Source organism: Cryptosporangium aurantiacum, from assembly GCF_900143005.1.
GTDB classification, from domain to species: domain Bacteria; phylum Actinomycetota; class Actinomycetes; order Mycobacteriales; family Cryptosporangiaceae; genus Cryptosporangium; species Cryptosporangium aurantiacum.
In genome coordinates, this window is the sequence record NZ_FRCS01000022.1 from 1 (window position 1) to 101000 (window position 101000).

General features: G+C 72.1%; 91 protein-coding genes and 1 pseudogene. 55 read left to right on the forward strand and 37 right to left on the reverse strand.

Annotation, left to right across the window (positions count from 1 at the left end):
• Window positions 1-267 precede the first annotated feature (267 nt).
• Window positions 268-840 carry a hypothetical protein gene (locus BUB75_RS45835; RefSeq protein WP_143175701.1) on the forward strand — a complete coding sequence of 191 codons (573 nt, stop codon included), beginning with the start codon at window positions 268-270 and terminating at the stop codon, window positions 838-840.
• Between the two features lie 77 nt (window positions 841-917).
• Here the strand turns inward: BUB75_RS45835 and BUB75_RS39040 are convergent, their stop codons facing one another.
• The 5 genes from BUB75_RS39040 to BUB75_RS39060 all read right to left on the reverse strand — a co-directional run bounded on the left by BUB75_RS39040 (window position 918) and on the right by BUB75_RS39060 (window position 7046).
• On the reverse strand, window positions 918-1637 hold the full coding sequence (locus BUB75_RS39040; protein WP_073264955.1) for a GNAT family N-acetyltransferase: 720 nt from the start codon (window positions 1635-1637) through the stop codon (window positions 918-920).
• Window positions 1638-1743: 106 nt separating this feature from the next.
• Window positions 1744-3087, reverse strand: a complete 1344-nt coding sequence (locus tag BUB75_RS39045) for an NtaA/DmoA family FMN-dependent monooxygenase (protein WP_073264957.1) — start codon at window positions 3085-3087, stop codon at window positions 1744-1746.
• A complete protein-coding gene (locus BUB75_RS39050; protein ID WP_073264959.1) occupies window positions 3084-4313 on the reverse strand; it encodes an LLM class flavin-dependent oxidoreductase in 1230 nt (409 codons plus the stop codon). Before BUB75_RS39050 ends, BUB75_RS39045 begins: the two co-directional genes overlap by 4 nt.
• A gap of 130 nt (window positions 4314-4443) precedes the next feature.
• Entirely contained in the window at window positions 4444-5862 is a 1419-nt protein-coding gene (locus BUB75_RS39055) for an MFS transporter (RefSeq protein WP_073264961.1), read from the reverse strand.
• On the reverse strand, window positions 5859-7046 hold the full coding sequence (locus BUB75_RS39060) for a M20 metallopeptidase family protein (protein WP_073264963.1): 1188 nt from the start codon (window positions 7044-7046) through the stop codon (window positions 5859-5861). The genes BUB75_RS39055 and BUB75_RS39060 overlap by 4 nt, the downstream gene beginning before the upstream one ends.
• 99 nt (window positions 7047-7145) lie before the next feature.
• On the opposite strand from BUB75_RS39060, the gene BUB75_RS39065 reads away from it, so the two are divergent.
• Entirely contained in the window at window positions 7146-8234 is a 1089-nt protein-coding gene (locus BUB75_RS39065; protein WP_073264965.1) for an Lrp/AsnC family transcriptional regulator, read from the forward strand.
• Here BUB75_RS39065 and BUB75_RS39070 read toward each other — a convergent pair.
• Window positions 8212-9414, reverse strand: coding sequence for a monooxygenase (locus tag BUB75_RS39070; RefSeq protein WP_073264967.1), 1203 nt, complete (start codon window positions 9412-9414; stop codon window positions 8212-8214). The genes BUB75_RS39065 and BUB75_RS39070 overlap by 23 nt on opposite strands.
• A gap of 123 nt (window positions 9415-9537) precedes the next feature.
• On the opposite strand from BUB75_RS39070, the gene BUB75_RS39075 reads away from it, so the two are divergent.
• Together BUB75_RS39075 and BUB75_RS39080 are read left to right on the forward strand one after the other, a co-directional pair.
• On the forward strand, window positions 9538-9960 hold the full coding sequence (locus BUB75_RS39075; protein WP_073264975.1) for a hypothetical protein: 423 nt from the start codon (window positions 9538-9540) through the stop codon (window positions 9958-9960).
• 55 nt (window positions 9961-10015) lie between these two features.
• A complete protein-coding gene (locus BUB75_RS39080; RefSeq protein ID WP_073264977.1) occupies window positions 10016-10987 on the forward strand; it encodes a zinc-binding dehydrogenase in 972 nt (323 codons plus the stop codon).
• Window positions 10988-11380: 393 nt separating this feature from the next.
• On the opposite strand, the gene BUB75_RS39085 is transcribed toward BUB75_RS39080, so the two are convergent.
• Window positions 11381-12400 (reverse strand): medium chain dehydrogenase/reductase family protein, encoded by a 1020-nt coding sequence (locus BUB75_RS39085; protein ID WP_073264978.1) that lies wholly within the window; start codon window positions 12398-12400, stop codon window positions 11381-11383.
• Between the two features lie 462 nt (window positions 12401-12862).
• Between BUB75_RS39085 and BUB75_RS39090 the strand changes: the two genes are divergently transcribed.
• A complete protein-coding gene (locus BUB75_RS39090) occupies window positions 12863-14110 on the forward strand; it encodes a serine hydrolase domain-containing protein (RefSeq protein WP_073264980.1) in 1248 nt (415 codons plus the stop codon).
• Here the strand turns inward: BUB75_RS39090 and BUB75_RS39095 are convergent.
• The 3 genes from BUB75_RS39095 to BUB75_RS47430 are packed head-to-tail and all read right to left on the reverse strand — an operon-like array spanning window position 14091 to window position 17154.
• A complete protein-coding gene (locus tag BUB75_RS39095; protein ID WP_073264982.1) occupies window positions 14091-15131 on the reverse strand; it encodes a LacI family DNA-binding transcriptional regulator in 1041 nt (346 codons plus the stop codon). The genes BUB75_RS39090 and BUB75_RS39095 overlap by 20 nt on opposite strands.
• The gene (locus BUB75_RS47425; protein ID WP_073264984.1) at window positions 15128-16303 is read right to left on the reverse strand and encodes an MFS transporter; all 1176 of its coding nucleotides are present in this window, start codon (window positions 16301-16303) and stop codon (window positions 15128-15130) included. The genes BUB75_RS39095 and BUB75_RS47425 overlap by 4 nt, the downstream gene beginning before the upstream one ends.
• Entirely contained in the window at window positions 16300-17154 is an 855-nt protein-coding gene (locus BUB75_RS47430; RefSeq protein ID WP_073264986.1) for a hypothetical protein, read from the reverse strand. Before BUB75_RS47430 ends, BUB75_RS47425 begins: the two co-directional genes overlap by 4 nt.
• A gap of 159 nt (window positions 17155-17313) precedes the next feature.
• Between BUB75_RS47430 and BUB75_RS39110 the strand changes: the two genes are divergently transcribed.
• From BUB75_RS39110 to BUB75_RS39140, 7 genes are all read left to right on the forward strand, one after another.
• Window positions 17314-18528 carry an amino acid ABC transporter substrate-binding protein gene (locus BUB75_RS39110; protein ID WP_084742252.1) on the forward strand — a complete coding sequence of 405 codons (1215 nt, stop codon included), beginning with the start codon at window positions 17314-17316 and terminating at the stop codon, window positions 18526-18528.
• A complete protein-coding gene (locus BUB75_RS39115; protein ID WP_073264988.1) occupies window positions 18525-19403 on the forward strand; it encodes a branched-chain amino acid ABC transporter permease in 879 nt (292 codons plus the stop codon). The genes BUB75_RS39110 and BUB75_RS39115 overlap by 4 nt, the downstream gene beginning before the upstream one ends.
• Entirely contained in the window at window positions 19400-21208 is a 1809-nt protein-coding gene (locus BUB75_RS39120) for a branched-chain amino acid ABC transporter ATP-binding protein/permease (RefSeq protein WP_073264990.1), read from the forward strand. Before BUB75_RS39115 ends, BUB75_RS39120 begins: the two co-directional genes overlap by 4 nt.
• A gap of 1 nt (window position 21209) precedes the next feature.
• Window positions 21210-21968, forward strand: coding sequence for an ABC transporter ATP-binding protein (locus BUB75_RS39125; RefSeq protein ID WP_073264992.1), 759 nt, complete (start codon window positions 21210-21212; stop codon window positions 21966-21968).
• A gap of 94 nt (window positions 21969-22062) precedes the next feature.
• Window positions 22063-23139, forward strand: coding sequence for an alpha/beta hydrolase family protein (locus BUB75_RS39130; RefSeq protein ID WP_218618044.1), 1077 nt, complete (start codon window positions 22063-22065; stop codon window positions 23137-23139).
• Window positions 23132-24097: an NAD(P)-dependent oxidoreductase gene (locus BUB75_RS39135; protein ID WP_073264994.1), complete on the forward strand. Its 966-nt coding sequence runs from the start codon at window positions 23132-23134 to the stop codon at window positions 24095-24097. Before BUB75_RS39130 ends, BUB75_RS39135 begins: the two co-directional genes overlap by 8 nt.
• Window positions 24098-24120: 23 nt before the next feature.
• Window positions 24121-25329, forward strand: coding sequence for a M24 family metallopeptidase (locus BUB75_RS39140; RefSeq protein WP_073264996.1), 1209 nt, complete (start codon window positions 24121-24123; stop codon window positions 25327-25329).
• An 82-nt stretch (window positions 25330-25411) separates the two neighbouring features.
• Here BUB75_RS39140 and BUB75_RS39145 read toward each other — a convergent pair whose 3' ends face one another.
• Window positions 25412-26191, reverse strand: a complete 780-nt coding sequence (locus BUB75_RS39145; RefSeq protein ID WP_073264998.1) for an LLM class F420-dependent oxidoreductase — start codon at window positions 26189-26191, stop codon at window positions 25412-25414.
• 91 nt (window positions 26192-26282) lie between these two features.
• On the opposite strand from BUB75_RS39145, the gene BUB75_RS39150 reads away from it, so the two are divergent.
• Both BUB75_RS39150 and BUB75_RS39155 read left to right on the forward strand, forming a co-directional pair.
• On the forward strand, window positions 26283-26888 hold the full coding sequence (locus BUB75_RS39150) for a hypothetical protein (RefSeq protein WP_218618046.1): 606 nt from the start codon (window positions 26283-26285) through the stop codon (window positions 26886-26888).
• An 11-nt stretch (window positions 26889-26899) separates the two neighbouring features.
• On the forward strand, window positions 26900-27760 hold the full coding sequence (locus BUB75_RS39155) for a DUF4352 domain-containing protein (protein ID WP_073265000.1): 861 nt from the start codon (window positions 26900-26902) through the stop codon (window positions 27758-27760).
• Here BUB75_RS39155 and BUB75_RS39160 read toward each other — a convergent pair.
• Window positions 27747-29261: a carboxylesterase/lipase family protein gene (locus BUB75_RS39160; RefSeq protein WP_218618047.1), complete on the reverse strand. Its 1515-nt coding sequence runs from the start codon at window positions 29259-29261 to the stop codon at window positions 27747-27749. The two genes, BUB75_RS39155 and BUB75_RS39160, sit on opposite strands and share 14 nt — an antisense overlap.
• A gap of 122 nt (window positions 29262-29383) precedes the next feature.
• On the opposite strand from BUB75_RS39160, the gene BUB75_RS39165 reads away from it, so the two are divergent.
• A complete protein-coding gene (locus BUB75_RS39165) occupies window positions 29384-29773 on the forward strand; it encodes a nuclear transport factor 2 family protein (RefSeq protein WP_084742258.1) in 390 nt (129 codons plus the stop codon).
• Between the two features lie 3 nt (window positions 29774-29776).
• Here BUB75_RS39165 and BUB75_RS39170 read toward each other — a convergent pair whose 3' ends face one another.
• From BUB75_RS39170 to BUB75_RS39180, 3 genes are all read right to left on the reverse strand, one after another.
• The gene (locus tag BUB75_RS39170; RefSeq protein WP_073265004.1) at window positions 29777-30532 is read right to left on the reverse strand and encodes an enoyl-CoA hydratase/isomerase family protein; all 756 of its coding nucleotides are present in this window, start codon (window positions 30530-30532) and stop codon (window positions 29777-29779) included.
• 10 nt (window positions 30533-30542) lie between these two features.
• On the reverse strand, window positions 30543-31436 hold the full coding sequence (locus BUB75_RS39175) for an RNA polymerase sigma-70 factor (protein WP_073265006.1): 894 nt from the start codon (window positions 31434-31436) through the stop codon (window positions 30543-30545).
• Between the two features lie 124 nt (window positions 31437-31560).
• Entirely contained in the window at window positions 31561-32736 is a 1176-nt protein-coding gene (locus BUB75_RS39180) for a cytochrome P450 (RefSeq protein WP_073265008.1), read from the reverse strand.
• A 297-nt stretch (window positions 32737-33033) separates the two neighbouring features.
• On the opposite strand from BUB75_RS39180, the gene BUB75_RS39185 reads away from it, so the two are divergent.
• Window positions 33034-33804 carry a substrate-binding periplasmic protein gene (locus tag BUB75_RS39185; RefSeq protein ID WP_143175702.1) on the forward strand — a complete coding sequence of 257 codons (771 nt, stop codon included), beginning with the start codon at window positions 33034-33036 and terminating at the stop codon, window positions 33802-33804.
• Between the two features lie 28 nt (window positions 33805-33832).
• Here BUB75_RS39185 and fabG read toward each other — a convergent pair whose 3' ends face one another.
• A complete protein-coding gene (gene fabG / locus BUB75_RS39190) occupies window positions 33833-34552 on the reverse strand; it encodes a 3-oxoacyl-ACP reductase FabG (protein ID WP_073265013.1) in 720 nt (239 codons plus the stop codon).
• A 99-nt stretch (window positions 34553-34651) separates the two neighbouring features.
• Between fabG and BUB75_RS39195 the strand changes: the two genes are divergently transcribed.
• Genes BUB75_RS39195 through BUB75_RS39215 form a run of 5 tightly spaced genes read left to right on the forward strand, consistent with a single transcriptional unit; the run spans window position 34652 to window position 39801 of the window.
• Window positions 34652-35581 (forward strand): MBL fold metallo-hydrolase, encoded by a 930-nt coding sequence (locus BUB75_RS39195; RefSeq protein WP_084742260.1) that lies wholly within the window; start codon window positions 34652-34654, stop codon window positions 35579-35581.
• On the forward strand, window positions 35578-36897 hold the full coding sequence (locus tag BUB75_RS39200) for an ABC transporter substrate-binding protein (protein ID WP_073265015.1): 1320 nt from the start codon (window positions 35578-35580) through the stop codon (window positions 36895-36897). The genes BUB75_RS39195 and BUB75_RS39200 overlap by 4 nt, the downstream gene beginning before the upstream one ends.
• Window positions 36894-37838 carry a carbohydrate ABC transporter permease gene (locus tag BUB75_RS39205; RefSeq protein WP_073265017.1) on the forward strand — a complete coding sequence of 315 codons (945 nt, stop codon included), beginning with the start codon at window positions 36894-36896 and terminating at the stop codon, window positions 37836-37838. The genes BUB75_RS39200 and BUB75_RS39205 overlap by 4 nt, the downstream gene beginning before the upstream one ends.
• Window positions 37835-38653 carry a carbohydrate ABC transporter permease gene (locus BUB75_RS39210; protein WP_073265019.1) on the forward strand — a complete coding sequence of 273 codons (819 nt, stop codon included), beginning with the start codon at window positions 37835-37837 and terminating at the stop codon, window positions 38651-38653. The genes BUB75_RS39205 and BUB75_RS39210 overlap by 4 nt, the downstream gene beginning before the upstream one ends.
• Entirely contained in the window at window positions 38650-39801 is a 1152-nt protein-coding gene (locus BUB75_RS39215; RefSeq protein WP_073265021.1) for an ABC transporter ATP-binding protein, read from the forward strand. Before BUB75_RS39210 ends, BUB75_RS39215 begins: the two co-directional genes overlap by 4 nt.
• 4 nt (window positions 39802-39805) lie before the next feature.
• On the opposite strand, the gene BUB75_RS39220 is transcribed toward BUB75_RS39215, so the two are convergent.
• Window positions 39806-40576: an alpha/beta fold hydrolase gene (locus BUB75_RS39220; protein ID WP_073265023.1), complete on the reverse strand. Its 771-nt coding sequence runs from the start codon at window positions 40574-40576 to the stop codon at window positions 39806-39808.
• Between the two features lie 213 nt (window positions 40577-40789).
• Between BUB75_RS39220 and BUB75_RS39225 the strand changes: the two genes are divergently transcribed.
• From BUB75_RS39225 to fabI, 7 genes and pseudogenes are all read left to right on the forward strand, one after another.
• Window positions 40790-42109, forward strand: coding sequence for an NAD(P)/FAD-dependent oxidoreductase (locus tag BUB75_RS39225; protein WP_073265025.1), 1320 nt, complete (start codon window positions 40790-40792; stop codon window positions 42107-42109).
• Window positions 42102-43442 (forward strand): phenylacetate--CoA ligase family protein, encoded by a 1341-nt coding sequence (locus BUB75_RS39230; RefSeq protein WP_084742264.1) that lies wholly within the window; start codon window positions 42102-42104, stop codon window positions 43440-43442. Before BUB75_RS39225 ends, BUB75_RS39230 begins: the two co-directional genes overlap by 8 nt.
• Entirely contained in the window at window positions 43439-44446 is a 1008-nt protein-coding gene (locus BUB75_RS39235; RefSeq protein ID WP_073265029.1) for a TIGR03619 family F420-dependent LLM class oxidoreductase, read from the forward strand. The genes BUB75_RS39230 and BUB75_RS39235 overlap by 4 nt, the downstream gene beginning before the upstream one ends.
• Window positions 44443-45192, forward strand: coding sequence for an SDR family NAD(P)-dependent oxidoreductase (locus BUB75_RS39240; RefSeq protein ID WP_073265031.1), 750 nt, complete (start codon window positions 44443-44445; stop codon window positions 45190-45192). Before BUB75_RS39235 ends, BUB75_RS39240 begins: the two co-directional genes overlap by 4 nt.
• Complete coding sequence (locus BUB75_RS39245; RefSeq protein WP_073265033.1) at window positions 45182-45706, forward strand: nuclear transport factor 2 family protein; 525 nt, start codon at window positions 45182-45184, stop codon at window positions 45704-45706. The genes BUB75_RS39240 and BUB75_RS39245 overlap by 11 nt, the downstream gene beginning before the upstream one ends.
• Window positions 45703-47253 (forward strand): class I adenylate-forming enzyme family protein, encoded by a 1551-nt coding sequence (locus BUB75_RS39250; protein ID WP_218618048.1) that lies wholly within the window; start codon window positions 45703-45705, stop codon window positions 47251-47253. The genes BUB75_RS39245 and BUB75_RS39250 overlap by 4 nt, the downstream gene beginning before the upstream one ends.
• Window positions 47254-47302: 49 nt before the next feature.
• A pseudogene (fabI, locus tag BUB75_RS39255) lies at window positions 47303-48070 on the forward strand (enoyl-ACP reductase FabI); the annotation flags it as partial.
• Between the two features lie 22 nt (window positions 48071-48092).
• On the opposite strand, the gene BUB75_RS39260 reads toward fabI, so the two are convergent.
• Window positions 48093-48989 (reverse strand): LysR family transcriptional regulator, encoded by an 897-nt coding sequence (locus BUB75_RS39260; protein ID WP_073265035.1) that lies wholly within the window; start codon window positions 48987-48989, stop codon window positions 48093-48095.
• 14 nt (window positions 48990-49003) lie between these two features.
• A complete protein-coding gene (locus BUB75_RS39265; RefSeq protein WP_073265037.1) occupies window positions 49004-49918 on the reverse strand; it encodes a LysR substrate-binding domain-containing protein in 915 nt (304 codons plus the stop codon).
• A gap of 325 nt (window positions 49919-50243) precedes the next feature.
• On the opposite strand from BUB75_RS39265, the gene BUB75_RS39270 reads away from it, so the two are divergent.
• From BUB75_RS39270 to BUB75_RS39300, 7 genes are read left to right on the forward strand one after another with little or no spacing between them, the layout of a single operon-like run.
• Window positions 50244-51044, forward strand: a complete 801-nt coding sequence (locus BUB75_RS39270) for an SDR family NAD(P)-dependent oxidoreductase (protein ID WP_073265039.1) — start codon at window positions 50244-50246, stop codon at window positions 51042-51044.
• Complete coding sequence (gene fabF, locus BUB75_RS39275) at window positions 51037-52317, forward strand: beta-ketoacyl-ACP synthase II (RefSeq protein WP_073265041.1); 1281 nt, start codon at window positions 51037-51039, stop codon at window positions 52315-52317. Before BUB75_RS39270 ends, fabF begins: the two co-directional genes overlap by 8 nt.
• Entirely contained in the window at window positions 52317-53441 is a 1125-nt protein-coding gene (locus BUB75_RS39280; RefSeq protein WP_073265043.1) for an FAD-dependent oxidoreductase, read from the forward strand. The genes fabF and BUB75_RS39280 overlap by 1 nt, the downstream gene beginning before the upstream one ends.
• A gap of 15 nt (window positions 53442-53456) precedes the next feature.
• Window positions 53457-55085, forward strand: coding sequence for an HAL/PAL/TAL family ammonia-lyase (locus BUB75_RS39285; RefSeq protein ID WP_073265045.1), 1629 nt, complete (start codon window positions 53457-53459; stop codon window positions 55083-55085).
• A 10-nt stretch (window positions 55086-55095) separates the two neighbouring features.
• Window positions 55096-55344: an acyl carrier protein gene (locus BUB75_RS39290; RefSeq protein WP_073265047.1), complete on the forward strand. Its 249-nt coding sequence runs from the start codon at window positions 55096-55098 to the stop codon at window positions 55342-55344.
• Window positions 55341-56696, forward strand: a complete 1356-nt coding sequence (locus BUB75_RS39295) for a carboxylesterase family protein (protein ID WP_084742269.1) — start codon at window positions 55341-55343, stop codon at window positions 56694-56696. The genes BUB75_RS39290 and BUB75_RS39295 overlap by 4 nt, the downstream gene beginning before the upstream one ends.
• A gap of 5 nt (window positions 56697-56701) precedes the next feature.
• The gene (locus tag BUB75_RS39300) at window positions 56702-57952 is read left to right on the forward strand and encodes a cation:proton antiporter (protein ID WP_178380093.1); all 1251 of its coding nucleotides are present in this window, start codon (window positions 56702-56704) and stop codon (window positions 57950-57952) included.
• A 43-nt stretch (window positions 57953-57995) separates the two neighbouring features.
• Here the strand turns inward: BUB75_RS39300 and BUB75_RS39305 are convergent, their stop codons facing one another.
• From BUB75_RS39305 to BUB75_RS39320, 4 genes are read right to left on the reverse strand one after another with little or no spacing between them, the layout of a single operon-like run.
• The gene (locus tag BUB75_RS39305; protein ID WP_073265051.1) at window positions 57996-60161 is read right to left on the reverse strand and encodes a molybdopterin cofactor-binding domain-containing protein; all 2166 of its coding nucleotides are present in this window, start codon (window positions 60159-60161) and stop codon (window positions 57996-57998) included.
• Window positions 60154-60615: a (2Fe-2S)-binding protein gene (locus BUB75_RS39310; protein ID WP_073265053.1), complete on the reverse strand. Its 462-nt coding sequence runs from the start codon at window positions 60613-60615 to the stop codon at window positions 60154-60156. The genes BUB75_RS39305 and BUB75_RS39310 overlap by 8 nt, the downstream gene beginning before the upstream one ends.
• Window positions 60608-61258, reverse strand: a complete 651-nt coding sequence (locus tag BUB75_RS39315) for a GntR family transcriptional regulator (protein ID WP_073265055.1) — start codon at window positions 61256-61258, stop codon at window positions 60608-60610. The genes BUB75_RS39310 and BUB75_RS39315 overlap by 8 nt, the downstream gene beginning before the upstream one ends.
• The gene (locus tag BUB75_RS39320; RefSeq protein WP_073265056.1) at window positions 61255-61737 is read right to left on the reverse strand and encodes a VOC family protein; all 483 of its coding nucleotides are present in this window, start codon (window positions 61735-61737) and stop codon (window positions 61255-61257) included. The genes BUB75_RS39315 and BUB75_RS39320 overlap by 4 nt, the downstream gene beginning before the upstream one ends.
• Window positions 61738-61841: 104 nt before the next feature.
• Here BUB75_RS39320 and BUB75_RS39325 point away from each other — a divergent pair, with 104 nt between their 5' ends.
• Both BUB75_RS39325 and BUB75_RS39330 read left to right on the forward strand, forming a co-directional pair.
• Window positions 61842-63986 (forward strand): alpha-ketoacid dehydrogenase subunit alpha/beta, encoded by a 2145-nt coding sequence (locus BUB75_RS39325; RefSeq protein ID WP_073265058.1) that lies wholly within the window; start codon window positions 61842-61844, stop codon window positions 63984-63986.
• 1 nt (window position 63987) lies between these two features.
• Complete coding sequence (locus BUB75_RS39330; RefSeq protein ID WP_073265060.1) at window positions 63988-65361, forward strand: dihydrolipoamide acetyltransferase family protein; 1374 nt, start codon at window positions 63988-63990, stop codon at window positions 65359-65361.
• Between the two features lie 38 nt (window positions 65362-65399).
• On the opposite strand, the gene BUB75_RS39335 is transcribed toward BUB75_RS39330, so the two are convergent.
• Window positions 65400-66467, reverse strand: a complete 1068-nt coding sequence (locus BUB75_RS39335; protein WP_084742276.1) for a lysylphosphatidylglycerol synthase transmembrane domain-containing protein — start codon at window positions 66465-66467, stop codon at window positions 65400-65402.
• Between the two features lie 226 nt (window positions 66468-66693).
• On the opposite strand from BUB75_RS39335, the gene BUB75_RS39340 reads away from it, so the two are divergent.
• The 5 genes from BUB75_RS39340 to BUB75_RS46775 all read left to right on the forward strand — a co-directional run bounded on the left by BUB75_RS39340 (window position 66694) and on the right by BUB75_RS46775 (window position 72236).
• A complete protein-coding gene (locus BUB75_RS39340; protein ID WP_073265062.1) occupies window positions 66694-67854 on the forward strand; it encodes a hypothetical protein in 1161 nt (386 codons plus the stop codon).
• A 110-nt stretch (window positions 67855-67964) separates the two neighbouring features.
• The gene (locus tag BUB75_RS39345; protein ID WP_073265136.1) at window positions 67965-68630 is read left to right on the forward strand and encodes a TetR/AcrR family transcriptional regulator; all 666 of its coding nucleotides are present in this window, start codon (window positions 67965-67967) and stop codon (window positions 68628-68630) included.
• Between the two features lie 116 nt (window positions 68631-68746).
• Window positions 68747-69838 (forward strand): WD40/YVTN/BNR-like repeat-containing protein, encoded by a 1092-nt coding sequence (locus tag BUB75_RS39350; RefSeq protein ID WP_073265064.1) that lies wholly within the window; start codon window positions 68747-68749, stop codon window positions 69836-69838.
• Window positions 69839-69840: 2 nt separating this feature from the next.
• The gene (locus tag BUB75_RS39355) at window positions 69841-70125 is read left to right on the forward strand and encodes a ubiquitin-like small modifier protein 1 (RefSeq protein ID WP_073265066.1); all 285 of its coding nucleotides are present in this window, start codon (window positions 69841-69843) and stop codon (window positions 70123-70125) included.
• 1334 nt (window positions 70126-71459) lie between these two features.
• On the forward strand, window positions 71460-72236 hold the full coding sequence (locus BUB75_RS46775) for a hypothetical protein (protein ID WP_178380094.1): 777 nt from the start codon (window positions 71460-71462) through the stop codon (window positions 72234-72236).
• Between the two features lie 265 nt (window positions 72237-72501).
• Here BUB75_RS46775 and BUB75_RS39370 read toward each other — a convergent pair whose 3' ends face one another.
• The 6 genes from BUB75_RS39370 to BUB75_RS39395 all read right to left on the reverse strand — a co-directional run bounded on the left by BUB75_RS39370 (window position 72502) and on the right by BUB75_RS39395 (window position 78875).
• Complete coding sequence (locus BUB75_RS39370) at window positions 72502-72852, reverse strand: histone-like nucleoid-structuring protein Lsr2 (protein ID WP_073265072.1); 351 nt, start codon at window positions 72850-72852, stop codon at window positions 72502-72504.
• 186 nt (window positions 72853-73038) lie between these two features.
• A complete protein-coding gene (locus BUB75_RS39375; protein ID WP_073265074.1) occupies window positions 73039-74250 on the reverse strand; it encodes an MFS transporter in 1212 nt (403 codons plus the stop codon).
• Window positions 74251-74344: 94 nt separating this feature from the next.
• Complete coding sequence (locus BUB75_RS39380; RefSeq protein ID WP_073265076.1) at window positions 74345-75694, reverse strand: GH1 family beta-glucosidase; 1350 nt, start codon at window positions 75692-75694, stop codon at window positions 74345-74347.
• Between the two features lie 17 nt (window positions 75695-75711).
• Complete coding sequence (locus BUB75_RS39385) at window positions 75712-76551, reverse strand: carbohydrate ABC transporter permease (RefSeq protein ID WP_073265078.1); 840 nt, start codon at window positions 76549-76551, stop codon at window positions 75712-75714.
• A complete protein-coding gene (locus BUB75_RS39390; RefSeq protein WP_073265080.1) occupies window positions 76544-77512 on the reverse strand; it encodes a carbohydrate ABC transporter permease in 969 nt (322 codons plus the stop codon). The genes BUB75_RS39385 and BUB75_RS39390 overlap by 8 nt, the downstream gene beginning before the upstream one ends.
• A 67-nt stretch (window positions 77513-77579) precedes the next feature.
• Window positions 77580-78875 (reverse strand): ABC transporter substrate-binding protein, encoded by a 1296-nt coding sequence (locus BUB75_RS39395; RefSeq protein ID WP_073265082.1) that lies wholly within the window; start codon window positions 78873-78875, stop codon window positions 77580-77582.
• 230 nt (window positions 78876-79105) lie between these two features.
• Between BUB75_RS39395 and BUB75_RS39400 the strand changes: the two genes are divergently transcribed.
• Window positions 79106-80296, forward strand: a complete 1191-nt coding sequence (locus BUB75_RS39400) for an ROK family transcriptional regulator (protein ID WP_073265084.1) — start codon at window positions 79106-79108, stop codon at window positions 80294-80296.
• A 91-nt stretch (window positions 80297-80387) separates the two neighbouring features.
• Here BUB75_RS39400 and BUB75_RS39405 read toward each other — a convergent pair whose 3' ends face one another.
• From BUB75_RS39405 to BUB75_RS39415, 3 genes are read right to left on the reverse strand one after another with little or no spacing between them, the layout of a single operon-like run.
• Entirely contained in the window at window positions 80388-81764 is a 1377-nt protein-coding gene (locus tag BUB75_RS39405; protein WP_073265085.1) for an NAD(P)/FAD-dependent oxidoreductase, read from the reverse strand.
• A 2-nt stretch (window positions 81765-81766) separates the two neighbouring features.
• Complete coding sequence (locus BUB75_RS39410; protein WP_073265087.1) at window positions 81767-83413, reverse strand: amidohydrolase; 1647 nt, start codon at window positions 83411-83413, stop codon at window positions 81767-81769.
• A 5-nt stretch (window positions 83414-83418) separates the two neighbouring features.
• Window positions 83419-84873: an APC family permease gene (locus tag BUB75_RS39415; protein WP_073265089.1), complete on the reverse strand. Its 1455-nt coding sequence runs from the start codon at window positions 84871-84873 to the stop codon at window positions 83419-83421.
• Between the two features lie 77 nt (window positions 84874-84950).
• On the opposite strand from BUB75_RS39415, the gene BUB75_RS39420 reads away from it, so the two are divergent.
• The gene (locus tag BUB75_RS39420; protein ID WP_073265091.1) at window positions 84951-85649 is read left to right on the forward strand and encodes a TetR/AcrR family transcriptional regulator; all 699 of its coding nucleotides are present in this window, start codon (window positions 84951-84953) and stop codon (window positions 85647-85649) included.
• The gene (locus BUB75_RS39425) at window positions 85646-86353 is read left to right on the forward strand and encodes a carbon-nitrogen hydrolase family protein (RefSeq protein WP_073265093.1); all 708 of its coding nucleotides are present in this window, start codon (window positions 85646-85648) and stop codon (window positions 86351-86353) included. Before BUB75_RS39420 ends, BUB75_RS39425 begins: the two co-directional genes overlap by 4 nt.
• Here the strand turns inward: BUB75_RS39425 and yidC are convergent.
• The 3 genes from yidC to BUB75_RS39440 all read right to left on the reverse strand — a co-directional run bounded on the left by yidC (window position 86334) and on the right by BUB75_RS39440 (window position 88124).
• Window positions 86334-87017: a membrane protein insertase YidC gene (gene yidC, locus BUB75_RS39430; protein ID WP_073265095.1), complete on the reverse strand. Its 684-nt coding sequence runs from the start codon at window positions 87015-87017 to the stop codon at window positions 86334-86336. The genes BUB75_RS39425 and yidC overlap by 20 nt on opposite strands.
• A 105-nt stretch (window positions 87018-87122) precedes the next feature.
• On the reverse strand, window positions 87123-87416 hold the full coding sequence (locus BUB75_RS39435; protein ID WP_143175704.1) for a hypothetical protein: 294 nt from the start codon (window positions 87414-87416) through the stop codon (window positions 87123-87125).
• 63 nt (window positions 87417-87479) lie between these two features.
• Window positions 87480-88124 carry a winged helix-turn-helix transcriptional regulator gene (locus tag BUB75_RS39440; protein WP_073265097.1) on the reverse strand — a complete coding sequence of 215 codons (645 nt, stop codon included), beginning with the start codon at window positions 88122-88124 and terminating at the stop codon, window positions 87480-87482.
• 130 nt (window positions 88125-88254) lie between these two features.
• Here BUB75_RS39440 and BUB75_RS39445 point away from each other — a divergent pair, with 130 nt between their 5' ends.
• The 4 genes from BUB75_RS39445 to BUB75_RS39465 all read left to right on the forward strand — a co-directional run bounded on the left by BUB75_RS39445 (window position 88255) and on the right by BUB75_RS39465 (window position 92172).
• Entirely contained in the window at window positions 88255-88671 is a 417-nt protein-coding gene (locus BUB75_RS39445; protein WP_073265099.1) for a DoxX family protein, read from the forward strand.
• A 103-nt stretch (window positions 88672-88774) separates the two neighbouring features.
• On the forward strand, window positions 88775-89209 hold the full coding sequence (locus BUB75_RS39450) for a PPOX class F420-dependent oxidoreductase (protein ID WP_073265101.1): 435 nt from the start codon (window positions 88775-88777) through the stop codon (window positions 89207-89209).
• Window positions 89210-89284: 75 nt separating this feature from the next.
• Window positions 89285-91348 carry a sensor histidine kinase gene (locus BUB75_RS39460; RefSeq protein ID WP_178380095.1) on the forward strand — a complete coding sequence of 688 codons (2064 nt, stop codon included), beginning with the start codon at window positions 89285-89287 and terminating at the stop codon, window positions 91346-91348.
• 68 nt (window positions 91349-91416) lie between these two features.
• Window positions 91417-92172 carry a dienelactone hydrolase family protein gene (locus BUB75_RS39465; RefSeq protein ID WP_073265103.1) on the forward strand — a complete coding sequence of 252 codons (756 nt, stop codon included), beginning with the start codon at window positions 91417-91419 and terminating at the stop codon, window positions 92170-92172.
• On the opposite strand, the gene BUB75_RS39470 is transcribed toward BUB75_RS39465, so the two are convergent.
• The gene (locus BUB75_RS39470; RefSeq protein ID WP_073265105.1) at window positions 92169-93164 is read right to left on the reverse strand and encodes a substrate-binding domain-containing protein; all 996 of its coding nucleotides are present in this window, start codon (window positions 93162-93164) and stop codon (window positions 92169-92171) included. The two genes, BUB75_RS39465 and BUB75_RS39470, sit on opposite strands and share 4 nt — an antisense overlap.
• Window positions 93165-93626: 462 nt before the next feature.
• On the opposite strand from BUB75_RS39470, the gene BUB75_RS39475 reads away from it, so the two are divergent.
• From BUB75_RS39475 to BUB75_RS39500, 6 genes are all read left to right on the forward strand, one after another.
• A complete protein-coding gene (locus tag BUB75_RS39475) occupies window positions 93627-94592 on the forward strand; it encodes an ABC transporter substrate-binding protein (RefSeq protein WP_425430920.1) in 966 nt (321 codons plus the stop codon).
• Between the two features lie 66 nt (window positions 94593-94658).
• Window positions 94659-96197: a sugar ABC transporter ATP-binding protein gene (locus tag BUB75_RS39480; protein ID WP_073265109.1), complete on the forward strand. Its 1539-nt coding sequence runs from the start codon at window positions 94659-94661 to the stop codon at window positions 96195-96197.
• Window positions 96194-97222: an ABC transporter permease gene (locus tag BUB75_RS39485; RefSeq protein WP_073265111.1), complete on the forward strand. Its 1029-nt coding sequence runs from the start codon at window positions 96194-96196 to the stop codon at window positions 97220-97222. The genes BUB75_RS39480 and BUB75_RS39485 overlap by 4 nt, the downstream gene beginning before the upstream one ends.
• A complete protein-coding gene (gene yjfF / locus BUB75_RS39490) occupies window positions 97219-98229 on the forward strand; it encodes a galactofuranose ABC transporter, permease protein YjfF (protein WP_073265113.1) in 1011 nt (336 codons plus the stop codon). The genes BUB75_RS39485 and yjfF overlap by 4 nt, the downstream gene beginning before the upstream one ends.
• Window positions 98230-98300: 71 nt before the next feature.
• A complete protein-coding gene (gene araA, locus BUB75_RS39495; RefSeq protein ID WP_073265115.1) occupies window positions 98301-99779 on the forward strand; it encodes an L-arabinose isomerase in 1479 nt (492 codons plus the stop codon).
• Between the two features lie 136 nt (window positions 99780-99915).
• Window positions 99916-101000, forward strand: a 1085-nt coding sequence (locus BUB75_RS39500; RefSeq protein WP_143175705.1) for a methyl-accepting chemotaxis protein, incomplete at its 3' end; no start/stop codon positions are given.

A 101000-nucleotide genomic window follows, 5' to 3' on the forward strand; every position in this document is an offset into this window, starting at 1 on the left:
CGACCCGACGGCACCACCCTCAACCCACCCTGACACCACGCCTGAACCCGCCGACCACCCGGAACGCCACCGCGCTCCGGGCCATCGGCATGCCCGACGATGCCGCCGAGCCGCCGAGCCGCTGAGCCGCTGAGCCGCGAGGGCCGCTGAGCCGCTGAGCCGCTGAGCCGCGAGGGCCGCTGAGCCGCTGAGCTGCCGGGTCCGCCGAGCTGCCAGGTCCGCCCTGGACGCCCTGGCGGCGGGTCCTTCGATGCGCGGTGCGATGCCATGGCTCAGCACTGCGATCCGCCAACGGCTGCCCGAGGTGTTCGGTCACTCCGTCTGGCCGAGGTGTCCGGCACCGCGGCGCGCTGGCGGTTCGCGGCCGGCTACGCCCGCGCCGCGCTGCTTCCCCCGGACCGCGCCCTCGTTCCGTCCCGGCTCCTGGCGAGCGCCGGGCTGACCGCGGTCTCCGCGTGCGTCGCCGCGGTGATCTACCTGCAGAACCGCTACCCGGCCGCGGACGCCCACCTCGGGAGTGGGGACGTGCTGTTCCTCGGCGGGCTGCTCCTGCTCACGATTCGGCCGCCCCGGTCGATCACCACCAGTGGGCCGCCCGTGGCGTCGGCGTCGGCTGGCCGCGATCTTGGCTGCCGGAATGATGGCCGCGACCCGGTCCAGGGTGGATGGGGGAGCATTCGACGACGGGATCCTCACGGACCTGCATCTGCCGCTGATCATCGCGCTATTCCTGAGGGCGGCGGCGGTGCGGGCCGCGACGTCGACGCGGGCGGGGATCGAGACGGCTTTCTGGAGTGTGGTGGTGATGCCAGGGCGGTGGTGATGCCAGTGCGGTGGTGACGTCAGTGCGGTGGTGACGTCAGTGCGGTGGTGACGCCAGGGCGGCGCTCGGCGGCGCCGCCCGTCGCGGCTGGGGCTCAGGCGGACGGCGTCCGCACCGCGCTGAACATCGTCCGCTTCCGCAGCACGAACCCGAGCTTCTCGTACAGCGCGATCGCGCCGGTGTTCGACGCCGCCGCGTGCAGGAACGGCACCTCGCCGCGCGCCCGGATGTTCGCCGCGACCGCTCGCACCAGCCGCCCGGCGAGCCCCTGCCCGCGGTAGGCCGGGTCCGTGCACACCGCGCTGATCTCGGTGAACCCCGGCGGGTGCAGCCGCTCGCCGGCCATTGCGATCAGCGCACCACGGTCGCGGATGCCCAGGTACGTGCCGAGCTCGATCGTCCGCTGCTCGAACGGCCCCGGCTTCGTCCGCCGCACCAGGTCGAGCATCTCGGGAACGTCCGCGGCCGTGAGCCGGATCGCGTCCGGTTCCGCCGCGGCGTCCACCGTCGCGTCGATCATTTGGACGCCGGGCAGCGCCATCTCGACGGTGAAGCCGGCACCGTCCGGCGGGGTGACCTCGATCGCGGCGAGCGGGATCACGTTGTCCGGGCCGACCAGCGCGATCAGATCGTCCCACGCCTCCGGCCCCGGGTCCGGAGCCAGCACACCGAACGGCGCGACGTCCGGCTGGTACCGCGCGGCCCGGCCGTGGACCCGCGCGAACTCGCGGTGCGGACCGGTCAGCGCGGCCCAGGCGGGGTTGTCGAGCGGGTGGGACGCGAGGTCCGGTTCGGTGTCGCGGAGGAGGCTCACCGGACGACCCTACGCACGCTTCGCGCGCACGACCCGGGCCGGGTGGCGAGCCTCACGACTGCAGCGAGCCGAGGCCCGGTCGGCCGCGTCCCGGAGCGTGGCGCGGTCATGAACGTAGCGGGCCGAGGCCCAGGTGATCCCGCAGCGTCGTGCCCTCGTACTCGGTGCGGAAGACGCCGCGCTCCTGCAGCAGCGGCACCACCGTGTCGGCGAACTCGTCCAGGCCGCCCGGCGTGATGTGCGGGACGAGGATGAAGCCGTCGCTGGCGTCGGCTTGCACGAGCGTGTTGATCTGCTCGGCGATCGTCGCGGCCGACCCGATGAAGTTCTGCCGCCCGGTGACCTCGATGACCACCTCGCGCAGCGAGAGCTTTTTCTCCTCGGCCAGTGCCCGCCACTGCGCCGCCACCGCGACCGGGTCGCGGAACATCCGGACGCTGGCGCGGCCCCGGGAGATGTGGCTGTCCCCGACGACCGGGTCGACGTCGGGCAGCGGACCATCCGGGTCGTAACCGGACAGGTCACGATTCCAGAGTTGCTCGGCGAACTTGATCGCGGTCTGGCCGCTCACCTGCTGACGGCGAACCACCGCGGCCTTCTCCTGGGCGTCCGCGTCGGTGTCGCCGAGCACGAACGTCGCGGCGGGCAGCACCTTGAGCTGGTCGGGCGTCCGGCCGTACTTCGCCAGCCTGCCCTTCACGTCCGCGTAGAACGCCTGCCCGGCCTCGAGCGTGCCGTGCCTGCTGAAGATCGCGTCGGCGGTGGCCGCGGCGAACTCGCGCCCCTCGTCCGAATCGCCGGCCTGCAGGATCACCGGGCGGCCCTGGGGGGAACGCGGGACGTTGAACCGGCCGTGGATGTCGAACTGCGAGTCGGTGTGCGCGAACGCACCGGCGTTCGGGTCCGACAGGAAGACACCCGCCTCCCGGTCCGCGACGATCTCGTCGCCGCGCCAGGAGTCGAACAGTTCGGTCGCGGTCGCCAGGAACTGCTTCGCGCGGACGTAGCGGTCGGACTCCGGCAGGAACCCGCCGCGGCGGAAGTTCTCGCCGGTGAACGCGTCCCAGGACGTCACGACGTTCCACCCGGCCCGCCCGGCCGAGAGGTGGTCGAGGCTGGCGAACTGCCGGGCGACCTCGTACGGCTCGTTGAACGTCGAGTTGATCGTGCCGGTCAGCCCGAGCCGGTCGGTGACCGCGGCGAGCGCGGCCAGCACCGTGAACGTGTCGGGGCGGCCGACGACGTCCAGGTCGTAGATCTGGCCGCCCTGCTCCCGGAGGCGGAGGCCCTCGGCGAGGAAGAAGAAGTCGAACTTGGCCCGCTCGGCGGTCCGGGCCAGGTGGACGAACGAGTCGAACTCGATGTGGCTGCCGCCGGCCGGGTCGCTCCAGACCGTCGTGTTGTTGACGCCGGGAAAGTGTGCCGCGAGATGGATCTGCTTCTGCGTCATGCGGTGGCCTCCGCGTACCGGTTGGCGGGACGGGACAGACCGAGCAGCCCGCGCAGGGTGCCGGCTTCGTAGGAGCGGCGGAACGCGTCCCGCCGCTGCAACTCGGGCACGAGCCCCCGGGTGATCGCGGTGAGGTCGGCAGGCAGCGCGCCGGGCCGCAGCCGGAAGCCGGAGAGGCCCGCCGCGCGCCACTCCTGCAGCAGGTCGGCGAGCTCGGACGGGGTGCCGGTGAACACCAGCGCGTCCGAGGTGTAGGCCTCGCCCGCCCGCTCGTCGAGGCGCGCCAGCCGATCGGTCGCGGCGCCCGCGTCGGAGTCGCTGGAGGAGAGGAATACCACCAGGTCGGCGAAGACGTGCAGGGTCTCGGCCTCGCGTCCGGCCGCGGCCTGCTCGGCGCGGACCTCGGCGAGGATCGCGCGGGCGGAGTCGACGTCGTGCGGCGTCACGTAGACGACGTCGGCGCTGCGGGCGGCCAGCCGGTACGGGATCGTGGCGTGCGCCAGCGCGGTCACCGGCGGCTGGCCCTGCGGCGGCCTCGGTGTGATCGACGGGCCCTTGACGTCGAAGAACCGGCCGCTGAAGTCGATGTAGTGCAGCTTGTCGCGGTCGATGAACCGGCCGGTGGCGGCGTCCCGGATCTCGGCGTCGTCCTCCCAGGAGTCCCAGAGCCGGCGCAGCACCTCGACGTAGTCCGCCGCCTCGTCGAACAGGTCGGTGAACAGCGTGGCGAGCTCCGGGTTGCGGCCCGCGTTCAGCTCCAGGACGTCCTCGTAGCGGAACGGCGGAATCGTGCGGCGTCCGAAGTGTGCCGCCTCGTGCGCCCGGCCGGAGACCTGCACCCGCACGCCGCCGCGGCCCCGGCTGACGTAGTCCAGCGTCGCGATCGCCTTGGAGAGGTGGAACGGCTCGGTGTGCGTGACGGTCGCGGTCGGAACCAGCCCGACGTGCCGGGTCAGCGGCGCCACCCGGGCCGCGATCAGCACCGCGTCCAACCGGCCGCGCACCTGGTCGACGCGGGTGTCCTGAGCGTCGAAGTCGCTGGTCTGCAGGCCGACTGCGTCCTCGATCGTGACCAGGTCGACGAGCCCGGCCTCCGCCTCGGCGACGAGGTCGGCCCAGTAGCCGGCGGTGAACAGGTCGGTGGGCCGTGCGTCCGGCTCCCGCCAGGCGGCCGGGTGCCACCCGGCGCCGTCGAGTGCGACCGCGAGATGTAAGGGTGCAGACATCGGAGCCTCTCGTTGCCGGTCGAGGCCGACGCACGAGTCCCCCACGCCGGCCCCGGGCTTGCGGCTTACGCCCGTTACCGGCCCGAACGATAGTCGCCGAAACGCGGATCGTCCAATTCCTATCGGCTAACTAGACTTTGGTACTGGCTGTCACGTCGAGCGGCACGTCGACGCGGCGTCGGACGACGACCATTCCGGCCGCCGCCAGCGCGGTCGCGGCCGCGGCGAGCAGCCAGACGATGACGTACCCGCTCTCGGCGGGCATGTGAGCGTCCGCGTCGGTGACGACGGCTGACAAGACCGCGGCGAACAGAGCGCCTGCCACCGCCCCGCCGAGCGTCTTGACGTTGTTGTAGAGCGCGCCGGTCACCGCCGTGCGCGCATGCGGACCGGCCTCGACGATCACCGTCGGCATCGCGCCGAGCGCGACACCCGCACCCAGACCGGCGATCAGGTTCGCGACGACGACCTGCCAGACCGCCGTGTGCAGACCGGCCAGCAGCACGAACCCGGCCGACATCGCGCCGAACGCCGCGACCAGCGTGCCCGGATAGCCGAGCCGGGCGGCCAAGCGGGTGGTCAGCGCGGAACCGGCCAGCGCGGCCAGCGCCGAGGGCAGCGTCAGCACCGAGATCGAGAACGCGGAGAGGTCGAACCCGTACCCGGCCGTCTCCGGGTCCGCGGCGAGGAACGGCGACGCGACGGCCTGCGACCCGAAGTAGACAAAACCGAACGCGAACGCGACGCCGAACAGCGGCGCGACCGCGCGGGAGGCCAGCAGCCGCAGGTCGACCAGCGGCTCGGGAATGCGGAGTTCGATCCGGACGAAGACGGCCAGCGTGGCGACCGCGAGCACGAGCAGGCCCCCGCCGACGGCGAGCGACCCGTCCTCGGCCAGCGAGAACGCGCCGAGCAACGCGACCATGCCGATCGCCAGCGTTCCGGCGCCTGCCCAGTCCACGCCGCCGGGCGCGCGCCGGGTGCTCTCCGGGATCCGGAGGAACGAGATCGGTACGCACACGATCGCGGCCAGCGCGGGGAGCCAGAGCACCACCGCGACGTCGTCGACCAGCGCGTGTGCCGCTCCGGTCACGACGCCGCCGAGCACACCGCCGAGCGTCAGCGCGGCCACCAGACGGGCGATCGCGCGCCGGGCGTCGTCCTGAGGAAGGCGGTCGCGGACCAGGCCCATCTCCAGCGGCAGCAATGCGGCCAGCGTCCCCTGAAGTGCACGGCCGGCCAGCAGGACCGGTAGCGAGGGTGCGACCGCAACCAGGACCGACCCGATCGCGAGAGCGATCAACGACGCCCGCAGCACCCGCCGGTGGCCGTACCGGTCGCCGAGGCGGCCGAGCACCGGGACCGAGACCGCCGCCGCCAGCAACTGGACGGTCGTGACCCAGGTCAGGTCGGCGTCCGAGACGCCGAGCCGGTCACCCAGGTCCGGGAGTAGCGGCAGGAGAGAGGTCTGCAGGAAGCCGCTGGTCACCTCGAACAGGACGAGCAGGCCGACGACGGTCCGCACTGAGGTGCGGGGAGCGTCGGTCACGTCAGGCGCCCGAGCGCGAGGCTCGCCAGCAGCGCGGCGGCGTCCGGGAGCACCGCGTCGTCGAACACGGCCTGCGCGGAGTGGTTGAGCGGGGCCGTGGCGAAGTCCCGGTCGGTCGGGCAAGCGCCCAGGCCGACGAACGCGCCGGGCACGTTCTCCAGCACCAGCGAGAAGTCCTCGGAGCCGGGCAGCGGGTTCGGCGGCTGGAACACCCGGCCCGGTCCGAACAGCTCGGTCGCGGTGCCGACCGCGTACGCGGTCTGGTCGGGGTCGTTCACCGTGGGCGGGTAGAGCGACCGGTGGTCGACCTCGACGTCGACGCCGTGGGCAGCCGCGATGCCGCGCACCGTCCGTTCGAGGCCGATCCGGACGCGCTCGCGGGTCGCCGCGGAAAACGACCGGACCGTCGCCTCGAAGACCGCGGTGTCCGGGATGACGTTCGCCGCCGACCCGGCGTGCAGCGACCCGACCGTGATCACCGCCGGGTCGAAGACGTCGACGGTGCGGGTCACCAGCGTCTGCAGAGCCCCGACCATCGCGCAGATCGCCGGCACCGGATCCGCCGCCAGGTGCGGCGCCGAGCCGTGCCCGCCGGCGCCGGTGACCGTGACCCGCACGGTGTCGGACGCGGAGAGGACCGTGCCCGGACGGGTGGCCACCAGGCCCTGCGGTGCGGCGCCGGAGAACACGTGCAGCGCGAAGGCGGCGGTCACCCGCTCACCCGCGGCGTCCAGGACGCCTTCGTCGATCATCAGGCCGGCCCCGTTGTGGCCCTCCTCGCCGGGCTGGAACATGAAGACGACGTCGCCGGCCAGGTCCGCGCGGCGCGCCGCGAGCAGCCGCGCCGCGCCGACGAGCCCGGCGGCGTGCAGGTCGTGACCGCAGGCGTGGGAGACGCCCGGCACGGTCGACGTGTACGGGACGCCGCTCTCTTCACCGACCGGCAGCGCGTCGAGGTCCGCGCGCAGCAGTACCGCCGGGCCCGGGCGACCACCCCGCAGCACCGCGGTGATCGAGGTCAGCTGGTCGCCGGTGGACACCTCGAGCGGCAGCCCGTCCAGCGCCGCCAGCAGCCGCTCCTGGGTCCGGGGCAGCGACAGGCCGAGCTCGGGGTGACGGTGCAGGTCCCGGCGGAGCGCGACGAGGTCGTCGCGCAGGTCAGCGGCGTCGGTGAGGAGGGACATCGAGCGTTGATCCGATCGAGAGGGCGTCACGGTCGGCTTAGTATCGGGAGCGCGCCGGATCGTGCCTCGTTTTCGCCAGGATCAATCAGGAAGCCTGATGTGACGCCGGAATCCACCAGCAGCGCCCCGTTGGACGCCGTCGATCTGCAACTGGTCACCGCACTGCAGACCGCTCCGCGCGCCGACTGGCGCCGGATCGGCCGGGCCATCGGCGTCGACGCCTCGACCGCGGCCCGCCGCTGGGACCGGCTGGTCGGCTCCGGCCGGGCCTGGCTCAGCTGTTACCCGCTGACGCTCGCGGCCGGGCCGCCGGTCGTCGCGGTGATCGAGCTGGACTGCGCGCCGGGACAGATCCCCTCGGTGGTCGCCGAGTTGGCGGACGATCCGCACCTGATCACGATGGAGCAGGTCACCGGCGGGCGCGACCTGCTGCTCACCGCGGTCTTCGGGGACCTGGCCACGCTCGCGCGGTACGCCGGGTTCCGGCTGGGCACGCTGCCGGGCATCGCCGCGACCCGGACCCAGGTCGCCACCGCCGTGCACGTCGAGGGCAGCCGCTGGCGGTTGGAACGGCTGGACACGTCGGGGCGGGAGGCCCTCGCCCGTCCCAGCGGTTCCGCCGACGCACCGCGGATCGGGCTGGCGGCCGAGGACGAGGACCTGGTGCGGGAACTCCAGCGCGACTTCCGGCAGCCGGTGACCCGGCTCGCCGAGCGCACCGGCCTGAGCCCGAGCACGGTCCGGCGGCGGATCGCCCGCCTGGAGGCGGGTGGCACGCTGGTCTACCGGTGCGAGGTGGCCCGTTCGCTGTCCGGCTGGCCGGTCGGTGTGACGCTCTGGGCGGTGGCGCCGCCCGGCGAGGTCGCCGACGTGGCCGCGCAGCTGGCCGGGGCGCGGGAGACCCGGCTGTGCGCGTCGCTGTCCGGCGCGGCCAACCTCATGGTGACGATCTGGCTGCGGTCGATCGGCGACCTCCCGGCGTTCGAGGCGCGCCTCGGCCGCCAGTTTCCCCGGCTGGTCGTCACCGACCGGGCCGTGACGCTCTGGCCGGTGAAGCTGGGCGGGCACGTGCTCGACGCAGCCGGCAGGCACCTGCGGCTGGTGCCGCTGGCGCTGTGGACCGACCCCGCCGCCGACGCGGCCGAATCCGCGTTGCTCGGCCGACTCAGGCTTCCGGCGCCCAGATGACGACGCCCAGGCACATCTCGTCGCTCGTCCCGTCGCCCCAGACCACGTACCGGGGCTCCAGCGACTTCAGCGCGGGCAGCGTCCGCCGGAGCGTCGCGTCGTGCGTGCACGTGACCCGGAGCGTGTCGCCCGCCTTCACCGCGACCGGCGGCGTCAGCGGCCGTGCGCCCTGGTCGTCGAAGTCGTAGCGGGGGACGTCGAGCAGCGTCCGCGCGCCCGGCTTACCGGGGTTGAGCTCGACCCGGATCGACTTGCCGAGCAGGTGCATGTGGCCGGCCACCGCGTGGATCGTGCCGGGGTCGCGCACCGTGCGGTCGCAGCGTTGGGTCACCGCGGGCACCGGGGCCCGGCCGTCGTTGCAGAGCGCGTTGAGGCCTGCGACCGTGGCGCCCGCGTCCGGGCCGAACCGGTGGATGACGTCGAGCACGGCCCGCTCGCGGTCACAGAGGTTGCCGCTCTCGCCGGGTGCGCAGGCCAGCTCCACCGGTGCGGTCAGCAGCCGGGTCTTCAGCGCGGTGAGCGCCGTCGTCCGGTCGACGAGCCGGAGCCGGATGCCCGACCGGTCGGTCCCGGCGGGCTCGCCCCCGGTGGCCAGCAGGCTGTAGTGCACCTGCATGACCAGCCTGCTTCCGGCCGCGAGCGGGTAGCCGGTGCCGGGCGTCGTCAGGTTTTCGCCCCCGCCGGGCGCCCAGGCGGCGACCCACGCGGCTCCGCCGGCGAGCTGGGCGCCCGGGCCGGTGCCGCCGATGCCGGTGCCGCCGAAGCAGCGCCAGCCCGCGCCCGGCGCCTCGGCGTCCAGCGACTGGGCCTCGGCGACCTGCTCGGGCGGTACCCGGAAGAAAATCGCGTGGTGGACGATCGCCGGATTCTGCGGCAGGAACTGGCTCCCGGTCAGGTAGGCCGGTGCGGTCAGCTTCGGGTCGACGAGGAAACAGCGGTACTCGTCGGTTCCGCCGCCGGTGGGTTGCGGTGTGTAGGGCTCGGCCATCGCGAGCTGCTGGAACCGCTCGCCCGTGCGCAGCGGTGCGGTGGGCGGGGGAGACGTCGTCGCGTGCAGGTGCGTGGCGGCCGGTGGGGCCGCCTCGGGCGTCGGCTCCGAGCAGGCCACGAGCACACTGCTCGACGCCGCGAGGAGCAGCGCCGCCACGATGCGGGCCAGCCGTCGCCGGGCCGGTGTCATGCCCCAGGACGGTACTCGCCGGTACCTCGGGGCGGCGGGGTGTTACCGAGATCCGCGCCGGGTATTCCGACGCGCCGGGAAGATCCGCCCGAGCTGAGCACATCTAGGGTGGAATGAGAGGCGATGAGCGAGACAACCCGATTCACCGAGCGTGGCGTCGAGGAGTTCCTCACCGGCCCAGAGATCGTCTCGGCCTTCACCTGGGAAAACACGCCGGAGCTCCTGCACGTCGGGCTCTCCGACCTGTACTCGGGGGGCATGCACGGCGGCAAACTGGCGACGGTCTCCACGGTCTGGCTGCCCGCCAACCGCGCGATGGGCGAGAACATCGCCGAGTTCGAGACGCTCGTCAGCGGCTTGGCCGAGCATCACGACGACCTCTCCCGGATCGACCGGTGGCGGACCCGTGCCGAGGCGGAGGCCGGTCACGCCTCGGTGGTCGAGGCCGTGAAGAACCGGCTGTCGGCCGCCCACTCCTACACCGAGATCCACGTCGTCGAGCGCGACCACAACTACCGCGTCGAACATCCCACCGATCGTGCTTGACCTCAAGCGCGGTTGAGATCGGACGCTGTCCTCCCGGCGACAAGGGGAGGACGACATGTGGGTCATTCAGGTGGCGGAGTTCGGCGGACCGGAGGTCCTGACGCCGGTGGAGGTGCCCGACCCGGTTCCCGGGCCGGGCGAGGCAGTGGTGGACGTCGCGGCGGCCGACGTCCTGTTCGTCGACACCCAGGTGCGGCTCGGGGCGTTCGACTTCGGCGTCCAGTTGCCCTACGTCCCGGGCGACGGGTACAGCGGGACGGTGTCGGCGGTGGGCGATGGTGTCGACCCGGGCTGGGTCGGACGCCGGGTCGCGGCCTACACCGGCGGTTTCCTCGGCACCGGCGGCTATCGGGAGCGTGGCCTCGCCCGCGCCGACGAACTGGTGCCGGTGCCGGACGGCGTGTCGTCGGAGGTCGCGGCGGCGCTGCTGCACGACGCGATCACCGGGTTGACGCTCACCGACGCGCTGGACGTCCGGCCGGGAGAGTGGGTGCTGATCACCGCAGCCGCCGGCGGGATGGGCGTGCTGCTGCTCCAGCTGGCCGCCGCAGCGGGCGGGCGCGTCGTCGGGGCCGCCCGGGGTGAAGAGAAGCTCGCGCTGGTCCGGCAGAACGGCGCGGAGCCGGTGGACTACTCATCGCCCGAATGGGCCGACGCGGCGCGGGCGCTCACCGGTGGCGCCGGGTTCGCCGCGGTGCTCGACGGCGCGGGCGGTGCGGTGGGGGAGACGGCGTTCACGCTCACCGCCGACGGCGGACGGTTCTCCGGCCACGGTGCCGCGAGCGGCGTGTTCGCCGGCGTTGATCCGGGCGTGGCCGCGGCGCGGGGGGTCAGCGTGTGCGGGATCGCCGAGGTGCAGTTGACGCAGGAGCGGATGCGGGTGCAGTTGGCTCGTGCGCTGGCCGAGGCTGCCGCCGGGCGGCTGGTGCCTGCGATCGGTGCGACGTTCCCGCTGGAGAAGGCCTCCGACGCCCACGAGGCCCTGGCCGCCCGCGCGGTACCCGGAAAGGCACTCCTGCTGCCCTGACGCCGCGCCCGGCCCCGCGCGACGCGGTCCGGCCCCCGCGCGACGCGGCCCGGCCCTCGCGACGTGGCCCGGCCCCCGCCCGACGCGGTCCGGCCCCGCCCGACGCGGTCCGGCCCCGCCCGACGCGGTCCGGCCCCCGCCCGACGCGGTCCGGCCCCCGCCCGACGCGGCCCGGCCCTCGCGACGTGGCCCGGCCCCCGCCCGACGCGGTCCGGCCCCCGCCCGACGCGGTCCGGCCCCCGCCCGACGCGGTCCGGCCCCGCCGGACGCGGTCCGGTCTGGCGGGCCCGGTCTGGCGGGGTCCGGTCTGGCGGGGCCCGGTCTGGCGGGGCCCGGTCTGGCGGGGCCCGGTCTGGCGCGGCGGCTGTCCGGGGGCGGGTGCTGCGGCCGGCGTCATGCTGCTGGGACGAGGACGACCTTGCCGGTTACCGTGCCCGACTCGGCCAGGCGCAGAGCGTCCGCAGCCTGGGTGAGCGGGACGCGGGCCGCGACCTGCGCGGTGATCGCGCCGTCGGCCAACAGGCCGAACACCGCAGCGAGGTCCTCGCGGAGGCGGGCCTGGAAGGCCGCGCGGCGCCGACGCCCGGCCCAGATGTTGTAGAACGTCGCGCGGTGGCCGTTCGGCAGCGCGTTCCACCAGGCCAGCCGCGCGACTAGCCGCAGGACCGGCAGTGAGGAGCTGCCGGGGTCGTTCTTGGTCGCGGCGGTGCCGTAGGAGACGAGCGTGCCGCCGCGCGCCAAGAGACGGTACGAGTCGACGATGCCGGGGCCGCCGACGTGGTCGAACACCGCGTCGACGCCGTCCGGGGCGAGTTCGCGGACACGCGCCGGGACGTCCGCGCGGTAGTCGATCGGCTCAGCGCCGAGCGCGCGCACCGCGTCGTGGTTGCGCTGGGACGCGGTGCCCAGCACGCGGATCCCGGCGTGCCGGGCCAGCTGCACGAGCGTCGAGCCGACACCGCCGTTCGCGCCGTGCACCAGGATCGTCCCGCCGCGGCGGACCTTCGCGATCCGGTGCAGCATCTGCCAGGCCGTGATGCCGTTGACGACGACGGTCTCCGCGGCGGCCGGGTCGACGCCGGCCGGCACGGGCACGAGGTCCTCCGCCTCGACGATCGCGTCACTGGCCCACCCGCCGATCTTGGTCAGCGCGGCGAACCGCCGGCCGATCAGCGTCGGGTCGGCACCGGGCCCGACCGCGGTGACCGTGCCGACCAGGTCGTAACCCGGGACGAACGGGAACGCGGGCTGGTCGTAGTACTTGCCGCGGCGCATCTGCTGCTCGGCGAACGAGACGCCGCTGGCCTCGACCGCGACCCGCGCCTGGCCGGGGCCCGGCTCGGGCAGCGCGCGGGTGCGGACGACGAGGCCTTCGGGCTCGACGATCCCCGGCAGAACGATCTCGGTCAGCATCGGTTGCTCCTCTCGGTTCGGAAGAGTGGTTGACCACTCACTGTTTATAGGAGTGATTGAACACTCACACCGGCGTCCACGTCAACCCGGCCACCAGAAAGATGTCCACCCATCGACCTATCGCCGCTGGTGGAGAGGTCGATAGGTGGCCAACTTTCTGCGCGTGGCGCCGCGGCCGCGGGCCGCCGGGCGCGGGCCCGCCCGCGCGGGGTCACGGCGCCCGCGCGGGGTCACGGCGCCCGCGCGGGCGCGCCGCGGGCGGCGCGGCATCTCCCGAGCGAGGCGCGGGCCGTGCGGGATCCGGGGTGGTGCGCGGTCGGGGCGGAACCCCCGCGGGCGGCGCGGCATCTCCCCGAGCGGGGGCACGGCATCAGTGAAATTGCCCATTCCCGGGGAAGCGCGCCCCCGGAAGCGCGCCTTCCGTCGAGGATGGTGGCGGCACCGGGGCCGGGAGGAGACGCGATGACGCAGACCGTGACCGAGGTCGACCCGCGTGAGGTCGGGCTCGACCCGACGCGCCTGGCGCGGGTCGACCGGCACTTCGCCCGCTACGTCGACGAGGGACGCCTGCCGGGGTGGTCGCTGGTGATCGGCCGCTACGGGCGCACCGCCCACGCGAGCACGTACGGCAAGAGGGACGTCGAAGCGGGCACCCCGGTCACCGACGACACGCTGTACCGGATCTACTCGATGACCAAGCCGATCACCGCGGTCGCGGCGCTGATGCTCTACGAGGAGGGCGCGTTCGAGCTGACCGACCCGGTCGGCAAGTACCTCCCCGCGTTCGAGAACCAGCGGGTCCTGGTCGGTGGCACCGCCGCGCGCCCGGTGACCGTGCCCGCGATCGAACCGGTCCGGATCTGGCACCTGCTGACCCACACCGCGGGCCTCACCTACGGCTTCCACCACGTCGACGTCCTGGACGAGATCTACCGGGCCGCCGGCTTCGAATGGGGCACGCCGCGGGGGCTCGACCTGGCCGGTTGTGTCGACGCGTGGGCCGGTCTGCCGCTGGCGTTCCAGCCCGGCACCGAGTGGAACTACTCGGTCTCCATCGACGTCGTCGGGCGTCTCGTCGAGGTGCTGTCCGGGCAGACGCTCGACGCGTTCTTCGCCGAGCGGATCTTCGGCCCGCTGAAGATGACCGACACCGCGTTCACGGTCGCGGCGGCCGACGCCGACCGGCTCGCCGCGCTCTACGCCCCGACGTCACGCGACGGCGCGAAGATGGTCCGGAACGAGCGGATGGGCCGGGCGATCCTGCGCGAACCGCGTTACCTCGCGGGCGGCGGCGGGCTGGTGTCCACCCGGAACGACTACCACCGCTTCGCGCAGATGCTGCTCCAGCGCGGCGAGCTGGACGGCGTCCGGCTGCTGGGGGATCGCACGGTGCGGTACATGGCCGCGAACCACCTGCCGGGCGGCGTCGACCTGGCCGCGTTCGGCCGGCCGCTGTTCGCCGAGACGACGTACGAGGGCACCGGGTTCGGGCTCGGCGTCTCGGTGGTGCTCGACCCGGTCGCCGGGCGGACGCTCGGCAGCGCCGGTGAGTTCGGCTGGGGCGGCGCCGCGAGCACGGCGTTCTGGGTGGACCCGGCCGAGCAGCTGACCGTCGTCTTCCTCACCCAGCTGCTGCCGTCGAACACCTACCCGTTACGCAGCCAGCTGCACCAGCTCGTCTACTCCGCGCTCATCGACCGGACCCCGTAACCGGCGCCGTCGACCCGCGCACCACCAGCGACGTCGGCATCAGCACCGAGCGGGCCACCCGGTCCGGATCCTCGATCGTCTCCAGCAGCATCCGGGCGGCCTCGGCGCCGACCTCGTAGTGCGGGACGCTCACCGTAGTCAGCGGCGGGCGCATCTTGTCGAGGAACGGCATGTCGTTGAAGCCGACGACGCTCACGTCGTCCGGGCACGACAGGCCACGCTCGGCGAAGACGTCGTAGCAGCCCAGCGCGATCAGGTCGTTGCCGGCGACGACCGCGGTGAACCGGCGCCCAGCCTCCAGCAGCGACCGCAGCGCGCGTGCCCCGTCGGCCTCCGCCCAGTGCTCGCACTCCACGACCAGCGTCGGGTCGTACTCCAGCCCGCGGTCGGTGACCGCGTGCCGGAACGCCCGGGCGCGCGCCACCCCGGTCGACGTCGACTGCGGCCCGGCGAGGTGGGCGATGCGGCGGTGCCCGAGGTCGGCCAGGTGCCCGACCGCCGACGCGACGCCGGCCGCGTCGTCGCCGGTGATCGACGGAGCCTCGATGCCTCCGACCCGCCGGTTGACCAGCACGACGCGGACGCCGTGCGCGTGCAACTCGGTCAGCAGCGGGTGGTCCAGGAGTGCGGTGGCCACGATCAGGCCCTCCACCTGCCGGGAACGCAGCGACTCCACCTGCGCGCGCTCGCGGTCGGCGTCGTTGTCCGTGTTGACGATCCAGGCGTTGTACCCGGCCGGGAGCAGGACGCTCTCCGCGCCCCGGACGATCGGCGGGAACAGCGGGTTGGTGAGGTCGGGAATGACCAGGCCGACCGTGAACGAGCGGGCGGTCTTCAGGCTGCGCGCGATCGGGTTCGGCTGGTAGCCGAGCGACTCCGCGGCCCGGATGACCTTCCGGACGGTGTCGGCGTTGACGAGCGGACGGGTCTGCGGGTTGAGCGCCCGGGACGCGGTCGTCGCGTGGACGCCGGCCAGCGCCGCGACGTCCCGCAGCGTCGGCGCCGCTCGGAGTTTCTTCATGCCGCTGCCCCCTCGCGGTCGTCGTCCGCTTCCGCGCGCCAGCGCGCGCGACCCACTGCCGCCGCGACGCCCAGCGGCACGGTCAGCACCGCCGCCACCGCGAACACCGCGCCGAACCGCCCGTCCTCGGCCGGACCGGCGGCCAGCGCCGCCGCGATCGCGCTGCCGAGGAACAGCGCCGCCGCGAACAGTGACACGACCGTGGCGCGCGCCGACGGCAACACCTCGGTCGCCCAGGTCTGCATCGTCGAGTGCAACCACGCCCACCCCATGCCCAGCAGGAACGCGGTGACGACGGCCACTGCGGGCACCTGGGTGACCGCGATCAGCACACACCCGGCCAGCGCACCGGCGGCGCCCGCCGCGGGCAGCTGCCAGCGGCCGGTTCGTCCGGACAGCACCCCGGCCAGCCGGGCGAACACCAGCACCGCGACACCGTAGACACCGGTGACCGCCCCGGCCACCCCGGCGCCGACGCCGGTGGCCTCGACCGCCGCGGGCAGCAGCGTCAGGACGCCGAGCAGCACGACGCCGTCGCCGAACGCGAGCAGCAGGACGAGCCAGGTCGCGCGGGAGCGGCCGACGTCCCGGACCGCGGTGCGGAAACGCTGGGAGCGGCGGCTCACCCCGGGCGGTGGTAAGTGGCGCAACGCCGCGACCAGCACGACCGCCAGGAGACCGGTGACGACGAACGTCACCCGCCAGCTCACCGCCTGCGCGACGACGCCGGCGAACGCGGCACCCAGCGCGGTGCCCACCGCGCTGCCCGACATGAAGTTCGTGATCTCCCGCTGGCGGTCGGCCGTGGGCACCGTGTCGCCGAGGTACACCAGCCCGGCCGGGATCGCCGCGCTGAAACACGCACCGGCCAGCCCGCGGGCGGCGGCCAGCGCGACCGGTCCGCCGACCAGCGCCGAGGCGCCGGTGGCCACGCTCGCGACGAGCAGCGCCGCGCGCATCGTCCGAATGAGACCGACGCGGTCGGAGACGACGCCCCAGACCGGCTGCATCAGCCCGTACGCGAGGAAGTACACGCTCGCGGCCTGCACCACCTGGGTGAGCGGGACGTCGAGGTCGCGGGCGATCGCGACCAGCATCGGCGGCATCGCGAACCGGTCGAGGGTGCTGACCAGCGCGGTCCCCTGGAGTAACCGGCCGGCCCGACGACTCACGCGCGCACGACCAGTCCGGAGCCGGGCGCCAGCGCGTCGGTCAGATCTGCGCCCGGCCGGAACCGCTCCCGGAGCCGGACGACCGTCTCCAGGGACGCCGGGGACACCGACCCGCCGGGCACCAGCCCTTCGGCGGGGTCGCGGAGCAACCCGAGATAGGCGGGGGCGAGCGACGGCCCGACGATCGTGGCCGCTTCCGCGGTGACGACGTCGTCGAGTTCGCCGGCGAGGATGCGTGCGGTGGTCACTCGAAGAGCGTGCGCCAACCCCGCGACCGCGTCGGACACCGGCCCCACGGTCGCGAGCACGGTGCCCAGGTACGGCCCGCACACCGACGACACCCGGGCCAGCGCGACGCACCCCTCCTCGGTGGCTCGCAGGTCGCTCCCGGCGTTGAGCATCGTGGCCGCGCACTCCCCGCGGAGCAGCGCGGACAGCCGCCGCGGCGTCGACCCCAGTGCCACGACCCGGTAGCCGGAAATCCCCAGCGAGTCCAGCAGCGCGTACGCCGCGAACGCGAATCCCGAGTCCGGGACGTCGACGCCGAGGACGTCCAGCGGCACACCCCGCCGCGCGTACAGCGCCAGGCCGAGGCCACCGTCCACCGCCGACACGATCCGGACGTCGGCCGTCGTCCCGAGCGGGTTGTCCGGCACGTACCGGTACGCGAGCGCGTTGTCGGGGCTGGTCAGCGCGGCGTCCAGCGTCCCGTCCAGAAGCGACCGGAACTGCGCGGGCGACGAGGCCACCGGCACCTCGTCCACCGCGAAGGAACCGAGCACCCCGACGACACGGGCCACCCGCAGCAGGACGGAGGGGCTGAAAGCCCCGACAGCCACCGAGGTGCGCACGAATCCGCACCATAGTTGCACTCGATTGCAGTGCGCCAGCCCCGCATAACAAGCGCGTTTCAGCCAGTGAAGTGATCCTTGACACAGTGGAGAAACGATCGGGATGATCCGGCGCAGCAATCGATTGCAGTGCGGCGATCGCCCTCACGAGGAGGACTCATGTCCCCGAGAATCCGTGCAACGGTCGCGGCCATCGCCGCCCTCGCTCTGCTCGCCGCCTGCGGCGACCGCCCCTCGGAGCGGGCCGCCGACAGCGACGACCCGATCGTCATCGGCATCTCGTTACCGCTGACCGGCGACTTCTCCCAGCCGGGTACCGAAGCCAAGCGCGGCTACGAGGTCTGGCAGAAGCAGATCAACGAACAGGGCGGTCTGCTCGACCGCGAGGTGCGGCTCAAGATCGTCGACGACGCGAGCAACCAGGACACGGTCGTCGCCGACTACACCAAGCTCATCACGCAGGACAAAGTGGACCTGCTGCTCGGCACGTTCTCCTCGCTGCTCAACTACCCGGCGTCCGCGGTCGCGGAGAAGAACGGGATGGTGTTCGTCGAACCGGCGGGTGGCGCGCCGAACATGTTCAGCCGTGGTTTCGAGTATCTGTTCTTCGCCCAGCCGGCCACCGCACCCCATCAGGCCGACGTGTTCGTCGACTGGATGAAGACGCTGCCCGCGGCGCAGCGGCCGAAGACCGCCGCGTACCCGTCGCAGGACGACCCGTTCGCGGCACCGGTGATCGAGTCGATGCAGAAGCAGCTCGAAGCGCTGGGGGTCCGGACTGTCTACAGCGAGATCTACCCCGCGGACACCACGAACCTCCAGCCGATCGCCAGCCAGCTGGCCGCGAAGAAGCCCGACCTGATCGCGCAGGGGGCGGTGTTCGAGGACGGCGTCGGGCTCGTCCGGGCGCTCAAGCAGCTCAACTACTCGCCGAAGATCCTGTTCCAGACCTCCGCGCCGAGCAACTCGTCGCAGTACAGCGACGGTGTCGGCGTCGCGAACACCGAGGGCGTCTTCTACACGGTGAGCTGGAACGAGAAGGCCACGACGCCGCTCAACAAAGAGTTCACCGCCGACTACAAGGCGGCCTACAACGCCTCACCGGCCGAGGACGCGGCCGACGCGTTCGCCGCCGCGCAGGTGCTCCAGAAAGCCGTCGAGGAGGTCGGCAAGATCGACCAGGACGCGATCAAGGACTGGCTGCACGCCAACGAGGTGCAGACGATCCTCGGGCCGCTGAGCTGGAAGGCCACCGGCGAACCGAACGGCAAGTTCCTGCTCGCCCAGTGGCAGTCCGGGCAGGTCGAGGTCGTCGCGCCCGCCGACGTCGCCACGACGACGACGATCGTCAACCCCAAGCCGGGCTGGCGATGAACCAGCTGATCCAAGCGTTGACGCTCGGGCTGCTCATCGGCGGCGTCTACGCGCTGATGGCGTCCGGCCTGACGCTGGTCTTCGGCGTGCTGAAGATCATCAACATCGCCCAGGGCGCGTTCCTGATCCTGGTCGCGATGCTCACCTGGTGGCTCTGGCGGGTGACCGGCATCGACCCGATCCTCGCGTCGGTGCTCACCACACCGCTGATGTTCGGCGTCGGCTGGGTGCTCTACCGGCTGGTCGTGTCCCGGATCTCCGGGCAGTCACCGTCGATGTCGGTGCTGCTGACGTTCGGCATCGCGCTGGTCGTCGAGGGCGTGCTCAACGTCGTCGCGGGCAACCGTTTCCGGAGCGCGACACCGTCCTACTTCGAGGAGTCGTTCCGGATCGGCGGGGTGTCGCTCCCGAAGTCCCAGGTGTACGGCTTCCTCGCGGCGGTCGCCGTGCTCGCGGCGCTCTACGTCGTGCTGACCCGCACCTGGGCGGGACGAGCCATCCGCGCCACCGCACAAAACCCCTCGGGTGCCGCGCTGGTCGGCGTCAGCGCGGTCTCGACCGCGGCGCTGGCGTTCGCGCTGGGCAGCGCGACCACCGGCGTCGGCGGGTCGATCCTCTCCGTGCTCTACCCGTTCTACCCGGCGTCCCACTACGACTGGATCTCCCGGCTGCTCGGCATCGTCGTCCTCGGTGGGCTGGGCAGTCTGCCGGGCGCGCTGGTGGGTGCGCTGATCCTCGGGATGGCCGAGACCCTGACCGCCACCTACGGGTCGCTGCGCTGGTCGACGCTGGTGTTCTACCTGGTCATCATGGTCGTGCTGCTGTTCCGCTCGCAGGGCCTGTTCGGGACCCGGTTGCGTGAGGATGCGGTATGAAGAGGTCCCACCTCATCGCTGGTGTCGTCCTCGCAGGACTGGTCCTCTACCCGGTCGTCAACCCGTGGCAGCCCTACCCGCAGGGCGTGCTGCTCACCGCGTTCCTGCTGGCGATCCAGGCGTCGAGCTGGAACATCATCTCCGGATACGCGGGTTACACGTCGCTGGGCCACAGCCTGTTCCTCGGGCTCGGTGCGTACACCGCCGCGATCCTCGCGCTGCACCTGGGCGTGAACCCGCTGTGGGTGGCGCCGCTCGGTGGGGTGGTCGCGGTGGTCGTCGCGCTGGCGATCGGGCTGGTCGTCCTGCGGACCCGCGGCCACGCGTTCGTCATCATCACGATCGCGATGCTGCTCGCTGCCCAGATCCTGGCCGCGAACGCCCGTGGACTGACCAAAGGCTCCGACGGCATCACGCTGGAGCTGCCGTTCTGGGACCGCGACTACCAGAACATCCCGTTCTACTACGTGTTTCTGCTGCTGCTCGTGCTGACCGTGCTGTTCAGCGCCTGGATCCGCCGCACGAAGTTCGGCACCGGCCTGGTCGCGATCCGGGAGGACGAGGGCAAAGCCGCCTCGATCGGCGTCAACACGACCCGCTTCAAGGTCGTGGCGTTCGTCGCGAGCTCGTTCTTCATCGGCGTCGCCGGTGGCGTCTACGCGTACTACCTCACGTTCCTCAACCCGGTCGGCGCGTTCGCGATCCTGGGCAGCGTCGTGATCGTGCTGGCCGCGCTGGTGGGTGGCCGCGGCACGCTCTACGGCCCGGTGGTCGGCGGCTTCCTGGTCGCGTTCCTCAGCGAGGCGGCGACCGTCTACGGCGGCAGCGCGTCGGCGCGCGTGCTGCTGTTCGGTGGTGCGCTGGTGCTCGTCGTCCTGTTCCTGCCCGCGGGCCTGCTGCCTACGGCGCAGGCCTGGTGGCGCAAACGCCACCCGTCGGTCGTCGAGTTCACCGACCAAACGGGTGCCCTCTCATTCAGATCGACGCCGTCCGGCGCACCACCGCCGGACAGTGATTCCGGGGTGCTGTTGGACATCCGGGGAGTGACCAAACGCTTCGGCGGGCTGGTGGCGGTCAACGGCGTCGACCTGACCGTCCGCCGGGGCTCGGTGACCGGCCTGATCGGCCCGAACGGCTCCGGCAAAACGACGCTGTTCAACCTGGTCACCGGCGGCATGGCGCCCGACCGGGGTTCGGTGTGGTTCGACGGCAGGCGCATCGACCGGTTGCCGCCGTGGCGGCGAGGCCACCTCGGGCTCGGCCGGACCTACCAGGTCACCCGGCTGTTCAAGGACATGACCGTGCGGGAGAACGTGGTGGCGCCGCTGCCCGACGGTCGCTGGCGGACGATGTTCGCCGACGCGATCAGCGGCTCCGAGGCCGCTCGCGCGCGGGAGCTGCTGGACTTGGTGGGGCTCGGGCGGTTCGCCGACGAGCGGGCCGGGTCGCTCTCCTACGGCCAGCAGAAACTCGTCGAGCTGGCGCAGGTACTGATGCTCGAGCCGTCGCTGATCCTGCTGGACGAACCGGCCGGCGGGGTGAACCCGACCATGCTGGGCCGGCTCGTCGAGGTGATCGGCGAGGTGAACCGGCGCGGCGTGACGTTCCTCGTCGTCGAGCACAACATCCCGCTGGTCACCGAGGTGTGCGATCACGCGGTCGTGCTCCACCGCGGCTCGGTGATCGCGTCCGGGCCGCCGGAGGTGCTCCGGCGCGATCCGGCCGTGCTCGACGCGTACCTGGGCGACGACGCGTCCCCGGCCGACGGGGCGTCCGGCGGGCAAGCCCGTGAGGAGGTGCGCTGACGTGTTGACGCTGTCCGGGGTGGTCGCGGGATACGGCGGGGGAGACGTCCTGCAGGGCGTCGACCTGCACTGCGCCGCGCAGACCGTGACGTGCATCGTCGGACCCAACGGTGCCGGGAAGTCGACGGTGCTGCGGGTGATCAGCGGGCTGCTGCGTCCCCGGCGTGGCGAGGTCACGATGGGCGGGCAGCGCACCGACCGGCTCGCGCCGGACGAGATCCTCCGCCGGGGCATCACCCAGGTACCGCAGTCGCACGCGCTGTTCCCCGGCCTCTCGGTGCGGGAGAACGTGCTGATGGGCGGATACCTCCTGCGACGCGACCGGCGGCTGCTCGCCGAGCGGTATGCGCAGGTCGTGGAACGGATTCCGCTGGTCGCCGAGCGGTCGGGGGAACACGCGGGCAACCTGTCCGGTGGACAGCGTCGGATGGTGGAGATCGCCCGCTGCCTGATGCTCGAACCGAAACTCGTGCTGCTCGACGAACCGTCGCTCGGACTCGACCCGCGCAGCCTCGCCGAGGTCTCGCGGGTGATCTCGGACCTGCACGAGGCAGGGGTGACCGTGCTGCTGGTCGAGCAGAACGTGCGGCTGGGGCTCGGGCTGGCGACGCACGGGGTCGTGATGGAGGGCGGGGTCGTCCGGCTGACCGGGTCAGCGGCGGAGGTCCGCGACCACCCGGAGATCGCCGAACTCTACCTCGGTGGGCGGCCCCTCCAGAACGACGCTGACAGGCGAGCGCGAGGCCTTGAGTATGGGTAATACGAGGCGGCCTCGCGCTCGTCTGTCAGCGTCGCCCTGGACGGGCTCCCGGTCCGGAGACGCGGCTACCGCCGCGCAGCCGGATGATCGGGTGGTGTCGGCGATTGCGCACTGGGGGCCGCGGTTCGTTGCCAACGGGGTGACCGCTCCGGACTTCGCGCGGATCACCGACGGGCTGACGCGGTGGGACGACTGGTGTGCGGCGTGGTCCGCGGTGGCCGCCGAACACGAGGCGCTCGGGCGGTCGGCGCTGAGTGCCCGGTCGGCGGGGGAGCACTTCGCCCGCGCGGCGGTCTACTACCACTTCGCGAAGTTCGTGTTCACCGACGACCCGGCACAGGCCCGGGAAGCGCATCGCCACGCCGTCGAGTGTCTGAACACCGCACTCCCGCTGCTGACCCCACCGGGCCGCCGGATCTCGATCCCGTTCGAGGGGACCGCGCTAGCCGGGGTTCTTCGGGTCCCGGCGCCCGGCGCACCGTGTGTGATCCTGCTGTCCGGACTGGACTCCGCGAAGGAGGAGCTCCGCGCCACCGAGGACACGCTGCTCGTCCGGGGCCTGGCCACGTTCACGGTCGACGGTCCGGGCCAGGGTGAGGCCGAGTACGCGCTGCCCATCCGTGGCGACTGGTCCGCGCCAGGGCTCGCGATCGCCGACGCGCTGGCGCACGTCCCGGACGTGAACACCGCACTCCTGGGCGTCTGGGGCGTGAGCCTCGGCGGGTACTACGCACCCCGCGTCGCCGCCGCGCTCGGCGACCGCGTCCGGGCCTGCGTCGCGCTCGCCGGGCCCTACGACTTCGGCGAGTGCTGGGACGGGCTGCCGCCGCTGACCAGGGAGACGTTCCGCGTCCGCTCGTGGACGTCGTCCGACGCCGAGGCCCGGGCCGTCGCCGACACGTTGACGCTCGCGGGTCAGACCTCGCGGATCACCGCGCCGCTGCTCGTGGTCTTCGGGCGCCAGGACCGGCTGATCCCCTGGCAGCACGCTCAGCGCCTGGTGGACGAGGTGCCCGGTGCCGAGCTGCTGATGCTCGAGGACGGCAACCACGGCTGCGCGAACCGCACGCCCTGGCACCGCCCGTACACCGCGGACTGGCTGGCCGCACGACTGAATGCTTTACGACCGACCGCTGCGGACGGCGTTCACTGGAGGCAGACGCATGAGTGAGAGCGTGGGTTGGATCGGGGCCGGCCGGATGGGTGCGGCGATGGCCTCTCGGCTCGGACGGTCCGGGGTCGACGTCCACATTTGGAACCGGACCCGTTCCAAGGCGGAAGCTCTCACGGGCGCCGGATGCACGGTGGCGGACACGATCGCGGCGCTGCGCGACCGCGACGTCGTGTTCACGATGGTCTCCACACCGGCCGACCTCCAGGAGGTACTGGCCGAGCTGCTGGCGGGTGACTCCGTGCCGGGCGCGGTCGTCGACTGCTCGACGGTCTCCACCGACTCGTCGGCGGCGGCGCGGGCGGCCTGCGCGGACCGGGGTGTGGACTTCCTCGCGGCGCCGGTGAGCGGCAACGGTCGCGTCGCCGACGCCGGCGGGCTGAGCCTGGTGGTCTCCGGACCGGCCGGGGTCTTCTCCCGGTGGGAGCCGCTGCTCGGGTTATTGGGGAAGTCCGTGACGTACGTCGGGGAGGGTGACTCGGCGCGGCTGGTGAAGATCTGCCACAACCTGATGCTCGGTGTCGTGACGCAGTGCCTGGCCGAGATCACCGTGCTCGCCGAGAAGGGCGGGGTGTCCCGCGCCGCGTTCCTGGAATTCTTGAACAGCAGCGTGATGGGCTCGGTGTTCACCCGGTACAAGTCGCCGGCGTTCGTGCACCTCGACTACGCGCCGACGTTCACGCCGGTGCTGCTGCGCAAGGACTTTGACCTGGGGCTCGCGGCGGCGCACTCGCTCGACGTCCCGATGCCGGTCGCCGCGCTCACCGCGCAATTGGTCCAGGCAGCGGTCAGCAGCGGACGGGTCACCGAGGACTTCGCGATCCTGCTCGACCTGCAGGCCGCGGCGGCGGGGCTGGCGCTGACGCCGGAAGACGTGCCCGTGGACGACGGGTTGGGGTCCCCGGGTCTCGGGCCGCGGAGCGGGGCGGCCGTGGGCGACGCGGCGGGTGCGTCGTGAGGCCGCTCGCGGCGCCGGGGCACATGGCGGTCGACTATGAGCAGCGCCTCGACGTCGACCGGCTCCGGCGGTACCGGTTGGAGCGGGCTCGTGCGGCGCTGGACTCCAGCGAGTGCGGGGCGTTCCTGCTGTTCGACTTCTACAACATCCGGTACACCACGCAGACCTGGATCGGTGGTGCGCTCGGCGACAAAATGACCCGGTACGCGCTGCTCACCCGTAACTCCGGCCCGACGCTCTGGGATTTCGGCTCGGCCGCGCGTCATCATCGTCTGTACGCGCCGTGGTTGGCGGAGGCGGACTGCCGCGCGGGCATGCTCGGGTTGCGCGGCGCGATAGCGCCGAGCGCGGGCCTGATGGCCGCGGCGGTGCGAGAGATCCGCGGCCTGCTCGAGGACGCGGGGGTGGCGGACGCTCCGGTCGGCGTCGACATCGTCGAACCGCCGTTCCTGTTCGAGATGCAGCGCCAGGGGCTGCGGGTGCTCGACGCGCAGCAGCTGATGCTCGACGCGCGCCAGCTCAAGTCGCCGGACGAGATCCTGCTGCTCACCCAGGCGGCGGCGATGGTCGACGGGGTGTACCAGGATGTGCTGGAGGCGTTGAAGCCGGGCGTCCGGGAGAACGAGATCGTGGCGCTGGTCAACCAGCGCCTGTATGCACTGGGGTCCGATCAGGTCGAAGCGGTGAACGCCGTCTCGGGGGAGCGCTGCAACCCGCATCCGCACAACTTCTCCGACCGGCTGATCCGCCCCGGTGACCAGGCGTTCTTCGACATCATCCACTCGTTCAACGGGTACCGGACCTGCTATTACCGGACGTTCAGCGTCGGCAGCGCCACCCGGAGCCAGCGGGACGCCTACCGGCGGGCCCGCGAGTGGATGGACGCGGCGATCCACGCGGTGAAGCCCGGCGTCGGCACCGACGAGATCGCCGCGCTGTGGCCGGCGGCGACCGAGTTCGGCTTCGAGGACGAGATGGCGGCGTTCGGCCTCCAGTTCGGGCACGGGCTCGGGCTGGGGCTGCACGAGCGGCCGATCATCTCGCGGCTGAACAGCATGACCGAGCCGGTGGAGCTGCAGGCGGGCATGGTGTTCGCGCTGGAGACGTACTGCCCGGCGTCGGACGGGTTCTCGGCGGCCCGGATCGAGGAAGAGGTCGTGGTGACGCCGGAGGGAGCCCGGGTGCTGACGCTCTTCCCCGCAGAGGACCTGGTCGTCGCGAACCCGTACTAGGGCCGCGACGGACACGGTAAGTGGGCGCGTTCAGGCGACCTATGGCCCGCCCGACTGCGCCCACTTACGCGGAGGCGACGCTCTAGCCGTTGACCTCGTCGCGCCAGGTGAGCCACTCGCGCAGCTCGCGGTAGTCGTAGTCGGGCCCGTTGGCCTCGATCGTGAACAGCGTGACACCCAAGTCCAGCAGCGTCTGACCGGTCTCCGCGGGCTTGCCGCTCACCCCGGCGGAAATCTCGATCTCGGCCGGGTCGCGCCCGACGTCGGCGCAGTGCCTGCGCAGGACGCCGATCTTGTGCTCGACCTTCTCGGGGTCGCCGAACGTGTGCCAGATGTCGGCGTGCTTGGCGACCAGCCGCAGCGTCTTCTTCTCGCCACCGCCGCCGATCAGCACCGGGATGTCCCTGGTCGGCTCCGGGTTCAGCTTTCCCAGCCGCGATTCGATGCGCGGAAGGGCCTCGGCGAGGTCGTCGAGGCGGCCGCCGGCGGTGCCGAACTCGTAGCCGTACTCCTGATAGTCCTTCTCGAACCAGCCGGAGCCGATGCCGAGGATGAGCCGGCCGTCGCTGATGTGGTCGACGGTGCGCGCCATGTCGGCCAGGAGTTCGGGGTTGCGGTAGCTGTTGCAGGTGACCAGGGCGCCGATCTCGACCCGGGAGGTCTGCTCGGCCCAGGCGGCGAGCATCGTCCAGCACTCGAAGTGCTTGCCGTCGGGGTCCCCGTAGAGCGGGTAGAAGTGATCCCAGTTGAACAGGATATCGACGCCGATGTCCTCGGCTTCGGCAGCCGCACGGCGGATGGACTGGTAGTCGGCGTGCTGGGGCTGGAGTTGCAGCCCGACGCGTACTGGCCTGGAGCTCATGCCGAAAGCCTAGTTGCGCTGCAGCTCCCGGCCTCGAAAGGCGCGTGCTGACCGTGGTCCGGGCGCGCCGACAGCGGCATACTCACCAAGCATGCGCGTGGGGATCGCCCATCACTTCGGGTGGGCCGTCGCGGTCACGGCGTCGGCCGACCACCGGGTCGTCGACCGGAGGCGGCTCGTGCTGGTCGAGCCCGGGACGCCTGCGGCGCCCATCCACAGCGACGGTAAGGGCCTGGACGACGCCGCGGCGGCGGAGCTGGTGGCCCGGGTGCGGGCGTCGGCGGGCCGGGCCACGGCGGCGTCGCTGGACGAGTTGGCGGCTGCCGTGCCCGACCCGATCGTGTCGATGTCGCTCCGCGCCTGGCCGCTCGATTTTCCGGACGACATCGCGATCCAGCGACGGGTGCCGTACGAGGCCCGCGCCGACTCCGTCATGTACCGGCAGATCCTCGCCGAGGCCGCCCGTGCCCGGAACTGGGACGTTCACCTCTTCGAGGCCAAGGACGTGGAGAGTCGCGCAGCCGGAATCCTCGGAGAGCGCGCCACCGACGTCCTGCACGGTCCGCGGACGACGCTCGGGCCGCCCTGGACGAAGGATCACCGTACGGCGCTGGCGGCCACGATCGTGGCCGCGGAAGCAAGGAGGAACTTCAGGCTTGAGCGAACCCCCGACGACGCCCGCACCGAACGCCGGTAGCGTCGCTGCACATGACGTACCCACCCGATCCGCAGCAGCCCTACGGCGCCGGGCCGCAGCAGCCCTACGGGGCACCGCCGCCCAACCTGCCGCCGCCCCCCTCCTCGTACGGTGATCAGCCCTCGTACGGGCAGCCCCAGTACGGACAGCCCGCGCCGGGCGATCCCCAGTACGGGCAGCCCCAGTTCAACCAGCCTCCCTACGGCCAGCCCGCATACGGGCAGCCCCCGTACGGGCAGCCTCCGCACGGCCAGCCCCCGTACGGCCAGCCGCCGAAGAAGTCCTCCGGCGGCAAGATCGCGCTGTTCGTGATCGGCGGCGTCGTCGCGTTATGCCTGGTCTTCGGCATCATCGGTGCGGTCGCGTACAACATGCGCGACACCGACTCCGGGTCGAGCAGCGACAGCCCCAGCTATTCCGCGCCTCTCGGCGGAAGCGACGCGCCCACCCCCGGCAGCACCCAGCAGGGGTCGGACGGCGCGCTGAACAAGCCGGTCCGCGACGGTGACGCTGAGTTCGTCGTGAAGTCCGTGAAGTGCGGTGTGACCTCCGTGGGCCAGTACACCCAGTACAAGCCGAAGGGCCAGTTCTGCCTGGTGGACGCCACGGTGAAGAACCTCGGCAGCTCACCGCTCGGTCTGACGGTGGCGTCGGCGAACGAGGCGTTCACGAAGTCCGGCGAGAAGTACGACCTGGACATCACCGGGTCGGTCGCCGCGAACGAGGACACCTCGAAGTTCCTGTCCGACGTCGCGCCGGGCTCCAGCACCGAGGTGACCTGGGCGTGGGACATCCCGGCGGGACAGACGATCACGAAGCTGACGCTCTACGAGTCGTTCGGGAGCGACGGCGTCTCCGTCACGGTGTCCTGATTTTGTTCCAGAGCGCGCATCGGTGGTCGGCGGCGTAGGCGGCGTCGTCGATCAGCCCGCTCTGCCCGTCGGCCCGGAGCGCGAGCAGACGGCGCTTCGGCCCGTACGGTAGCCACGGGTCACCGCCGCGGATGAACGCGCCCCAGCGCCGGGTCATCTCGGCGGCCAGCCGACGTTCGGCGGCGTCGAAGGTCGGGGCGATCGGCGTGCCGTTGTCGAAACTCGGCCACAGGTAGGCCAGTTCGGCGGCGTGCCCGGCGCCCCACACGTACCCGGGGATCGGCCAGAGCCCCGGCCCGGTCCGGTGCGCGAACTCGTACCCGTACACCCGTGTCCAGCGAGCGAAGTCGGTCCACGACCCGCGCGTCCCGCAGCCGCCGATCCTCGTGAGCAGCCCGGAGTCGGTGAAGATCGCGCCGACCAGGTAGGCCGGGGTGAACGGGTCGGCGTCGGCGGGCCAGGGGTAGTGGGCCAGCACCGCGTCGGCGCCGGTCGCGAACCGGCCCCGGACCCACGCGACGTACTGCGCCTGCGACCAGCCGATCATCTCCAGCGCGAACGTGCGGCCCTCGTCGCGGTTCGCCCCGAGCACCAGCGGGACCCGGGCAAAACGTCCGGCCCGCACCGCGTCGGCCGGCGCGACCGGCAGCGTGGGTGTCCCGGCGACGAGCCGCGGCTCGAACTCGGCGCCGGCGTCCAGCAGCGCTGCGGTGGAGCGTCCCCGCAGGCAGGACGCCGTGTCGCAACCGAGGTTCCGGGCGAACGCGGTGGCCGCGCTCATGGCGTCCGACTGAGAAATGCTGGTGCACGAGCCGGACTGGATCATCGCGCGGGCGAACAGCCCGCGTGACGCGGGCGCCGTCAGGTGCCCGCAGACCGACCAGCCACCGGCCGACGAACCGCCGACCGTCACCGACGCCGGCGAGCCGCCGAAGGCGGCGATGTTGCGGTGGACCCAGCGCAGCGCGGCCTGCTGGTCCTGGAAGCCGTGGTTGCCGCTGTCGGCGCCCAGCGACGGGTGCCGGAGGAACCCGAGGACGCCCAGGCGGTAGTTGAACGTGACGCCGATGACGCCGGTGCGGCGGACGAACGTCGCCATGTCCATCTGGGCGGAAGTGCCGTTGGCCAGCCCGCCGCCGTGGATGAACACGTAGACCGGCAGCCGGTCGCCGGGCTTGGTGCCGGCCGGCCGCTGGACGTTGACGAACAGGCAGTCCTCGGACTCCGTCCGGGGGCCGTTGGTGCTCGCCAGTGCCGCGCAGCGGTCGCCGAACGTGTCGGCGTCGCGGACGCCCGCCCAGCGCGGCGCGGGCCTCGGTGGTCGCCAGCGGAGCGGTCCGACCGGCGCGGCGGCGTACGGGATGCCGAGGAAGCTGTCGACGCCGTGCTCCCGGACGCCCTCCACGGGGCCGCTCTCGGTCCGGGCGGTGGGCCCGGACGGCGTGCCGCTGAGCGTGGTAACCGCGAGCACGGCGGCCAGCAGGGTGGCGACCCACCTCATCGGACGGTGAGCCATGGGGATCCCCCGTGGTTCGAAAACTCTTCGTAACAATGTGGACTCTGAGGGTAGGGCCGGTGGTATACGCCGTCAATGCTCTGATCTGATCGAGAAAAGGAGGGAATGTGGCTACTCCGGAGGAGCTCTACCAGCGCTACGTCTACGCGGGTGCGATGACGCGGGACGCCGAAGCGGTCGCCGCGCTGTTCACCGACGACGGCGTCTACGAGGCGCCGCTCGTCCCACCCGGCCATCCGTTCCCGCGACGCCTGGCCGGCCGGGACGAGATCCGCCGTGGCCTGAGCGAGTACTACCGTCGTCCGCAGCCGACCACCGGGCCCGTCGACGTCGAGCGCACCCGGTACGTGCTGCACCGGCCGGAGCCCGGCGTGCTCATCGCGGAGGTCGACACCGTGCTGGTGGACCACGATCCGATCTCGCTCGTGCAGATCTTCCGCGTCCGCGACGGGCTGGTGGCGTCGCTGCGGGACTACTTCGATCCGGCCGTCGTGTGAGTGTCAGCGCCCGGCGGTCACCGACTCCATGTACCGCCGGAGGCGCCCGCCCTCGACGCCCGCCACCCAGAGATCACGCACGCGCGCGTCGTGCAGCGGCCGGTATCGGTCGATCCGCTCCTGGACCGGCAGCCGCAGCTGCTGCTTCGTCAACCCGAACGTGTCGGGCGGAATCGACGCCAGCCGTCGCGCGGTGGCGAGCGCGGTGTCCCGCAGCGTGTCGGCGGGCACGAGCCGGTCGACGAACCCGGCGGCGAACGCGCCCGGCGGATCGACGGTGTTCCCGGTGACGATCGCCGCGCGGGCCGACTGCTCGCCGATCGCGAACCGGACGATCTCCAGCGCGACGGGCGGGAACGGCACACCGGCGACGAGTTCGGTCACCCCGATGCGTGCTCCGGACTCCACGGCCAACCGCTGGTCCGCCGCGCAGGCGAGGACGGCGCCGCCGGCGATCGCGTGGCCGTTGAGCGCCGCCACCACGGGTTTGTCCAGCGTGAAGACGGACAGGAACGCGTCGCTGAGCGCCGGCAGGAAAGCGTCCACATAGGCAGCGCCACCGTCGACGACCCGCCACAGGTCGACGCCGGCCGAGAAGCACGAACCGGTGCCGGTCAGGACCACCGCCCGGGACGCGGAGCGGGTCAGGCGATCGAAGACCGCGGTGATCTCCCGCAGCAACTCGACGTCGAGCGCGTTGACCTTCCCGTGGGCCAGGCGTACGACGGTGACGCCGTCGACGTCCTCCTGCTCGATCATCGGTGCCTCCTCAGCGGCTCACGGTGGTCTCCCGTACCACCCGTGACAGCTTCTCGGGATTGCGCACGTAGTAGAACCCGGTGATCAGGCCGTCGTCGATCCGCAGCGCGACGACGCCGTCGATCTCGCCGCCGATCCGGACGAGCAGCGCCGGGCCACCGTTGACCTGGACGGGTTCGGCAGTAGGGGCGGTGTCGAGCTTCGCGAAGCCGCCGGTGAACAGGCGGACCACCTTGTCCGCCCCCACGACCGGCCGCAGCACGGTCTGCTTCACCCCGCCACCGTCGCCGATCACGACGACGTCCGGCGCGAGCAGGTCGAGCAGGCTCTGCACGTCGCCGGTCTCCAGGGTGTGCCGGAGCGCGTCGAGCGCGTCCCGGGTCTGCTGCGGAGACGCGGGTACGCGCGGTCGGCGCGCGGCGACGTGGGCTCGTGCCCGGTGGGCGATCTGCCGGACCGCGGCCGGACTCTTGTCGACGGATTCCGCGATCTCGCCGTATCCGAAGTCGAACACCTCGCGGAGGACGAAGACCGCCCGCTCGGTCGGCGTGAGCGTCTCCATGACCAGCAGCATCGCCATCGAGACGCTCTCGGCGAGCTCGACGTCCTCGGCCAGGTCGGGAGAGGTGAGCAATGGTTCGGGCAGCCAGGCTCCGACGTAGGTCTCCTTGCGCCTGCCCAGCGTGCGGATCCGGTTGAGCGCCTGACGCGACGTGATCCGGACCAGGTAGGCGCGGTGGTCCCGCACCGTGTCCAGGTCGACCGTCGTCCACCGCAGCCAGGTCTCCTGCAGGACGTCCTCCGCGTCGGCGGCCGAGCCGAGCATCTCGTAGGCAACCGTGAAGAGCAGGTTGCGGTGGGTGACGAACGCCTCGGTCGCGGCGTCCGGTTGACCGTGGTCCATGCCCAGCTCCCGCCTGTCGCTCTCGACCGTGCCACAGCACGAGACACCGGCGCGGCGCCGGGTGTGACAGCGCCGTGGTCGCGCCTGGCTGGACCGGCGCGGGGGCCGGTGAGCGGCCGGGCGGTCAGCCGTTGGCGGTCGTGCGATCGCAGGTGACGACGGCGCCGCGCAGCTCGTAGCTCATCAGCGCGTCCGACCAGCTCATCCGGGGCGTCTGCACGAGCCGGAGCCCCGGGACCCGGAACAACCGGTCCAGGAACACCCGGGTCTCGTTGAGCGCGACCTGCGCACCGGGGCACCGGTGGCTGCCGTCGCCGAAGCTCAGGTACGCGCTGGTGTGGTTGACCGCCCCCGCGCGGTCGGCGTCGAGCGTGAACGGGCACGCGCCGACCGCGGCAGCGTCCACGTTGGCGTCCCGGATGCTCAGCGCGAGCAGTTCGCCCTCGTGCGCCGACCCGGACGGCAGCGCGGCGTCGGCCGTCGCACGCCGGTGCAGCATGGCGGCGACCGGCTCCAGCCGGAGGATCTCGATCAGGATCGCGAGCTGGCCCTGCTCGTCGGCGGCGAGGAAGCGGGCGCGCAGCTCGTCCTTCTCGAACAGGTGCCAGGCGGCCATCACGATGAACTCGCGGGTCGTGACCATGCCGGCGACGGCGTAGGTCATGCATTCGATCAGGATCGCCTTGTTCGGGTAGTTCTCGTCGATCAGGTGCGAGATGACGTCCTCGCGGCGCTGCGCACGCCGGGTGCGGATGGCGGGGAGCACGTCACGCCGGTAGAAACGCAGGCCGTTCACCGCGGTCACGAGCTGGACGAGCGCGCGGATCGGTAAGGCCCGGTGGTGGTAGCGGGTGGCGAAGAGCGTCCCTTGGATGCGCCGCGCCATCGCTTTTTGGTTGCTGTCGGTCAGGCCGACGATGTCCGCGGCGACGGTGACCGCCAGCTCGAAACTGATCGTGTCGAGCCGTCCTCCGCCGGCCGCCCGCAGGCCGGTGAGCAGCTCGTCGGTGGTCCGCTCCATCACCGCCCGGTACCGCGTCGCGATCGCCTTCGGTGTGAAGAACCGCGCGATCGCGGTGCGCTTCTGCCGGTGTGCCTCCCCGTCCAGGAAGAACACCGACGCGAACTCCGGGTCGACGGCCGGGGCGTCCTTCGCGCCGGCACCGGCCTGCCGCATGCCGGTGCTGCGCAGGACCTCCCGGGCGGGCGTGAAGCCGGAGATCACGCGCGCCCCCGGCGCCGGCCGTACCCGCTCCGCCGCGAGCGCAGCGGACTTCCGATCGTCCCCGGACACGTCCATGGCGGCCCCCTCAGGACGGGGCGCCCGATGTTTGCGAGCGCCCACTCTCTTGTGGTGTCAAAAGTATGCCATCGCAGTCGACGCTTTCCGGCAAATGCTGTGACCTGTGTTCTTGCTGTGCATTCGTCGCGCTAGGGTGACCGGGCTCAAATCCACCGAGGTACGGGGAGTCCGGTGAGACACCGCCTGATCGTGGCCGTTCCGCTTGTCTTATCCCTCGCGTTGGCCGGGTGTTCGTCCAGTGACGAGCCGAAAGGCCCCACCCTCTCGCCGAGCCGGAGCAGCGGCGGGCCGTCGGTGGCACCCTCGCCCACCGCGGCGATGGAGAAGGTGCCGACCGGCGTGACCGTTCCGCTCGTCCGCAAGGGTCAGCTGACCGTCTGCCAGTGGGGTGGCGGGGTCCCCTACCTGGCAACGGCGGCGGCGACCGGCGGTACGAAGGCCGAAGGTTTCGACGTCGAGTTGTTGACGCTCGTGGGGCAGCGGCTCGGCGTGCAGCCGGTGATCGTCGAGGTCGACCGGACCGACATCCTCGCCGCGCAGGCGCTCGGCCGGAAGTTCTGCGACCTGACCGCGGGCCAGTTCTTCGCGCTGCCCGAGGGCGACCCCGAGGAACTCCCGGTCGACTACACCGAGCCGTACTTCCGCCGGGCGATCACGATCCTGACGGCGGACAAGAGCCTCACCACGCTGGAGTCGCTCCGGGGCAAGCGGGTGGCCGTCGAATCGAGCAGCCTCCTGCCGGACGAGGTCCAGGCCGCGGGCGTGCAGACCACCGAGTTGGACGAGGCGGCCATCGGCGCGGCGATCAACGCCGGACAGTTCGACGCGGCGCTCATCGACAGCGGGCTGGCCGCGCACCTGCAGCACGAGGACAAGACCGGCTCGCTGATCGTCGCCGGGCAGTTCGGCGACCCGGGCGACGTCGTGTTCGCGGTCGCGGAGGGCAACACGGTCCTGCGGGAACAGGTGAACGCGGCGCTCGTCGACGCCGGACGCAACGGGCACTTCCGGTACGCCTACAGCCAGTGGTTCGCCGGAGAACCGGCGTTGGTTCCCGGCTCCTAGCGCGCCTCGGCGGCGTCGCAGGCTTCGGTCAGTGGCCCATGCCTGCGCCGCCGTCGACCGGCAACACGGCGCCGGTGATGTACGCCGCAGCCGGCGACGCGAGGAAACACACCGCGGCGGCCACCTCCTCCGGGGTGGCCATCCGGCCCATCGGCACCCCACCGATCAGGGCGGCGCGTTGCCGCTCGTCCAGCGTGTGTGTCATTCCGGTGCTGACCGGGCCGGGCGCGACGACGTTCGCCGTGATGCCGAGCGGTGCCAGCTCCCGCGCGATCGACCGGCTCAACCCGACCAGACCAGCCTTTGACGCCGCGTAGTTCGCCTGACCGACCGACCCCGACAACCCCGCAGCCGACGACACGAACACGATCCGTCCGCGCCGGGCCCGGATCATCCGCCGGCTGGCTCGGCGCGCCACCCGATACGCACCGGCCAGGTTGACGTCCACCACCTCGGTGAACGCCTCGTCGGTCAGGCGGGCCAGCAACGCGTCGCGGATGATGCCGGCGTTCGCGACCAGGATCTCCACCGGGCCCAACGCATCCTCGACCTCGGCGAACGCGGCGTCCACCGACGCCGGGTCGGTGACGTCGCAGCGGACGCCGCGCAGGCCGTCGTCCGCCTTACCGCTGCGGGAGGCGACCGCGACGCGGTCGCCGCGGTCGCGCAGCGCAGCCGCGCAGGCGGCCCCGATTCCCGAGCCGCCGCCGGTCACCAAAGCGACGGTTCCCTCTGTCCGCTCGTCCATGCCGGTGACGGTAGGCGCCGCGGCACGTCGTTCCGGCCTATCGCCGACGTCGTTTTTCGTCGTTGTCGCGCCGTTCGGGGCTCTGGTTTCGTTCCCGGCATGACGCTGGACGCGGGCCGGGGCACCGAGTACCAGACGCGTTCCGGAGTGGTGCGCGTCGCGACCGACGGGCACGATGCCGGGCCGGAGACACTCGTGCTCGAGGTGCTGGGGCGCCGCGCGGGGATGCCCGGCGCCGGGGAGCCGAGCTCGGGCTATCTGGTGCACGTCGGTGCGGCCACGCTGCTCTTCGACTGCGGGCCGGGCACCGCCGGTGCGCTGCGCGGCGCGCTGGGCGGTCGCGCTCCGGACGCGGTGTTCGTCACGCACCTCCACATGGACCACTGCTACGACCTGGTCCCGATCGCCAAATCGCTGCTGGCGCCGCTGGTGACCTATCCCCGGAACGGCCAGGCCGGTGGGCTGACCCGCCCCGTCCGCGCCACCCCCTGCTATCTGCCGCCGGGGGCGCCCGAAGTGTTCCGCACGCTCCAGAGCCTGTTCCCGGTGCACACGTCGCCGCCGCTGGACCGCGCATTCGACCTGGTCTTCGACGCCGTCGAGGTCGAGCCCGGGACGCGGTATCAGGTCGCGGGCTGCGAAGTCACCGCGGTGGCGATGCGCCACGCCGTTCCCGCCTGCGGGTTCCGGCTGACCTCCGGCGCGGGCAGCTTCGCCTATACCGGGGACACCGGGTGGACCGATGCGCTCCTGGACCTCGCCGCCGGCGTCGACGTGCTGCTCTGCGAAGCGACGCTGCGCGAGCCGGACACCGGCCCGCACGGACACCTGTCGGCAACCGAGGCCGGGCGGCTCGCCGCGCTCGCCGGCGTCGGCGTGCTCGTTCTCACCCATGTCCAGGACACCGACGACGCCGCGACGGCGCAGCTGCGGAGCGACGCGTCGTCGTGCTTCGACGGACCGATCGCCCTAGCCGAACCACGGACCACGTTCACGTTCTACGGCACAGACAGGACAGCACAGCCATGACCCTCTTGGATGGCAGACGTCGCCGGCACCGGCTCGGCGCAGCGCTGACCGTGCTCACGCTCCTCTGCGTCGCCGCCTGCGACGCCGCGGAGTCCGACGAGGCCACCGACGCACCGGTGACGATCCGGTTCGCGTCCTACAACTACGGGACACCCGACCTCGGCGGGCAGGGCGTCCAAGAATTGATCGACCTGTTCGAGAAGGAACACCCGAACATCACGATCAAACCGGAGGGCGGGACCTCGAAGGAGCTCTACACCCGGGTCCAGGCCCAGGCCGCGGCTGGCGACCCACCCGACATCGCCCAGATCGGCTGGAGCAAGCTGGCGTCGGCGGCCGACAACCTGCCGATCGTGCCGATCGACGATCTCGCGTCAGCCGACGAGGTCAAGACCGTGACGTCGCAGCTGCTGCCCGGCGCGATCGAGGCAGGCAACGTCGACGACAAGCTGGTCGCGATGCCGTTCGCGATGTCGACACCGACGCTCTTCGTGAACGCGAAGCTGTTCCGGGCCGCCGGGCTGGACCCGGCCAAGCCGCCGCAGACCTGGGAGGAAGTGAAGGCCGCGGCGCTGACGATCCGGAGCAAGACCCAGCAGCAGGGCGTGTACCTCTCGGCCGCGAACGCCGCGAAGTCCGACTTCCTCACCCAGTCGCTGATCAACAGCAACGGTGGCGCGCTGCTGTCGGAGTCCGGGGATGTCCAGCTGGACAGCCCGCAGGCGGTCGGTGCGCTGAGCATGCTCGGCGACCTCACCGCGTCCGGCGCGCAGCCCGCGATCGCCGACGACGACGCTATCTCCCTGTTCAAGGCCGGCAAACTCGGCATGTACGTGACGAGCACTGCGCTGATGGCGAGCTTCACCAAGGCCGCCGACGGGTCGTTCGAGCTGCGCACCGCGGGACTGCCCCGGTTCGGGGACCAGCCGGCCCGGCCCACGTACTCCGGTGCGGGTCTGGTCGTGCTGTCCAAGGACAAGGCCGAGCAGGCCGCCGCGTGGGAGTTCCTCACGTTCCTGACCAGCCGGATTGCGTTCGGGATCATCACCGAGAAGATCGGGTACCTGCCGCTGCGCACCGACTCCGCCGCGGACCCGGCGCTGGCCAAGCGACTGGCTCAGCAGCCGTCGATCCAGCCGGCGATGACCCAGCTGGCCGACGTGACGCCGTACCAGTCGATGCCCGGCCGCCGCAGTGACCAGGCGCGGCAGATCCTGCAGGACAGCGCGGTCGCGCCGATCATGCTCGACCGGGCCGATCCACCCAGCACTCTGGCGAAGGTCGACCAGCGGATCACCGAGCTGCTGGCCTCGTGACGCTGGAGAAGACCGAGCCTCGGCTCGCGCCGCCGGTCGGGGGTTCCGACCGGCGGCGCGAGCGGCGCCCGCACCGGCAGACCCACTGGCTCTACCTGACGCCGGGCCTCGCGCTGCTCGCGGCCTGGGTCTACCTGCCGGTCGTCCTCACGCTGGCACTGAGCGTTCTGGACTGGCACCTGATCCGCGGCGAGGGAACGTTCGTGGGTACCGACAACTTCCGGCGGCTGTTCGCGGATCCCGAGTTCCGCTCGGCGAGCCTCCGCACCGTCGCGTACGCCGTCGCGCTGTTGCCGTTCGCCACGGTCGCGCCGTTCGCGATGGCGGTGCTGCTCTGGAAGCACGACGGTCCGGCCGCCCGGGTCTACCGGGCGCTGCTGTTCCTGCCGGTCGTCCTGGCGCCGGTCGCCACCGCGGTGTCCTGGCGGTTCCTGCTCGACCCGCTGCAGGGACTGGCCAACGCCGCGCTCGATGTCGTCGCGATACCGCCGGTCAACTGGCTCGGCGAGGGCGGGTCGGCGTTCGGGGTGATCGTCGTGCTCACCGGGACGAAGATCTTCGCACTCAACACGTTGCTCTACCTCGCCGGTCTGGCCGGGATCGACCGGCGTCTGCTGGAGGCCGCCCGGGTGGACGGCGCGACCGAGTGGGACGTGACCCGCCGGCTCGTCGTGCCGCTGCTCGGGCGCACGACCGCCCTGGTCACGTTCCTCTGCCTGGTGCTCGCCGGGCAGTGGGCCTTCGTGAACGTCGCGGTGCTCACCCAGGGCGGGCCGAGCGGTGCGACCGACAACGTGTACTACCACCTCTACGACTACGCGTTCGACTACTTCGACACCGGGCTGGCCGCCGCGGCCGCGGTGCTCCTCGTCGTGGTGTTCGTCCCGATCAGCCTGGCGTACCAGCGCGCCGGGCGACGAACTCCGGGGGGCGCCGGATGACGCCGGGACGCGGAGGGTCGATCGGCACCCACCTCCTCGCGGTTGTGGTGGTGGCGTTCCTCGCGTTCCCGGTGTTCTGGGCACTGGTCGCGTCGTTCAAGCCGCCGAACGAGCTCTACACGCTGGCGCCGGTGGCCGACCACCCGACGCTGGAGAACTATCGGATCGCGCTGACCGACCTGCCGCTGGCCCGGCTGCTGCTGAACACGGCCGTGATGGCGTTGGCCGTGACGGCGATCCAGGTCGCGGTCAGCGTGCTGGCCGCCTACGGGTTCACCGTGTTCCGGTTCCGCGGCCGTTCGGTGCTCTACCTCGCGGTGATCGCGACGATCCTGGTACCGCAGCAGGCGCTGATCATTCCGAACTACCTGCTGGCGGCCCGGCTGGGGTGGCTGAACAGCTACCTGGGCCTCGTCGTGCCGCTCAGCGCCGTGTGCGGCTTCGGGATCCTGTTGCTGCGCCAGCACGTCGAAGCGGTGCCGCCGAGCCTGCTGGAGGCGGCCCGTCTCGACGGCGCGTACCACCGGGAGATCCTTCTGAGCGTCGTGCTGCCGTCGGTGCGCCCCGCGATCAGCGCGTTGTCGGTGCTGGTGTTCATCAGCACCTGGAACGAGTACCTCTGGCCGCTGCTGATCGCGCCGTCGGCGGAGCAGAGCACGGTGCAAGTCGGGCTGGCACTGTTCCAGACCCAGGAGGGATCGGCGTACGGGCCGATGATGGCCGCGGCCACGCTGGCCACGCTGCCGGTCCTGCTCGTCTACCTGTTCAACCAGCGCCGGGTCACCGACGCGTTCCTCCAGGCGGGAATCCGATGACCGCGAACGCCACCCACCGACCCACCTCCGCGGCCCTGGGCGGGCCGGCGGCGTCCTCCGCCGGGCTCGCGCTGCGCTCGGCGACCAAACGCTACGGCGCCGAGACGGTCTTCACCGACCTCGACCTCACCGTGGACAACGGGTCGTTCACGGTTCTGGTCGGCCCGTCCGGGTGCGGCAAGTCCACGTGCCTGCGCGCGCTGGCCGGGCTGGAGGCGCTGGACGCCGGCCAGGTGCTGATCGACGGCGTGGACGTCACCCGGCTGCCGGCCCGCGCACGGGGCCTGTCGATGGTCTTCCAGGACTTCGCGCTCTACCCGCACATGACCGTCGAGCAGAACGTGACGTTCGCGCTGCGGCTGCAGGCCAGGCACAGCCGCCGCGGCGCCGGGCCGGACCGCGCGGAGATCCGGCGCCGGTGCGCCGAGGCGCTGACGCTGCTGGAGCTGGACGGCCTCGAACAGCGGCGCCCCGCGGAGCTGTCCGGTGGCCAGCGGCAGCGGACCGCGCTGGCCCGCGCGATCGTCCGGCGCCCGCGGGCATTCCTGATGGACGAGCCGCTGTCGAACCTGGACGCCCAGCTGCGTGGCCAGACCCGCACGCAGCTCGCCCGCCTGCACCGCCGGCTCGGGACGACGTTCCTCTACGTCACGCACGACCAGGTCGAGGCGATGTCGATGGCCACCCGGCTGGTCGTGCTGAACCGGGGCGAGATCGTGCAGGCGGGCGCACCGGAGGACGTGTACGAACGGCCGGTCGACACGTTCGTCGCCAGGTTCATCGGGAGCCCGCCGATGAACCTGGCGACTGCGTCGGTGACCGGGCGCGGTGACGTGAGCGGTGACGGTCTGAGCGGGCGGATCGAGGCCGCCGGTGCCGCGGGCCAGGTCACGATCGGCTGGCGCCCCGCGGTGGCGACGTCGGACAGCACTCCGGGTGTGGACGTCACCGGCCGGGTCGACGTCGTGGAGAACGTCGGCGAGGACCGGCTGGTGACCGCACTGACCCCCGGGGGCACCGCGTTCGCGGCGCTGCTGAAGCCGGGCACGCACCCGGGGGTCGGCGCCGAGATCACGGTGCGCGTCCCGGCGTCCGGCCTGCACGTCTTCGACCACCGGACCGGCCGGCGGCTACCCGCGCCGGGGTGAGCCGTCACCGGACCGGGGCGCTGACCCCCAGGTGCCTGGCGACCGTCTCGACCACCGTCGGATCCGCCAGGATCCGGCGGTGCCGCAGGCCGTTGGTGACGATCAACCGGGCGTCCGTCCACTGCCGCGCCAGCGCGATCGTCGAATCCACCGGGATCTCCCGGTCCTCGGTGTCGTGGCAGAGCAGGGTCGGCCCGTCCGGGCACGGACGCCGGTCGATGTCCAGGTCGGCGATCGGGACGCCGCTGAGCCGGTGCTGGACCCGGTCCAGGAAGTCCGCGCGCACCGGGCCCTCGAAGCCGAAGTAGCCGGCGATCTCGGCGAGGCGATCGGTGAGCGAGACCAGCGGTGAGATGAGCGCGATCCGGCCGACGGTCAGGCCGTGCCGTAGCGCGTGGAACGTGGCCGTCGAACCGAACGAGTGCGTCACGACCGCCTCGAACGGCGCGTGGCCGGGCAGCGCTTCGAGCAGTACCTCGCCGTGCCGGACCGGGCTGTACTCGGCGTCCGGCGAGCGTCCGTGGCCCGGCGCGTCCACCGCGACCGCGCGTCGTCCACTCGCGACGAGGACGCCGATCAAGCCGGCGAACTGGGTGCTCCGCCCCTCCCACCCGTGCACGAGCAGCACCGCGGGGCCCTCGTCGCCCCACGTCGACACGACGGCGCCGGACGGCAGCGTGTGCGGGACGGCCGCGGCACCGGCGGGCTCCTCCCACGGTTCGGCGGGCATCCGGCGCGGCGCGAAAATCATCTGCGCGGCTGCTTCGGCGGTCATTTCCACCACGGCAGGCTCCTGTTCGACTGGAATTCGACGGAATGCTTCGGCGGGATTCGAGACGGCTCGGGATCGAACCGTCCAGCACGCTAGTTCCGCCGCGCGCGGAGTGCTCCTATCGCCGTGAAGGTGATTGCTCATTGGCTCGGTCCGGCCCGGCGGACATGCTTGGCGCCGGAAAGCGGATCTTTCGCGGTCGCGAAGGGAAGTGCGATGAACATCGTGGGGCAGGCGCCGGAATACGAGGCGATCGTGATCGGAGGCGGACCGGCGGGATCGTCGTGCGCTCTCCGACTCGCCCGAGCCGGAAAGCGGGTGTTAGTGCTCGAACGGCGCGCTTTTCCGCGCTTTCATATCGGCGAATCCATGCTTCCGTACACCGCCGGAATTCTCGATCAGCTCGGACTGCTGGAGCTATTCCCGCCGGACGACTACCCGACGAAGTGGGGCGCCGAGTTCTGCGGGGCCGACGGCGCGTTCCGGCGGGTCGACTTCACCTCCCAGGGCGGCGGGCGCCGGGAAGCGGCGTTCCAGTGCGAACGAGCCGCGTTCGACGACGTCCTGCTGCGCGAAGCCGGCAAGGCGGGCGCCGTCATCCAGGAAGAGGCCAGGGTCACCGGCGTGCTGACCGAGGGCGACCGCATCGTCGGCGTCGAGTACGAGCGGAACGGCGTGACCCAGCAGGTGCGCGCCCGGTTCGTCGTCGACACCAGCGGGCGCGCCGGGATCATCTCCCATCAGCACTTCGGACACCGCAGGCCGAACACGCGCCTGCAACTGGTCGCGTACTACAAGCACTACACCGGGGTGGACGAGGCGACGAACCCCGGCGTCGAGGGGGACATCCAGGTCGGCAACCACGCCGACGGCTGGCTGTGGGCGATCCCGATCCGCAAGGACGTGCTGAGCGTCGGCGCGGTGACCCCGGCTGCGACGCTGCGCGGACGCACCCCCGAGGACGTCTTCACCGAGCACGTCTCCCGTGTCGACCGGATCAACGTGCGGCTGGCGGGCGCCACCGCGTCCGCACCGGTTCGCGGCGAGTCCGACTACTGCTACTACACGAACACCGTCGTCGGGAACGGCTGGTTCCTGGCCGGCGACGCCGGGTGCTTCATCGACCCGGTGTTCTCGGCCGGTGTCTACCTCGGCGTGGTCAGCGGCACCCGGGCCGGTGAGGCGGTCACCCGGATCCTGGACGGGGCCGACGAGCAGGAGACCGCGACCGCCTACGAGAACTTCTACAAGACCGGGTACGACTGCTACACCCGCCTCATCTACGCGTTCTACGAGTCGAACTTCAACTTCATCGCCTACGTCCGGAACCTCGCACAGCAGTCGGTGAACATCGAGGGACGGTGGATCGCCCGGCTGCTCAGCGGAGACTTCTGGAGCGAGCTCAACCCGGTCGGCGCCCACCTGCGGTCGGTCCGGTCCTACGACACCTTCGACGACTTCCCGGTGGCCTACGGCTGTCCCGTCTACCCCGAGCAGGACGCCCGGGAGAAGCACGAGCTGCTGGCCAATGCTTGAGACAACGGTGCCGCAGGTGTCCGAGCCGGACGTCCGAACGCGGCTGGACTACCTCGTCGCGGCGTTCACCACCCAGGTCGGCAGAGACCTCGAGCACTGGCCTGCCGAGACGCTGGCCGAGTACACGGCGGCGGCGTTGGAGCTGTCCGTCCGGCACGCGAACCGCTCGGCGTTCTACGCCGAGCGGTTGGGCGACCGGACGGTCCCCACGTCGATCGCGGAGTTCCAGCGTCTCCCGTTCACGTACCCGGCCGAGATCAAGGGCCGCTTGCGGGACCTGCTGGCCTGTTCCTGGGACGAACTGGCGCAGGTCAACCTCAGCTCCGGCACCACCGCCGGGCCGACCACGTACGTCGGCTACACCGCCGCGGACCTGCGCGGTGACGGCGCTCGATATGCGCCGGCCGGGCTGTTCGCGTTCGACCCCAGCGACCTGGTGGCGGTGGCGCTGCCCTACGACATGGCCACCGTCGGCCTGAGCATCCACCGGGACGTGCAACGCCAGGGCGCCGTGGTCCTGCCGGCTGGCAAGGGCGGCAGCTACGGCCCACCGGAGCGGCTCGTGCAGGCGATCGCGGAACTCGGCGTCACCACGCTGTTCAGCACGCCCAGCTTCGCCTGGTACCTCGCGGAGCTGTTCGAGCAGGTGTTCCCGGGCGCGGGCAAGCCGATCGCACACCTGCGCCTCGGCGGAGAGGGCGCAGCCCCGACCATGCTTACCCGGCTGGGCCTACGCTGGGGTGCGACCGTCCGCCAGTGGTACGGCAGCACGGAGATCGGCGTCATCGCCTACTCGTGCGAGCAGGGCACCTACCACGTCGCCGCCGCGAACTGCTTCCTGGAGATCGTCGACGCGGACGGCGGGCCCGTGCCGGACGGGACGATCGGCGCCGTCGTGACCACCACGCTCGGACGCGGCGGCACCCCGCTGATCCGGTACCACTCCGGTGATCGGGCCGTGCTGCTCGCCGAGCCCTGCGGCTGCGGGCGCACGCTGCCCGCGCTGCGGATGTTCGGCCGGGCGACCGACCAGCTGCCCGGCCGGGACGGCGGCGTCTCGCCGTACGTCGTCGAGGAGACGCTGCTGCGCGCGGTCGCCGACGCGGAACCGTGGTACCACGTCGAGCTGACCGACACCGGGACCACGCTGGTCGCCGAGTGGCCCGCCGCGGCGCCCGCGACCGAGCAGGCAGCGGCGACGAGCGCGATCGTCCAGCAGGTCGCCGTCGCCGGTCTGGACCTCGACGGCGTCCGGTGGGCCGAGCCGGGGACGCTCGACCGGCCGCGGACGAAGATGCGCCGGGTCCGCGACGAACGGACCGGTCCGCGATGAGCGTCCGGATCGGAGCGAAGCTGGCGAACTTCGGCCCGGACGCGACCGCGCTCGCCGAGGCCGCGGTCGGGCTGGAAGCCGCCGGGGTCGACTCGCTGTGGCTGTCCGACCGGATCGTCACCGTGGATCCGCTCGCGTCGACGTACCCGTTCACCGCCGACGGACGCGTGCCCTGGACCGACCGGACGCCGTTCGTCGACGTGCTGATCGGCATGGCCGTCGCGGCGGCACACACCCGGCGGGTGGAGATCGGGACCGGCGTGCTGGTCGCGCCGCTCCGCCACCCGGTGATCCTGGCGAAGCAACTGGCCAGCATCGACGTGCTGTCCGGCGGGCGGGTCGTGGCCGGTATCGGCTCCGGGTGGATGGCCGAGGAGTTCGACCTGCTCGGGGTCGCGTACGCGGAGCGCGCGAGCCGCACCGACGAGGCCGTCGACGTGCTGCGGGCCTGCTGGAGCGGTGACGTGCCGCCGCTCGACGGGCCGCACCATCGCCTCCCGGAGGGCGTGTCCTGCTATCCGGCGCCGGCGCGCCGGATCCCGCTGCTGGCCGGCGGGATGAGCCCGGCGGCCTTGCGCCGCGCCGGCCGGTTGGACGGCTGGTTCGGCTACGTGATCGTCGACGACCTGGACGTCTCGGTGGTCGAGGCGGCACTGCGGACGGTCCGGTCCGCGGACGGCACGGGCGGGGGCGGCGCGGACGGGGACGGCGCGGACGGGGGCGGCACGGGCGGGGGCGGCACGGGCGGGGACCGCCGCGACGTCCTCCGCGTCGTCGGCTCGCCCGCGGCGACGGCGGACGCGCTCCCGGCGCTCGTCCGGGCCGGGGTGACCGAAGTCGTCACCGACCTGGACTGGCGGCGCCCGGAGCAGGCCGCGGCCGACGTCGCGATGCTGCGCGCGGCGGCCGACGCCGCCATGGCCGGGCGCCCGACCCCAGCGCCGGCCGGGCAGCAACCGACCCCAGCGCCGGCCGGGCTACCGACCTCGGCGGTGGCTCGATGACCGACTTCAAGGGACTGACCGCCGTCGTCACCGGCGGCGGGACCGGCATCGGCCGGGCAACCGCACTGCTGCTCGCCGAGCAGGGAGCGAACGTCCTGGTCGCCGGCCGTCGCAAGGAGCCGCTGGCCGCGCTGGCCGACCTGCGCATCGGCATTCACACCGAGGTCGCCGACGTCACCGACGGCCGCGCCGCCGAGCGGGTCGTGGCGGCCGCGCTCGACCGATGGGACCGGATCGACGTGCTGGTCAACAACGCCGGCGCGTTCGTCTCGGCGCCGCTGGCGAGCGTGACCGGAGCCCAGATCGACCAGCTGTTCCGCGCGAACGTCCTCGGGCCGACGCTGATGGCACGGGCCGCGCTGCCCGCGCTGGTCGTGCGGGGAGGCGCGATCGTCAACGTCAGCAGCACGTACGCGCAGAAAGCCGCGCCGAGGGCAGGCCACTACGCGGCGGCCAAGGCTGCGCTGGAGAGCCTGACCCGCAGCTGGGCGCTGGAACTGGCCCCGCAACGGATCCGGGTGAACGCGGTGGCTCCCGGACCGACCGAAACCGGTCTGCTGGCCGCGTCCGGCGTGCCCGCCGAGATGATCGAGACGATCAAGCAGCGGGAGATCGCGTCGATCCCGCTGGGCCGCCGCGGCGAGCCGGCGGACGTCGCGCACTGGATCGCCGCGCTCTGCGCTCCGGCTGCCGGATGGATGACCGGTCAGGTCGTCGGGGTCGACGGTGGTCTGAGTGTCCGCTGAGGCCACCGGCCGGGCGTTCGGTGCCGCAACCGCCGACGGCGGTTCGCCCGCCCGGCGGCCGGGTGGTGTCGAGCGCCTGCTCGACCGTGCCGAGATCGCGGACCGGATCGCCGACCTGGCGCTCGGTCTCGACCTGCTCGACGTCGTCCGGTACCGGCGGTGCTTCGCCGACGTCGTCCGGGTGCGCAACCCGCACTTCCGCGGCGGCGCGGAGTTTCGCGACGTCGCAGGCGACGAGTGGGCGGAGTCGGTGTGCGCGACGCAGGCCCGGTTCACCACGCGCGTCCACGTGCTGACCAACCCGTCGGTGGCGTTCGTCGGGACGGAGGCCGACGTCGTCCTCACCCAGCAGGCGACGTTCGGCGTCGGCGAGGCGTTCTACCGGGTGGCGGGTCCGCTGCGCCTGGGCCTGGCGCGGTTGCCGGCCTGGCGGATCACCCGGCTGGATTTTGAGGTCCGGGTCGTGGAGGGAGACCGGGCGCTGTTCGAGCGGGCGTGGGGGGCCGACCGGTGAGGCGGGGGAGCGAGAGGCGGGGGAGCGACCTGCGCGCGTTCGACCGGTCCGGGATACACCGCGGGCCGGACGGCGTCGCCCGGTACAGCGTCTCCCGGCACGGCGAACGGCCCGAGTCGCTGATCCACGCGCTCCGGGCGACCGTCGACCGCGAGCCGGGCACCGAGGCCATCGTCGAGGTCGACGGGCCGCGGTGGACCTACCGACAGCTCTGGGACCGGGCCGCCGCCGTGGCGGCCGGCCTCCGGGACGACGGCGTCCGTGCCGGTGAGCGCGTGCTGGTCGCGCTGCCCAGCGGCGCCGACTGGTGCGCCGCCTTCTACGGCGTGCTGCTCGCCGGCGCGGTCGCCGTACCGGTCAACCCGCGGTCGACCGGCCCGGAGATCGCCCACGTGCGCGACGACGCCGGTGCCGTTCGCGTTCTGGAAGCCGGTCGCTTGCCGGCCGGCCGCAGCGGGCCGGACGAACCGGCGCCGGGCGCGAACGATGTCGCGGCGATCTTCTACACGAGCGGAACCACCGGTCGTCCGAAAGGGGCGGTCACCACGCACGCCAACTTCCTGGCCAACACCGAGACCGCCCGCCGGGTGCTCGGCATCGACCAGGCCCCGGTGTGGCGAAGCCTGGTCTCGGTGCCGCTGCACCACGTCACCGGCTGCAACAGCCAGCTTCTTCCGGCCTGCGAGGTCGGGGGGACGACGGTCGTGCTGCCCCGCTTCGACGTGGCCCGGTTCCTGCGGACGGTCGAGGACGAGCGGATCACCGCGCTGATGTCGGTGCCGTCGGTCTATCAGCTCGCGCTGGCGGCACGAGCGATCGACCGCACGGACACCTCGGCCGTGCGCTCGATCACCTACGGCGGCGCCCCGATGCCGCCGGACGTCGTCACCGGCCTGCGGACCGCGTTCCCGAAGGCCCGGCTGGGCAGCGGCTACGGTCTCACCGAGACCGCCTCGTTCACCGCGTACCTCCCGCACGAGCAGGTACTGACGGCCGCGGCGGACGTCGTCGGCTTCCCCGTTCCGGTGGTCGACCTCGCGCTCTCCGACCCGGCTCCGGACGGGGTCGGAGAGCTCCTGGTACGCGGGCCGAACGTGGTGCGTGGGTACTGGAACAACCCGGACGCGACCGCCCGGACGTTCGGCGACGGCTGGCTACGCACCGGTGACCTGGCGCGGATCGACGAGGACGGCGCCGTCCACCTCGTCGACCGGGCGAAGGACATGATCGTCCGAGGCGGGGAGAACGTGTACTCCGCCGAGGTGGAGCGGGTCTTCTCCGGCCACCCGGACGTCGTCGAGGTCGCGGTCGTGGCGGTGCCGGATCGGCTGGCCGGTGAACGGGTCGCGGCCGCCGTCGTGCTGCGCCCCGGGGACGAGGCGCCGCCGCTGCGTCCGATCTGGCGTTTCGTCCGCGAGCACCTGGCCCGGTACAAGGTGCCCGACCTGGTGGCGGTGTGGCGGGGGCCGCTGCCCCGGAACCCCGGCGGCAAGGTCGACAAGGCAGCGGTACGTGCGACCGCCGGATGGCGGGTGGCACCCCGGTGAAGCCGAGACCGGTCCGCCGGACCCTGATCCGATCGACGGGAGAGACGTCATGAGCGGGCTGCTCGACGGCAAGCGCATCCTCGTCACCGGCGTGCTGACGGACGCGTCGATCGCGTTCCACGTCGCCGCGCTGGCGCAGCGGGAGGGCGCCCAGGTGGTGCTGACCGGATACGGGCGGATGTCGCTGGTGGAACGGGTGGCCCGCCGGCTGCCGGTGACGCCGCCCGTCGTCGAGCTGGACGTCACCGACCCGGCGCAGCTCGACGGGCTGGCCGACCGGGTGCGCACGCACTGCGACGGGCTCGACGGCGTGGTGCACGCGATCGGGTTCGCGCCGCTGCCCGCGCTCGGCGGGAACTTCCTGGCCACGCCGTGGGCGGATGCCGCTACCGCGTTCCAGGTGTCCGCGTACTCGCTGCAGGCGCTCAGCGTGGCGACGTTGCCGCTGTTCGACCGGGACGGCGGCGCGATCGTCGGGCTGGACTTCGACGCACGGGTCGCCTGGCCGGGATACGACTGGATGGGCGTCGCGAAGGCCGGCCTGGAGTCCTGCGCCCGGTACCTGGCCGCCTACCTGGGTCCGCGCGGGATCCGGGTCAACCTGGTGGCGGCCGGCCCGTTGCGGACCAAGGCCGCGACCAGCCTGTCGACGTTCGCCGAGTTCTCCGACGTCTGGCCGCGGAGAGCGCCGCTCGGCTGGTCGGTGGACGACCCGAGTGCGGCGGCGCGCGCCTGCGTGTTGTTCCTCTCCGACTGGCTCCCGGCGACGACCGGCGAGATCCTGCACGTCGACGGCGGCGCGCATGCGGTCGGAAGCTTCCCGGCGGGGACCGGAGCGCCTACGGAGGCGTCGCGGCCAGCCGTTCGCTCACCAGTTCCTGGACGACGGTGAGGAGGCCGGAGTCGTCGGACGCCCGCCAGACCATCCGGAGCTCCTCGGAGACCGGCGGGTCGAGCAGCGGCAACCGGACGACGCCGGGGTCGCTGAACTCATCGGCGCGGGAACGGCTCACCAGCGCGACGCCGTGGCCCGCGGCGACCAGCACCGGGATCGCGCTGGCGTGCTCGATCTCGTACACCGGCTCGGACGGCGTCTCGTCCCGGCGGGCCAGCCGGGTGATCCGGTCGTACAGCACCGGGTTGAGGTCGCGCCGGAACAGCACCAGCGGCTCGGCGGACAGGTCGTCGAGGCGCACCCGGCCTCGAGCCGCCAGCGGGTGGGCGTCGGGGAGCAGCACGACGAACGGCTCCCGCAGCAGCACACGGGACCCGAAGGCCGGATCGGTGATGCCGCCGAGAACGAACCCGACGTGCAGCCGGTGCCGGCGGAGCGCCTCCATCTGCTCCGCCGTCCACAACTGATGCAGCACCGGCGTCACGCCGGGATACCGCTCGCGGAGCCGGCCGAGCAGCGTCGGCAGAACCCGGCGGGCTGCGGTGGCCACAAAGCCGACCGACAGCCTGCCCAACTCGCCGCGGGCGGCCCGGCGGGCGGTCTCGGCGGCCTCGTCAGCCTGCTGCAGCGTGCGGCGTGCCTCCTCGACGAACACCTCGCCGGCCGTCGTCAGCCGGATCTTGTTGCTGCTGACCTCCAGCAGCCGGACGCCCAGCTGCCGCTCCAACCGCCGGATCTGCTGGCTGAAGGCGGGCTGGGTGATGTGCATCAGCGCCGCCGCCCGGCCGAGGTGCAGCTCCTCGGCGGCGACGAGGAAGTACCTCAGCTGGCGCAGTTCCATCGTGTCCGCATTCCTCAGGCCGCATCTCGCCGGTCGGTGACCGCGTCGACCGCGTCGATCATGGTGTCGAGCAGGCCCGAACCGGCCTCGGAACGCCAGACCATCACCACGTCGACGGTCACGCCCTCGCCGGCCAGGCCGCGCGTGACGACGCCCGGGGAGGACGACCGGGCCGCGCGCGCCGCCGACGCCAGCGCGACCGCGTGACCGGCGGCGACCATCACCGGGATCGCGCTCGGGTGGGAGACCGCGTGCCGGATGTCGGGGTTCGCGCCGACGTTCCGCGCGGTCCGGTGGACCTGGTTGTGCACGGCCGGGCTCAGCTCCCGATCGAAGAACACCTGCGGCTCGCGGGCGAGCGCGGACATCGAGACCAGGCTGCCCTCGGCGAGCCGGTGCCCGGCAGGGAGCAGCGCGACCAGCGGCTCGCGCAGGACGACCCGGGTGCGCAAGCCGGTGTCGCGGACCGGCCCGAACACGAACCCGAGGTCGAGGTCGCCGGTGAGCACCGCGTCGACCTGCTGCGCGGTCCACAGGTCGTGCAGGACGACGTCCGCCTCCGGGTAGCGACGCCAGAACGCCCGGAGCGCGCGGGGGAGCAGGCGGGTGGCGGCCGGGCAGTTGAACCCGATGTGGAGCGGCCGGGCACTGCCCCGGCAGGCGTCGCGCCGGTCCGAGTGCTGGGCGGCCTGCTCCGCTTTGCGCGCCTGCCGAATCACCCGCTGCGCTTTCACCAGCAGGACCTCACCGGCTTCGGTGAGTTGTACGTGATGCGAATTGCGATCGAAGAGGCGGACGCCGAGATCGGCTTCCAGCCGCTGGATCTGCTGGGTGAGCGAGGGCTGCGTGATGTGCATCGACCGGGCGGCTCTGCCGAAGTGCAGCTCCTGCGCGGTCGTTATGAAGTACTGCAGCTGACGCAGTTCCACGGAAAGTCCTCCCAGTCGATGGAAGGGTGCGGCCGGCCCAACGCTGCGCCTGCCCCGAGGCTATCCACTCCGGTCAGCCGGAGGAACGTATGCGGAGTAGATAGAACACGTTCCGTCTGCTGAACAACAGTCGAACTCCGGAAATGACCGGCCACGGCAACCAACGCGGCATGAAATGTGGGTATCCATTGTGGTCGCCGGATTGCGGGCGGCGAATTCTGCACAGCCTATCGCCGTCCACGGAACTGAATATTGCTGCGGGCAGATTCTCTGCGTTGAGTAATTCGCAGCTAATCGCTTACCGACCCTCGCGAAGGGCTCTGCCGTGACCCTCCAGGATCCGAGACCGACGGTCGTCGTGACCGGTGCCGCCGCAGGTATCGGTCGCACCGTGGCCGAAGCGTTCGCCGGGACCGAAGCGCCCGGGGGGACCGCGGCGACCGTGTTCGCGATCGACCGGAACGCAGCGGGGCTGGACTCGCTGGCCGCCGCGTCGCCCACGGTGGTGCCGGTGTGCGCGGACCTGACCGACCCGCCGTTCCCCGCCCGGATGGCGGGGCTCGTCGCCGACGCCGGTGGGCGCGTGGACGTGCTCGCACACGTCGCGGGCCGCTACCGGGCCGGGACGCTCAGCGGCGAGGGCGAGGGCGAGGGCGAGGGCGAGGGCGAGAGCGGGGGTGCGGCCGCGCTCGCGGAGTTGTTCGCCGTGCACGTCACCGCTCCGAGCCTGCTCACTCAGGCTCTGCTCCCGGCGCTGGAGCGGGCGGCAGGCGCGGTCGTCATGGTCTCCAGCACGTTCGGTCATCGAGCATCCCGGACCGCGCACGGTTACGCGGCGACGAAGGCGGCGGTCGAGTCGCTGACCCGGTCCTGGGCGATCGAACTCGCACCCCGCGGTATCCGGGTCAACGCGGTCGCGCCCGGGCCCACCGAGACCGGGATCCTCGCCGCCTCCGGGATGGACCGGGACGCGGTCACCGCGCAGCGGGCCGCCGAGCGCGAGCGGGTCCCGCTGCGCCGGCTCGGCAGGCCGGACGAGATCGCCGGGTGGATCGTCGCGCTGGCCCGGCCGGGTTGGACGACCGGACAGGTGGTTTCCGTGGATGGAGGACTCAGCCATGCGTGAGCAAGTCGTGGTCACCGGTCTGGGTGCGGTGTCGCCCTACGGGGTCGGCGTTCCCCGGCTGATCGCCGGCCTGTACGCCGGGGAGCCGACGGCGACCAAGGTGACCCGCTTCGACGCCGACGCGCATCCGGCCCGGATCGCCTGCGAGGTGCCGAACTTCGTACCCGGTGAGTGGCTACCGCGAAAGCTGGTCAGCCAACTCGACCCGTTCGCCCAGTACGGCGTCGTCGCCGCCGAGGAAGCGCTGACCCAGGCCGGGCTGCTCGCCCCGCGCGACGCGGCCGGCCAGCCATCGGCTGCCCTGCCGTTGGCCGACGGGATCGACGCCGACCGCGTCGCGACGCTGATCACGTCGAGTGCCGGCGGCATCTCCGAGATGCTGACCCAGCACGCCCGGCTGCTCACCGGCGGGCCGCGCCGCGTCCGCCCGTTCTTCGCGATCGCGATGCCGATCAACCTGGTGTCCGGGCAGGTAGCGATCCGGCACGGGCTGCGCGGGCCGTCGTTCTCGGTGGTGTCGGCCTGCGCGAGCGCGACCGACTCGATCGGCGTCGGACTGGACCTGATCCGGGCAGGCCGGGCCGATGTCGTGGTGGCGGGCGGGGCCGAGGCGACGATCAACCCGCTCACGATGGCGGCCTTCGGCATCGTGGGCGCGCTGAGCAAGCGCAACGACGACCCGGCCGCCGCGAGCCGACCGTTCGACCGGGACCGCGACGGCTTCGTGATGGGCGAGGGCGCCGGCGTCGTGGTGTTCGAGCGGGCCGCGCACGCGGCCGCCCGGGGCGCGGTCCCGCTGGCCGAACTGGCCGGCTACGGGATCAGCAACGACGCCTACCACCCGAGCGGACCGCACCCCGACGCCGACGGAGCGATCCGCGCGCTGCGCCTGGCGCTGGCCGACGCCGACCTCGCGCCGTCCGACGTCGACCACGTCAACGCACACGGCACGTCGACGCCGGCCAACGACCGCACCGAAGCGATGGCCGTTCGCGCCGTCCTTGGTCCGCACGCCGACCGCACGTCGGTGACCAGCACCAAGTCGGCGGTCGGCCATCTGCTCGGCGCGGCCGGAGCGGTGGAGTCGATTGCCACGATCGAGGCCGTACGCCGCCAGGAGATCGCGCCCACGCTCAACCTCGACCACCAGGACCCGGACTGCCCGCTCGACGTGGTCCACGGCGGGCCGCGGGCGACCGCAGTACGGGTGGCGTGCAGCAACTCGTTCGGTTTCGGCGGCCACAACGGCGTCCTGGTCTACCGGGGGCTCTGATGGGCACCACCGATTGCATCGTGGTCGGCGCCGGTCCGACCGGGCTGATGACCGCGCTGTTGCTGGGCCGCTCCGGGCACAGCGTCCTGGTACTGGAGCGGCAGCCGACGCCGCTCCCGCCGCCCGGCGGCGTCGTGCTGCAGCCGGCGACGCTCGGCCTGTTCGACCAGTTCGGGACGTTGCCGATGCTGGAGGCGGTCGGCTCGCGGATCGCGGGTGTCGACGAGATCACCGGCGGCGGCGTCACCTACGCGCCGGACTACGCGGACCTGCCGGACGTCGCGGTGCCCTACGCGCTCACTGTCCCGCTCCGCGTGTTGCGAGACGTCCTCGGCGGGATGGTGGCGGCGCAGGACGGCGTCCGCGTGGAGTTCGGCGCGGAGGTGACCGCCATCGACCAGGACGCGGCCGGGTGCGTCGTCCACAGCGGGACGGCCCGCCGGACCCGCTACGTCATCGGGGCTGACGGCAAGTACTCCACGGTCCGGACGGTCGCCGGATTCGTGGCGGACGTCCGGCCGCTGCCCCGGCGCCAGTTGATCCTTCGCGCTCCGCGTCCGGACGGGTGGCCCGACCGGATCCGCAGCCACCGGGGCGACCGTCCGTTCGTGGTGATTCCCAGCACCCCGGAGACGATCCACGTGTTCGGCGACGTCGTGGCGGCCGAGCCGGCGGCGGCGCTCGAGGAACTGTGCCGCGCGGTCGCGCCGACCGCGCCGGAGCTGAGCCGGCTGCTCCGGTCGTCGGCCGACCCGGTCGCCCTGATCCGGCATCACCTGGTCACGGTGGAGCGCTGGGTCCGCGACCGCGTGGCGCTGCTCGGCGACTCGGCGCACAGCGTCCACCCCTACGGAGGGCAGGGCATCAACCTCGGGTTGCAGGACGCCGTCCTGCTCTGCCGCGCCCTCGACCGCTGCCTGGATCCCGAGCGCCCCGACCCGGCGGCGCCGGCCGAGTACGAGGCGCTCCGGCGCCCGTTCGTCGAGACGTTCCAGCGCTACCAAGAGACGTTGCTCAGCACCGAGCCGGGCGATTCGCCGCTGTATCGCACGGCCTTCGCCGAGCTGGCGCTCGGCCAGCCGGAACTCCGCCCGTTGCTGCGCGCAGCGACGGCACCCGGATAGTCCACAGGAGGAAGAGTGCAGCACCAGAGGAATGCCCTGGTCATCGACGGCCGGACGCTCCGGGTCGACGACGTGGTCGACGTCGCGTCCGGCGGCGCGGACGTCCGGCTCGCCGGCTCGGCCGCGGTCCGGATCGAGCAGTCGCGAGAGCTCAAGCAGACGCTGATCGACAGCGGGCAGCCGATCTACGGCGTCACCACCGGATTCGGCGACAGCGTCACCCGGCAGATCAGCTCCGCGAAGACCGCGGAGCTGCAGCGGAACCTGGTGCGGTACCACCTGAACGGGACCGGGCCGATCGCCGCGGCGGACGTGGTGCGCGCGACGATGCTCATCCGAGCGAACTGCCTGGCGCGGGGCGCGTCCGGAATCCGCGTCGCGGTGATCGACGGCCTGCTGGCGCTGGTCAACCACGACGCGTTGCCGCTGATCCCGGAACGCGGCTCGGTCGGCGCGAGCGGTGACCTCGTTCCGCTCTGTTACGTCGCCTCGGCCGTGTTCGGGGAAGGGCGGGTGACGTACCGGAATGAGACACGTCCGGCGACCGACGTGTGGACCGAGATCGGCCTGCCGCCCGTCGTCCCCGAGGCGAAGGACGGGTTGGCGCTGATCAACGGGACGTCGTTCTCCGCCGCGTTCGCGGTGCTGGCGCTGGCCGAGGCGGAGCGGCTGGTCCGTCTCGCCGAGTTGTGCACGGCGATGGCGTCGGAGGCGTTGCTCGGCAACAGCGGGCACTTCGCGCCGTTCATCCACGCGCAGAAGCCGCACCCGGGCCAGCAGGCGAGCGCGGCGGCCGTGCGCGAGCTGCTCGCCGACTCCGGGCTCGCGCTCGACCACGGCCGGGTCGTCGGCCTCACCGACCGGATCGGCGAGCGCGGCTACCTGAAGCAGGAGCGGTCGATTCAGGACCGGTACTCGGTGCGGTGTGCGCCGCACGTGATCGGCATGGTCCGCGACACCGCGGCCTGGGTGCGGCAGTGGGTCGAGATCGAGATCAACTCCACCAACGACAACCCGCTGTTCGACGCCGGCGACGGCATCGTGCACAGCGGCGGCAACTTTTACGGCGGCCATCTCGTCCAGGCGATGGACGCGCTGAAAGTCGGCGTCGCGAACCTCGCTGACCTGCTCGACCGCCAGCTCGAGCTGGTCGTCGACGAGAAGTTCAACAACGGGCTGACGCCGAACCTGGTGCCCCGGTTCGCCGCGGGTGACTGGCGCGCGGGCCTGCACCACGGTTTCAAGGGTATGCAGATCGCCTGCTCCGCGATCGCCGCCGAGGCGCTCAAGGGCACGATGCCCGCCAGCGTGTTCTCCCGGTCCACCGAGGCGCACAACCAGGACAAGGTCAGCATGGCGCCGATCGCCGGACGTGATGCCCGCGCTGTCGCCGCGCTGGTCGAGGAGGTCGTCGCGATCCACCTGCTCGCGATGTGCCAGGCGCTGGACCTGCGGGGTGTCGAGAACGCGGCGCCGCTCACCCGGGGCATCCACGCGCTGATCCGCTCTCGGGTGCCGGAGCTCACCGACGACCGCGCGATGGACGGCGACATCGCGGTCGTGCTCCACCTCGTGCGCAGCGGAGCGCTCGTCGCCGAACTCGACCGGCTGCGAGGCCGGGGCCAGGCGATTCCGGTCGGCTGAAGGAGGACACATGGAGACGCAGAGCACATTCGACGCGTTCGTTGCGATTCTCGACGATGTGGCCGGCCTCGATCCGGCCTCGGTGCGGGCCGACGACGCCTTCGGTGACGACCTCGACGTCGACTCGCTCACGATGGTGGAGGTGCTGATGTCGGTCGAGGACCGGTTCGGAGTGACGGTTTCGGAGGACACCGTCCGGAGCCTTCACACGGTGGGGGACATGGTGGCGCACCTCGAGAAAGCGGTGCTTCCGTCGTGAGCAGTCGGCCGCCGGGCGCCGCGATCGTCGCGGAGCCGCCGGCGGGGCCGGTACGCGGCCGGGTGCGGTCCGGTGTCGCGGTGTTCCGGGCCATCCCGTACGCCGCGCCGCCGACCGGGAACCTGCGGTTCCGCGCTCCGCAGCCGCCGAGCGTCTGGACGGACGTGCGCGACGCGACGCACCCCGGCCCGGCGGCGCCGCAGGGCGAGTCGATGCTCGTCGGGCTGCTCGGACCAGATCCCGCCCCGCAGAGCGAGGCCGGCTGCCTGACGCTGAACGTGTACCGCCCCGAGGGCGCGGCGAGCCTGCCGGTGCTGGTGTGGTTGCACGGCGGTGGCTTCCGCACCGGGCGCGCCGGTGGTCCGCGGCAGGACGCCCACGCGCTGGCCCGGCGCGGCCCGATGGTGGTCGTGACGCTGAACTACCGGCTGGGTCCGCTCGGGAGCCTCTACACCCCCGGCCTGGCCGGGGACGGCTCGGCCGAGGACCGGGGCGAGGCGAACGTCGCGCTGCTCGACCAGGCCGCGGCGTTGCGCTGGGTCGCGGCGAACATCGCGGCGTTCGGGGGCGACCCGGATCGGCTCACGGTGGGCGGCCACTCCGCCGGTGCGCTGTCGGCGGTGGCGCTCGCCTGTGCCCCGCCGAGCGGCGTCCGCATTCGTCGTTTGATCCTGCAGAGCGCCCCGCTGGAGGACCTGGCTACGCCGGCCGAAGCGACGACGTACGCGAAAGCGTTCGTCGCCAGGCTCGGGATCGACGGCGACGAGCTGGGCCGGCTCCGCGCGCTGCCGGCCGAGGCGCTGGTCGACGCGGCCGCGGCGCTGCCGGAGCGGTTCCGGACCGCGTCGCTGGTGGTGGCCGGCGCCGCCGGACTGCCGCATCCGCCGCACGACCCGGCCGCGCGGCTGCCGACCGGCCTGGAACTACTGGCCGGGACCGTCCGCGACGAAGCCGCCGCGTTCCTGCCGCCGGGAGCCCCGGCCGAACACCGTGCGGCGGTGACCGAGGGCCTGTTCACCGCGCCGCTGGACCAGCTGTGCGAGCGGATCGGCGCCGAGGGAGGGACGTCCTACCGGTACCGGTTCGACTGGTGCCCGCCGACCGTCCCCGGTGGATACCCCGCCGGTCATGGCGTGGACACGCCGTTCCTCCTCGGGGACGCGGCGGCCTGGTCGGCGGCGCCGATGCTCGCCGGTGTGCCGGCGGCGGACGTGGAGGCGCTCCGAGCGGCGATCGGCGACGCGGTAGCGCGGTTCGTCTGCGTCGGCCACCCGGGCGGCGGCTGGTGTCCGTGGACTCCCGGGGACGCAGCCGTCCACCGCGTCGACCTGACCGCCAGCCCGGTGGTGTGAGCGGCGTGCATCCCCCGGACACCAAGGTCCAGATCCTCCTGGCGGTCGGCGTCATCCTGGTCGTGGCCTGGCTGGTCGGCCGACTCGTCCGGACCGTCGGTCAGCCGCGTGTCCTCGGCGAGATCATCGCCGGTGTGGTGCTGGGCCCCAGCGTGCTGGGGCTGATGCTGCCCTCGGTCGCCGACTACCTGTTTCCCGCCCCGGTCGTCGCCGCCCTCGGCATCCTCGCCCAGGTCGGGCTCGTTCTGTTCATGTTCCTCGTCGGGCTGGAACTGGATCTCGCGCCGCTGCGCGGGCAAGGCTCCCGGCTCGCGGCGGTGAGCGGGGCGTCGATCGTGGTGCCGCTCGTGCTGGCGCTGGTGCTCGCCGTCGCGCTGTATCCGCACTACGGTGCCGACGCCGACCGGCTCGCGTTCTGCCTGTTCTTCGGTGCGGCGATGGCGATCACCGCGTTCCCGGTGCTGGCCCGGCTCCTCCGTGAGTCCGGGCTCGCCGGCACTCGGGTGGGTGCGCTCAGCCTGATGTCGGCCGCGGTGAACGACGTCGCGGCCTGGTGCCTGGTGGCCGTCGTCATCGCGCTCGGGCGCAGCGACGGCCCGGCCGAGGTGCTCCGGAGCTTCGGGCTGGCCGCGGTCTATCTGGCCGTGATGCTCGCGGTGGTGCGTCCGCTGCTGGCCAGGCTGCCGAGCGTGCCGATCTGGCTCGTGCTGGTGGTTGCCGTGTTCAGCGCCTGGTTCGCCGATCAGGCGGGTGTCCACGTGATCTTCGGTGGGTTCCTGGCCGGCGTCGTGATGCCGCGACGACCGGAATGGCGGCAAACCGTCCACGAACGGCTGGACGTCGTCGTCTCGCACCTGCTGCTGCCGGTGTTCTTCGTCGTCGTGGGCCTGTCCACCCACGTCGACCAGCTCCGGACCGCCGCCGACTGGGCGGTCGTCGTGCTGGTCATCGCGGTCGCCACCGTGGGCAAGCTGGGCGGTTCGCTGGTCGCGGCACGGCTGGTCGGGGAGCGGTGGCCGGACGCCGCGCGGCTGGGCGTGCTGATGAACACCCGCGGGCTGACCGAGATCGTGGTGCTCGCGGTCGGCCTGCAACTCGGGCTGATCACCAACACCGTCTTCACGATCATGGTGCTGATGGCACTGTGTACGACGCTGATGGCCGCGCCGCTGCTGCGGGCGATCGACCGGGCCTCCCCCCGTGAGCGGTCCGATCCGGCGGAGCCCCGCCCGCTCGATCCGGTGCACGCGAGCTGACCGGAAACCGGGCCGTAAGCCGCGCTTACCGCCCGGTTTCCCGTCACTCGGCGGGCGGCATCGCCTCGATCGCACGCACCACCGCCTCGCGGGTGAGCGGAAGATCGCGGACACGGACGCCGACCGCGGCGGCGACCGCGTTCGCGATCGCCGCCGCCGTCGGGCCCTGGGCCGCCTCGCCCGCACCGACCGACGGTTCGTCGGGGCTCCCGACCAGCGTCACGTCCACCCTGGGCGTTTCGGAGAACCGCAGGATCGGATAGTCGTCCCAGGTCACGCTCGTGATCCGGCGCCGGTCGAAGCGGACGCGTTCGGAGAGCGTCCAGCTGGTGGCCTGGGTCGCGCCACCCTCGATCTGGTTCCGGACGCCGTCGGGGTTCACGACCCGGCCGACGTCGACCGCGATCCGCAGCGACCGCACCCGGACGTCGTCCACGGCCTCGACCTCGGCGAGCACGGCGCAGTACGCGCCACGGCCCTTGTACCGGGCGTATCCGAGGCCGCGGCCGACGCCCTCGGGCAGCGGGGCGCCCCAGCCCTCGGCGGCCGCCGCGAGCACCCGGCGGCCGCGGGGGTCGCTCAGGTGGTCCAACCGGAACGCCAGCGGGTCGGCGCCCGCCAGTGCGGCGGCCTCGTCCAGGAACGACTCGATCGCGTAGACGTTGAGGAACGCGCCCAGCGATCGCAGTGCCGAGCTCCGGATCGGCGTCCGCAGCAGGCGGTGCCCGACGATCCGGCGGAGCCCGACGTCGTAGCCGGGCACCGCGTTGCGCAGCGACCCGTGACCGGCACGCGCAGGCGGGTCGACCGCCGCCGCCAGCGGCCCGGTGGTCGCCCCCGGCCCTGCGGTGGTGCCCGGCCCTGCGGTGGAGACGTGTTCGGTGGCGAGGAAGCCGGGGATGCCGGCGTAGCCGGGCCGGGCGGTGTGGCCCTGGCTGTAGACGTCGTACGACCAGGACGTGAGTCGCCCGCTGGTGTTCAGCGTGGCAGCGACGTCCGCGGTCATCGCCGAACCGAACGGTGCCCAGGCCAGCTCGTCCGCCCGGCTCCACTGCACCGACACCGGCCGGCCGGGCACCGACCGCGCGAGCAGCACCGCGTCGAACGCGACGTCGTCGGCGCCGTTGTGGCCGTAACAACCGGCCCCCTCGACGTGCTCGACCGTCACCCGGGCGGGGTCGAGGCCCAGCGCGGCCGCGATCGCGTTCCGCAGTGGATGGACGCCCTGGGTGTGACTCCAGACGTGCAGCGTGCCGGACGTCCCCCACCGCGCCACCGCACAACTCGGGGCGATCGACGCGTGCGCGAGAAACGGACGGCTGTAGGTCGCCCGCAGCGACAGCGCGCCCCCCGGCCCCGGACGGCCCGCCCGCCGCGGTCCGGCGCCCGCCGACACGGTGCCCGCCGACACGGTGCCCGCCGACACGGTGCCCGCCGCCGCGGCGTCCAGCGGCTCGGCGTCCGACGGCTCGTCGTACAGGACTGTGACGTCGTGCGGGCCCGCGCGCAGGTATGCGTCCAGATCGTTCTCGTCGGGAAGCGTGTCGTGCTCGCGCCAGCGAGCCGACGCGCGGAGCCGTTCCGCGGCCCGCGCCACCGCGGCTTCGTCCGGCCCGACCACGCCGAGGAACGAGCCGTCCCGCACGACACCCGGCCCGGCCTCGGCCGACCGCAACTCCGCACCCGGCGACGGCGGCCGCACGACCCGGCCGAACAGTTGTCCCGGCAGCCGCAGGTCGTGCACGAAGCGAGAGCGACCCGCGACCTTGTCCGGTAGGTCGAGCCGGGGGACGTTCGTGCCGGTCAACGGCCCCGGCACCATCAGCGGCGCCGAGCGGTCGACCGGCACCCGCAGATCGACCAGCGAAGCGAGCGCGGCGTAGGTCGTGTCGACACCCGGCCCGGTGATCCGTCCCTTCTCGACGTGCGTGCCACCGGCCGCGCGCAGGAACAGTTCCCGGGCGTTGGCCGCGGCCAGCCGCACCGCCGCTCCGGAGTCGGCGACCGACATGCTGCCCGCGGTGAACCCCTCGTCGGGGCCGTCGGTGGACGCCGGCCGCATCCGGACCTGCGCGAGGTCGACGCCCAGTTCGTCGGCGGCGAGCTGGGCCAGCGCGGTGACGATGCCCTGCCCGAGCTCGACCTTGCCGACCCGGACGTCGATCGCGCCGTCATCGTGCACGGTGATCCACTGCGCGACCTCACTCATCGGCCGCCGCCACGATCGCCGCGACGATCCGGCGGTGGGCGCCGCAGCGGCAGAGGTTCCGGTCGAGCGCGTCGGCCACCGTCACCTCGTCGGGCGCCGGATCCCGGTCCAGCAGCGCAGCGGCGCTGACCAGGATGCCGGAGAGGCAGTAGCCGCACTGACCGGCCTGGGTGCGGAGGACGGCCCGTTGCACGGCGTGCAGCGAGGAGCCGTCGGCGAGCCCCTCGACGGTGGTGACTCGACGGGCGGCGGCCGACGAGATCGGGGTGTCGCACGACGGCACGACCGCGTCGTCGATCCGCACGAAACACGCCCCGCACAGGCCGACGCCGCAGCCGAACCGGGTGCCCACCAGGCCCAGCGAGTTCCGCAGGACGTACAGCAGCGGCGTGTCCGGCTCAGTGGTGACCTGCCGCTCGACCCCGTTCACCGTCAGCGCGAACACCTCAGCCATCGAACACCTCGGGATGTTTCCCGAGCTCGACGCGCGTCCGGCGGATGTGCCCGCTCAGGTACCGCTCGGCGTCCACGGTGTCGCGGCGGTCGATCGCGTCGAGCAACAGCCGGTGCTCGGCGTTGATCACCCACCGGCGGCTCGGCCCGGACAGCCGCACGAACGCGCGCCGGTAGTGCTGGGTGGAGTTCCACAGCCGCGTCACCATGCCGGTGAGCTGGTCGAACGGGCAGCCCTGGTAGGTCAGCAGGTGGAACTCCCGGTCCAGCTCGATGAACCGGGAGACGTCGGGGTCCGCCTCGATCGCGGTCTGGATCCCGTCCAGCCGGGCGAGGTCGTCGGACGAGAGGTGCGGGATGCTCTCCGCGATCGCCAGCGGCTCGAGGCGCTCCCGCATCCGGTAGAGGACGTCGACCTCGTGGGCATCGCGGCGCGGCACCCGGGCGCCCTTGTTGGTCTCGTGGTCGAGCAGTCCCTCGGCGGCCAGCATGCGCAGCGCCTCCCGGACCGGCAGGCGGCTCGCTCCCAGCCGCCGGGCGACGTCCTCCTGGCGGATGCGTTCACCGGGACCGATGTCGCCGCCGAGGATCGCGGCACGCAGATGGTCGGCAACGCGGTGACTAGTGGGTTCCACGAGCGTCATGATCGGTCGAACGCCTTGCCGTGCGGGTACGAGACCAGCTCGAACTGCATGCCCCAGGGCGCGAGGAAGTAGACCCACCGCTGGCCCTCGTGCGGACCGCGGCTCGCGGTCGGCTCGCCGAGCACCCGGACCCGGCGCTCGCGGAGGTACGCGACCGCCGCGTCCAGATCGTCGACGTACAGCGCCACGTGGTGCCCGCCGACGTCGCTGTTTCTCGGCGGCTCCCGACGCTGATCGGGCGCGGTGTACGCGAACACCTCGAAGATCGCCTGCCCACCGCAGCGGAAGAACCGGTTCTCCGGGATCGTCGCGCGCGGATCCACGTTCAGGTGCTCGGCCATCCAGCCGTCGTCGGCGGCGAACGGACCGAGCGAGTACAGGTACTCGCAGCCGAGGACGTCGACCAGGAACGTCGTTGCCTCGTCCAGGTCGGGCACCGTGAATCCGATGTGGTCCAGTCGCTGCAGTCCCGGCAACATGGATCCAGGTTAGGCGCCTTTCGGCGCCTGCGACCGGTGATCGCCCGATGATGGATCCATTCTTGTGGGACGCTGAGAGCCTCGCCACCGCCGGGGAGGACGCTATGCCAACGCACCGGCCGCTCGAACCGGCCCCGCCGTGGGTCGAGCTGACCACCACCGACGACGACTGGGACCGCGCCGATCCGCACCTGCTCACGACGATGCTCAACCAGCTGGTGCTGATCCGGACGTTCGAGGAGTACGTGCTCGAACTGGCCGCCGACGGCCTGGTGCACGGCCCGGCGCACTCCAGCATCGGCCAGGAGGGCGGCGCGGTCGGCTCGGTGCTCGCGCTGTCCGACGGGGACACCGTGAACGGCTCGCACCGTGGCCACCATCAGTTCCTCGCGAAGGCGCTGCATCACGTCGTCCCCAAGGGCTTGGATCTTGTGGAGGCGGTCACCGACGACGTACGCACGCTGGTCTTACGGACCCTCGCCGAGATCTGCGGTCTGGACCGTGGCTTCGGCCACGGCCGGGGCGGATCCATGCACCTGCAGTGGAAGCAGGCCGGTGCGATGGGGACCAACGCGATCGTCGGCGGCGGGGTCCCGCTGGCCGCCGGCTACGCGTGGGCGCACCGGCAGGCCGGTACCGACGCGGTGTCGGTGACGTACTTCGGCGACGGGGCGGCCAACATCGGTTCGACGCTGGAGACGCTCAACCTGGCCGCGGCCTGGCGGCTGCCGCTCTGCTTCTTCGTGGAGAACAACCAGTACGCGGTATCGACGTCGGTGCGCGAGGCCACCGGCGAACCGCGGCTGTCCGCGCGCGGCCCCGGGTTCGGCATCGCGGCCTGGCGGGTCGACGGAATGGATCCGCTCGCGGTGCACCTGGCGATGACCGAGGCGGTCGCACGGATGCGCGCCGGAGACGGGCCGACGCTCGTCGAAGCGGACACCTACCGCTTCTTCCATCAGAACGGGCCGTTCCCGGGCAGCGCGTTCCGCTACCGGACGAAGGAGGAAGAGGCCGCGTGGCGGGCCCGCGATCCGGTCGACCGGGTGACCGGCCACGTTCTGCGGCGCGGGTTGCTGACCGCCGACCAGGTCGCGGCGGTGCGGGACGCGGCGGCCGAGTTGCTGGCGTCGGCCGGGGAGGTACTGCTGGAGCCCACGGCCGACGGACGCCGGATCCGTCCCGCGGAGTGGCCCGATCCAGCGTTCGTCGACGTCGGGATCCGTGGTGACCTGCGGGAGCTCAACGACGCGCCGGAGTTCGCCGGGGAACTGACCGAGATGACGTTCATCGACGCGGTGTCCGGCGTGCTGGGCCGCCGGATGGCCATCGATCCGCGGGTGGTCGTGCTGGGGGAGGACGTCCACCGGCTGAACGGCGGGACGAACGGCGCCACCCGCGGGCTCGCCGACGCGTTTCCCGGGCGAGTGCTCGGGACGCCGATCAGCGAGAACGCGTTCACCGGGCTGGGCGGTGGTATCGCGCTGGACGGTCGGTTCCTGCCGGTCGTCGAGTTCATGTACGCGGACTTCATGTGGGTCGCGGCCGACCAGCTGTTCAACCAGATCGGGAAGGCACGGCACATGTTCGGCGGCGACGGCTCGGTGCCGTTTGTGCTGCGCAGCAAGGTCGCGATGGGGACGGGATACGGGTCGCAGCATTCGATGGACCCGGCCGGGATCTTCGCGACCGCGCCCGGCTGGCGGATCGTCGCCCCGTCCACGCCGTTCGACTACGTCGGGCTGATGAACACCGCGCTGCGCTGCGAGGATCCGGTGCTGGTGCTGGAGCACGTCGACCTGTACCCGTCGACCGGGCCGGGGCCGGTGACGGACTTCGACTACTGCTTACCGGTGGGGCGGGCGGCCGTGCGGCGGGCGGGATCCGCGGTGACCGTGCTCACGTACCTGGGGATGGTGGGCGTCGTCCTGAGTGGCGTCGGCGCGGTCGACGCGGAAGTGATCGACCTGCGGTGGCTCGATCGGGCGTCGCTGGACTGGGACACGATCGGGGCGAGCGTCCGGAAGACGAACCGGGTGGTGATCGCCGAGCAGGGGCCGCCGGGGACGTCGTACGGCGGGTGGCTGGCCGACGAGATCCAGCGACGGTACTTCGATTGGCTGGACGCTCCGGTCGAGCGGATCACCGGCCGGGAGGCGTCGCCGAGCATCAGTGCGGTGCTGGAGCGGGCCGCGTTGCCGTCGCCGTCGGACGTCGCCGCCGTGCTGGCCGCTCTGGTGGACGGCTGAGATGGCCCGACTGCTGCGGATGCCGGAGGTGGCGGCGAACGTCACCGAGGCGGTGCTGGCCGAGTGGGCCCTGGGGGTCGGGTCGTCGTTCGCGGCCGCGGAGATGCTCGCGACGGTGGAGACCGACAAGGCGGTCGTGGATGTGCCGGCCGACGCGGGCGGCGTCCTGCTGAAGACGCTGGTCGCCGCGGGGGAGACGGTGCCGGTCGGGTCGCCGATCGCGGTGCTGGGCGACCCGGGCGAGGCGCCGGCGGACCTCGACGCGGTGCTGGCCGCGCTCGGGGTCGGGGGGCGGCGGGTGTTCGCGAGTCCGCTGGTGCGGCGGCTCGCCGCGGAGGCGGGGATGGCGGTGGAGGACCTGGTGGGGACCGGGCCGGGCGGGCGGGTGGTGAAGCGCGACTTCGAGCGAGCCCTGCAGGCCCGCCAGCCCGCCGCAGGCCCGGCGCCCCCCGCACCCGCGCCGGTCCCGCCGCCCGGACCGGCTCCAGGGCCGCGGCCGGGGCCGCATCCGCCGCCCGCGCCAGTCCAGCTGCCCCGGCCGGCTCCTGCGTCGGCCCTACCGCCCGGACCGGCTCGGGCGTCTACACCCGAGCCGGACGTCGAGCGGGAGGTGGACGTGGAGGCCGCGTTCGCGGCGGGCTCGCTGCCCGGCTCGGACGCTGAGCGGGGCGCGGGCTCCGCGCGGCACGCCGCCGCCGGCTATCGGGAGATACCGCACACGCGGATGCGGCGGGCGATCGCGGCGCGCCTCACCGCGAGCGCCACCGAGGCGCCGCACTTCACCGTGCGCGGCACCGCCCGCGTCGATGATCTTCTCGAGCTCCGTGCCCGGCTGAACGCCGTGTCCCCGGCGAAGATCTCGATCACCGACCTCGTCGTGGCCGCAGCCGCCCGCGCCCACGTCGACGTGCCGGAACTCAACGTCGTCTGGACGCCGGACGCGGTCCGCGCGTACGACACCGTCGACGTCGCGATCGCGGTCGCGACCGACGACGGCCTGGTCACGCCGGTGCTCCGCGGCGTCGATCGCGCCCCGATCTCCGCGATCGCGACCGCGTCGGCGGACCTCGTCGCCCGCGCCAGAGCCGGCCGGATCCGCCCCGATGAACTCGTCGGCGGCACGCTCACCGTGACCAGCCTCGGCGGCTACGACGTCGAGGAGTTCGCCGCGGTCCTCAACCCGCCGCACGCGGCGATCCTCGCGGTCGGCGCCGCCCGCGAGGAACCCGTGGCCCGCGACGGCGCGCTCACCGTCGCCACCGTGCTGCGCGTGACGCTCACCGTCGACCACCGGCCCGTCGACGGCGTCGTCGCCGCCCGCTGGATGGCAGCGTTCCTCGACATCGTCCACGACCCGCTGCGCATCCTCCTCTGATCCGCCGGACTGAGCGAGGCGCGCCGCGCGGCCCGCCGTCAGCCGACTGGCACCGCCTGACGCAGCGGCTCCCGACGCTGGCGGCGGCGGACCAGCAGCCACACCACCCACCCCGCGCTGATGATGAACCCGAGGCTGATGATCCGGTACAGCACGACCGCCGCGATCGCCGTACTCGTCTCCATCCCACCCGCCACCAGCCCGACGATCAACGCACCGTCGACGACGCCGAGGTTGCCGGGCACGAGCGGGATACTCGCCGCGGCCATGCCCGCGCAGTACGCGAGCACGAGGTGCATCACGGTGATGTCCGGAGCGCCGACCGCCCGGCAGCACAACCACAGGCAGAGCGCGTCCAACAGCCAGTTCGCCAACGCGAAGTACGAGGCGATCGCCAGGTCGAGCGGCCGGATGCGGACCGCGGTGATCTCGTCGACGAGCGCGACCAGGCGCCCACTACCGTCGTCCGGACGCTGCCGGACCCGGTTGACGAACGACTCGATCCCACCGGCCACGGTCGTGAGCCACTGCGGGTGCCGCGCCATCCCCCGCACCGCGAGCGCCAGCGCGACACCGACGGCCAGGTAGGTCAGGAGCGTCGACAGTCCGCCGCCGCTGCCGGCCAGGATGGCGCCTGCGGCGCCGATGATTACCAGCGCGACGCTCGACAGGACGCCGCTCAGCGCGATGCACCACGAGGCGGCGGCGGCCGAGGCCCCGTACCGCCGCATCTGCTGGAAGTTGTAGCGGGTCGAGAACAGCGGCCCGCCCGGCAGGCTGACCGACAGCGAGTGCGCGGCGAACGCCAGCGCGACGTGACGGCCGAGGTGCACGGTCGTCCCGGTGGACCGCAGCAGCCGGCGCTGCATGCGGGCGTACCCACCCATCGACACCAACTCGGCCACGACGGCCAGCGCGACCCAGCTCCACACCGGCGTGTGGAGCTGGCTGAACGCCTCGACCAACGAGTGCCAGCCGACGATCGCCTCGACGACCAGGATCACCAGGACGACCACGATCGGCACGATTTTCCGCAGCGCGCGGCTCCGCGCCGACCGGACCGGCGTCTCCGGGGCAGGGATGGGGAAAGCGACCTCGCCGCTCATAGCCCCCTCTCCCTGCGGTTCAGTCCGGGACGGGATTTAACCCGACTATCTACGTTAAACGCCCACCTGGCAACGGGCCGTGCGGCAAGCTTATCGAATTTTCTCAACGGCTGTTGATTTTAGCGCCAGGGAGGTCTACCGTCGGAATCGCGAAACTCCACAACTGTTGAATTAGAGACTCGTGGGCGGCTCGACAACGGCGGCCCCCGGAGCGAAGGAGCCCCTCATGGCAAAAACCTCCACCCCCCGTTCCCGGCCGGCGTGGCTGGAGGCCACCGGCCTCGTCGGCGCGCTCGCGCTGATCGTCGGCATCCTGCTGCTGGCGTTCGGGTTGCCGTCGGTGAACGGCGGGCCGCACGACGTCCCGCTCGGCGTCGTCGGGCCACCGCCATCCGTCGCGGCGGTCGAGGGCGCGCTGGCGAAGGCCGCGCCCGGCGGTTTCGAGGTCCAGACCTACGACGATGAGGACGCCCTCCGTGCGGCGATCGGCGACCGTGAGGTGCATGGCGGCTTCGTCCTCGGCGCGGAGGGCGGGGCGCCGACCGTCCGGATACTCACCGCCACCGCGGCCGGTCCGCCGATCGCCCAGGGCATCAGCACGATCGGTGCCGCGCTGGCAGATCACAACGGCGCGACGGCCACGACCGTCGACGTCCGGCCGCTTCCGGCGGACGACCCGCGCGGCGCGGGCCTGACCGCGATCGGGTTGCCGATGGTGCTCGGCGGCATCCTGTCGGCCGTGCTGCTCATCCGTCGCTTCCCGGGGCGTCCGTGGCTGAAGGTCGTCTCCGCGATCGCGTTCGCGCTGGTCGAGGGTGCGCTGGCTGCTTCGGTCCTGACGTGGTGGTTCGGTTCGGTGGACGAGAACGTCGTCGCGGTCGCGCTCGGCGTGGCGTTCACGCTGGCCGCGGTGGCGCTGACCGTGATCGGGCTGGAGGCGTTGCTCGGCGTGGCGGGCATCGGGCTCGGCGCCGCGACGTTCGTCCTGCTGGGCAACCCGCTGTCCGGGCTGGCGGCCGGGCCGGAGTTCCTGCCGTCCGGCTGGGGAGCGTTCGGCCAGTTGCTGCCGAGCGGTGCCGGCGCGACGCTCCTGCGGGCCAACGCGTACTTCGACGGGGCGGGCACGGCGGCGGCGCTCACGGTGCTGACCTGCTGGGTGGCGTTCGGGCTGCTGCTCACCGCCGCAGGTGCCTGGCGGGCCCGGCGCGCCGGCACGCTGCCCTCCGAGGCCGCGTCGTCCTCCGAGCCCGCGCCGGCCGGGTCGTCGGGGTCGGCCGGGTCGTCCTCGTCCGAAGCGTTGTCGCCGGAAGCGTCGTCCGGGACCGCGGCGCCGGGTTCGGCGTCGTCCGGATCGACGTCGTCGACTACGCGGCCTGCCGCGGTCTGACCGTGGTCTCCGTGCCACCACCGGCCGCACCGCGGCCGGTGGCCAACCGGCAGGCTGCCGACCCCCGCCAGGGTCGGCAGCCGGCTCCGCCGTCGAGTTACGCTGCGACGATGAGCGTCCCGGACGTCGAGACCACCCGGCGCAGGGGTCGGCGGCCCGGCTCGCCGAACACCCGGGAGGCCGTGCTGACCGCCGCCCGGGCGGCGTTCGCCGAACACGGCTACCGGAAAGCGACGATCCGTTCGATCGCGCGCGACGCCGGGGTCGACCCGTCGCTGGTCATCCAGTTCTTCACGAGCAAGGAAGGACTGTTCCGGGCGAGCCTCGAGCTACTGATCGGGTCGCCCGAGGAGGTCGCCGCCCGGTTCGCCGCTGCTGACGGGACGCTCGGCCGTCGCCTGGCCACGTTCTACTTCGGTCTCTGGGAACGCCCCGACACCCGGCCCGCGCTCACCGCGATGGCGCTGAGCGCCGCGAGCGAGGACGAGGCTCGCCGAGCGGTGCGGGGGCTGATGGCGCGTCACTTCGTCGGCGTGATCGGCAGGGAGATCGGCGTGGAACAGGCGTCGCGACGGGTGCCGTTGGCCGCGACCCAGATGCTCGGCATGGCGTTCCTGCGGTACGTCGTGCCGACCGACCCGATGGCGAGCATGCCCGTCGACGACGTCGTCGGGTTGCTCGCGCCGGTCCTCGACCGCTACCTCACCGACGATCTCGACGAGTTCCTGACCGCGGAGCTGATCCCGCTCTCCGTGCCGGGTCCGGCCGGTTCGTGACGTCGCGGCCGGTTTCCGGCGCGGCCGGGCTCTGATGTGGTCCGCCGTCCGCACGGGGCCGCGAATTGTCACTGGGGTGGCGTAGCGTCCGCCGATATCCCGGTGAGGAGGTAGCGATGGCAAACACTGCACTGTTGGCGATCGGCACGCGTAAGGGCCTCTGGCTGGCGACCAGCGACGACGGTCGTGCTAGTTGGCAGGTCTCCGGTCCGCACCATCCGATGACCGACGTCTACGCGGTCGCGATCGACGTCCGCGGCGCGACCCCGCGGCTGCTCGCCGGTATCACGAGCGAACACTTCGGGCCGAGCGTTTCGGTGAGCGACGACCTCGGCGCCACCTGGTACGAGCCCGACCACGCGCCGGTCGCCTTCCCGGCCGAGACCGGCGCGGCGCTCGGCCGGGTCTGGCAGCTCGCGCCCGGCCCGGTGTCCGAGCCCGACGTGGTCTACGCCGGGGTCGAGCCGTCGGCGCTGTTCCGCTCCGACGACGGTGGGCGCACGTACTCGCTCGTCGAAGGACTCTGGAATCACCCACACCGCGAGCACTGGACGCCCGGCTACGGAGGCATGGCAGTGCACACGGTGCTGCCGCACCCGACCGACCCGCGTCGGCTCACGGTCGCGATGTCCACCGGCGGCGTGTACGTCAGCGACGACGCGGGGGAGACCTGGGCGTCGAGCAACACCGGGGTGAAGGCCTACTTCCTGCCCGATCCGTACCCGGAGTTCGGGCAGTGCGTGCACAAGCTGGCGCAGAACCTCGCCGAGCCCGACCGCTTCTACCTGCAGAATCACCACGGCGTCTATCGCAGCGACGACGGGGCGGCGAGCTGGCAGTCGATCGCCGACGGGCTGCCGAGCGACTTCGGGTTCCCGATCGTCGCGCACCCGCACCGGCCCGACGTCGTCTACAACTTCCCGCTGGTGGCCGACGCGAAGCGGTTCCCGCCGGACGCGCGGTGCCGGGTGTATCGCAGCGAGGACGCGGGGAAGTCCTGGGAAGGGCTGTCGGCCGGGTTGCCGGAGGGCGAGTTCTGGTCGGCCGTCCTGCGTGACGCGCTCTGCGTCGACAACGCCGACCCCGCCGGCGTGTACTTCGGCGCGCGCACCGGCGAGGTTTACGCCAGCCGGGACGAGGGGGAGAGCTGGCAGCTCGTCGCCGCGCACCTACCGGACGTGCTCTGCGTCCGCGCGAGCCTGGTGTAGCCATGGCGGTGTCGATTTCCCTGGCAGGGGTGCTGCGGCCGTACGCCGCGGACGAGGCGACGGTGGTCGTGCCCGCCGAGCGCGCGGAGACGATCGGTGCGGTGCTGGATGCGCTGGCCGAGCGCCATCCCGCGCTCGACCGGCGGCTGCGGGACGAGAGCGGCGCGCTGCGGCGGTACGTGAACTTCTACGTCGACGGCGAGGAGTGCCGTCGGCTCGCCGGGGCCGACACGCCGGTACCCGACGGGAGCGAGATCCTGATCCTCCCGTCCGTGGCCGGCGGCTGACCCCTCCACAGTGGCCCGCCCAAGCCCCCCGGGTGGCGCCAGCCACGCCGGGCTGACCCGCGCGAGCCCGCCGCGGCGACCCGCGCGAGCCCGCCGCGGCGGTGACCCGTGCCAGCCGGGACGGCGGCCCGGCGCGTGCCGAGGCGATCGCCGCCAGCCCAAGGCCGCGGTGAACCGCGGCGGTGAGCGGTGTTAACGCGAGGTGGACGCTTCGGGCCGCGCCCGCGCCCGCGGTCGGGGGCGCGTCGCCGCGCGCAGTGCGGGACGGGTGCGCGGCGCGGGTCCGGTCGGCCACTCGGAGTCTGATCCATAGCGGCGGCCTGGGTCCGCCAGGCGGAGCCTGATCCATGGCGCGGGCCTTCTGTGCGCGGCGCGGGTCTGTGGCGGCAGTCCGGTCCGTGATGGCGGTCCGGTCCGTGATGGCGGTCCGGTCCGTGATGGCGGTCCGGTCCGTGATGGCGGTCCGGTCCGTGATGGCGGCCCGGTCCGTGATGGGCCGGTCGTCGCGGCGGCCATGGCTTGGTAGCTGCGGTCGGGGTGCAGCGGGATGCCGGGTCGTCGTGCCGGGCCGCCGTACCAGGGCTGTGCGGAGTCCGGAGCACGTAGCGGGCAGGAGCCCTTCCCCGCGCGCATGGAGCGGGCAGCGATGCGGAAACGTTACTTGTGCCCGTAAAACGGGCGGAAATAGGATGAAGCTCTGAAGTTCGGGTATGGCTCGTTTACGTGCTGATCAGGCAGTGGGGTGGCGCGAGGGGCGGAAAGGTCGATATCTGTAGCACATTGCTCGGTCGTCCCGTATTGCGGGCTTCGGCCGGTGCGTGACCGCTCCGACGGTCAACAGGTGTCGGTCATGGGTGTCGACCACGCTGCGGAGTCTCGGTGGGGGAGGGTCCACGATGGATCATGGTGTCTCCGGTCCGGTGACGACGAGGTCGGCCGGTGGCGGCCCGAGACCTCCGGTGGCGCCCAAGGCCCCGCCGACGCGGCCGGTCGCGAGCCGTCCGCCCACCGTGCGAACCGACCCGACGCGTCCGGGGCCGTCCCAGCGTCCGGCAACACCACCGCGCGGTGCCACCGCCGCAGGACTGGCGGTACCCACCGCCGCAGGACCTGCGGTACCCACCGCCGCAGGACCTGCGGTACCCACCGCCGCAGGACTGGCGGTACCCACCGCCGAGACGTCCGGCATCGCCCCCGGTGACCCCGCGCCCGGTCAGGGCTTCGGCCCCGCGCCCGGCCAAGCTGCCGAGCGGACGCCCGGGCGGGAAGGGCCGACGGCTGCCCCGGCCTCTCCGCGGACAGTCGCGCAGGCCTCGGGACGGATGGCCGGGCGCGTGTCCGGGCCCTGTGCGGTTCCGATTGCTGCCGGACGCCTCACGCCTGCCCCCTACGCCGCGCCGGGCGGTGGGCTGGCGGCGCGGCGGATCGGGTCGTGCACGCCGCCGCTCCCGGTGCCCCGGCGTCCCTGGACGTGGGGGCTCACTGCGGCCCGGACGCCCGGGGTGGTCGCCGACGGCTCCGGCGCCGCGGTTCCCGGTTCGGGCGTGACGTACACCGCGCTGCCCGGAGCCGTGGTGCGCTTGCCGGGCGTCCCGGTCTCCAGAAGGATCGGGGGAGCCGCCGGACGCTGGTTCGACTCGCTCCGGCGGTGGTGGCGCGGCACGGAACGGCGTGGGGGCAGACGGGTGGCAGAGACCGCGTTCTCGGTGACGATCGCCGCGCTCGCCATTCTGTTGACGCTCGCCACGGTGTCCGCGTTGTGGCCGGGCACGGCGGCGGTCGGCGGTGTCGCGACGCTATTCCTGACCCTCACCGGGGCGTTCGCCGGATATGCGTCCTGGCGATGGGTGCGGTGGGTCCGCGATCGGGCGGAGCGTCTGCACTGGTCGGTCATCGCGGCGGTGGGCGCGGCGACGACGGCGTCCGAATTGTACTGTGCGGCGGCGATCACGGTTTCCCACTCCGGATTTCTGGAGCGACTCACCGCGCTCGCCGGGTTCGGGTTCGCGGCCGCGCTGACCGTGGCGATCACCGGCGCGGCGAGCCTGGTCACGTACCACCGCTCGGTGACGGACGCCCAGCTCGTCCGGTTCGCACACCGCTTCTCGTAGGTGCCGCAGGCTGGGGAATTATTGCTGTGCGCGCACGCGTGGCAACAGTGATAAGCCTGCGGATAGCGTAACGACATCGAGCCGGCCCGAGGGCCGGCTCGACGTGAAATAGGCGCCGTGCACATTGCGCGCTGCACGGATTGGCGAATCAAATTGCTGTCGCCTCATTCTGCGCAGCCCCCCGCGCATCCCCATTCACGACGGATCGGACGTCAGGTCCGCATTCAGGCGACGACGTGCCGCCTTTGCCTGCGGCGACGTTCGGTTATGCCGCCGCGTGGTACTTCGCGACGATGTCCGCCGGGATGCGGCCACGTTCGCTGACTTGCAGACCGTTCCGCTTCGCCCAGTCGCGGATCGCCTGGTTCTGTGCGCGGTCGGCACTCGGTGACGGCTTTGTGCTCGTCGCCGCGCGCGCTGCCGCTTTCACGCCGCCGGCGCGTCCTGCTTTCCGCGCGGCCGAAACATAGCGTTCCAGCGCCTCGCGGAACGCAGCAGCGTTGTCGGTGGAGAGATCGATTTCGTAGTGCGCACCGTCGAGACCGAACGAGACCGTCTCGTCAGCAGTGCTGCCGTCGACATCGTCGACGAGGAGAACCTGCACCTTGCGAGCCATTGCTACCTCATGGAATGAGAGGGGACTAAGCGCGGCTCCCAACAATACTCTACGTATTGCGCAACGGTGAGACTGATCCTTCAACATGAGCGCAGCATGAGAGTTTCGCAATTCACCGAGTCCTTTATCGAGCCCACTCGGTGCCCGGGAAAGGCCCGGTGATAGCGTGTCGGGCGCTTTCGCCCCTCAGGAACGCTCGCGAGCCGCGGGCGACGCCAAGCCGGCGAGCGCCACCAGCGCGAGCACGAGCAGCAATGCCCGCAGCAGACCGACCGCGTCGCCGAGGAAACCGAGCACGGGCGGACCGACCAGGAACGCGAAGTACCCGATCGTCGCGACGACGCTCACCCGGGCGGTCGCGGTGCGGCTGTCGTCGGCGGCGGCCGACATGCCGACCGGGAATCCGAGTGACGCACCGAGCCCCCACAGCACGACGCCGACGGTCGCCACCGCCGCCGACGGCACGAAGATCACGATCAGCAGACCGGCGACCGCGAGCGCCGTCGTCGCTCGGAGCACCGGCACCCGGCCGAACCGGTCGAGGACGAACACGCCACCGATGCGCCCGACCGTCATCGCGGTGACGAACACGCCGTAGATCACCGCGCCGGTCGAGTTGTCCACCGAATGCCCGTCGACCATGGCCAGCGCCAGCCAGTCGTTCGCCGACCCCTCCGCGAACGCCATGCCGAGCACGATCAACCCGATCAGCAGCGTTCCGCGGTCGGTCCACAGCCCGAGCCGGTCGCGCCAGCCCAAATGTGGCTCGTCCGACGATGCGGTGGCCGCGCCCAGAGCGTCCAGATGAAGGAACCGCACCGAGAGCACGACAGCAACCATCGACAGGACCGCGACCGCGCCGAAGTGCGCGGCAGTCGAGAGATCGCCCCACTCGGCGAGCGCGCCGAGGCCGGCACCGGCGATCGTGCCGCCGCTGAACGCGGCGTGGAACAGCGGCATCACGGTGCGGCCGAGCGCACGCTCGGCGGCCGCGCCCTCGACGTTCATCGCGACGTCGCACATTCCCATGCCGCCGCCGAGCAGCGCCAGGCCGAGCACGACGAGGGCGCCGTGCCCGGCCGCGGACGCTCCGAGCCCGACGATCGCCAGGCCGGCCGCGCCGACGATCACCGAGCCGGCGATCGTGCGGCGGGATCCGGCCCAGGCCAGCAGGTGGCTGGCCGAGGTCAACCCGACGATGGACCCGGCCGCGATCGCGAAGACGATCCAGCCCATCTCGGCAGTGGTGGCACCCAGGGAGTCCCGGACGGCGGGCACCCGCGACATCCACGTGGCAAGCGCCACCCCGTTGATCGCGAAGACCGCGAAGACGGCGTTGCGCCAGGCTACGACGGTCGCTCGGGGGAGTGCGGACACAGCCTGGGCATCAACAGACATCGCGTTCCTTCGAGCAACCGGGTCAATCCGGGCAGGGGCACACTTGCGAGGACTCCGAACCGTATCCCGGACGAAGTCTCACGCTCGACAGGGTTTACCCGCGTGACGCCCGGAAGTCCCGCACGATTTCCGCGTAGCGCCGGCCGCTGGCTTTCATCGTGCGCTGCTGGGTGGCGTAGTCGACGTGGACGAGGCCGAAACGCTTGTCGTAGCCGTAGGCCCACTCGAGGTTGTCCAGCAGCGACCAGACGAAGTACCCGGCCAGCGGCACCCCCTCGGCCACCGCCGCGTTGATCGCCTCCAGGTGCTGCTCGAGGTAGTCGACGCGCTCCTTGTCCTGGATGCTTCCGTCCGGCTCGACGACGTCCGGCCAGGCCGAACCCTGCTCGGTGACGTAGATCCGGCCCGGACCGTAGTCGCGGGTCACCCGGGTCAGCGTCCGCTCCAGCCCGGACGCGGAGACCTCCCAGCCCATCGCGGTCTGCCGCGCGCCGGGCACCTCGACCTGCCGGGCGAACGGCGCGGGCCCGGCCGGGTCGTCGGTGACCACGGCCCGGAAGTAGTAGTTGACGCCGAGGAAATCGGTCGGCGTCGCGATCGTCTCCAGATCACCGGCGCGGACCGGTGGCTCGTAGCCGTAGACGTCGACCATGTCCTGCGGGTAACCCCGGCCGTAGAGCGGATCGAGCCACCAGCGGTTCGTGTGCCCGTCGCTGCGGACCGCCGCGGCGGCGTCGGCCGGATCATCGGTCGCCGGGTCGGCCGGGCTGAGGTTCAGCACGACGCCGACGTTCGGCGCCGCCGACGCGTTCGCCCGGATCGCCTGGGTGGCCAGGCCGTGGCCGAGTAGGACGTGGTGGGACGCGTCCACGGCCAGCCGCAGATCCCGGATCCCCGGCGCCATCGTGCCGTCGAGGTGGCCGATCCACGCGACGCAGAGCGGCTCGTTCACCGTGCACCAGTCGGTGACGCGGTCGCCGAGCGCGCCGGCGACCGCCGCGGCGTAGTCGGCCAGCGCCTCCGCGGTGTCGCGCACCGGCCAGCCGCCCTTGTCCTGCAGCACCTGGGGGAGGTCCCAGTGGTACATCGTGACGAACGGCCGGATCCCCGCGTCGAGCAATTCGTCGACCAGCCGGTCGTAGAACGCCAACCCCTTCGGGTTCACCGCGCCGGTACCGGTCGGGATCACCCGCGGCCAGGCGACCGAGAACCGATACGCGTCGACGCCCAGCTCGCGCAGCAGCCCGATGTCCTCCGGCCAGCGGTGATAGTGGTCGCAGGCGACGTCGCCGGTGTCGCCGTTCGCGATCGCTCCGGGTACGCGGCCGAACGTGTCCCAGATCGAGGGGGAACGGCCGTCGGCGTCGACTGCTCCCTCGATCTGGAACGCCGCGGTCGCCGCGCCCCAGACGAAGTCCGACGACAAATGAGAAAGATGGTGCAACTTTTCTCCTACAGGTGTCACTTGACCGCCCCGGCGGTGAGTCCCGCGACGAAGTACTTCTGCAGGAACAGGAACGCGGCCACCACCGGAATGCTCACGACGAGCGAGGCGGCCATGATCTGGTTCCAATAGACGTCGTACTGCGTCGAATAGCCGGACAGGCCGACGGCCACCGTCCGGGTGTTCTCGTCGGTCATCACCGACGCGAACAGCACCTCACCCCAGGCCGTCATGAACGCGTAGACGGCGACCGCGAGAATGCCCGGCACGGCGGTCGGCAGCAGCACGCGGAACAGGATCCGCATCGGCCCGGCACCGTCCACGGCCGCGGCCTCGTCGAGTTCTCGCGGGATCGCGTCGAAGTACCCGACGAGCATCCAGATCGAGAACGGCAGCGAGAACGTCAAATAGGTGATGACCAGGCCGGTGCGGCTGGCGTACAGCTCGATTCCGGTCGCCCTGCCGATGTTGACGTAGAGCAGGAACAGCGGCAGCAGGAACAGAATCCCCGGGAACATCTGGGTGGAGAGCGCGCTCGCCAGGAAAAGCCCACGGCCGCGGAACCGCCAGCGGCTGGTGGCGTACGCGGCGAGAATCGCGATCGCTACCGACAACAACGCCGCCAGCGTCGAGACGACGAGGCTGTTCACCAGATACCGGCCGAGCGGCACGGTCTCCCACATGTCGACGAACGCCTCGACCGACGGCCGGTTCGGGATCCAGGTGAACGAATCCCGGACGTCCTCGAGCGGTTTGATCGCGGTCGTCAGCATGACGTAGAGCGGAACGAGCACGAACAGGCTCAGCAGCGTCAGGATGACGTAGCGGGACCAGCGCTCGGCAGTGGTCTCACGCATCGGACCTCACCTTCCGGGTGAAGAACAGGTAGACGGCGGAGACGGCGGCCAGGAAGACCAGCAACGCCACCGACATCGCCGAGCCGATCCCGAAGTTCCACGTCACGAACGAGCTGTTGTAGATGTGGATCGAGATCAGGTCGGCCTGGTCCGGAGCACCCTTGCCGAACAGGACGTAGGGGGTGTTGAAGTCGTTGAACGTCCAGAGGAACAGGACCAGCAGCAGCACCTGGTTGACCGGGCGCAGCCTCGGCAGCGTCACCGCCCGCAGCCGGCGCCAGAAACCCGCGCCGTCCATGTAGGCCGCCTCGTAGAGGTCCTGCGGGATGCCCTGGAGGCCCGCCATCAGGCAGAGGAACGCGAACGGCCACTGCTTCCAGAGCGCGACCACCACCAGCGACCAGAAGCTGTTGCCGCCGATCAGCCAGAACGGACGCTCGTCGACCAGGCCCAGCTGGTCGACCAGGACGTGGTTGAGCGCGCCGGTGTCCCGCTGCAGCAGGAAGCCCCAGACGATCACCGCGGTGTAGACCGGCAGCGCGTACGGCGTCAGGAAGAGCGTTCGCAGTAGCGCGCGGCCGCGGAACGGGCGCTGCAGCACGACGGCGGCGGCGAGGCCGATCGCGTAACAGAGCGCGACGACCAGCACCGTGTAGGCGATCGTCACCCAGAACGAGTGCAGCAGCTCCTTGCCGGTCGCGCTGTTGACGTCGAGCGTGACCCGGTAGTTGTCCAGGCCGACGAACGGTGCGCCGCCCCAGTCGCGGATGTGGAACTGGGTGAGTTCTTTGAGGCTCATCCAGATGCCGGTGAGCATCGGGATCACGTGGACCGCCAGCTCCAGCACGATCGCCGGGACCAGCAGCAGGTAGGGCAGGGCCGGAGTCCGGCGGCGCTTGCGGCGCGGCGGGGTGCCGGGGTCCGGTGGCGCCTCGTCGGGCGCCGAGACGGTCGCTGTCATAACAAAGGTGTCCTCTCGCGACGACGGCCCGGGGCGCACGACGCGCCCCGGGCCGTCGGCAGGCGCCTTACTTCACCTGCTCCTGGGCCTGCTTGAGCTTGTCCTGGATCTCGGCGACCGTCGGGCTCTTGCCCTCGGCGGCCTCGGCGAAGAGGTCCTTCATCAGCGTGCCGACGAGCGTCTCGAACTGGCTCTCCTGAGGCACCTGCGGCAGCGGGGCCGCGGACGTGGCCAGCGCCTCCTGGATCGCCTTCTGCTCCGGCTGCGCGAACGCCGGGTCGCTGGACACCGTGGTGACCGACGGCAGCGAGCCGTAGGTCTTGTTGAGCAGCGTCTGCTCCTCGTCGCTCGTCATGAACTTCACGAAGTCCAGCGCTCCCTGCTGGTTCTTCGAGTGCTTGAAGATCGCGATGTTGATGCCGGCGACCATGCTGTTGATCTTCTTGCCCCCGGCCGGCGGGCTGGCCAGGAACGGCACCGGTGCGACGCCCCAATCCTCCGGCTTCATGTTGCGTAGCGTGAGCTGCGACCCGACCGCCTGCCAGAGCAGCATCGCGGCCTTGCCGTTGGCAAAGTCGGCGACCGACTGGTTCTGTGCATACTCGGCGTTACCGGGGTTGGCGATCTTGTCCACCGCGATGAAGTCGATGTACCGCTTGATGGCCTGCGCGTTCTCCGGGGTGTCGAACGTCGGCTTGCCGGACGCGTCGAACCACTCGCCGCCGTACTGCTGGGAGAACGTGAACGCGTGGTGCGAGTTCTCGGAGACGTGAGCACCCTCGATCGCCAGGCCCCACTTGCCGTCCTTGGTCAGCTTCTTGCCGTCGGCGACCAGCTGTTCCCAGGTCGTCGGCGGGTTCGCGATGCCGGCCTCGGCGAACATCTTCTTGTTGTAGTAGAGCGAGTAGGCGAGGGAGTAGATCGGCACCGCCGTCGGGGGCTTGCCCTCGGCACCGGCGGCCGCGAGCGCGGCCTTGACGAACCGGTCCTTGCCGCCGATCTTGTCCAGCGTCGCGTCGTCGAACGGGACGAACGCGTCGGTGGCCTGCAGGGACGCCGACCAGGTGTTCCCGATGTTGACGACGTCCGGGCCCTGGCCGCTGGTGGCGGCGGCGAGCAGGCGGTTGAGCAGGTCGGACCAGGGGACGACCTCGAGCTTGACCTTGATTCCGGTCTGCTTCTCGAACTTGTCGAGCTCCGGCTGGAGGATCTCGGCGTCCTTCTCCAGGCTGGTGCTCTGATTGCTGGCCCAGTAGGTGAGGGTCTTGGCGTCATTGTCAGCGCTGTCCGAGTCTCCGCAACTGGCCAGTGTGGACGCCAGCAACGCTCCGACGGCAACGGCGGCTAATCGTCGCTTGAACACAAGGTGTCCTTTCCAGGGACGCCGGCCGGCTCGGCGAGGGTTCCGGGGTCCGGTGCGAGCGGAACCCGGGCCGAGCGGCCCAGAGGTTTGGTGCAGCGGACTCTAAAGTGCTGTTCGGCACTTTGTTCACTACTTAATTCAAGGCGTTATTAAAGTGTTGCCCAAGGGCGGTTGGGCTGCCTCGTACAGTGACGACGGCCGGGTGCGGCGGAGAAGCAGGGTGGGACCAGGTGGAACAGGGGCGAGCGAGCCACGGGCGCGCGACGAACCGGGCGCTCCGGCGGCAGAACCGCTCGGGGCTGCTCACCGCGCTCTTCCTCGACGGGCCGCTCAGCCGTCAGGAGCTCGCCGAGCGCTGCCGGCTGAGCCAGGCCGCGGTGAGCAACGTGGTGGCCGACCTGATGGACGACGGTCTGGTCGCCGAGGCCGGGGCGGTGGAGTCCGACGGAGGCCGGCCGCGAATCCTGCTCCGGGTGGCGCCCCGGTTCGCGACGGTCGTCGGGGTCGACGTCGGGGAGACGCGCGTCCGGGTCGAGCTGTTCGACCTGGCGATGACACCGCTGGCCAAGGCGGACTACCCGCTGGAGGACCTGGCGGCGCCGACCGTCGTCCGGCACGTGCTGACCGGCCTGGCGGCCGTGACGGAATCCGCGGGCGTCTCCGACGCCGAGGTCCTCGGGGTCGGCATCGGGGTGTCGGGCATGGTCGAACAGGGTCCCGAGGCGGTGGTGCACGCTCAAACGCTGGCTTGGGACGCCGTCCCGCTGGAGCGGTTGTTGCGGGCGGGCACCGCCCTGCCGCTGCACCTCGACAACGGCGCCAAGACCTGGGGGCAGGCCGAGCACTGGTTCGGTGCCGGACGCGGTGCGCGGCACGCAGCGTTCGCGCTGGTCGGCTCCGGGGTCGGGGCGGCGATCGTGGCCGACGGCCGCACGTACCGGGGCGCGTCGAGCAGCGCGGGGGAGTGGGGGCACACGACGCTTCGGTACGACGGCCGGGAGTGCCGGTGCGGGGCGCGCGGGTGCCTGGAGGCGTACGTCGGCGCGGAGGCGATCATCGCCAGGGCGCGCGAAGCGGGCCTCCGGGTGGACGGGCCGGACGAGGAGTCGCAGCTGGCCGCGGTGCTCGCGGATCCCGCTGCCGAGGAGATATTGGCCGAGACCGCGCGCTACCTGGGCGCCGGGGTGGCGAACCTGATCAACCTGTTCAACCCGGAGCGGGTGGTGATCGGCGGCTGGGCCGGGATCGCGCTCGGGGGGTTGCTGCCGGAGATCCGGGCCGCGGCGGCGGGCCAGGCGATGCGGCGTCCGTTCGCGCAGGCGTCGATCGAGCTGTGTTCGTTGGGAACGGACGCCGTCGCGCTCGGGGCGGCGACGCTGCCCGTGGCTCGCCTACTCGCCGAGGGCGGCGTCCGCGAGTAGCGCGGGGGCCCTGGCCCGCGGGCCAGGGCCCGCGCCGCGGCGGCACGGCCCGGCGCTGTGCGCCCGGCGCCGCGCGCACCGCGGCACCGCGTCAGCTGTCGAAGCCGAAGCCGATCGCGTCCATGGCGCGGAGCCACGGGTTGCGGCGCCCGGCGGCGCCGTCGGCCGCGATCAGCGACCGGCGCGTGAGCCCGACACCCACGTACCGCAGTGGCTCCGGCGGGAACGGCAGCGGCGTCGACCGCACCATCCGCGTCCGCGTCCGCTCCGTGGACTCCCCGGCGAGCAGATCGAGCATCACTTCGGCGCCGAACCGGCTCGCCCCGACCCCCAGGCCGGTGTACCCGAGCGCGTACGCGACCCGGCCCGACCGCGCGGTGCCGAAGAACGCCGAGAACCGCGTGCACGTGTCGATCGCTCCGCCCCAGGCGTGGGTGAACCGCAACCCTTCCAGCTGCGGGAACGTCGCGAAGAACTGCGTCGCCAGCGTCTCGTACGTGGCCTCACGCGAGTCGTACCGCGCGCGGACCCGGCCACCGAAGTGGTAGATCGCGTCGTATCCGCCCCAGAGCACCCGGTTGTCGGCGGTGAGCCGGAAGTAGTGGAACTGGTTGCCGGAGTCACCGAGACCTTGCCGGTTGCGCCACCCGACCTCCCGGAGCTGTGACTCCGAGAGCGGCTCGGTCATCAGCGCGTAGTCGTAGACCGGGATCACGAACGGACGGACCCGGGCGAGCGGCGACGGGAACACGTTGGTCCCCAGCGCCACCGTCCGAGCTCGCACCACCGCCCGGGGGGTGCGCAACGACGTCCCCGACATCGACAGCACCGGTGAGAGCTCGTACACCCGCACCCCGAGCCGACGACACACCTCCGCCAGCCCCCACGCGAGCTTCGCCGGGTGCACCATCGCGACGCCCCGCCGGTTCCACACCCCGCCCAGGAACGTCGGCGACGCCACCTCGGCCCGGACCTCCGAAGCGTCCAGGTACTCCAGCTCGACACCGTGGTCCGCGGCCAGTTCGACCGCGGAGCGCAGCCCCGGCAGCTGGTACGGCTCGGTCGCGACGTCCAGTTCCCCGGTCCGCTCCCACTCGGCGTCGATGCCGTAGCGGGCCAGCGTGTCCTCGATCGCCTGCAGGTTCTCCGCACCGAGCCGCTCCAGTTCGGCCAACTCGGCCGGCCACCGCGCCAGCCCGTTCGCCAACCCGTGCGTGAGGCTGGCCGCGCAGAACCCGCCGTTCCGGCCCGAGGCCGCGTGGCCGATCCGCGCGCCCTCCAGCAGGACGACGTCCAGCGAGGGGTCGCGCTCCTTGGCGATCAGCGCGGTCCAGAGCCCGGTGTACCCGCCTCCGACCACCGCCAGGTCGCACGAGGTGTCCGCGGTCAGCGCGGGCAGCGGTAACGGTCGGCCGGGGTCCTCCAGCCAGAATGAACCGTGCTCGACGTCGACCAGGGACTTGTGCATGGTTACCTCTCCGAGTCCGAGACAAAGACGCGGGCGCCGTCGACATAGGTCTGCGCGACCCGGGTGGCCGCGATCTCGTCGGCGGGACCCTCGAACGGGTCGCGGTCGAGGACGACGAGGTCCGCGCGATTCCCGACGCGCAGCGAGCCGGTGTCGTCCAGGTGGTTCACGTAGGCGCTGCCCGCGGTGTAGGCGGTGAGCGCGGCGCCGAGGTCGAGCCGCTGCTCGGGCAGGAACGGCTCGGCGTCCGAGCCGGGCAGCGCGCGGTTGACCGCGACGTGGATCGCCTGCAGCGGGTCGGCGCTCGACACCGGCCAGTCGCTGCCGGCGACCAGCGTCGCGCCGGCCCGCAGCAGGTCGCCGAACGGGTACTGGTGGCGCGCGAGGTCCCCGCCGAGGTACGGGATCGTCAGCTCGTCCATCTGCGGCTCGTGGGTGGCCCAGAGCGCCTGCAGGTTCGCCGACGCACCGAGCTGCCGGAACCGGGGAACATCGGACGGGTGAACGACCTGGAGGTGCGCCAGGTGCGGCCGGGTGTCGCGGAAACTGTTCGCGGCGCGGGCGGCGGCGACGGCGTCCAGCGCCTCCCGGACCGCCCGGTCGCCGAGCGCGTGGAAGTGGACCTGGAAGTCGAGGGCGTCCAGCGCGGTCACGTACCCGCGCAACGCGTCCGGATCGACGAAGCTCAGCCCCGCGTTCGTCGTGGCGCAGCCGCAGGCGTCGCGATACGGAGCGGTCATCGCGGCGGTGAAGTTCTCCGCGACGCCGTCCTGCATGACCTTCACCGTCGAACAGCGCAGCCGGCCGACCGTGAGCCGCTCGCGCCGCTCCACTAGCTCGGGGATCTGCGACGCGTCCCGGTCGCGGTCCCACCAGAGCGCGCCGACGACGCTCGCCGTGAGCAGCCCGTCCCGCGCCGCCGTGAGGTAGGCGTCCGAGACGTCCGGATATCCGTTGGACCCGCCGACGAGAGCGTCCTGCCAGGCGGTGATGCCGAGCGAGTGCAGCAACGTCTGGGCCCGCAGCAGTCCGGCCAGCCGGTCGGCGGCGGTCACCGCGGGCACGACGGCGCCGACCAGCGCGACCGCCCCCTCCTGCAGCGCCCCCACCGGGTTACCGTCGGCGTCCCGGTTGATCACGCCGTCGGCCGGGTCCGGGGTGTCCCGGCTGAGGCCGGCGCGCTCCAGCGCGAGCGTGTTGACCCAGGCGCCGTGGTGGTCGCGGTTGGTGAGGAACACCGGCCGGTCGGCGACGACGCGGTCGAGCATCTCCGCGGTCGGCACACCGCCCGGGAACGTCTCCAGCGACCAGCCGCTGCCGACGATCCACCCGGCGTCCGGGTGCTCGTCGGCGTACCGGCGGATCCGCCGCACGTACTCGTCCAGGTCGGTGGTGCCGGTGAGGTCGCACTGGCCGAGCTCGAGCCCGCCCATCACCGCGTGGATGTGCGCGTCCTGGAAGCCGGGCAGCAGCAGCCGTCCGGCGAGGTCGACGACCTCGGTCTTCGGTCCGATCAGGCCGTCGAGATCGTGACCGACGGCGAGGATGCGGCCGTCGCGGACGGCGAGCGCGCTCGCCCGGCTGCGGGCGGGGTCGGTGCGCTGCACCGGCCCTCCGGTGAAGAGCAGGTCAGCGGTGAGTTCGGTCATGTGGTTCAGTGTCCGATCGTCGGTGCGAGGGTGTCTTCGGTGGACGCCGAGCGCCGGGTGAAGTACGGCGAGCGGCGGTGCCATTTCGCGACGGCGGCAACCACCAGCCCCAGCAGCAGGACGACGCCCGGCGCGGCGAGGCTGAACCAGCCGTTGTCGGCGCCGATCGCCCACTCGGTGCTCAGCGTCGCGTAGTACCCGGCGAGATAGACGCCGAGCGCGAGCAGCACGATCCCGGAGACCAGCGGCACCACGACCGCGCCGAGCGCTTCCCGGATCCCGCCGCGCAACAGCCCGCGGAACCGGACCGCGGCGGTGATCGCGGTCAGCCCGTAGTACAGCGCGACGAGCAGCCCGATCGTGTTCACCGCGGCGAGGATCGCTTCGCTCAGCGTCGGGATCGCGAACGCGAGCACGGCGACGAAGCCGGCGATCACCGCCATCACGATGGTCCCGGCCGCCGGGGTGCCGCGGCGCGAGAGCCGCGCCCAGATCGGGCCGAGCGTCCGGTCGCGGCTCATCGCCAGCGCGAGCCGCGCGGTCGGGATCACCCCGGCCTGCACCGACGCGACCGCGGAGAACATCAGCGCGAGCAGCGGCAGCGTGGCCCACGGCTCCGGCGCGAGCTTCGCCCCGAAGTACGTCAGGCCCTGCGCGCCGTTGGTAACCAACTCGTCGGTGGACAGCACCCGCTGGAATGCGATCGCGCCGAGCAGGAACAGGCCGAGCATCGTGAACAGCGCGATGTACCCGCCGCGGGCCGCGTCGCCCGGATTGCGGGTCTCCTCGGTGACGCTGAACGCGGAGTCCCAGCCCCAGAAGAAGAACACCGCGAGCACCAGGCCCTGGGCCAGCGCCGACGCGGAGTCGATCGCGAACGGGTTGAGCCAGGACAGCGAGAAGCCCTGGTCACCGACGACGAGTCCCCAGCCGCAGAACGCCGCCAGCACGACGTACTCGAAGATCAGCAGGTACTTCTGGAACCGGGCCGCGTGCGAGACCCCGAGCACGGCGGTCCAGGTGAGCAGCGCGAGCACGCCTAGGCCTAGCGCCGTGCACTGCGCGGTCGAGTTCGGGTCCAGCGCGGTGAAGCCGAGCTTCTCGGCCGACTGGATCAGTAGCGACCCGGTGATCGCGGTCGTATACGCGAGGAAGATGACGGTGCCCGCCAGCGGGATCCAGCCGGCCAGGAACCCCAGCCACGGCCCCATCGTGCGGCCGACCCAGGTGTAGCCGGTGCCGCAGTTCTGCTCGGAGCGGTTCAGCCGGGCGTAGGCGCCGGCGATGCCCAGGATCGGGAGGAACGCCAGGAACAGCAGGATCGGCACCTGCCGTCCGACGATCGAGGCCAGCACGCCGGTGCCGATCGCGATGCTGGTGGTGGCGGCGGTGCTGGACGCGGCGATGACGACACCGTCGACGACGCCGAGGGAGCGGGTCAATGCTGGCTGGTCGTCCATACGGCAGATCGAACCGACGGAGAGGCGTTAGGGTCAATACTGTTGTCATAAGGCGCCGCCGACCCGAAGGAGCCGCGATGTCCGAGCGGATGACGACGACCCGGCGACGCCACCGGCCGACCAAGAGCGGAACCGTGCTGAGCCAGGACCTGATCGTGCAGACCGCGATCCGGCTGGTCCGCGAGCACGGCGCCGAAGGGCTCAGCGTCCGGCGTCTCGGCGCGGCGCTGGGAGCCGACCCGTCGGCGATCTACCGCTACTTCCGGAACACCGACGACCTGGTGCGCGCCGTCGCCGACGACCTGATCGGCAAGTACCTCTCCGACTTCACGCCGGGCCCCGACTGGCGGCAGACGCTGCGCGAACTCGGGCTGCGGATCCACTCGGCGTCGGTGGCGCAGCCGCGCACCGCCGTCCTCACCGCGTCCCGGGTCACCGGACGACCGCACGAGATCCGGGTGGTCGAGCTGGGCCTGGGCGTGCTGCGCTCGGCCGGATTCGCCCCGGACGACGCCGCGCGGCACTACCACGCGTTCATCGACCTCACGCTGGGCTTCGCCGCGCTGGACGCCGCGGCGTTCGCGCTGCCCCGCGGCACCGAGGACGCCGACGACGCGGTCTGGACCGACGTCTACGCGCGGCTGTCGCCGGACACGCACCCGCACATCGCCTCCGCGGCGACCGCGCTGGCCGAGACGATGCGCGGGAGCGCCTACCCGGCCGCACTCGACCTGCTGCTCGACGGGCTTGCCCAGCGCCTCGGCAGCGACCGATGAAACCGGAGCTGGTGCTCGGGCTGGCGCAGCCGTGGCTGACGTCGTTCGACGTCGAGGGGAACGTCGCCGCGCACGCGGAGGCGGTGCGGTCGGCGGGCGCTCGGGTCGTTGTGTTCCCGGAGATGTCGCTGACCGGGTACGAGTTCGCCGCGCTGCCGCTGGTGACGGATGATCCGCGGCTCGCCCCGCTGGTCGACGCCTGCGCCGCGACCGGAACGCTGGCGCTGGCCGGGGCGCCGGTCGAGAGCGGCGACCGGCGGTCGATCGGCATGCTCGCGGTCGAGGGCGACGGCGTCCGGGTCGCGTACCGCAAGCAGTACCTCGGTGGGGCGGAGCCCGAGCACTACACGCCCGGGCCGGGGCCGGTCGTTCTCGACGTCGACGGGTGGCGCCTCGGACTCGCGATCTGCAAGGACACCGGGGTACCGCAGCACGCCGCGGACACCGCTGCGCTGGGCATCGACGCGCTGCTCGCCGGGGTGCTGGAGACGAGGGAGGACGCCGGGGTCCAGCCCGCCCGGGCGCGCCGGATCACCGCCGCGCACCGGATATGGGTGGCGATCGCGAGCTACGCCGGGTCGACCGGCGGCGGCTTCGATCCGGCCGCCGGTGGTTCCGCGCTGTGGGCGCCGGACGGCTCGGAGGTGGCCCGAGCCGGGACCGAGCCCGGCGAGGTACTCGTCGTCACGCTGGCGGACGGATGAGCCGGTCGCGCAGCAACACGTTCTCGAGCGTCGTCCAGATTGTGCTGGTGAGCAAGTAGAGCGCAGCAGCCAGCGGAACCGTCGCCGCGAACACGACCGACACGAACGGGATGTAGCTCAGCCAGGCCGGCTGGCCCAGCCGGCGCAGCCGGCGTGCGGTGACGGTGGCCGTCACCACGAACAACCCCAGAACAACCGCAAAGACCAGGCCGTGGACGCCGAGCAGCGCGCCGTCGCGCCAATGGTCACCGAGCGGGACGCCGCCCAGCGCGTGGCCGAGGAGCGCGTTGGGCGCGCCGTCCACCGTGGAGGCGGTGAACAGCGAGTAGAGCGTCAGGAAGAACGGCGCCTGGACCAGCAGCGGCAGCAGCGTGGGCAGCGCCCCGACGCCCTCGGCGCGGTAGAGCGCGGCGACCTCGGTCGCGGCCTGCAGCGGGTCGTCGCGATGTTTGCCGCGGAGCGTCGTCACCTGGGGCGCGAGCCGGGCGCGACGCCGCTCGACCGCGATCTGGCGGAACGTCAGCGGGATGAGCAGCAACCGGACGAGCGCGGTGGCGAGCACGATCGCGGCGGCGGTCGCGGCGCCGCCGAAGAGTGGGCTGAGCAGGGTGGACGCAGACTCGACGACGGAGTAGGCGAGCGAGACGGGCAAACCGAACGACATGAGGACCCTCCGGGGCCGGCGACGGACGAGGCGGAGGGCCGCGTGCGCGCACGTCCGTACTGGCCGGCCACGCGAGGCGCGGCGGGCAGCGGGGGAGGGGCGGCGCTACGCGGCCGGAGCCGCGGAGGGTGCGCGAGGGCGGGACAGCCGGCCGCGGGCGTCCGGGTCGCGCAGACGTGGCGCGCCCCGGTACTCGGCGCGCCGTGCGCCGGCGGCGAGGCGGGCCGGTGTCGGCACGGACAGCCGGACGCCGTACCGGCGGAACGCGAGCGCGGCGACCAGCGCCACCGCGACGAACGTGAGCGCGCCACCGCCCGCGTGGGGTTGAGCCAGCAGTATCAGGCCGGCAAGACAGGCAAGCGTCACCACCGCACGGGGCAGGTGGCCGAACGCGTTCACGCCGCCGAGTGTAGGTCCGCCCCGCACCCTCCGGCCGAACGATGCCGAGCCACCCCGGAGCCCTTAAATCGCAAACAGCTCGACGAAGCGGTCGAGCAGCGCCGGATCGCCGGTGACCGCGACCGAGCCGTCCGCGATCGCCTCCTTCGGCGTCACCTCCCGCGCCATCAGCGCACGGATCGCCGGGCCCGCCTCGATCACCAGGTCCGGCTCCGGGCTCGGCCCCTCCGCGGCGGCGAGCGCCCCGTCCTCGACCCGCAGGTGCAGGGCGATCTCGCCCATCCGTAGCTCGTAGTCGACGGTCACGCCCTCGGCGCGCTCGGCGCGGAACGTCGTCCGCATCGCCATGATCATCGACGCGGGGGTGACGATCTCCTCCTCGCGTGGCTCGCCGAGCGCGCGAGCGCCCCACCGGCTCAGCGCGATCACCACCGGTTCCAGGTCCGCGCCGTACTCGGTCAGCCGGTACACCACCGACCCGGCCGGGCGGGGGAGCACGGTCCGCTCGACGACGCCGGCGGCCTCCAGCTCCTTCAACCGCGCGGCCAGGATGTTCGTCGGGATCCGCGGCAACCCGCGGCGTAGGTCGGTGTATCGCCGGGGCCCGACCAGCAGGTCCCGGACGATCAGCAGCGCCCAGCGCTCGCCGGCGATCTCCAGCCCGCGGGCCAATCCACAGAACTGCCCGTAAGCCCGTTGCTGCGTCATGCTCTCGATCCTACCGCATACTTCGCTTGACAAAGTCTGCTTGTTTTTTGCAAGCTTGCTTCGAGCACGGCACAGCCGGGTCGAGCGCCGAACGGACGGCGCCCCGAAACTCTCGAGAGGACTGGTCGTCATGACCACGTTGAACGTCGCCGCCGACCGCACTCGCCCGATCAACCGCACGCTCTGGGTCGCGCAGGTTCTGCTCGGACTGTTCATGGCCGTGGCCTCGGGGCTGCCGAAGTTGTTCGGCGAGGCGACCGCGGTGCAGCTCTTCGACGACATCGGCGCCGGTGACTGGCTGCGGTACTTCGTGGGCGTGGTCGAGGTGGCCGGTGGCCTGGGGCTGCTCGTGGGTGCCCTGGCCGGTCCCGCGGCGATCGGTCTGGTCGCGCTGATGCTCGGCGCGGCGTTCGTCCAGGTCGTCGTCCTCGACGAGGCGGCCTACCTCGCGACGCCGCTCGTCCTCGGCGTCCTCTTCGCACTGATCGCCTGGGGCCGCTGGCCGCGCACGGTCGCGCTCGCCACGACGCTCGCCCGGCGGCGCTGAACCGCCTACCCTTCGGGCGCCCCGGCTCCGGCCGGGGCGCCCGGCGTCGTGAAGCGCGGTGATCGTCGGAATACCCGGCCCCGGCCGGTGGGTTGCCGCGAGTATGACTGCTGCCACAGGTTTGGACCTGCACGCTCTCCTCGCCGAGAGCCGCCTCGGCGTGCTCGCCACGATCAAGGCCGACGGCCGGCCCCAGCTCTCCCCGGTCACCCCGTACTACGACCGTGAGGCCGGCGTCATCTACGTGTCGATCACCGAGGGCCGCGCCAAGACCGCGAACCTCCGCCGCGACCCCCGGGCATCGCTCGAGGTGACGAGCGCGGACGGCTGGGCGTGGGCGACCGCCGAGGGCACCGTGACGCTCATCGGCCCCGGCACCGACCCGCAGGGCCCCGAGGTCGAGGCTCTCGTCGACTACTACCGTGCCGCCGCGGGCGAGCACCCGGACTGGGACGAGTACCGCTCGGTGATGGTCTCCGACCGACGCGTGCTGATGACACTGAAGGTCGAAAAGGTGTATGGCGCCAAGGTGCGATGATAAGCACCGAAAGCCTTGATAGGCTTCCCTTTTGTACGCGAAAGTGATATTCGCGACGATCGGGGGCTCCGGACCGTGGCAGCACCGTCAGTCGCGCCGAGCGACGAATTGGATGCGGTCGCCCGCGCCGCCGCTGCGGCGGTCGACGTGCCGATCGGGTTGGTCACGCTCGTCGACGGGGAGTGGATCCGATTCGTCGGGGCGCACGGTCTCACCCCGCCACTGTCCGCGTCCCGCCGCATCCTGGTGACCGAGTCGTTCTGCCAGGACGTCGTCGCGAGCGGAGCACCGGTCGTCGTCGGGGACACCGGCGACGACCCCCGGTCCCGGCCGAGCGGGGCCTCGGTTCGGGTCGCCGCCTACATGGGCGTCCCGCTGCGAGGCCCGGACGGTGGGGTGGTCGGCGTCGTCTGCGCGGTGGACGCCCGGACGCGCGACTGGTCGGCGGCCGACGTCGGCGCGTTGCAGGGCGTCGCCGCCCGAGCCGCCCGGCTTCCGGCGCTGACGACGCCCACCCCGTCAGAATTGACCGGACGGGACCCGGACGCGCCGGAGGCCGGGCCGCACAGCCTGTTCCTGCAGGCGCTGCTCGACAGCCTCGACACCGCGGTGTTCGCCTGCGACGCCGCGGGTTGCACGATGTTCGGCAACACCGCGCTGCTCCGGATGCTCGACCTCGACGGCGAATTGCCGCCCGACGCCGCGGCGATCGCCGTCGACCACCTGCGGGACGGGGAGGGGCGGCCGCTCACCAGCGAGCGGCACCCGACCGCCCGCGCGCTGGCCGGTGAGCCGGTCCGGGACGTCGACCTCCGGCTGCTCCGGCCCGGCCGTCCACCGCGGATGCTGGTCGCCAACGCCGAGCGGATCACGGTCGCCGGTGCGGTGATGGGCGTCGTCGTCGCGCTCCACGACGTCACCGAACAGCGCCGGGCGCAACGCTTCCAGGAGTGCGCGCTGGCGGTGTCCCGCGCGCTGGTTGAGGCCGATCGGGTCGCCGACGCGGCCCGTCAGGTGGTGGACGCCGTCGCCCGGTCGCTGCACTGGCCGCACGCGGAGTTGTGGCTGGTCGATCCGGTGCCGGAGGTGTTGCGCCCGGCGGCGTCCTGGACGGACGGGGACCTCGACCGGCCGGGCCTGATGTCCACGCAGCTCGGTCGCGGTGAGGGGCTGGCCGGAACGACGTGGCTCCGCGGCGAGCCGGTCTGGGTGCCCGACATCGCGACCGAGAGCCGGTTCGACGTCGAGGGAGCGGCCCGCCGCCGGCTGCGGACCGCGCTCGCGGTGCCGGTGCGCAGCGCCGAGGCCGTGGTCGGCGTCCTCGCGCTCTACGCGGACACCCTGGACGAGGACCGGGTGGCGCTCACCGCGCACCTGGTCGGCATCGCGGCTCACCTCGGGCACTACCTGGAGCGGCGGCGGGCCGAGGAGCTCGCGCTCCAGCTGGCCCGCACCAAGGACGACTTCCTCGCGCTGGTCGGGCACGAACTGCGGACGCCGCTGACGTCGATCACCACGTACGCGCAGCTGCTCACCGACGATCCGGAGTGCTGGACCACCAGCGGGCCGCAGTTGCTCGGCGTCATTCGCCGGAACACCGAGAGCCTGACCGCGATCATCAACGACCTGCTCGACCTGGCCGGGCTGGAGTCCGGGCACATCACGATCCGGCCGGTGGACACCGACCTCGCCGAGCTGACCCGGGAAGGCATCGAGGCGGTCCGGGCCGCGGCCGACGGGCGCGCGGTGACCCTCGTCGCCGACCTGCCCGACCGGTTGCGGCTGCACGGCGATCCGCAGCGGCTCCGGCAGATGCTCGACAACGTCCTGTCGAACGCGGTGAAGTACAGCAACGAGGGCGGCCGGGTCACGGTCCGGCTGGTCGAGGAGGCGGGCGTCGCGACGCTGACCGTGGCGGACACCGGAATCGGGATCCCGCCCGCCGAGCGCGACCGGCTCTTCCAGCGGTTCTTCCGTTCCTCGACGGCGCGGGAGCGCGGTGTTCCGGGGACCGGTCTCGGGCTGGTCGTGACGCGGGCGATCGTCGAGCGGCACGGTGGCCGGATCGGTGCGACCCACACCGACCCGGGTACCACGATGGTGATCCGGCTGCCGACGGCGGCCCCTGACGACGAGTGACCCCCGGGCGCCGGGGTGCGACCTCCACGGGTGAGGATGAGGGTTCGCCAGGTCGAGCAGGAGGGCCGATGGGCTTCACGCCAGTGCAGATTCCGACGCCGGACGGCGTTGCCGACGGGTTCGCGGCCTTCCCGGACGGGAACGGGACGTTCCCCGCCGTGCTCTTCTACATGGACGCGTTCGGTCCGCGCGAAGTGCTGCAGGACATGGCCAGGACGATCGCCGACGACGGCTTTTACGTCCTGCTGCCGAACGTCTTCTACCGCAGCGGGCCCGCGTCGGCGTCGGACGCCGCCGACCTCACGTCCGAGGAGGGCCGGAAGGCCGCGTTCGGCCGGGTCATGCCGCTGATCGCGGCACTGACCAGGGACGTCGCACTCCGGGACGCCACCGCCTATCTGGACTTCCTCGCCGCGCAGCCGAACGTGGCCGACGGCCCGATCGGCATCACCGGCTACTGCATGGGCGGCCGGCTCGCGGTCGTCACCGCCGCCGCGTTCCCCGACCGGGTCGCGGCGGTCGCGAGCTTCCACGCGGGCCGGCTCGTCACCGACCAGGACGACAGCCCGCATCGGCTGGCCGGCAAGGCGCAGGCGGAGTTCTACTTCGGGCACGCCGAGCACGACCCGTCGATGACGCCCGACGACGTCGCCGCGCTCGAGCAGGCGCTCGACGCCGCCGGGGTGACCTACCGCTCGGAGGTCTACCCCGGCACCGAGCACGGCTTCACGATGTCGGACACCACGGTCTACGACCCGACCGGCCTGGAGCGGCACTGGCGTAACCTGCTCGAACTCTTCGAGCGGAAACTCCAGCAGGCCTAGCCGGGCGGTGGCGCCGTCGACCCCCGTACGACCAGCGTCGGCTCCAGCAGCACGCCGTCGACGTCTCGGGTAGCCGGACCGTCCTCGTTCAACTGGCTCAACATCACCTCGAGGCTTCGCCTGCCCAGCTCGGCGAAGTCCTGCCGGACGGTGGTGAGCGGCGGCAGGAAGTAGCCGGCCTCCGGGACGTCGTCGAACCCGACCACGCTGACGTCGTCCGGGACCCGCCGCCCGGCCTCGTGCAGCGCCCGCAGGACGCCGAGCGCCACCGGGTCGTTCGCGCAGAAGATCGCGGTGACCGACGGGTCCCTGGCCAGCGCGGTGCCGAGCTCGAAGCCGGAGTCCGCGGTCCAGGCGCCGGGCTCGACCGGCGGCACGATCCGCTCGTTCGCGTACAGCGTCGTACGCCAGCCGTCGATCCGGTCACGGGCCTCCGGCCAGTCGGCCGGCCCGCCGACGTGGTGCACGGTGCGGTGCCCGAGGTCGAGGAGGTGCTGCGTCGCGAGCGCCGCGCCCGCCCGGTTGTCGATCCGGACGCTCGGCACGCCGCTCTCACCCGCACCACCGACGCCGACGCACCCGAGCCCGTCCGGTACCTGCGCGAGCGCGTGCGCCGCGGACTCCTTCGGCGCGATCGCCACGATGCCCTCCACTGCCTGCGCGCAGAGCCGGTCGACGGCTTCCAGCACCGCGGTCCGGTCCAGCGATCGCACGGTGACGACGCTGACGAAGTACCCGGCGGCGCGGGCGGCGTCCTCGATGCCGTACAGCATCGACGCCGGGCCGTAGAGCGTGCTCTCGAACCCGATCAGCCCGAGGATGCCGGAGCGCCGGGTGGCCAGCGTGCGGGCCGCGAGGTTCCGCCGGTAGTTGAGGGCCCGCATCGCCTCCAGCACCCGCGCTCTGGTCTCCTCGCGCACGCTCGGGTGCTCGTTGAGGACGCGGGACACGGTCTGGTGGGAAACCCCGGCTAGGCGGGCGACGTCGCGCATGATCGTCGTGCGCGGTCGCTCGGAAGGTCTCTCGGGTGCGGACAAGGGACCTCCCAGTCGTTCCCTGTGATCGCTCACATCGTACCGATGCGTGCCCGGTGGTCCGGGGTGCGGTGATCGTGACGCGGACTTCTCCGCTGGGCGCTACCGGCGGGAAGCCAGACGGCAACAGACCGGTAACGCCCCTCCGAAGAACTCTTGACGCGCCGAATGAGAACGGTAACACTCTCGGAACACAGGCGCGTGACCCGTGCCACACCGGCTTTCGCCGCCGGTCTCCGGTCCACCGGAGTCGGCATCGGCGGAATCCGACTGCTGCACCACCAGTAACACCCGGCCGCGGATGTGAGCGGTCACTCGTTGATGTTAGCGGTCACATCGCGGGGCGGTTCCGGTCACATCACCGGACCGGCCGCGCTGCCCGCGCGGGGCGATGCTCGTTCGACTCGGGAGGACGTAGTGATCAGAAAAGTGTCCGCAGCGATTGCCTGCGGATTACTGGTAGCCGCTGGGCTGGCCGGTTGCGGCGGGGACAGCGGGAACGACGACGGCAAGATCACGATGGGCTTCGCCCAGGTCGGCGCGGAGAGCGGCTGGCGTACGGCGAACACCAAGGACATTCAGGAGGCGGCGAAGGCCGCAGGCATCGAGCTGAAGTTCTCGGACGCCCAGCAGAAGCAAGAGAACCAGATCAAGGCGATCCGCAGCTACATCGCCCAGAAGGTCGACATCATTGCGTTCTCGCCGGTGGTCGAGTCCGGCTGGGATCAGGTGCTCAAGGAGGCGAAGGACGCCGAGATCCCGGTCATCCTCACCGACCGCGCGGTCGACTCGCAGGACACCTCGCTCTACGAGACGTTCATCGGTTCGGACTTCGTGCTCGAGGGCAAGAAGGCCGGCGAGTGGCTGGTGGCCGACGCGAAGGCCGCGCCGGGCCCGGTCAACGTCATCCAGCTCGAGGGCAACACCGGCTCCGCGCCGGCCAACGACCGCAAGGCGGGCTTCGCCGAGGCGATCAAGGCCGACCCGAAGATCAAGATCGTCGCGTCCCAGGACGCGGAGTTCACCCGGGCCAAGGGCAAGGAGGTCATGGAGGCGCTGTTCAAGGCGCACCCCGAGGCCAACGTGCTCTACGCGCACAACGACGACATGGGCCTGGGCGCGATCGAGGCGATCGAGGCGGCGGGCAAGAAGCCCGGCGTCGACATCAAGATCATCACGGTCGACGCGGTGAAGGACGGGATGACCGCTCTCGCCGACGGCAAGATCAACTTCATCGTCGAGTGCAGCCCGCTGCTCGGTAACCAGCTGATGGACCTCGCCAAGCAGGTTCTCGACGGTAAGGAGGTCCCGAAGCGGGTCCTCACCGAGGAGACCACGTTCACCCAGGAGCAGGCCAAGGCGGCTCTGCCCGACCGCAAGTACTGATCTGATCACCACCCCGGGTAGGTCGCGCCGCGGCCTACCCGGGGCGCATCGACGAACGGAGTACTCATGGGGGAGCGGGCACCCATCCTCGAGATGTTGGGCGTCGGCAAGGTGTTCCCCGGCGTCGTGGCGCTCGCCGACGTGGACTTCCGTCTTTTCCCCGGCGAGGTCCACGCGCTGATGGGTGAGAACGGCGCGGGCAAGTCGACGCTGATCAAGGTGCTCACGGGCGTCTACGACATCGACGCCGGTTCGATCCGGCTGAGTGACGAAGACGTCCGGTTCACCGGCCCGCTGCAGGCCCAGCGCGCCGGGATCAGCACCGTCTACCAGGAAGTGAACCTCTGCCCGAACCTGTCGGTGGCGGAGAACGTCTTCATCGGGCGCGAGCCGCGCACGCTCGGGATGATCGGCTGGCGCCAGATGCGCCGCCGCTCGGCCGAGCTGCTCCGCGGCCTCGACCTCGACCTCGACGTCACCGCGCTGCTCGGCAGCTACTCGATCGCGATCCAGCAGATGGTCGCGATCGCGCGGGCGGTCGACATCTCCGCCAAGGTGCTGATCCTCGACGAGCCGACGTCCAGCCTGGACGCCTCCGAGGTCGACCAGCTGTTCCGCGTCATGCGGCGGCTCAAGAGCGAGGGCCTGGCGATCGTCTTCGTCTCGCACTTCCTCGACCAGGTCTACGAGATCGCCGACCGGATGACCGTGCTGCGCAACGGCCGCCGGGTGGGCGAGTACACGGTCGCCGACCTGCCGCAGTCGCAGTTGGTCAGCGCGATGATCGGCAAGGATCTCGCCGTGCTGGAGGAGTTGGAGGAGCAGGAGAAGCCCTCCGTCGCCGCGCTCGAGCAGGGCAAGCCGGTGATCGCCGCCACCGATGTGGCGCGCACCGGCGCGATCGAGCCGTTCTCGCTGACGATCCACCAGGGTGAGGTCGTCGGGCTGGCCGGCCTGCTCGGCTCCGGCCGGACCGAGCTGGCCCGCCTGTTGTTCGGCGCCGACAAAGCCGACCAGGGTTCGTTCACGGTCGCCGGGGAACCGGTGACGATGCGCGGCCCCCGGACCGCGATGGACCACGGGGTCGCGTTCTGCTCCGAGAACCGCCGCACCGAGGGCGTCGTCGGCGAGCTGACCGTGCGGGAGAACATCATCCTGGCGCTGCAGGCCGCGCGCGGCTGGTCCCGCCCGATTCCCCGCAGCCGCCAGGACGAGCTGGTCGAGAAGTACATCGCGGCGCTCGACATCCGACCCGCGAACCCGGACAGCCAGGTCCGCAACCTCTCCGGCGGTAACCAGCAGAAGGTGCTGCTCGCCCGCTGGCTGATCACCGAACCGAAGCTGCTGATCGTCGACGAGCCCACCCGCGGCATCGACGTCGGGGCCAAAGCCGAGATCCAGAAGCTGCTCGCGCAGCTGTCCGGTGACGGCATGGCGGTGCTGTTCATCAGCGCCGAACTCGAGGAGGTGCTCCGGCTGTCGCACAAGATCGCGGTCCTGCGCGACCGGCGGCTGGTCGAGCAGCTCGACAACACCGACGAGGTGGACGTCGACCGGATCCTCGCGACGATCGCGAGCGGCACGACGACGGGAGCAGGCGAATGAACCGCTTCTCGACCCTGACGCGGCACCGTCTGTTCTGGCCGGCGGCGGCGCTGGTGCTGCTGCTCTGCTCCAACCTGTTCTTCAGCGCGGACTTCTTCGCGATCCGGCTGCAGGACGGGCACCTCTACGGCTCGCTGATCGACATCCTTCGCGGCAGCACGCCGCTCGTTCTGGTCGCGCTCGGCATGACGCTGGTCATCGCGACCGCCGGGATCGACCTGTCGGTCGGCTCGGTGATCGCGATCGTCGGCGCGGTGGCCTGCCTGCGAATCAGCAACCTGCCCGACCAGAACAGCGTCGGCGGTGTGCTCGCGGCGGTCGGCGTCGCGCTCGGCGTCGCACTGGTGCTCGGCCTCTGGAACGGCATCCTGGTCGCGGTGGTCGGGATCCAGCCGATCATCGCGACGCTGATCCTGCTGGTCGGTGGTCGCGGGATCGCCCAGCTGATCACCGACGGCCAGATCATCAACGTCCGGTCCGACCCGTACCGCACCATCGGCGCGGGGTACTGGCTCACGATCCCGGTCGCGGTGATCATCGCGGCGGTCGTGGTCGCGGCCACCGTCCTGTTCACCCGCCGCACCGCGCTCGGCCTGCTCATCGAATCGGTCGGCAGCAGCCCGACCGCGAGCCGGCTGGCCGGCATCCAGGCGCGGCGGCTCACGCTCATCGTCTACGTGTTCGCCGCGTTCTGCGCCGGGGTGGCCGGGCTGATCATCAGCTCGAACATCTCCAGCGCCGACGGCAACAACGCGGGCAACCTGATCGAGCTGGACGCGATCCTCGCGGTCGTGATCGGCGGCACGGCGCTGACCGGTGGACGCTTCTCGATCGCCGGGAGCGTGCTCGGCGCCGTCCTGATCCAGGCGTTGAACGTCACGATCTACACGACCGGCATCCCCAACAACGTCACACTTCTGTTCAAGGCGGTCGTGGTGGTAGTCCTCTGCCTGGCGCAGTCGCCGGCGTTCCGCGCGAAGGTGTTCAGGGGACGCCGACGCAAGTCCGTGGAGGTGGCGGCATGACCAGCGTGACCACGGAACCCCGGATCGACCGTCCCAAGGTCGCCCGCGCCCGCCGGTACGGTGTCAACTCCCGGTACGTACCGGTGCTGGCGACGCTCGTGCTGCTCTGTCTCATGTACGGCATCGGCGTCGCGAACTACGAGGGCTTCTCCGACACCCAGATCGTCCTGAACATCTTCATCGACAACGCGCACCTGCTCACGGTCGCGATCGGGATGACGTTCGTGATCCTGTCCGGCGGGATCGACCTGTCGGTCGGTGCGGTGCTCGCGCTCGGGACGGTGATCGCGGCCGCGCTGCTGCGGGCCGGGTGGTCACCGCTGCTGGTGATCGTCGTCGTGCTGGCGGTCGGGGCGCTGATCGGCCTCGCGCAGGGCGCGATCATCCACTTCTTCGACATCCAGCCGTTCATCGCGACGCTGGCCGGCATGTTCACCGCGCGCGGGCTGGCGCACCTGATCAGCACGAAGTCGATCCCGATCACCGACGAGTTCTGGAAGACGACCGCGACCGACCGGATCCACTTCGGCGGATTCCGGCTCTCGCCCAGCGCGATGCTGGCGATCGGCATCGCGATCGTCGCGGCGCTGGCGCTCGCCTACACCCGGTTCGGCCGCAACACGTACGCGGTCGGCGGCAACCAGCAGTCGGCGGCGCTGATGGGGCTGCCGGTCGGGCGGACCCGGATCGGCGTCTACACGCTGTCCGGCCTCTGCGCCGCGCTCGGCGGCATCCTCTACAGCTTCGAGACGCCGACCGGCTACAGCCTGACCGCCCAAGGCATGGAGCTGGACGCGATCGCCGCGGTGGTCATCGGCGGCACGCTGCTCAGCGGCGGGTCGGGTTTCCTCGTCGGCACCGTGCTGGGCGTGCTGGTGCTCGGGCTGATCCAGACGATCATCACGTTCCAGGGCACGCTCAGTTCCTGGTGGACGAAGATCGTCATCGGTGGCCTGCTCTTCGCGTTCATCCTGCTCCAGCGGATCGTCACCCGCCGAGAGCCCTAGTTTCCCTTCCCGCGACCCGGCTCCGGCCGGGCGCCGCTAGATGTGAACGTTCACAACGAAAGGTGGCCGACATGAGCGAGGTCTGGTTCCTCACCGGCAGCCAGGGCCTGTACGGGCCGGAGACCCTGGACCAGGTCGCCGACCAGTCCCGGCGGATCGCCGACCAGCTCGGCGCGGGCGACGCCCCGGTGACGATCGTCTGGAAGCCGGTGCTCACCGACGCCGCCGCGATCCTGAAGATCTGCCAGGAGGCCAACGCGGCACCGCAGGTTGTCGGCCTGGTCGCGTGGATGCACACGTTCTCCCCGGCCAAGATGTGGATCGCCGGTCTGGACGCGCTCCGCAAGCCGCTGCTGCACCTGCACACGCAGGCGAACGTCGCCCTGCCGTGGGCGGAGATCGACATGGACTTCATGAACCTGAACCAGGCCGCCCACGGCGACCGCGAGTTCGGTTTCATCCAGTCCCGTCTCGGCGTGCCCCGCAAGACCGTCGCGGGCCACGTCAGCGACCCCCGCGTCGGCCGCCGGGTGGCGGCGTGGGCGCGGGCGGCGCTCGGCTTCGCCGAGATGCGGACGCTACGCCTGGCGCGGTTCGGCGACAACATGCGCGACGTCGCCGTCACCGAGGGCGACAAGGTCGAGGCGCAGTTACGCTTCGGCGTCTCGGTGAACACCTACGGCGTCAACGACCTGGTCGAGGCCGTCGACGCCACCGGCGACGCCGAGGTCGACAAGCTGGTCGCCGAGTACGAGGAGCGCTACGAGGTCGTGCCGGAGCTGCGGGCCGGCGGCGAGCGGCACGAATCGCTCCGTTACGGCGCTCGGATCGAGCTGGGGCTGCGGTCCTTCCTGGAGGCGGGCGGCTTCTCCGCGTTCACGACGAACTTCGAGGACCTGGGCGGGCTCAAGCAGCTCCCAGGGCTCGCCGTGCAGCGCCTGATGGCCGACGGGTACGGCTTCGGCGGCGAAGGCGACTGGAAGACCTCGGTCCTGCTGCGGACGCTGAAGGCGATGTCGCCCGGCGGGACGTCGTTCATGGAGGACTACACCTACGACCTGACGCCCGGCCAGGAGCGCATCCTCGGCGCGCACATGCTCGAGGTGTGCCCGAGCATCGCCGCAGGCACCCCGCGGGTGGAGATCCACCCGCTGGGCATCGGCGGCCGGGAGGACCCGGTGCGGATGGTCTTCGACGCGGCGCCCGGCCCGGCCGTCGTCGTCGGGATGGCCGACCTGGGGGAGCGGTTCCGGCTGGTCGCGAACGAGATCGAGGTCGTCGCGCCGGACCAGCCGCTGCCCAAGCTGCCGGTGGCCAGGGCGGTCTGGAAGCCGGCCCCGGATCTGGCGACCTCGGCCGAGTCCTGGCTGACCGCGGGCGGGCCGCACCACACGGTGCTGTCGTCGGCGGTCGGCGTCGAGGAGCTGACCGACCTGGCCGAGATGGTGTCGACCGAGCTCGTGGTGATCGACGCCGAGACCACCGCCCGGAAGCTCGCGAACGAGCTGCGGTGGAACCAGGCCTACTACCGGCTCGCGCGCGGCTTCTGAGCATCCGTTATTGACCCTAGCTATCCTTTCCTCATATTTTGCCCGGTCCACCCGATGGGCCGAGCAGAGGTCGCGTACCCGGGTTGCCTCCCGGGTGCGCGCGGGGTGCACCAGGGTTGAGAAGGGGTTCCGCGCCGTGGCCACACGTAACGTCCTCGTGCGCTGGCTCGCCGACCGCTCGGTCAAGGTCAAACTCATCCTGGCGATGGGCGTGCTCGCGATCGTCGCGGCGACGATCGGCATCGTCGGACTGCAGTCGCTCAGCACGACGAACAAGGACTCCCAGCATCTCTACAACGAGAACGTCCTGTCGCTGGTCGCCATCGGGCGGGTCAAGAACGAGTCGACGACGGCCAGGATGCTGGTCAACGGACACGCGTCCGCCCAGGACACGGCGACGATGAACGCCTGGGAGACCCAGATCGAGCAGAGCGACGCCGACATGCTCACCTGGCAGGGGGACTACGAGGAGGCCGGGCCCGAGGACGCCGCCGTCTGGGCCGAGTTCAAGACCGCGTGGACGGAGTGGCAGGAGTACCGGGACGCCACGCTGCTGCCGCTGAGCCGGGCGAACAACAGTACGGGTTTCAATGCCGCGCTGCGTGGAACCGGGGAGCAGCTCAGCAAGGCCGCCACCGACAGGCTGGACGAGATCGAGAACTACGACCTGGAGCTGGCGAAGGCCACCGCTGAGGAGGCCGGGCACGCGTACCGGAGCGCCCGCGTCGTGATGCTCACGGTCCTGGTGGTCGGGCTGCTGGTGGCCGGGGCCCTCGGTGTGGTCATCGCCCAGCTGATCGTGGGGCCGCTCCGCCGGGTGTCCGCCACGCTCGAGGCGATGGCGGCGGGCGACCTGACGCAGTCGGCCGATGTGCACTCCAAGGACGAGGTCGGGCAGATGGCCGCCTCGCTCGGACGGGCGCAGGACGGCGTCCGGCAGGCGATCGGCACGCTCGCCCAGAGCGCGGACACGCTCGCCGGCAGCGCGGACGAACTGTCGAACGTCAGCCAGGACATCGCCACCAGCGCCGAGGACGCGTCCACCCAGGCCGGCGTCGTCTCGGAGGCGTCCGACGAGGTCTCGCGCAACGTGCAGACGGTGGCGGCCGGTAGTGAGGAGATGGGTGCGGCGATTCGGGAGATTTCGCAGTCGGCGAATGATGCGGCGGGGGTGGCGTCGCAGGCGGTGACGGCGGCGTCGGCGACGAATGCGACGGTGGC

Coding starts and splice junctions, on each gene's coding strand:
- BUB75_RS45835 (WP_143175701.1), top strand. CDS start 268: ATGGCTCAGCACTGCGATCCGCCAACGGCTGCCCGAGGTGTTCGGTCA.
- BUB75_RS39045 (WP_073264957.1), bottom strand. CDS start 3,087: ATGACGCAGAAGCAGATCCATCTCGCGGCACACTTTCCCGGCGTCAAC.
- BUB75_RS39050 (WP_073264959.1), bottom strand. CDS start 4,313: ATGTCTGCACCCTTACATCTCGCGGTCGCACTCGACGGCGCCGGGTGG.
- BUB75_RS39060 (WP_073264963.1), bottom strand. CDS start 7,046: ATGTCCCTCCTCACCGACGCCGCTGACCTGCGCGACGACCTCGTCGCG.
- BUB75_RS39070 (WP_073264967.1), bottom strand. CDS start 9,414: ATGACACCGGCCCGGCGACGGCTGGCCCGCATCGTGGCGGCGCTGCTC.
- BUB75_RS39075 (WP_073264975.1), top strand. CDS start 9,538: ATGAGCGAGACAACCCGATTCACCGAGCGTGGCGTCGAGGAGTTCCTC.
- BUB75_RS39080 (WP_073264977.1), top strand. CDS start 10,016: ATGTGGGTCATTCAGGTGGCGGAGTTCGGCGGACCGGAGGTCCTGACG.
- BUB75_RS39085 (WP_073264978.1), bottom strand. CDS start 12,400: ATGCTGACCGAGATCGTTCTGCCGGGGATCGTCGAGCCCGAAGGCCTC.
- BUB75_RS39090 (WP_073264980.1), top strand. CDS start 12,863: ATGACGCAGACCGTGACCGAGGTCGACCCGCGTGAGGTCGGGCTCGAC.
- BUB75_RS39095 (WP_073264982.1), bottom strand. CDS start 15,131: ATGAAGAAACTCCGAGCGGCGCCGACGCTGCGGGACGTCGCGGCGCTG.
- BUB75_RS39110 (WP_084742252.1), top strand. CDS start 17,314: ATGTCCCCGAGAATCCGTGCAACGGTCGCGGCCATCGCCGCCCTCGCT.
- BUB75_RS39115 (WP_073264988.1), top strand. CDS start 18,525: ATGAACCAGCTGATCCAAGCGTTGACGCTCGGGCTGCTCATCGGCGGC.
- BUB75_RS39120 (WP_073264990.1), top strand. CDS start 19,400: ATGAAGAGGTCCCACCTCATCGCTGGTGTCGTCCTCGCAGGACTGGTC.
- BUB75_RS39135 (WP_073264994.1), top strand. CDS start 23,132: ATGAGTGAGAGCGTGGGTTGGATCGGGGCCGGCCGGATGGGTGCGGCG.
- BUB75_RS39140 (WP_073264996.1), top strand. CDS start 24,121: ATGGCGGTCGACTATGAGCAGCGCCTCGACGTCGACCGGCTCCGGCGG.
- BUB75_RS39145 (WP_073264998.1), bottom strand. CDS start 26,191: ATGAGCTCCAGGCCAGTACGCGTCGGGCTGCAACTCCAGCCCCAGCAC.
- BUB75_RS39150 (WP_218618046.1), top strand. CDS start 26,283: ATGCGCGTGGGGATCGCCCATCACTTCGGGTGGGCCGTCGCGGTCACG.
- BUB75_RS39155 (WP_073265000.1), top strand. CDS start 26,900: ATGACGTACCCACCCGATCCGCAGCAGCCCTACGGCGCCGGGCCGCAG.
- BUB75_RS39160 (WP_218618047.1), bottom strand. CDS start 29,261: ATGAGGTGGGTCGCCACCCTGCTGGCCGCCGTGCTCGCGGTTACCACG.
- BUB75_RS39170 (WP_073265004.1), bottom strand. CDS start 30,532: ATGATCGAGCAGGAGGACGTCGACGGCGTCACCGTCGTACGCCTGGCC.
- BUB75_RS39175 (WP_073265006.1), bottom strand. CDS start 31,436: ATGGACCACGGTCAACCGGACGCCGCGACCGAGGCGTTCGTCACCCAC.
- BUB75_RS39180 (WP_073265008.1), bottom strand. CDS start 32,736: ATGGACGTGTCCGGGGACGATCGGAAGTCCGCTGCGCTCGCGGCGGAG.
- fabG (WP_073265013.1), bottom strand. CDS start 34,552: ATGGACGAGCGGACAGAGGGAACCGTCGCTTTGGTGACCGGCGGCGGC.
- BUB75_RS39195 (WP_084742260.1), top strand. CDS start 34,652: ATGACGCTGGACGCGGGCCGGGGCACCGAGTACCAGACGCGTTCCGGA.
- BUB75_RS39200 (WP_073265015.1), top strand. CDS start 35,578: ATGACCCTCTTGGATGGCAGACGTCGCCGGCACCGGCTCGGCGCAGCG.
- BUB75_RS39210 (WP_073265019.1), top strand. CDS start 37,835: ATGACGCCGGGACGCGGAGGGTCGATCGGCACCCACCTCCTCGCGGTT.
- BUB75_RS39215 (WP_073265021.1), top strand. CDS start 38,650: ATGACCGCGAACGCCACCCACCGACCCACCTCCGCGGCCCTGGGCGGG.
- BUB75_RS39220 (WP_073265023.1), bottom strand. CDS start 40,576: ATGACCGCCGAAGCAGCCGCGCAGATGATTTTCGCGCCGCGCCGGATG.
- BUB75_RS39225 (WP_073265025.1), top strand. CDS start 40,790: ATGAACATCGTGGGGCAGGCGCCGGAATACGAGGCGATCGTGATCGGA.
- BUB75_RS39230 (WP_084742264.1), top strand. CDS start 42,102: ATGCTTGAGACAACGGTGCCGCAGGTGTCCGAGCCGGACGTCCGAACG.
- BUB75_RS39235 (WP_073265029.1), top strand. CDS start 43,439: ATGAGCGTCCGGATCGGAGCGAAGCTGGCGAACTTCGGCCCGGACGCG.
- BUB75_RS39240 (WP_073265031.1), top strand. CDS start 44,443: ATGACCGACTTCAAGGGACTGACCGCCGTCGTCACCGGCGGCGGGACC.
- BUB75_RS39260 (WP_073265035.1), bottom strand. CDS start 48,989: ATGGAACTGCGCCAGCTGAGGTACTTCCTCGTCGCCGCCGAGGAGCTG.
- fabF (WP_073265041.1), top strand. CDS start 51,037: ATGCGTGAGCAAGTCGTGGTCACCGGTCTGGGTGCGGTGTCGCCCTAC.
- BUB75_RS39280 (WP_073265043.1), top strand. CDS start 52,317: ATGGGCACCACCGATTGCATCGTGGTCGGCGCCGGTCCGACCGGGCTG.
- BUB75_RS39290 (WP_073265047.1), top strand. CDS start 55,096: ATGGAGACGCAGAGCACATTCGACGCGTTCGTTGCGATTCTCGACGAT.
- BUB75_RS39305 (WP_073265051.1), bottom strand. CDS start 60,161: ATGAGTGAGGTCGCGCAGTGGATCACCGTGCACGATGACGGCGCGATC.
- BUB75_RS39310 (WP_073265053.1), bottom strand. CDS start 60,615: ATGGCTGAGGTGTTCGCGCTGACGGTGAACGGGGTCGAGCGGCAGGTC.
- BUB75_RS39315 (WP_073265055.1), bottom strand. CDS start 61,258: ATGACGCTCGTGGAACCCACTAGTCACCGCGTTGCCGACCATCTGCGT.
- BUB75_RS39320 (WP_073265056.1), bottom strand. CDS start 61,737: ATGTTGCCGGGACTGCAGCGACTGGACCACATCGGATTCACGGTGCCC.
- BUB75_RS39325 (WP_073265058.1), top strand. CDS start 61,842: ATGCCAACGCACCGGCCGCTCGAACCGGCCCCGCCGTGGGTCGAGCTG.
- BUB75_RS39330 (WP_073265060.1), top strand. CDS start 63,988: ATGGCCCGACTGCTGCGGATGCCGGAGGTGGCGGCGAACGTCACCGAG.
- BUB75_RS39335 (WP_084742276.1), bottom strand. CDS start 66,467: ATGAGCGGCGAGGTCGCTTTCCCCATCCCTGCCCCGGAGACGCCGGTC.
- BUB75_RS39340 (WP_073265062.1), top strand. CDS start 66,694: ATGGCAAAAACCTCCACCCCCCGTTCCCGGCCGGCGTGGCTGGAGGCC.
- BUB75_RS39345 (WP_073265136.1), top strand. CDS start 67,965: ATGAGCGTCCCGGACGTCGAGACCACCCGGCGCAGGGGTCGGCGGCCC.
- BUB75_RS39350 (WP_073265064.1), top strand. CDS start 68,747: ATGGCAAACACTGCACTGTTGGCGATCGGCACGCGTAAGGGCCTCTGG.
- BUB75_RS39355 (WP_073265066.1), top strand. CDS start 69,841: ATGGCGGTGTCGATTTCCCTGGCAGGGGTGCTGCGGCCGTACGCCGCG.
- BUB75_RS39370 (WP_073265072.1), bottom strand. CDS start 72,852: ATGGCTCGCAAGGTGCAGGTTCTCCTCGTCGACGATGTCGACGGCAGC.
- BUB75_RS39375 (WP_073265074.1), bottom strand. CDS start 74,250: ATGTCTGTTGATGCCCAGGCTGTGTCCGCACTCCCCCGAGCGACCGTC.
- BUB75_RS39385 (WP_073265078.1), bottom strand. CDS start 76,551: ATGCGTGAGACCACTGCCGAGCGCTGGTCCCGCTACGTCATCCTGACG.
- BUB75_RS39390 (WP_073265080.1), bottom strand. CDS start 77,512: ATGACAGCGACCGTCTCGGCGCCCGACGAGGCGCCACCGGACCCCGGC.
- BUB75_RS39405 (WP_073265085.1), bottom strand. CDS start 81,764: ATGCACAAGTCCCTGGTCGACGTCGAGCACGGTTCATTCTGGCTGGAG.
- BUB75_RS39410 (WP_073265087.1), bottom strand. CDS start 83,413: ATGACCGAACTCACCGCTGACCTGCTCTTCACCGGAGGGCCGGTGCAG.
- BUB75_RS39415 (WP_073265089.1), bottom strand. CDS start 84,873: ATGGACGACCAGCCAGCATTGACCCGCTCCCTCGGCGTCGTCGACGGT.
- BUB75_RS39420 (WP_073265091.1), top strand. CDS start 84,951: ATGTCCGAGCGGATGACGACGACCCGGCGACGCCACCGGCCGACCAAG.
- BUB75_RS39425 (WP_073265093.1), top strand. CDS start 85,646: ATGAAACCGGAGCTGGTGCTCGGGCTGGCGCAGCCGTGGCTGACGTCG.
- yidC (WP_073265095.1), bottom strand. CDS start 87,017: ATGTCGTTCGGTTTGCCCGTCTCGCTCGCCTACTCCGTCGTCGAGTCT.
- BUB75_RS39440 (WP_073265097.1), bottom strand. CDS start 88,124: ATGACGCAGCAACGGGCTTACGGGCAGTTCTGTGGATTGGCCCGCGGG.
- BUB75_RS39445 (WP_073265099.1), top strand. CDS start 88,255: ATGACCACGTTGAACGTCGCCGCCGACCGCACTCGCCCGATCAACCGC.
- BUB75_RS39450 (WP_073265101.1), top strand. CDS start 88,775: ATGACTGCTGCCACAGGTTTGGACCTGCACGCTCTCCTCGCCGAGAGC.
- BUB75_RS39465 (WP_073265103.1), top strand. CDS start 91,417: ATGGGCTTCACGCCAGTGCAGATTCCGACGCCGGACGGCGTTGCCGAC.
- BUB75_RS39470 (WP_073265105.1), bottom strand. CDS start 93,164: ATGCGCGACGTCGCCCGCCTAGCCGGGGTTTCCCACCAGACCGTGTCC.
- BUB75_RS39480 (WP_073265109.1), top strand. CDS start 94,659: ATGGGGGAGCGGGCACCCATCCTCGAGATGTTGGGCGTCGGCAAGGTG.
- BUB75_RS39485 (WP_073265111.1), top strand. CDS start 96,194: ATGAACCGCTTCTCGACCCTGACGCGGCACCGTCTGTTCTGGCCGGCG.
- yjfF (WP_073265113.1), top strand. CDS start 97,219: ATGACCAGCGTGACCACGGAACCCCGGATCGACCGTCCCAAGGTCGCC.
- araA (WP_073265115.1), top strand. CDS start 98,301: ATGAGCGAGGTCTGGTTCCTCACCGGCAGCCAGGGCCTGTACGGGCCG.